The sequence below is a fragment of the Kocuria sp. SL71 genome (assembly GCF_026672465.1).
Lineage (GTDB): Bacteria > Actinomycetota > Actinomycetes > Actinomycetales > Micrococcaceae > Kocuria > Kocuria palustris.
In genome coordinates this window covers 1025383-1140725 of record NZ_JAPPRE010000001.1, presented here as the reverse complement: position 1 = coordinate 1140725, position 115343 = coordinate 1025383, and the positions used below count along the sequence as shown (strand labels likewise).

At 70.7% G+C, this 115343-nt stretch carries 86 protein-coding genes, 4 tRNA genes, 4 pseudogenes and 1 riboswitch (2 of these 95 only partly in view); of the genes and pseudogenes, 57 read left to right on the top strand and 37 right to left on the bottom strand.

Going from position 1 to position 115343, the window contains the following annotated elements; all coding sequences use genetic code 11:
* Together lpdA and OVA15_RS05135 are read right to left on the bottom strand one after the other, a co-directional pair.
* On the bottom strand, window positions 1-1206 hold the 5' portion of the coding sequence (gene lpdA / locus OVA15_RS05140; RefSeq protein ID WP_006214864.1) for a dihydrolipoyl dehydrogenase. It extends 162 nt beyond the left edge of the window; only the first 1206 of its 1368 coding nucleotides appear in the window; the start codon lies at window positions 1204-1206; its stop codon lies beyond the left edge, outside the window.
* A gap of 205 nt (window positions 1207-1411) precedes the next feature.
* Window positions 1412-3054, bottom strand: a pseudogene (locus OVA15_RS05135) (leucyl aminopeptidase).
* Between the two features lie 327 nt (window positions 3055-3381).
* Here OVA15_RS05135 and OVA15_RS05130 point away from each other — a divergent pair.
* The 7 genes from OVA15_RS05130 to OVA15_RS05100 all read left to right on the top strand — a co-directional run bounded on the left by OVA15_RS05130 (window position 3382) and on the right by OVA15_RS05100 (window position 11412).
* Window positions 3382-4302, top strand: coding sequence for a PAC2 family protein (locus OVA15_RS05130; protein ID WP_006214866.1), 921 nt, complete (start codon window positions 3382-3384; stop codon window positions 4300-4302).
* A gap of 59 nt (window positions 4303-4361) precedes the next feature.
* Window positions 4362-5594 (top strand): MFS transporter, encoded by a 1233-nt coding sequence (locus tag OVA15_RS05125; RefSeq protein ID WP_268143539.1) that lies wholly within the window; start codon window positions 4362-4364, stop codon window positions 5592-5594.
* Window positions 5595-5693: 99 nt separating this feature from the next.
* Window positions 5694-6992, top strand: a complete 1299-nt coding sequence (locus OVA15_RS05120) for a hypothetical protein (RefSeq protein WP_268143537.1) — start codon at window positions 5694-5696, stop codon at window positions 6990-6992.
* A 237-nt stretch (window positions 6993-7229) separates the two neighbouring features.
* Complete coding sequence (locus OVA15_RS05115) at window positions 7230-8864, top strand: RNA polymerase sigma factor (protein WP_251715228.1); 1635 nt, start codon at window positions 7230-7232, stop codon at window positions 8862-8864.
* A 162-nt stretch (window positions 8865-9026) separates the two neighbouring features.
* A complete protein-coding gene (locus OVA15_RS05110; protein WP_024290316.1) occupies window positions 9027-10022 on the top strand; it encodes a dihydroxyacetone kinase subunit DhaK in 996 nt (331 codons plus the stop codon).
* 10 nt (window positions 10023-10032) lie between these two features.
* Window positions 10033-10740, top strand: a complete 708-nt coding sequence (locus OVA15_RS05105) for a DAK2 domain-containing protein (RefSeq protein WP_268143534.1) — start codon at window positions 10033-10035, stop codon at window positions 10738-10740.
* Between the two features lie 138 nt (window positions 10741-10878).
* The gene (locus OVA15_RS05100; RefSeq protein WP_268143510.1) at window positions 10879-11412 is read left to right on the top strand and encodes a GyrI-like domain-containing protein; all 534 of its coding nucleotides are present in this window, start codon (window positions 10879-10881) and stop codon (window positions 11410-11412) included.
* A 98-nt stretch (window positions 11413-11510) separates the two neighbouring features.
* On the opposite strand, the gene OVA15_RS05095 is transcribed toward OVA15_RS05100, so the two are convergent.
* Complete coding sequence (locus OVA15_RS05095; RefSeq protein WP_006214873.1) at window positions 11511-11708, bottom strand: DUF7455 domain-containing protein; 198 nt, start codon at window positions 11706-11708, stop codon at window positions 11511-11513.
* Window positions 11709-12089: 381 nt separating this feature from the next.
* Between OVA15_RS05095 and OVA15_RS05090 the strand changes: the two genes are divergently transcribed.
* The 6 genes from OVA15_RS05090 (at window position 12090) to cydC (ending at window position 22213) form a co-directional block, all read left to right on the top strand.
* Complete coding sequence (locus OVA15_RS05090; protein WP_058872207.1) at window positions 12090-14198, top strand: DNA gyrase/topoisomerase IV subunit B; 2109 nt, start codon at window positions 12090-12092, stop codon at window positions 14196-14198.
* Window positions 14199-14380: 182 nt separating this feature from the next.
* The gene (locus tag OVA15_RS05085; protein ID WP_268143507.1) at window positions 14381-15421 is read left to right on the top strand and encodes a malate dehydrogenase; all 1041 of its coding nucleotides are present in this window, start codon (window positions 14381-14383) and stop codon (window positions 15419-15421) included.
* Between the two features lie 247 nt (window positions 15422-15668).
* A complete protein-coding gene (locus OVA15_RS05080) occupies window positions 15669-17234 on the top strand; it encodes a cytochrome ubiquinol oxidase subunit I (protein ID WP_268143505.1) in 1566 nt (521 codons plus the stop codon).
* A gap of 11 nt (window positions 17235-17245) precedes the next feature.
* Entirely contained in the window at window positions 17246-18316 is a 1071-nt protein-coding gene (gene cydB, locus OVA15_RS05075; RefSeq protein WP_206390639.1) for a cytochrome d ubiquinol oxidase subunit II, read from the top strand.
* Complete coding sequence (locus OVA15_RS05070) at window positions 18309-18956, top strand: hypothetical protein (protein WP_268143501.1); 648 nt, start codon at window positions 18309-18311, stop codon at window positions 18954-18956. Before cydB ends, OVA15_RS05070 begins: the two co-directional genes overlap by 8 nt.
* Window positions 18902-22213, top strand: a complete 3312-nt coding sequence (gene cydC / locus OVA15_RS05065; protein ID WP_268143499.1) for a thiol reductant ABC exporter subunit CydC — start codon at window positions 18902-18904, stop codon at window positions 22211-22213. The genes OVA15_RS05070 and cydC overlap by 55 nt, the downstream gene beginning before the upstream one ends.
* 59 nt (window positions 22214-22272) lie before the next feature.
* On the opposite strand, the gene OVA15_RS05060 is transcribed toward cydC, so the two are convergent.
* Together OVA15_RS05060 and OVA15_RS05055 are read right to left on the bottom strand one after the other, a co-directional pair.
* Window positions 22273-22830 (bottom strand): GNAT family N-acetyltransferase, encoded by a 558-nt coding sequence (locus OVA15_RS05060; protein WP_268143497.1) that lies wholly within the window; start codon window positions 22828-22830, stop codon window positions 22273-22275.
* Window positions 22827-25376, bottom strand: a complete 2550-nt coding sequence (locus OVA15_RS05055) for a DNA gyrase/topoisomerase IV subunit A (RefSeq protein ID WP_268143495.1) — start codon at window positions 25374-25376, stop codon at window positions 22827-22829. The genes OVA15_RS05060 and OVA15_RS05055 overlap by 4 nt, the downstream gene beginning before the upstream one ends.
* A gap of 118 nt (window positions 25377-25494) precedes the next feature.
* Here OVA15_RS05055 and OVA15_RS05050 point away from each other — a divergent pair, with 118 nt between their 5' ends.
* The 4 genes from OVA15_RS05050 to OVA15_RS05035 all read left to right on the top strand — a co-directional run bounded on the left by OVA15_RS05050 (window position 25495) and on the right by OVA15_RS05035 (window position 31987).
* The gene (locus tag OVA15_RS05050; protein WP_268143493.1) at window positions 25495-28239 is read left to right on the top strand and encodes a bifunctional acetate--CoA ligase family protein/GNAT family N-acetyltransferase; all 2745 of its coding nucleotides are present in this window, start codon (window positions 25495-25497) and stop codon (window positions 28237-28239) included.
* Window positions 28240-28246: 7 nt separating this feature from the next.
* A complete protein-coding gene (locus tag OVA15_RS05045; RefSeq protein ID WP_024290327.1) occupies window positions 28247-30076 on the top strand; it encodes a serine/threonine-protein kinase in 1830 nt (609 codons plus the stop codon).
* A gap of 94 nt (window positions 30077-30170) precedes the next feature.
* Complete coding sequence (locus OVA15_RS05040) at window positions 30171-30761, top strand: DUF5998 family protein (RefSeq protein WP_268143490.1); 591 nt, start codon at window positions 30171-30173, stop codon at window positions 30759-30761.
* On the top strand, window positions 30758-31987 hold the full coding sequence (locus OVA15_RS05035; protein WP_268143488.1) for an alkaline phosphatase family protein: 1230 nt from the start codon (window positions 30758-30760) through the stop codon (window positions 31985-31987). Before OVA15_RS05040 ends, OVA15_RS05035 begins: the two co-directional genes overlap by 4 nt.
* An 83-nt stretch (window positions 31988-32070) precedes the next feature.
* On the opposite strand, the gene OVA15_RS05030 is transcribed toward OVA15_RS05035, so the two are convergent.
* Window positions 32071-32373 (bottom strand): hypothetical protein, encoded by a 303-nt coding sequence (locus tag OVA15_RS05030; RefSeq protein WP_268143486.1) that lies wholly within the window; start codon window positions 32371-32373, stop codon window positions 32071-32073.
* Entirely contained in the window at window positions 32328-33686 is a 1359-nt protein-coding gene (gene sepH, locus OVA15_RS05025; RefSeq protein ID WP_268143484.1) for a septation protein SepH, read from the bottom strand. Before sepH ends, OVA15_RS05030 begins: the two co-directional genes overlap by 46 nt.
* Window positions 33687-34075: 389 nt before the next feature.
* On the opposite strand from sepH, the gene OVA15_RS05020 reads away from it, so the two are divergent.
* Window positions 34076-34378 (top strand): DUF4193 domain-containing protein, encoded by a 303-nt coding sequence (locus OVA15_RS05020; protein WP_006214887.1) that lies wholly within the window; start codon window positions 34076-34078, stop codon window positions 34376-34378.
* A gap of 127 nt (window positions 34379-34505) precedes the next feature.
* Here the strand turns inward: OVA15_RS05020 and OVA15_RS05015 are convergent, their stop codons facing one another.
* Entirely contained in the window at window positions 34506-34952 is a 447-nt protein-coding gene (locus tag OVA15_RS05015) for a DUF3093 domain-containing protein (protein WP_006214888.1), read from the bottom strand.
* Window positions 34953-35100: 148 nt separating this feature from the next.
* Here OVA15_RS05015 and dut point away from each other — a divergent pair, with 148 nt between their 5' ends.
* The 4 genes and pseudogenes from dut (at window position 35101) to OVA15_RS05000 (ending at window position 37674) form a co-directional block, all read left to right on the top strand.
* Window positions 35101-35529 (top strand): dUTP diphosphatase, encoded by a 429-nt coding sequence (gene dut, locus OVA15_RS05010; protein ID WP_036307953.1) that lies wholly within the window; start codon window positions 35101-35103, stop codon window positions 35527-35529.
* Window positions 35530-35605: 76 nt separating this feature from the next.
* Window positions 35606-36034, top strand: a pseudogene (locus OVA15_RS13410) (DUF3710 domain-containing protein); the annotation flags it as partial.
* A gap of 79 nt (window positions 36035-36113) precedes the next feature.
* Window positions 36114-36395: a DUF3710 domain-containing protein gene (locus OVA15_RS13405; protein WP_442786748.1), complete on the top strand. Its 282-nt coding sequence runs from the start codon at window positions 36114-36116 to the stop codon at window positions 36393-36395.
* 466 nt (window positions 36396-36861) lie between these two features.
* Window positions 36862-37674, top strand: coding sequence for a DUF3159 domain-containing protein (locus tag OVA15_RS05000; protein ID WP_268143479.1), 813 nt, complete (start codon window positions 36862-36864; stop codon window positions 37672-37674).
* A gap of 21 nt (window positions 37675-37695) precedes the next feature.
* On the opposite strand, the gene OVA15_RS04995 is transcribed toward OVA15_RS05000, so the two are convergent.
* Both OVA15_RS04995 and OVA15_RS04990 read right to left on the bottom strand, forming a co-directional pair.
* Window positions 37696-38445, bottom strand: coding sequence for a potassium channel family protein (locus OVA15_RS04995; protein ID WP_053447474.1), 750 nt, complete (start codon window positions 38443-38445; stop codon window positions 37696-37698).
* Window positions 38442-39170, bottom strand: a complete 729-nt coding sequence (locus OVA15_RS04990) for a potassium channel family protein (protein ID WP_006214894.1) — start codon at window positions 39168-39170, stop codon at window positions 38442-38444. Before OVA15_RS04990 ends, OVA15_RS04995 begins: the two co-directional genes overlap by 4 nt.
* 58 nt (window positions 39171-39228) lie before the next feature.
* Here OVA15_RS04990 and OVA15_RS04985 point away from each other — a divergent pair, with 58 nt between their 5' ends.
* From OVA15_RS04985 to OVA15_RS04965, 5 genes are all read left to right on the top strand, one after another.
* A complete protein-coding gene (locus OVA15_RS04985; RefSeq protein WP_235444477.1) occupies window positions 39229-41394 on the top strand; it encodes an APC family permease in 2166 nt (721 codons plus the stop codon).
* Window positions 41391-42860: a class I SAM-dependent RNA methyltransferase gene (locus tag OVA15_RS04980; protein WP_268143474.1), complete on the top strand. Its 1470-nt coding sequence runs from the start codon at window positions 41391-41393 to the stop codon at window positions 42858-42860. The genes OVA15_RS04985 and OVA15_RS04980 overlap by 4 nt, the downstream gene beginning before the upstream one ends.
* 184 nt (window positions 42861-43044) lie before the next feature.
* Window positions 43045-45726 (top strand): aconitate hydratase AcnA, encoded by a 2682-nt coding sequence (acnA, locus tag OVA15_RS04975; RefSeq protein WP_053447471.1) that lies wholly within the window; start codon window positions 43045-43047, stop codon window positions 45724-45726.
* A 180-nt stretch (window positions 45727-45906) separates the two neighbouring features.
* Window positions 45907-47976: a 1-deoxy-D-xylulose-5-phosphate synthase gene (gene dxs / locus OVA15_RS04970; protein ID WP_268143470.1), complete on the top strand. Its 2070-nt coding sequence runs from the start codon at window positions 45907-45909 to the stop codon at window positions 47974-47976.
* A 139-nt stretch (window positions 47977-48115) separates the two neighbouring features.
* The gene (locus OVA15_RS04965) at window positions 48116-48460 is read left to right on the top strand and encodes a YtxH domain-containing protein (protein ID WP_053447469.1); all 345 of its coding nucleotides are present in this window, start codon (window positions 48116-48118) and stop codon (window positions 48458-48460) included.
* A 183-nt stretch (window positions 48461-48643) separates the two neighbouring features.
* Here the strand turns inward: OVA15_RS04965 and OVA15_RS04960 are convergent, their stop codons facing one another.
* The 3 genes from OVA15_RS04960 to msrB form a co-directional block, all read right to left on the bottom strand.
* Window positions 48644-49951 carry an HRDC domain-containing protein gene (locus OVA15_RS04960; protein ID WP_268143467.1) on the bottom strand — a complete coding sequence of 436 codons (1308 nt, stop codon included), beginning with the start codon at window positions 49949-49951 and terminating at the stop codon, window positions 48644-48646.
* 71 nt (window positions 49952-50022) lie between these two features.
* Window positions 50023-50619 (bottom strand): DUF3000 domain-containing protein, encoded by a 597-nt coding sequence (locus OVA15_RS04955; RefSeq protein WP_006214901.1) that lies wholly within the window; start codon window positions 50617-50619, stop codon window positions 50023-50025.
* Between the two features lie 153 nt (window positions 50620-50772).
* Window positions 50773-51306 carry a peptide-methionine (R)-S-oxide reductase MsrB gene (gene msrB, locus OVA15_RS04950; protein WP_285843720.1) on the bottom strand — a complete coding sequence of 178 codons (534 nt, stop codon included), beginning with the start codon at window positions 51304-51306 and terminating at the stop codon, window positions 50773-50775.
* A 132-nt stretch (window positions 51307-51438) separates the two neighbouring features.
* Between msrB and OVA15_RS04945 the strand changes: the two genes are divergently transcribed.
* Window positions 51439-52845, top strand: a complete 1407-nt coding sequence (locus tag OVA15_RS04945) for an alpha/beta hydrolase family protein (RefSeq protein WP_053447466.1) — start codon at window positions 51439-51441, stop codon at window positions 52843-52845.
* A gap of 120 nt (window positions 52846-52965) precedes the next feature.
* Here OVA15_RS04945 and OVA15_RS04940 read toward each other — a convergent pair whose 3' ends face one another.
* Together OVA15_RS04940 and OVA15_RS04935 are read right to left on the bottom strand one after the other, a co-directional pair.
* Window positions 52966-53433: a SufE family protein gene (locus OVA15_RS04940; RefSeq protein WP_006214904.1), complete on the bottom strand. Its 468-nt coding sequence runs from the start codon at window positions 53431-53433 to the stop codon at window positions 52966-52968.
* The gene (locus OVA15_RS04935; RefSeq protein WP_006214905.1) at window positions 53430-54341 is read right to left on the bottom strand and encodes a sulfurtransferase; all 912 of its coding nucleotides are present in this window, start codon (window positions 54339-54341) and stop codon (window positions 53430-53432) included. The genes OVA15_RS04940 and OVA15_RS04935 overlap by 4 nt, the downstream gene beginning before the upstream one ends.
* A 194-nt stretch (window positions 54342-54535) precedes the next feature.
* On the opposite strand from OVA15_RS04935, the gene zapE reads away from it, so the two are divergent.
* The gene (zapE, locus tag OVA15_RS04930; RefSeq protein ID WP_137802858.1) at window positions 54536-55600 is read left to right on the top strand and encodes a cell division protein ZapE; all 1065 of its coding nucleotides are present in this window, start codon (window positions 54536-54538) and stop codon (window positions 55598-55600) included.
* 168 nt (window positions 55601-55768) lie between these two features.
* On the opposite strand, the gene OVA15_RS04925 is transcribed toward zapE, so the two are convergent.
* The 4 genes from OVA15_RS04925 to OVA15_RS04910 all read right to left on the bottom strand — a co-directional run bounded on the left by OVA15_RS04925 (window position 55769) and on the right by OVA15_RS04910 (window position 56630).
* Entirely contained in the window at window positions 55769-55936 is a 168-nt protein-coding gene (locus OVA15_RS04925) for an antitoxin (RefSeq protein ID WP_081749254.1), read from the bottom strand.
* A gap of 374 nt (window positions 55937-56310) precedes the next feature.
* Window positions 56311-56385 (bottom strand) — tRNA-Val (locus OVA15_RS04920).
* A 35-nt stretch (window positions 56386-56420) separates the two neighbouring features.
* Window positions 56421-56491 (bottom strand) — tRNA-Cys (locus OVA15_RS04915).
* Window positions 56492-56557: 66 nt separating this feature from the next.
* Window positions 56558-56630: transfer RNA gene (locus tag OVA15_RS04910), tRNA-Gly, on the bottom strand.
* A 446-nt stretch (window positions 56631-57076) separates the two neighbouring features.
* On the opposite strand from OVA15_RS04910, the gene OVA15_RS04905 reads away from it, so the two are divergent.
* The 4 genes and pseudogenes from OVA15_RS04905 to fmt all read left to right on the top strand — a co-directional run bounded on the left by OVA15_RS04905 (window position 57077) and on the right by fmt (window position 59710).
* Window positions 57077-57148, top strand: a tRNA-Val gene (locus OVA15_RS04905).
* A 147-nt stretch (window positions 57149-57295) separates the two neighbouring features.
* Window positions 57296-58138, top strand: a complete 843-nt coding sequence (locus OVA15_RS04900) for a hypothetical protein (protein WP_006214908.1) — start codon at window positions 57296-57298, stop codon at window positions 58136-58138.
* A 76-nt stretch (window positions 58139-58214) separates the two neighbouring features.
* The gene (gene def, locus OVA15_RS04895) at window positions 58215-58763 is read left to right on the top strand and encodes a peptide deformylase (RefSeq protein WP_268143459.1); all 549 of its coding nucleotides are present in this window, start codon (window positions 58215-58217) and stop codon (window positions 58761-58763) included.
* A gap of 9 nt (window positions 58764-58772) precedes the next feature.
* Window positions 58773-59710 (top strand): annotated as a pseudogene (gene fmt / locus OVA15_RS04890) (methionyl-tRNA formyltransferase).
* A gap of 14 nt (window positions 59711-59724) precedes the next feature.
* Here the strand turns inward: fmt and OVA15_RS13400 are convergent.
* Complete coding sequence (locus OVA15_RS13400) at window positions 59725-59898, bottom strand: hypothetical protein (protein WP_375544789.1); 174 nt, start codon at window positions 59896-59898, stop codon at window positions 59725-59727.
* Window positions 59899-59907: 9 nt separating this feature from the next.
* Here OVA15_RS13400 and OVA15_RS04885 point away from each other — a divergent pair, with 9 nt between their 5' ends.
* The 7 genes from OVA15_RS04885 to ribH all read left to right on the top strand — a co-directional run bounded on the left by OVA15_RS04885 (window position 59908) and on the right by ribH (window position 67186).
* Window positions 59908-61395 (top strand): RsmB/NOP family class I SAM-dependent RNA methyltransferase, encoded by a 1488-nt coding sequence (locus OVA15_RS04885; RefSeq protein WP_442786723.1) that lies wholly within the window; start codon window positions 59908-59910, stop codon window positions 61393-61395.
* 34 nt (window positions 61396-61429) lie between these two features.
* Entirely contained in the window at window positions 61430-62095 is a 666-nt protein-coding gene (rpe, locus tag OVA15_RS04880) for a ribulose-phosphate 3-epimerase (RefSeq protein WP_024290347.1), read from the top strand.
* Between the two features lie 49 nt (window positions 62096-62144).
* Window positions 62145-62327: riboswitch (FMN riboswitch) on the top strand.
* Between the two features lie 189 nt (window positions 62328-62516).
* Complete coding sequence (gene pnuC, locus OVA15_RS04875) at window positions 62517-63260, top strand: nicotinamide riboside transporter PnuC (protein WP_268143455.1); 744 nt, start codon at window positions 62517-62519, stop codon at window positions 63258-63260.
* Window positions 63257-64351: a bifunctional diaminohydroxyphosphoribosylaminopyrimidine deaminase/5-amino-6-(5-phosphoribosylamino)uracil reductase RibD gene (ribD, locus tag OVA15_RS04870; protein WP_268143453.1), complete on the top strand. Its 1095-nt coding sequence runs from the start codon at window positions 63257-63259 to the stop codon at window positions 64349-64351. Before pnuC ends, ribD begins: the two co-directional genes overlap by 4 nt.
* Window positions 64352-64478: 127 nt before the next feature.
* Entirely contained in the window at window positions 64479-65972 is a 1494-nt protein-coding gene (gene ribB / locus OVA15_RS04865) for a 3,4-dihydroxy-2-butanone-4-phosphate synthase (protein WP_268143451.1), read from the top strand.
* The gene (locus OVA15_RS04860; protein ID WP_006214917.1) at window positions 65969-66628 is read left to right on the top strand and encodes a GTP cyclohydrolase II; all 660 of its coding nucleotides are present in this window, start codon (window positions 65969-65971) and stop codon (window positions 66626-66628) included. The genes ribB and OVA15_RS04860 overlap by 4 nt, the downstream gene beginning before the upstream one ends.
* Before the next feature lie 78 nt (window positions 66629-66706).
* A complete protein-coding gene (ribH, locus tag OVA15_RS04855; RefSeq protein WP_006214918.1) occupies window positions 66707-67186 on the top strand; it encodes a 6,7-dimethyl-8-ribityllumazine synthase in 480 nt (159 codons plus the stop codon).
* A gap of 165 nt (window positions 67187-67351) precedes the next feature.
* On the opposite strand, the gene OVA15_RS04850 is transcribed toward ribH, so the two are convergent.
* From OVA15_RS04850 to ctaE, 5 genes are all read right to left on the bottom strand, one after another.
* Window positions 67352-67888, bottom strand: coding sequence for a GNAT family N-acetyltransferase (locus OVA15_RS04850; protein WP_006215856.1), 537 nt, complete (start codon window positions 67886-67888; stop codon window positions 67352-67354).
* A gap of 299 nt (window positions 67889-68187) precedes the next feature.
* A complete protein-coding gene (gene qcrB / locus OVA15_RS04845; protein WP_024290353.1) occupies window positions 68188-69885 on the bottom strand; it encodes a cytochrome bc1 complex cytochrome b subunit in 1698 nt (565 codons plus the stop codon).
* The gene (qcrA, locus tag OVA15_RS04840) at window positions 69885-70985 is read right to left on the bottom strand and encodes a cytochrome bc1 complex Rieske iron-sulfur subunit (RefSeq protein ID WP_024290354.1); all 1101 of its coding nucleotides are present in this window, start codon (window positions 70983-70985) and stop codon (window positions 69885-69887) included. Before qcrA ends, qcrB begins: the two co-directional genes overlap by 1 nt.
* Before the next feature lie 78 nt (window positions 70986-71063).
* Window positions 71064-71852, bottom strand: a complete 789-nt coding sequence (qcrC, locus tag OVA15_RS04835) for a cytochrome bc1 complex diheme cytochrome c subunit (RefSeq protein WP_006215859.1) — start codon at window positions 71850-71852, stop codon at window positions 71064-71066.
* A gap of 67 nt (window positions 71853-71919) precedes the next feature.
* Window positions 71920-72555 (bottom strand): aa3-type cytochrome oxidase subunit III, encoded by a 636-nt coding sequence (ctaE, locus tag OVA15_RS04830; RefSeq protein WP_024290355.1) that lies wholly within the window; start codon window positions 72553-72555, stop codon window positions 71920-71922.
* A 154-nt stretch (window positions 72556-72709) separates the two neighbouring features.
* On the opposite strand from ctaE, the gene trpD reads away from it, so the two are divergent.
* A complete protein-coding gene (trpD, locus tag OVA15_RS04825; protein ID WP_024290356.1) occupies window positions 72710-73777 on the top strand; it encodes an anthranilate phosphoribosyltransferase in 1068 nt (355 codons plus the stop codon).
* A gap of 116 nt (window positions 73778-73893) precedes the next feature.
* Here the strand turns inward: trpD and OVA15_RS04820 are convergent, their stop codons facing one another.
* On the bottom strand, window positions 73894-74172 hold the full coding sequence (locus OVA15_RS04820) for an Lrp/AsnC family transcriptional regulator (RefSeq protein ID WP_006215862.1): 279 nt from the start codon (window positions 74170-74172) through the stop codon (window positions 73894-73896).
* A 102-nt stretch (window positions 74173-74274) separates the two neighbouring features.
* A complete protein-coding gene (locus tag OVA15_RS04815) occupies window positions 74275-74682 on the bottom strand; it encodes a DUF3054 domain-containing protein (RefSeq protein ID WP_081749255.1) in 408 nt (135 codons plus the stop codon).
* A gap of 156 nt (window positions 74683-74838) precedes the next feature.
* On the opposite strand from OVA15_RS04815, the gene tpx reads away from it, so the two are divergent.
* Window positions 74839-75333, top strand: coding sequence for a thiol peroxidase (tpx, locus tag OVA15_RS04810; RefSeq protein ID WP_006215864.1), 495 nt, complete (start codon window positions 74839-74841; stop codon window positions 75331-75333).
* Between the two features lie 80 nt (window positions 75334-75413).
* On the opposite strand, the gene OVA15_RS04805 is transcribed toward tpx, so the two are convergent.
* The 3 genes from OVA15_RS04805 to OVA15_RS04795 all read right to left on the bottom strand — a co-directional run bounded on the left by OVA15_RS04805 (window position 75414) and on the right by OVA15_RS04795 (window position 79575).
* Complete coding sequence (locus OVA15_RS04805) at window positions 75414-76961, bottom strand: MFS transporter (protein ID WP_268143442.1); 1548 nt, start codon at window positions 76959-76961, stop codon at window positions 75414-75416.
* Window positions 76962-77004: 43 nt separating this feature from the next.
* Window positions 77005-77448 (bottom strand): alternative ribosome rescue aminoacyl-tRNA hydrolase ArfB, encoded by a 444-nt coding sequence (arfB, locus tag OVA15_RS04800; RefSeq protein ID WP_058872237.1) that lies wholly within the window; start codon window positions 77446-77448, stop codon window positions 77005-77007.
* A gap of 81 nt (window positions 77449-77529) precedes the next feature.
* On the bottom strand, window positions 77530-79575 hold the full coding sequence (locus OVA15_RS04795) for a S8 family serine peptidase (protein WP_268143438.1): 2046 nt from the start codon (window positions 79573-79575) through the stop codon (window positions 77530-77532).
* A 320-nt stretch (window positions 79576-79895) separates the two neighbouring features.
* Here OVA15_RS04795 and OVA15_RS04790 point away from each other — a divergent pair, with 320 nt between their 5' ends.
* The 13 genes from OVA15_RS04790 (at window position 79896) to OVA15_RS04730 (ending at window position 104083) form a co-directional block, all read left to right on the top strand.
* Window positions 79896-80156 (top strand): type B 50S ribosomal protein L31, encoded by a 261-nt coding sequence (locus tag OVA15_RS04790; RefSeq protein ID WP_268143436.1) that lies wholly within the window; start codon window positions 79896-79898, stop codon window positions 80154-80156.
* Window positions 80157-80303: 147 nt separating this feature from the next.
* Complete coding sequence (locus OVA15_RS04785) at window positions 80304-82139, top strand: hypothetical protein (RefSeq protein ID WP_268143434.1); 1836 nt, start codon at window positions 80304-80306, stop codon at window positions 82137-82139.
* A 117-nt stretch (window positions 82140-82256) separates the two neighbouring features.
* On the top strand, window positions 82257-83321 hold the full coding sequence (locus tag OVA15_RS04780; RefSeq protein WP_268143432.1) for an LCP family protein: 1065 nt from the start codon (window positions 82257-82259) through the stop codon (window positions 83319-83321).
* Complete coding sequence (locus tag OVA15_RS04775; RefSeq protein WP_036307430.1) at window positions 83318-84541, top strand: glycosyltransferase family 4 protein; 1224 nt, start codon at window positions 83318-83320, stop codon at window positions 84539-84541. Before OVA15_RS04780 ends, OVA15_RS04775 begins: the two co-directional genes overlap by 4 nt.
* The gene (locus OVA15_RS04770; protein WP_024290363.1) at window positions 84538-86436 is read left to right on the top strand and encodes a glycosyltransferase; all 1899 of its coding nucleotides are present in this window, start codon (window positions 84538-84540) and stop codon (window positions 86434-86436) included. Before OVA15_RS04775 ends, OVA15_RS04770 begins: the two co-directional genes overlap by 4 nt.
* Entirely contained in the window at window positions 86433-87374 is a 942-nt protein-coding gene (locus tag OVA15_RS04765) for an ABC transporter permease (RefSeq protein WP_024290364.1), read from the top strand. The genes OVA15_RS04770 and OVA15_RS04765 overlap by 4 nt, the downstream gene beginning before the upstream one ends.
* Window positions 87355-88332 carry an ABC transporter ATP-binding protein gene (locus OVA15_RS04760; RefSeq protein WP_006215664.1) on the top strand — a complete coding sequence of 326 codons (978 nt, stop codon included), beginning with the start codon at window positions 87355-87357 and terminating at the stop codon, window positions 88330-88332. Before OVA15_RS04765 ends, OVA15_RS04760 begins: the two co-directional genes overlap by 20 nt.
* Window positions 88333-88409: 77 nt before the next feature.
* Window positions 88410-90323, top strand: a complete 1914-nt coding sequence (locus OVA15_RS04755) for a glycosyltransferase family protein (RefSeq protein WP_268143427.1) — start codon at window positions 88410-88412, stop codon at window positions 90321-90323.
* Window positions 90324-90442: 119 nt separating this feature from the next.
* Window positions 90443-91705, top strand: a complete 1263-nt coding sequence (gene wecC / locus OVA15_RS04750; RefSeq protein ID WP_268143425.1) for a UDP-N-acetyl-D-mannosamine dehydrogenase — start codon at window positions 90443-90445, stop codon at window positions 91703-91705.
* Window positions 91706-91749: 44 nt separating this feature from the next.
* A complete protein-coding gene (locus OVA15_RS04745; RefSeq protein ID WP_268143423.1) occupies window positions 91750-93948 on the top strand; it encodes a glycosyltransferase in 2199 nt (732 codons plus the stop codon).
* Window positions 93949-94099: 151 nt separating this feature from the next.
* Complete coding sequence (locus tag OVA15_RS04740; protein ID WP_268143421.1) at window positions 94100-99412, top strand: heparinase II/III domain-containing protein; 5313 nt, start codon at window positions 94100-94102, stop codon at window positions 99410-99412.
* 79 nt (window positions 99413-99491) lie between these two features.
* A complete protein-coding gene (locus tag OVA15_RS04735; protein ID WP_053447445.1) occupies window positions 99492-101234 on the top strand; it encodes a hypothetical protein in 1743 nt (580 codons plus the stop codon).
* Entirely contained in the window at window positions 101231-104083 is a 2853-nt protein-coding gene (locus OVA15_RS04730; RefSeq protein WP_268143419.1) for a hypothetical protein, read from the top strand. The genes OVA15_RS04735 and OVA15_RS04730 overlap by 4 nt, the downstream gene beginning before the upstream one ends.
* A gap of 92 nt (window positions 104084-104175) precedes the next feature.
* Here OVA15_RS04730 and OVA15_RS04725 read toward each other — a convergent pair whose 3' ends face one another.
* From OVA15_RS04725 to OVA15_RS04715, 3 genes and pseudogenes are all read right to left on the bottom strand, one after another.
* Window positions 104176-105012 (bottom strand): hypothetical protein, encoded by an 837-nt coding sequence (locus OVA15_RS04725; RefSeq protein WP_053447443.1) that lies wholly within the window; start codon window positions 105010-105012, stop codon window positions 104176-104178.
* 62 nt (window positions 105013-105074) lie between these two features.
* Window positions 105075-106237, bottom strand: a pseudogene (gene wecB / locus OVA15_RS04720) (non-hydrolyzing UDP-N-acetylglucosamine 2-epimerase).
* Window positions 106238-106355: 118 nt separating this feature from the next.
* A complete protein-coding gene (locus tag OVA15_RS04715; RefSeq protein WP_259871066.1) occupies window positions 106356-107039 on the bottom strand; it encodes a response regulator in 684 nt (227 codons plus the stop codon).
* Between the two features lie 259 nt (window positions 107040-107298).
* Between OVA15_RS04715 and OVA15_RS04710 the strand changes: the two genes are divergently transcribed.
* A complete protein-coding gene (locus OVA15_RS04710) occupies window positions 107299-108630 on the top strand; it encodes a sensor histidine kinase (RefSeq protein ID WP_268143416.1) in 1332 nt (443 codons plus the stop codon).
* A 205-nt stretch (window positions 108631-108835) separates the two neighbouring features.
* Entirely contained in the window at window positions 108836-109576 is a 741-nt protein-coding gene (locus OVA15_RS04705; protein ID WP_268143414.1) for a hypothetical protein, read from the top strand.
* A 13-nt stretch (window positions 109577-109589) separates the two neighbouring features.
* On the opposite strand, the gene OVA15_RS04700 is transcribed toward OVA15_RS04705, so the two are convergent.
* The 4 genes from OVA15_RS04700 to pepN form a co-directional block, all read right to left on the bottom strand.
* The gene (locus tag OVA15_RS04700; RefSeq protein WP_268143412.1) at window positions 109590-110402 is read right to left on the bottom strand and encodes a hypothetical protein; all 813 of its coding nucleotides are present in this window, start codon (window positions 110400-110402) and stop codon (window positions 109590-109592) included.
* A gap of 304 nt (window positions 110403-110706) precedes the next feature.
* Window positions 110707-112398: an ABC1 kinase family protein gene (locus OVA15_RS04695; RefSeq protein ID WP_204781801.1), complete on the bottom strand. Its 1692-nt coding sequence runs from the start codon at window positions 112396-112398 to the stop codon at window positions 110707-110709.
* An 11-nt stretch (window positions 112399-112409) separates the two neighbouring features.
* Window positions 112410-113774, bottom strand: a complete 1365-nt coding sequence (locus tag OVA15_RS04690) for a hypothetical protein (protein ID WP_268143410.1) — start codon at window positions 113772-113774, stop codon at window positions 112410-112412.
* Window positions 113775-113923: 149 nt separating this feature from the next.
* A protein-coding gene (gene pepN / locus OVA15_RS04685; protein WP_268143408.1) for an aminopeptidase N crosses the window boundary here: on the bottom strand, window positions 113924-115343 show its 3' portion. The gene runs 1178 nt beyond the window's last position; only the last 1420 of its 2598 coding nucleotides appear in the window; its start codon lies beyond the right edge, outside the window; the stop codon is at window positions 113924-113926.

Below are 115343 nucleotides of genomic sequence, written 5' to 3'. Positions count from 1 at the left end.
CGCGTGGAAGCCGACGATCGGGCCGTCCTTCTCGCGGACCAGCTTGATGATGCCGCCGGTGCCCAGGATCGAGGACTTGCCGTTGCCGAGCAGGTTGTACTCGAAGGTCTCGATGTTCTCCTTGCCGAACTTCTCCTCGGCCTTGGGCTGGGTGTAGCCCACCGACGAGATCTCCGGCTCGGTGAAGGTGACCTTGGGGACGTTGATGTCCTCGACGGGGATCGGGTTCAGGCCCGCGATCTCCTCGGCCACGAAGCGGCCCTGCTGGTAGCCGCGGTGGGCCAGCTGCACGCCCGGGACGATGTCGCCGATCGCGTAGATGTTGCCCACGCCGGTGTGCAGGCGCTCGTTCGGGGTGACGAAGCCGCGGTCCATGGGGATCCCGAGGTCCTCGTAGCCCATGTCCTCGGTGCGCGGGGCGCGGCCCACGGCGACCAGGACGACGTCGGCCTCGAAGACCTTGCCGTCGGCGAGGGTGACCTTGGCGCCGTTGTCGTCCTGCTCGACCTTCTCGAAGAAGGTGCCCAGGTTGGTCTTGATGCCCTTCTTCTTGAACTCCTTCTCGAGGTTCTTGATGATGGCGGGGTCCTCGTTGGGGACCAGGTGATCCAGGCCCTCGATGACGGTGACGTCCACGCCGAAGGAGTTCCACATGGAGGCGAACTCGGAGCCGATGACGCCGCCGCCCAGCACGATCGCGGACTTGGGGGTCCAGTCGATCTCGAGGGCCTCGGTGGAGGTCATGACCCGATCGCGGATCTCGATGCCCATGGTCTTCGAGTAGGAGCCCGAGGCCAGGATGATGTGCTTGCCGGTGTAGGTGGTGCCGTCGACGTCGATGGTGTTCTCACCGGTGAGCTTGCCGAAGCCGTCCACGACGGTGACCTTCTTGGACTTCATGAGTCCCTGCAGGCCCTTGTACTTGCCGGCGACGATGCTGTCCTTGTACTCGCGCACCTTGGCCATGTCGACGGAGACCTCGCCGATGCTCACGCCGTACTTCTCCGAGTTCTGGGCCTCGGTGGCCAGCTCGGCCGAGTGCAGGTACGCCTTGGTGGGGATGCAGCCCCAGTGCAGGCAGGTGCCGCCCAGCTTGGACTTCTCGATCAGTGCGACGCTGAAGCCCAGCTGGACTCCGCGAAGAGCTGCGGCGTAACCGGCGGAGCCTCCGCCGAGCACCAGGATGTCGAATTCGTTGTCTGCCACGGATGACGCTCCCTTGCGATCTGTTCCACGTGCGCCCGGCGTCGTCGCCGTGCGTGCCCCTGACATGCCGTGCAGAGGCCTCGGTTCTGTTCGTCAGTCTAGCCCCGTCGCACGCGCGCGCCATGCGGGTGACGACCGTGCCGCACAGCCTGCCCGGAGGCCGGCCGTGCGGCACTGCTCACACCGCGAGCGTGCTCGAGTCTGCTCAGACCGGTCGTCCGGCCACGAGCTCGAGGGTCCGGAACAGGGTCAGCAGGCCCATGCCCGTGCCCTGACGAGGGGTATAGCCCCACGGGGAGTCCTCGTTGAACGACGGTCCGGCGATGTCCAGGTGCGCCCAGGGGCCGGCAGGGCCCTCGGGGCGCAGGTCATCGGCCGAGTCGGTGTGCTCGGCGCCGCCGAACTCCTGCAGGAACAGCCCGGCCACCAGCATCCCGCCCTCGCGGTCGCCGATGTTCTTCAGATCGGCGACGTGCGAGTCCAGCGAGGCGCGCAGGTGATGCGGCAGCGGCATGGGCCACAGGGACTCGCCCGAGTCGACCGAGGCCGACAGCAGCGCCTCGACGGCATCGTCATCGCCCATGACTCCCGCGGTGCGCTTGCCGAGGGCGATCATCTGAGCACCCGTCAGCGTGGCGACGTCGATGAGCAGGCCCGGATCCTCCTCGCGGGCGGCGACGAGGCCGTCGGCCAGCACCAGCCGGCCCTCGGCGTCGGTGTTCAGGACCTCGACGGTGCGCCCGCCGCGGATGCGCAGGACGTCGCCGGGGCGGGTGGCGGTGCCCGAGGGCATGTTCTCGGCCAGGCACAGCCAGCCCGTGGTGGCCACGGGAAGCCCTGCCTCGGCGGCGGCCAGCACCGTGGCCAGCACGGTGGCGGCCCCTGACATGTCCGACTTCATGGTCATCATGGATGCCCCGGGCTTCAGCGACAGGCCGCCGGAGTCGAACGTGATGCCCTTGCCCACCAGCGCCACATGGTCGACGGGCTTGGCTGGCTCCCAGCCGATGCGCACCAGGCGCGGCGGGTGCGCCGCTCCCTGGCCCACGCCCATCAGGCCGCCGTAGCCGCCGGCGGCGAGCTCGTCCTCGGCCAGGACCTCGACCGAGAGCCGGCCCTTGGCCCCGGTGGAGGTCGCGGCCGCGAGATCGCGGGCCAGCTGGGCGAAGCTGTGCGGATACACCGTGTCCGGGGACAGATCGGTCAGTGTGCGCGACAGTGCTACGGCCCGCCCCAGGTTCTCCGCGCGGGTCAGAGCGGGAGCCAGCTCGTCCGCGGGAAGGCCCGCCGCGGCGATCGTGGCACGGCGCAGCGGGGAGTCGCTGGGCTTGCGGGTCGCGTGCTTCTGGGCGGTGAACGTGAAGGCGCCCAGCGCCGCGCCCTCGGCCTGGCGGCGGCCTCTGCCACGTCCTGGGCCGGCAGAGCGAACACGGCGTGCTCGCGACCGGTCAGGGCGCGTGCGGCCGCACCGGCGGCGCGGCGCAGCGACTCGGCGCGCGAGTCGGTCTCGCGGCCGTCGCCCAGCCCGCTCAGCACGATGACCGGCCAGGCCGAGCCCGACGGGGCCGGCAGGGTGCGGACCTCATCTGCGGCGCCGGAGACGCGCAGCGCCTCCGCCTGCAGCTGCAGATCGGCGGGAAGGCCCTTGGCCTCCAGCGGCAGGGCCACGACGGGGCCATCGGGGGTCTTCTCCACGCCGAGCACCAGAGCGTCCGCGGACAGGGAGGACAGCTTCTTGGTGCTGCTGGTCAGGCTCAGCCCGCCCGAGGGGACGAGGTCGATGAGCGCGGGCGGGGTCTCGGCGCCGGGGCGTCGGCGGGCGGGAGAGCTGGAGGGGGTGCGGGCCATGGACTGTCCTCATTCCTCTGGAGGGTGATCGGCGCGCGGCGCGCGATCGGGGCGGGGATCGGTTCCTGCAGCGGTGCGGTGCGCTTGGCCTGCCTCCGGGCGATATGCCCGGAGCGGGGCCGGAGCGTCCAGCCGCTGCGTCATGTGCTCGAGGGTAGCGGGCGCCTCGGACGGGGCACGGCGAATGGGCGCTGCTCCTCATGGGTGCGAGACTGGTGGCTCGGCCGTCGCACGGAATAGAACACGCCTGCGGGGCCGTTGCATCCTGCTGAAGCGCCCGTGCCCGTGGAGGGGCGCGGCGCACGGCACGTCGATGGAGGAGCAACTGTGGCTGATGCATCCGAGCTGTACATGGCGAACGGGAGCCTGCTTGATGACCCCCGGCTGCACGGCGCTCCCATGATCGTGGCCCTGTCCGGCTATGCCGATGCGGGGCACCTGGCCGAGCAGGTCCGCGAGACCCTGCTGGGGGGACTGCCCTCGGAGGTCCTGGCCAGGTTCGACTCCGACCAGCTGCACGACTACCGGGCCCGGCGCCCGCACGTGCGCTTCGTCCAGGACCACTTCGAGCGCATCGAGGGCCCGGAGCTGGCCCTGCACCTGGTGACGGACCCTCTGGGCCAGCACTTCACGGTGCTCTCCGGGCCGGAGCCGGACCTGCACTGGGAGCGCTTCCTGGACGCGGTCATGGACCTCGTGCAGCGCATGGAGACCTCGATCGTCACCGACGTCACGGGATTCCCCATGCCCGTTCCGCACACCCGACCCTTCCTGGTGACCCCGCACGGCTCACGCACCGATCTGGTGGGCTCGGGCTTCTCCAAGCTGCCGATCATCGAGATGAGCTCCTCGGTCGCCCAGCAGCTCGAGATCCGCCTTGCCGAGGCCGGAATCGACCACGTGGGCTTCTCGGTGCACGTCCCGCAGTACATGGCCGAAGCCGTCCTGCCGCAGATCGCGGTGACCGCGTTCGAGCACTTCTCCGCGGCCACGGCCCTGACCCTGCCCACCGACGCCCTGCGCGACGACTCCCGCGATGCCCTGCAGCGCATCGAGGAGCAGGTGGCCGAGTCGCCGGAGATCCAGGCCGTGATCTCCCAGCTCGAGCAGCGCTACGACGAGGCCGTCGAGGGCGCGCAGCCGCGCTCCCTGCTGGCCGGAGACGCCGACGAGCTGCCCGATGCCGATGAGATCGGGGCGGCCGCCGAGGCCTTCCTGGCACAGCGCTCGGAGTCTGACGACCTGTGACGGGCGCTGCGTCTGGTCGTCCCCTCCCGCAGCGCGACTCGCGCACAGCCTTCCTCGTCATGGGGGTGGGCGTCTTCGCCTACATGATCGCCGTGGCGCAGCGGACGAGCTTCGGGGTGGCCTCGACCCAGGCCGCGGATCGCTTCGGCGCCGCGGCCTCCGAGCTGTCCCTGTTCACGATGCTGCAGGTCCTGATCTACGCCGGCATGCAGATCCCCGTCGGCGTGCTGGTCGATCGGCTGGGCAGCCGGCGGATGGTCGCCATCGGCGCCGGGCTGATGATCGTCGGACAGCTCATCCTGGCCGTGGCCGAGTCGATCAGCGTGGGCGTTCTGGCTCGCGTGTTCGTCGGCGCCGGCGATGCCATGACCTTCGTGTGCGTGCTGAAGATCGTCCCGGCGTGGTTCTCGCTGCGTTATTCGCCCATGGTCACCATGGCAGTCGGCGCGGTCGGCAACCTGGGCCAGCTGCTGTCGGTCGTGCCGTTCAGCCTGCTGCTCTCGGCGGCCGGATGGGTCCCGTCGTTCCTGTCGATGGCAGGACTGTCCGTGCTGACGCTGGTCCTCGTGCTGGCCTTCCTGCGCGACTCCCCGGAGGGCTCGGCCCGCAGCGAGCGGCCCACGACCCTGCGCAGGGTGCGCATCCAGGTGCAGCGCTGCCTGCGCGATCCCTCCATCGGACTCGCGTTCTGGCTGCACTTCACGATCCAGTTCACCGGCAACGTCTTCGGACTGATGTGGGGCTACCCCTATCTGCAGCACGCCCAGGGCCTGTCGATGGGGGAGGCGTCGTTCGTCATGACGTTCTTCGTGCTGGCCAACATCGTCGTGGGCCTCGTGCTCGGCGGGATCGTCTCGCGTGCGCCCGATCGCCGGATGCGCCTGTCCTTCACCATCATCGGACTGGGTGCGGCCGCGTGGCTCGTGCTGCTGCTGTGGCCCGGACATGTGCCGTTCCTGGTGCTGGTCGCGGCGGTCGTGCTGATCGCGATCTCGCTGCCGGCCTCCATGCTCGCCTTCAACGTGATCCAGTCGTTCATCCCCGTGCGCCGGGCCGGCACCGCCACCGGGATCGCGAATGTCGGCGGCTTCGTGGCGGCCCTGATCGCGATCTTCCTCATCGGTGCCGCGCTGGATCTGCAGCTGGCGCTGGGGATCACCGACGAGCTGTACTCGCCGGCGTCGTTCCGAGTGGCCATGGCCACGCAGCTGCTGGTGACGGCCGTGGGCTCAGCCTTCTGCCTGCTGTTCACCCGCCGGGTCCGCAGCAAGTACGGCGCCAGCGCGGTCTGAGGGCTCCACAGCCTCCGTCTGCGCAGCCACGCGGGGCGGGATCTCCACGGTCGTCGGCTTCCGGACCCGGTGGCCGGCCCCGACGGCGACGCTGGGCCCATGAGCACAGACGCCGCGCACAGCGATCCCACTCCCTCCTCCCGCGCCGACTCCGGGCAGGACGTCGGCCGCGACCCGTTCACGCCCGTGGCGCGCACCGCCGCGGACATCCTCGCGATCATGCCGCACACGCTGGGGCAGTGGCCCAAGCGCTCGGCGGTGCTGCTGACCTCGACCGATTCGGAGCCCGGCCCGTGCCTGCGCGTGGACCTGCCCGAGGAGCGGGTGCTCGCCGATGAGCTCACGCTGCTCGAGTGGATCGCCGAGCTGTGCCGCCTGCTGGAGCACGATCCGGTGGGCGACCGCCTCTACCTGGCACTGTTCACCGACGGATCGTCCCTGGACGGGCGGCAGTGCGAGCAGGTCGTCGACGCCGTGGGGGAGGCCGCGGCCCTGTCCGGGCACAGCATCGCCGGGTGCTGGGAGGTGGGGCCGCGGCAGTGGTTCGATCTGGAGGACTCCGAGCCCCGGATCGGCCGCGACGTGCAGGAGATCCGCTCCAGCGCGGTGTGGACGGCGCTGGTGGTCACCGGAAGCACGGTCGACGAGCCGGCCCCGACTCGGTCCGTCCGCGCCGAGCCGGAGCGCAGCGAGCTGCGGGTAGAGGACTGCCGGGGCCTGGTCCGAGAGTTCCAGCGGCGATGGAGCCTGCGCCGCGGCGCGGCCGGACCTGGTGCCGCCCAGTGCCTCCACCGCGACGTCGGACCCCAGGTGGCCGACTCCCTGGAGGCCTGGCAGCGCCTGCTCGATGAGCGCTCCCCGGGCACGGCCGCCGAACGGGCCTCGGCGCTGGATTCGGCCGCGCAGGCGCAGCTGCTGGTCTGCCTGGCGGATCCGCTGGGATCGGACGCGCTCGCGGTGTCCGTGCTCACCGGCCAGCACGGGCGCGCCCTGAGGGCCTGGTGGCAGCTGCAGGCCATGGTGCACGGGTCGAGCCACGGCGAGGACTTCGGCTGGATGATCGAGGTGCTCAAGGGCCGGTGGGACGGGACGCCCGACTGGGAGCGGGTCGAGCAGTGCGAGGGCGTGCTCGAGCTGCTGCTGGACCTGCTGCACGGCGCCGCTGAAGCGGGGCCCGGATCGCCGGCCGGTGCCGATGCCGAGGCCTGGCTGTGGGTGGCCACCGCGCATCTGGAGCGCTTTCGCGCCCGGGGGACGCGGGCGACCCAGTGGCTCGAGCTGGCTGCGGAGGCCGTGCCGGAGCACCTGGGCGTGGCGCGACTGCGCGCTCTGGGCACCCAGCATCCGCTGCCCAGCTGGGCGGGAGATCCGCAGCGCAGCTGGCATCGTCGCAGCTGAGCCCCGAAGTCCTGCCGGTGTTCGGACGAAAGCCGTGGGGCGCGCTCCATCGATGTCAGAAAAAAGATCTGCGACATCCGCGATTCACGGAACAAAAGGCAGCGACCTCTGGTTGGATCCCACGGTAGGCCCTTCAGGATCCTTGGCAGCGCGTGTGTGTGCGAGCCGAGGGCTTGACAGGGTCATAGGCGTTCTGACGGTGAGTCGGGCGCTTCGTCTAGTGAGGAAAGGTCAACATTGTCCCCTGCTGCCCAGAACAAGTCGGCTGCCGCTGCGAGCGCGAGCGACCCCGCTGAGGTCGACACCGCGGGTGCGGAGTCCACGGGCGCAGCCCCGGCCAAGTCCGCCGCCAAGAAGACGACTGCGGCCAAGAAGACCACCGCCGCGCGCAAGACCACCTCGTCCGCGGCGAAGTCGAGCGCCGTCAAGTCCACGGCCTCCAAGTCGGCTGCCTCCAAGTCGACCGCGTCCCGCTCCACGGCCACCAAGGCCTCGGTCCCGGAGACCGGTGCTGAGGCGGAGGCCAAGACCGAGTCGCTGGAGGAGGCTGAGAAGGCCCCGGCCAAGAAGACTCCGGCCAAGAAGACCGCCGCCAAGAAGCCCACCACGCGCAAGACGGCGGCCAAGGCCGCCGAGTCCGACGAGACCGCCGCCAAGGCCGCGCCCAAGACCACCCGCCGCAAGGCGGCCCAGGCCGAGCCGGAGGACAGCGCGGACGAGTACGAGGACGCCTCGGGAGAGGACCTCGACTCGGCCGATGAGGCCGATGATTCCGCGGAGGAGGGCGAGGACGTCGTCGTTCAGGGCGACGACGCCGAGAAGGCCCGCTCCGGCACCGAGGTCATCGCCAAGCCCACGGGCAAGGAGACCGAGTCCAAGTCGGACAAGGTCCGCGGCTTCGTGCTGTCCAACAACGACGATGACGACGCCCCCGCGCAGCAGGTTGTCTCCGCGGGCGCGACCGCCGATCCCGTCAAGGACTACCTGAAGCAGATCGGCAAGGTCGCGCTGCTCAACGCCGAGCAGGAGGTCGATCTCGCCCTGCGGATCGAGGCCGGCCTGTTCGCCGAGCACAAGTACAAGGGCGAGGAAGCGGACAAGCTGTCCAAGGAGGACCGCAAGGCCCTGCGCTGGGTCATCCACGACGGCAAGCGCGCCAAGAACCACCTGCTCGAGGCCAACCTGCGCCTCGTCGTCTCCCTGGCCAAGCGCTACACGGGCCGCGGCATGCTCTTCCTGGACCTGATCCAGGAGGGCAACCTGGGCCTGATCCGCGCCGTCGAGAAGTTCGACTACACCAAGGGCTTCAAGTTCTCGACCTACGCCACCTGGTGGATCCGCCAGGCGATCACCCGCGCCATGGCCGATCAGGCCCGCACCATCCGCATCCCGGTGCACATGGTCGAGGTCATCAACAAGCTGGCCCGCGTCCAGCGCCAGATGCTCCAGGACCTGGGCCGCGAGCCCACCCCGGAGGAGCTGGCCAAGGAGCTGGACATGACTCCGGAGAAGGTCGTCGAGGTCCAGAAGTACGGCCGCGAGCCCATCTCCCTGCACACCCCGCTGGGCGAGGACGGCGATTCCGAGTTCGGAGATCTGATCGAGGACTCCGAGGCCGTCGTGCCCGCCGACGCCGTGAGCTTCACGCTGCTGCAGGAGCAGCTGCACTCGGTGCTCGACACACTCTCCGAGCGGGAGGCAGGGGTGGTCGCCATGCGCTTCGGGCTCACCGACGGCCAGCCCAAGACCCTGGACGAGATCGGCAAGGTCTACGGCGTGACCCGCGAGCGGATCCGCCAGATAGAGTCCAAGACCATGTCCAAGCTGCGCCACCCCTCGCGCTCGCAGGTCCTGCGCGACTACCTGGACTGATCCTCCTGCGCTGAGCGCGCAGCGTCCTTCCGACGGCCCTCCCTCCGGCTGCCCCAGCGGCGGCGGAGAGGGGGCCGTCGTCGTATTCCCCGGGCGCTGCGCCGTCGGAGGCCGCCCGTAGGATCCCTAGCACCGAGAGAACACCTCAGGTGAGGAGCGGCCATGCGCCGAAGCATCGTCAACGATCCCGATCAGCTGGTGCCGCAGGCCCTCGAGGGCCTCGTGCTCAGCCACCCGCAGCTGCTGGAGCTGGAGGCCGAGCACCGCTACGTGCGCCGCCGCGAGCCCGCTCAGGACAAGGTCGGACTGGTCTCCGGCGGGGGCTCCGGGCACGAGCCGCTGCACGCGGGGATGGTCGGGCGCGGCATGCTGGACGTGGCCGTTGCGGGCGCCGTGTTCACGAGCCCCACCGCGCTGCAGGTCCTGGAGGCCACGCGCGCCGCCGATTCGGGCCGCGGCGTCGTCCAGATCGTCAAGAACTACACCGGCGACGTCCTGAACTTCCGGATCGCGGACGAGATCACCGGCGACGATGACATCGAGACCGAGATCGTGCTGGTCGACGACGACCTGGCCACCGACTCCCCGGACGGCGGACCGGGCCGCCGGGGGACCGCCGCCACCCTGATCGTGGAGAAGCTGTGCGGGGCCGCAGCCGAGCAGGGAGCCGAGCTGAGCGAGGTCGCCGAGATCGGCCGCCGCGCCGCAGCCTCGGCGCGGACCATGAGCCTGGCGCTGTCCGCGGGCACCCCGCCGGCGGACGGGCGCCCCCAGTTCGAGCTCGAGGACCACGAGGTCGAGCTCGGCGTCGGCATCCACGGCGAGCGCGCGGCCCGCCGTGGCGAGTTCACCGACGCCGACGGGCTGACGGACCAGCTGCTCGACCCGCTGCTCGAGCAGCTGGGCCTGGAGCAGGGGCAGGAGCTGCTCGTGGTGGTCAACGGCCTCGGCTCGGCCACGCAGCTCGAGCTGAGCCTCGTGGCGCGAGCGGCGCACCATCGCCTCCGCGGCGAAGGACTGTCCGTCGGGCGCTGGCTCGTGGGCTCGTACGTCACGAGCCTGGACATGCACGGCGTGTCGATCACGCTGATGCCGCTGGATCCGCAGACCCGTCAGCTGTGGGACGCCCCCGTGCGCACCCCCGCCCTGACCTGGTGAGGAGCAGAAGATGACCGAGCAGGAGAGTTCCGGGACGGCTCAGGGCCTGGGCGAGGACTTCGGGCGCCGGTTCGTGCAGGGCGTGCAGCGGCTGCTGGGCGAGAACGCCGAAGCCCTGGGCGAGCTGGACCGTCGAGCAGGCGACGGAGACTTCGGCACCAGCGTGCGCGCCGCGCTGTTGCAGCTGGACAGGGAGACCGAGCAGGAGCAGCCGAGCACCTACCGGCAGTGGCTGAGCGCGCTGTATCGCGGCTGGCTCGCCGTGGGCGGCACCAGCGGTCCGCTGTTCGGCGTGTTCTTCCGAGAGCTGGCCAAGGCCGGTGAGGCGGACGGCACTCCGCAGGTGGAGGAGCTCGTCGAGGCCCTGGCTGCGGGGCAGGCGATCGTGCAGCGCTACGGCGAGGCCGAGGTCGGGGACAAGACGATGGTTGATGCCCTGGCTCCCGCAGTGGAGGCCATGCGCCGGAGCCTGCACGACGGCGAGCCTTCGCAGCACGTCCTCGAAGCCGGCGAGGCCGCTGCGGTCGAGGGCGCTCGCAGCAGTGCTGAGAGCCTCGCCCGACGCGGTCGAGCCAGCTATGTGGGAGAGGCTTCGCAGGGGGTGATCGACCCGGGCGCCGCGGCCATGGCACTGGTGCTGGGCGCGGCTCGTGCCGCCGCTGACGCCGGTCGGGGCGAGCAGCACCCGCGGGAGGTCGACACGGCCTGGCTCGTCTGAGGGACGGGCCTTTCCGGCGCAGACGCAGGGGGAGGGCCCTCTCCTGCGACACCGGGACGACGACCTAGTCTGAGCCCAGAACCCCGCCGCATCCGGAAGCCGCCCGCGCTGCGGGGGCACGAGATACAGGAGAGACCCATGACGCAGGAATCCACCCCCTTCGGATCGCCCATGGGCCTGAGCCAGGAGCCCGTGACCAGCCTCGAGGTCTTCGAGGCCCAGCAGGTCCCCACGCTGGTGCTGAAGGTCCACGGCCAGCCGATGGACCGGATGCCGGAGGTCTTCGACACCGCCTTCCGCGCGATCTTCCCGGCCATGGCGCAGCACGGGCTGACCCCCAGCGGACCGGCGTTCGCCCTGTACCACCGCGCCCCGGACGAGACCGCGGACTTCGAGGTCGGCATGCCCCTGACCGAGCCGAGCGAGTCCGTGATCGAGGCCGCGGACGGAGTGCGGCTGGAGCCGTCGTGGCTGCCGGGAGGACGAGCGGCGCGGATCTCCCACCTGGGCGGGTTCGACCAGCTGTCGACCGCCTGGGCCGGGTTCATAGGTCAGGTCGCCGCCGCCGGTGAGACCCCCGAGCTGCCGTTCTGGGAGGTCTACGTCACCGAGCCGAGCCCGGAGATGGATCCGGTGGACCTGCGCACCGACCTGTTCACGCGGCTGGGCTGAGACCGAGGCCTCCGGCACAGACGAGGGCCCCGTTCACCGATCGGTGAACGGGGCCCTCGTGCCGGCTCAGCGCCCGCGCTGCAGGGGATCCTGAGCGTTCAGGAGATGCGCTCGGTCTCGTCCTGCCACTGGGCGGCCATGGGGCGCAGCTTGTCCTCGTTGGCACGGGCATGGTGAGCGCAGAAGAGCAGCTCGCCGCCGGTGGACTCGAGGACCACACGGACGTAGGCCTGGGCGCCGCAGGCGTCGCAGCGGTGGGTGGCGTTCAGTTCTGGGGTCTCAAGCGTGGTGTTCACGATTCCTCCTCGTGCTCGGAGTCCGTCGGATCGTGAGATGTCCGCGACGGATTCGTCTGGTCCAGCATCGACGCTGGGCCGATACCGCGCATCCGATGCGCTCGGTCCTCCGAGGCGGGGGTGCGGCGGTTCGGACTATAGAACCACGCCGAGCCCCCGGAAGCTTCCCAGCGGCACGCGATTTCGCCCACCGCGCATCCGGTGAGCGCCGCGTCACGGTGGGGACCCGTCGTCGATCGCAACGGCAGCGGCCCGCGCGGTGTCGCCGAGCCGGTCTAGAGTGGGGTCGCCCGTGCGCCGCCGGGCGGCCGCCCCACCCGCGGCCGCGGCCGGCAGCCGCAGGCACGATCGATGCCGTCGAACCGCAGGAGCTCTCCCGTCGTGACCCCCTCGACCTCCGAGTACAACGCCCGCCACCTCTCGGTGCTGGAGGGCCTGGAGGCTGTGCGAAAGCGCCCGGGCATGTACATCGGCTCGACCGACGGCCGCGGGCTCATGCACTGCCTCTGGGAGATCATCGACAACTCGGTGGACGAGGCCCTGGCCGGCTACGGCCAGCAGATCACGGTGGTGCTGCACAAGGACGGCTGCGTCGAGGTCCACGACGACGGCCGAGGCGTGCCCATCGACAAGGAGCCGCGCACCGGGCTGTCCGGCGTGGAGGTCGTGTTCACCAAGCTGCATGCCGGCGGCAAGTTCGGCGGCGGCTCCTACACGGCCTCCGGCGGTCTGCACGGCGTGGGCGCCTCGGTGGTCAACGCCCTGTCCTCGCGCCTGGACGTCCAGGTGGATCGCGGCGGGAAGACCTACCAGATGTCCTTCCGCCACGGGGAGCCCGGGCGCTTCGAGGACAAGGGCGCCCCGAGCCCCCAGGCGCCCTTCGAGCCGTTCGTCTCGGGATCCGAGCTCGACGTCGTCGGCAAGGCCAAGCGCGGCGTGACCGGGACCCGCGTGCGCTACTGGGCGGACAAGCAGATCTTCACCCCGGACGCCCAGTTCTCCTATGAGGAGCTGGTCCGCCGCGCCCGCACCACCGCCTTCCTGATCCCGGGGCTGCGCCTCACCGTGCGCGACGAGCGCCGCCTTCCGGGCACGGCCGGTGAGATGGGCTCCCACGAGGAGGTCTTCCAGCACGACGGCGGCATCTCCGAGTTCGCCGAGTTCCTGGCCTCGGACGAGTCCGTGACCGATGTCTGGCGCTTCCAGGGCGAGGGGACCTTCACCGAGACGGTGCCCGTGCTCGATGACTCCGGTCAGTCCCGGCTCAAGGACGTCGAGCGCACGTGCGAGGTCGACGTCGCCCTGCGGTGGGGGATCGGCTACGACACCGAGCTGCGCAGCTTCGTGAACATCATCGCCACGCCCAAGGGCGGCACGCACGTCAGCGGGTTCGAGCAGGCGCTGGTGAAGGTCTTCCGCAAGCAGATCGCCGCGAATGCGCGCAAGCTCAAGGCCGGCAACGACAAGATCGAGAAGGACGACATCATGGCCGGGCTCACGGCCGTGCTGACGGTGCGCCTGGCCGAGCCGCAGTTCGAGGGCCAGACCAAGGAGGTGCTGGGCACCCCGGCGGTGCGCCAGATCGTCTCCAAGGTCGTGGAGAAGGAGCTCACGGCGGCGCTGACGTCGGGCAAGCGGGAGCAGAAGAACCAGGCCGGGCAGGTCCTGGAGAAGGTCGTCGGTGAGATGAAGTCCCGCATCTCGGCTCGCCTGCACAAGGAGACGCAGCGGCGCAAGAACGCCCTGGAGACCTCGTCCATGCCCGCCAAGCTCGTCGAGTGCCGCTCGACCGATGTGCAGCGCTCCGAGGTCTTCATCGTGGAGGGCGACTCCGCGCTGGGCACCGCCCGCATGGCTCGCGACTCCGCCTACCAGGCGCTGTTCCCCATCCGCGGCAAGATCCTCAACGTCCAGAAGGCGTCGCTGCCGGACATGCTGGCCAACGCCGAGTGCGCGGCCCTGATCCAGGTCATCGGCGCAGGCTCGGGGCGCACGTTCGATCTCGACGCCGCCCGCTACGGCAAGGTCATCATGATGACCGACGCCGATGTGGACGGCGCCCACATCCGCACGCTGCTGCTGACGCTGTTCTACCGCTACATGCGCCCTCTCGTGGAGGCCGGCAAGGTCTACGCGGCCGTTCCCCCGCTGCACCGTGTGGAGATCATCAACCGCGGCTCGAAGGCCAACGAGATGGTCTACACCTACTCGGAGGCCGAGCTGCACCGCCTGCTGTCCCGCCTCGAGTCGGAGGGCCGCTCCTACAAGGAGCCGATCCAGCGCTACAAGGGCCTGGGGGAGATGGATGCCGATCAGCTGGCGGAGACCACCATGGACATCCGCCACCGGCTGCTGCGCCGGGTGACCATGAGCCAGGCCGAGGAGGCCGAGCGCGCCTTCGCGCTGCTGATGGGCTCGGAGGTGGCCCCGCGCCGGGACTTCATCATCGAGGGCGCCGCGCGACTGGATGCCGAGCAGATCGACGCCTGAGCACGACCGGCGGCCTGGCCGGGCCGCAGCCCGACCGGGCGAGCGCGGCTGCGCCCTCGGCTCGCCGCATGGCGGGGTCGGTCTGCAAGACCTCGCTGCCCAGATCGTGCAACGCCGTGCCTGCCGATGCTCCCGCGACCTACGCTGAAGCCACACCGACCCGGCCCAGCGCAGGAGCAGCCATGGACACGACCGGCCCCGAGACCACCCAGGACCCCCGCCCGATCACCGTCACCGTCACGGGTGCCGCCGGGCAGATCGGCTACGCCGCGCTGTTCCGCGCCTGTGCCGGGGACCTGTTCGGGCCGCAGCAGCCGGTGCGGCTGCGCCTGCTCGAGCTGCCGCAGGCGGCCCGGGCCGCCGAGGGCGTGGCCATGGAGCTCAGCGACTGCGCCTTCGATCTCCTGGCCTCCGTCGACGTGTTCGACGATCCCGTGCAGGCCTTCGACGGCAGCGAGCTCGGACTGCTGATCGGCGCCAGGCCGCGCAGCAAGGGCATGGAGCGCGCGGATCTGCTGGAGGCCAACGCCGGCATCTTCTCGGAGCAGGGGCGCGCGATCGCCGCGGGGGCGCAGGACAGCTTCCGCGCCGTCGTCGTGGGCAATCCTGCCAACACGAATGCGCTGATCGCCGCCTCCCATGCTCCTGAGGTGTCGGCCCAGCGCTTCACGGCCCTGACGCGGCTGGATCACCTGCGTGCCCAGGCCCAGCTGGCTCAGGCCTGCGACCGGGCGGCCGCCGACATCGACGGCGTCGCGATCTGGGGCAACCACTCCGCGACCCAGTTCGTGGACCTCTCGCGCGCCGTCGTCTCCGGCAGCCCTGCCGTCCAGGCTCTGGCGGATCGGGGTCTGGACCGGCAGTGGGTCGCCGAGACGTACATCCCGGCGGTGGCCAAGCGCGGCGCCGAGATCATCGAGGTGCGCGGCGGCTCGTCGGTGGGCTCGGCCGCCCATGCCCTGATCTCCCACGTCCGCCTGTGGAGCCAGGGCACCCCGGAGGGCTCGTGGACCTCCATGGCCGTGGCCTCGGAAGGCTCCTACGGCGTCCCGGAGGGGATCGTCAGCTCCTTCCCCGTGACCTGCGCCGACGGGCAGTGGTCCATCGTGCCCGACTGGCAGATCGACGACTTCGCCCGCGAGCGCATCGACCGCTCGGTGGCCGAGCTGGTCGCAGAGCGCGATGCGGTGGCGGCAGCGGGACTGCTGGGTCCCCGCAGCTGAGCCGCGCCTGGACCCGCGCGCCGGGACGGCTGCGGCGCATGAGGAGTGCCGGAGCTGCCACGGCGATGGCGCGCCTGGGACGACCGAGGATGCCCTGACCTGGGACGGCGCGGGTGTGAGCGACGAGACAGCCTCAGAGCCCGGCTCGCGGACCGCTCGAACCATCGGCGAGCCTAGGCTGTGGAGCATCTGAGGCGAGGCCCGTCTCCGCCCGGCGCTCCGCCGGCAGGGCCCCGCGAGGAGTCGCATGGACATCGTCGAGATCGCTCGGTGGCAGTTCGGGATCACCACGGTCTACCACTTCATGATGGTCCCGCTGACGCTGGGACTCGGCGCCGTCGTGGTGTGGTTCAACCTGCAGTGGGTGCGCAGGCGCCGCCCGGAGGACCTGCGGCTGACCAAGTTCTGGGGCAAGCTCTTCCTGATCAACTTCATCATGGGCGTGGCCACGGGCCTGGTCCAGGAGTTCCAGTTCGGGATGGCCTGGTCGGAGTACTCGCGCTTCGTGGGCGATGTCTTCGGCGCCCCGCTGGCCATGGAGGGACTGCTCGCGTTCTTCGTGGAGTCCACGTTCCTGGGCCTGTGGATCTTCGGCTGGGACAAGCTGCGCCCGGCGGTCCACGCGGCCTGCCTCGCCATGGCGGTGATCGCCTCGTGGCTCTCGGCGTTCTTCATCATCGTGGCCAACTCGTGGATGCAGCATCCGGTCGGCTACGAGATCATCGACGGCCGCCCCATCCTGAATGACATCGGCGCCGTGCTGACGAACTCGACAGCGGTGGTGGCGATCATCCACACCCTGTTCGGGGCGATCGCCGTGGCCGGGTCCTTCCTGCTGGGCATCGCCTGGTACAAGCTGTGGCGCCGCCGGGCGGACGGCCTCGACACCGTGGATGCCGACGGCGTCGTCGTCGTGGGGGAGCTGCCCACCGGGGGACGCGACCGCACCGACTACCGGGTGTGGTGGCGCTCGCTGCGCGTGGGGATCCTCATCGGGATCGTCGGCTTCCTGGGCACGGCGTTCTCCGGACATGCGCAGGCGCAGCTGATGATCCACCAGCAGCCCCTGAAGATGGCCTCCGCGGAAGCGGCCTGCCACGACGGCACCGCGTTCTCGGTGCTCACGATCGGCTCGCCGGGCGACGCGTCCTGCGACAACGCGCACACCCTCCTGGAAGTGCCCGGCCTGCTGTCCTTCCTGGCCTACAACAACTTCACGACCGACGTGGCGGGGCTGAACACGCTGCAGCCCGAGTACGAGCAGGAGTACGGCACGAACCTGGCCGACGACGAGCTCTACGGCGACCGAGCCGGTGAGCAGATCGAGTACCAGCCCCTCATGGAGGTCACCTACTGGGGCTTCCGCCTGATGATCACCTTCGGCGGTCTGGCGGCCGTGGCCTGCGCCGGTGCCTGGTGGCTCACGCGCAAGGGCACGGTGCCCCTGTCGAAGGGGCTGATGGGCCTGGGCGTCGTGGGCATCCTGGCCCCGTTCGGGGCCAATGTGGCGGGCTGGGTCTTCACGGAGATGGGCCGGCAGCCCTTCGTCGTAGCACCCAATCCGGACCTGCCGCTGGATCAGCGGATCTTCATGTTCACCGAAGCCGCGGTCTCGCCGAACGTCACGGCCGGGGAGCTGCTGTTCTCGCTGGGCAGCCTCCTGCTGCTGTACGGGGTGCTCATGGTCGTGGAGGTCGCGCTGATCGCCAAGTACGTGCGCACCGGCGTGGTCGCGGCCATGCCCGAGCTGGTCGAGCACGAGGACCACGACGACGACGGCTCCCGGGACGACGTCCTGGCCTTCGCCTACTGAGGAGACGAGAGATGTTCGAGCAGTTCGCGGGACAGCCGGGCCTGGCCACGGCGTGGTTCCTCGTCATCGGCTTCTTCTGGATCGGCTACGTGGTCCTGGACGGCTTCGATCTGGGCGTCGGCATGCTCATGGGGCGGATCTTTGCCCGTGACGACCGGGAGCAGCGCGTGCTGCTCAACACGATCGGGCCGGTGTGGGACGGCAACGAGGTCTGGCTGGTCACCGCCGCAGCGGCCACCTTCGCCGCCTTCCCGCACTGGTACGCGGCCCTGTTCTCCGGGCTCTACCTCCCTCTGACCCTGGCCCTGATCGCGCTGATCCTGCGCGCGGTGTCCATCGAGTACCGCGGCAAGGGCTCCTCGGAGGCGTGGTCGCGGCGCTGGAACGCCATCACCGCGTGGTCCTCCCTGGCGATCGCGTTCCTGATCGGCGCGCTGCTGAGCATCACCGCCACCGGGCTTCCGCTGAACGACAACGGCGACCGCGTAGGCGGGCTGCTGTCGTGGCTGAGCTGGCAGGCGGTGCTCGGCGGGCTCGGCATGGTCGGCTTCTGCCTCATGCACGGCCTGGCCTTCGTGGCCCTGAAGACGGACGGGCCCGTGCGCGAGCGCGCCGGCGCGCTGCTGGTGCGCGCCCTGCCCGCGGGCGTCCTGCCGCTGGCCGCCCTGGTCGTCGTGGTGCAGCTGGCCACCGGCTCGACGCTGTCCTGGCTGTGCACCTGCCTGGCGGTGATGTCGGTCGCGGCGGCCTGGCTGGCGGGGACGCGCCGGCGCGAGGGCTGGAGCTTCGCCGGGATGGCCGGGTTCGCGGCTCTCGGCCTGCTGGCCGTGTTCACCGCCATGTACCCGGCCGTGCTGCCCACCACACTGGCCGGCGCGCCCGATCTGACGATCACCTCGGCCTCTTCCTCGCCGTACACGCTCACGGTCATGACGTGGGTGGCCGGCTTCGGGGTCCCGTTCCTGCTGGCGTATCAGAGCTGGACGTACTGGGTCTTCCGACGACGCCTGCGCGCCGAGCAGCTGCCCTCCGGCGGCGATCATGCGGATCTGACCACCATGCCCACGCGCGCCGGTGCCTGAGCGCAGCGCGTCGCAGCACACCGCTGCCGGGGCGAGCTCTTCCGAGCAGCCCGGTGCGCAGCATCCGAGCGACGGCGGGCTGGGCCCTGAGCGGCCGGGAGCCGCGCGCCGCGCTTCGGGCCGCCCGCCGCTGGGCCCGCAGGCCCGTCGCATCCTGCCGCTGCTGGGTGCGCTGAGCCTGGTCCGGACGCTGGGCATGATCGCCTTCGCCACCGGTCTCGGCGCCCTGATCGCGGCCCTGGCCGTCGATGGCTTCGCCGCCCAGGCCGCGCAGGGCACGACCAGCTCGCAGGGACTGGCCGAATTCATCGGCACCGGCCTGGTCCGCATCGACGGACTGCTTCCGGGAGCCTGGCTCGGCGACGGCCCGTGGTGGAGCTGGCCCGGGCTCTGGCTCGCCGCGCTCGGCGCGACGCTGCGGGCACTGGCGCAGTGGGGCACCGCGGTGGCAGCCCGTCGTGGCGCTGCCGGCACCATCTCGCAGATCCGCTCGCGCCTGATCCTGCGCCTGCTCGAGAGCGGATCGTCGACCACCGGCTCCGAGGCCCCGTCGGCCGGGCCCGAGGACCACGCGGGGCTGCCGCAGTGCTGGTCTCGCGCGGGCTTGGGGCGCTCGACGACTACTACGTCCGCGCCGTGACCGCCATGGTCGCCACCGGGGTCGCTCCGGCAGTGCTGTGGCTGTGGATCCTGCTGCACGACGGGGTCAGCGCCCTGATCGTGGCGCTGACGCTGCCGCTCGTGCCCGTGTTCATGATCCTCATCGGGCGCACCACGCAGGATCAGACGCGGCGCGCGCAGGACGCCCAGCTGCGCCTGTCGCGCCACATCGTGGAGCTGGCCCGCGGGCTGCCCGTGCTCGTGGGCCTGCGCCGCGACCGCGCCCAGGCCCGCGCGCTCGCGGATCTGGACGACGAGCACCGTCGCAGCACCATGCAGACCCTGCGCTCGGCCTTCCTGTCCTCGCTGGCCCTCGAGCTGATCACCACGCTGTCGGTGGCTCTGGTGGCCGTGTTCATCGGCGTGCGGCTGGTCGAGGGCGGCATGGGCCTGGACACCGCCGTGATGGTCCTGCTGCTGGCCCCGGAGTGCTATCAGCCCCTGCGCGATGTCGGCACCGCCTACCACCAGTCGCAGGAGGGCGTCGAGGCCCTGCGCCGCTCCGAACGGCTGCTGTCGAGCCCGTCCGGAGAGCCGGCGACCGAGCGGGCCTCCGCGGCCGAACGGCCGGAATCGGCAGGCACCGCAGCGGTCGCGACCGAGGGGCAGCCCGCTCAGCTGCTGGTGGAGGGGCTGCGAGTCCGCCACGATGGCCGCGCCGAGACGATCGGGCCGCTGGATCTCAGCGCCTCGGCAGGGCGGATCACCACGCTGAGCGGCCCGTCCGGGGCCGGCAAGACCACCGTCGTCTCGGCGATCGCCGGGCTGATCCCTCGGGCTCCTCGTCGTGGCACCGATCGGCGCGACCGGTCCGGTTCGGGCGCCGAGCCGGGGCACCAGGACCCCGCTGCCGCCGGCGTGATCGACGGGCGCATCGTGCTGCCCGGCCCGGTGCGCCTGGTGCCTCAGGCGCCGGCCTTCGTGGCGGGGACGGCGCTCGATGAGATCGCCCTGTGCCTGGCGCCCGAGCACGCGGCGGCCTTCCTGGAGGCGCAGCCCACGATCCCGAGTCGCGGTGCGCAGCCGGAGCCGGGCTCCTCCGAGCATGCCCTGACGGAGGGGCCGAGCGGACCGTCGGTGCTCGCAGGCCGCACGCGCGCGGCGTCGCTGCTGGCCGGCGTCGGGCTGTCCGGTCTGGAAAAGCTTGCCCCGGAGGCTCTGAGTGCGGGCCAGGCCCGGCGTCTGGCCGTCGCCCGCTGCATGGCCTCCGTCGAGGCGCTGGAGCGCACCAGCCCCGGGGAGACCGTCACCGTGCTGGTCGACGAGCCGACCGCCCACCTCGACCAGGACACCGCCGGCATGATCACCGCCGGGCTGCGGGGGATGGCACGGGCCGGTGCGATCGTCGTGGTCGTGACGCACGACGAGGGCCTGATCGGCGACGCCGATCACCGCCTCGAGCTCACGGCACGGGGGGCCCGGGTCCTCCCGGACTCCGATCGGCGGCCGTCGTGCTCCGGACCCCATGAGAACGCGGACCCCGTCGAGACCGACGCAGTGCAGCGCGGATCCGCTGCGGAGGCCGACGCGCCGGGCGAGCAGCCGGACGACCGCGGGCAGCGGCTGCCAGGACCCTTCGCCACGGTGCGCACGGTCCTGCGCCTGAGCGGGATCTCCTGGTCCCGGGCCGTGCTCAGCGCAGCCCTCGCCGTGGCCGTGATCGGCTTCGGCGCCGCGCTGACCGCGCTGTCGGGCTGGCTGATCGTGCGGGCGGCACAGCAGCCCGGGATGATGTACCTGCTGGTCGCGGTCACCGGGGTGCGCTTCTTCGGTCTGGGGCGTGCCGTGCTGCGCTACCTCGAGCGGCTCATGAGCCACGACGTCGCCCTCCGGGCAGCCGGGCGCCTGCGCCTGGGGGCATGGGAGGCCACCGGCCGCACAGCGCTGGGGCTGCGCGCCATGCTCACGGGGGAGGTCTTCCTGGACCGGCTGATCACCCGCATCGAGGACCTGCGCGATACGCTGTCCCGGATCCTGCTTCCCCTCGCCGCGCTGGGCCCGGTGCTCGCGGGATCCGTCGTCGTCTGCCTGCTCACGGTCCCTCAGGCCGTGGCACCCGTCGCCGGCGCGGCGGTGCTCAGCGCCGCGGCGGGGCCGACGCTGCTGCGCGGGCTCGACGCGCGCGCGGAGGCCCGTCAGCACGAGGCCGCGGCGGCCGCGCTGCGCCTGAGCTCACGGGCGCTGCAGGCCGCACCGGATCTGCGGGTCGCGCAGCTGGGCGCCGCCGTGGGTGCCGCCGTGCGAGCCCAGGACGACCGGGGGCGGCGCGCCGCCCAGCGCGCGGCTTGGGTCAGCGGCCTGGGCGAGGGGCTCGCCGTGCTGATCTGGTTCGCGGCCGCGATCGCCGTCGTGCCCCTGGCCTGGGGGCCCGTGGCCTCGGGGGAGGTCTCGGCCGCCGTGGCCGCGATCCCCGTGCTGCTGTGCACCGCCATGGTGGAGCCGGTCGCCCAGGGCTTCGAGGCGGCGCGCCAGTGGCCGCACTTCGCAGCACTGGTGCGGGCGGTCGGACGGACCCAGCCTGCTGCGCACCCTGCAGAGCCCGAGGCGCAGGACGAAACAGGCGCGCAGGAGGGCGCCGTCGACGGGTTCGAGCGCCTGGAGGTGGAGGGGCTCAGCGCCCGGTGGCCCGGGATGCACCGCGATGCCTTCTCGCGGCTCAGCGGGCAGATCCGTCCGGGACGCTGGTGGGGCATCACGGGGCCGTCGGGCTCCGGCAAGTCCACCGCGCTGGCCGTGCTGCTGGGCTTCCTCCCGCCGAGTTCCGGGACGATCCGCCTCGACGGGCAGCCGATGCCGTCGCAGCGTCTGCGCGGTGTCTCCGCGTGGTGCCCGCAGGACGCATACATCTTCGACTCCACCCTGCGCGGCAACCTCTCCCTGGCCCGGGAGCGTGCGGAAGCCCCCACCGACGCGCAGATGCTCGAGGCGCTGGAGAGGGTGGGCCTGGGCGGATTCGCGGCCGGTCTGCCCGAGGGCCTCGAGACGAAGGTGGGAGCAGGCGGTCGGCGGCTCTCCGGAGGACAGCGCCAGCGACTGGCCGTGGCCCGCGCCATGCTCACGCGCTCGCCGGTGCTGCTGCTGGACGAGCCCACGGCGCACCTGGACGCGCCCACAGCACGTCAGGTCATGGCCGCCCTGCACGATGGCGCGCATGCGGCCGACGCCCAGGGCGTGGTGATCATCTCGCACCGGCCCGAGGACGTGCGCCGCTGCGATGCCCTGACCCGGCTGAGCTGAGCAGGGCTCCGCTCGTCCTGGGAGGGGCAGGGCTCAGACGAGGCCGCCTCGGACGGGCTTCAGAGCCGCGCGGCGCGCAGGAAGTCGCTGTGCACCTGAGCACCGAGCTGGAACGTGGCCGTCCCCACCCGCTGCAGCCCGGCGCGCTCGTAGAAGGCGTTGGCGCGCTCGTTGCGGTCATTGACCTGCAGCCACAGGAAATCGGCGCCGATCCGCCGCCCCAGCTCGAAGCACTCCCGCATCATGGCGGTGGAGGCTCCCGTGCCGCGCGCCTCGGGCAGCAGGTAGAACTTGGACAGGAACAGGCCCCTGCCCTGCACGAGCGGCTGGAAGCGGTCCAGGCCGTCGTCATCGGGCAGGGCCTTGTCGAGCAGCAGCAGGGCGTAGCCGACCGGCGTGCGCTCCTGGCGGGCGATCAGCACCCGGCTGGCCGCAGCGTCCAGGTGGCCGCGGAAGGCCTCCTCGGACAGGCTCGTGGCCACGAACTCGTCGATCGCGGCCGGGTCGGCATCCTCGGGCGTGGCGTGCACGAAGGTGCGCCGGGCGATCTCGTGCAGCGCGGCGGCATCATCCAGCTCCGCGCGCTCGATCACGACCTGGGGCTGCTCGGGGCTCATGCCTGCTCCTCGCTCTCGGCATCGCCGTCAGCGCCCTCGGCAGCGGACGCGGCGGAGGACACCGGGCTCCACGCAGGGCCGATCGCGTCCGGCAGCTGCTCCACGCCCACGCCGGAGCCGTCGCGGCGTCCGAACTCGGTGGGCAGGCTGCGGGCCACGCCGGCGGCGGAGACCGCCTTGGCGGGCCCGTGCCCGGCCCAGGCGAGCACGAGGCCTGTCTCTCCGCTGAGCAGCCGCTGGCAGCGCACACCGGCGGTCGCGCGGCCCTTGGACGGGTACTCGGACAGGGGAGTGACCTTCACGGAGTAGCCGCCCATCTCTGGCAGGGCCTCGGAAGAGCGCGCGTAGGTGACCACGCGGGCGTCGGGATCCTGCGAGGCCACCGGCCCGAAGAACACGACGGAGTCGTCGTCGGCGAGCTTGATGCCCGCCACGCCGCCGGCGGTGCGGCCCTGAGCGCGCACCAGCTCGGCGGAGAACGTCAGCAGCTTGGCCTGCGCGGTGATGAACACGAGCTGGGCCGAGTCGGGAGCCGGGCCCATGCCCACGACCTCGTCGCCGTCCTTGAGGCTGATGACCTCCCAGTCGTCGCGGTTCAGCGGGTGATCCGCGTTCAGCCGCTTGACCACACCCTGACGGGTGCCCATGGCCACGACCTCGTTCAGCGCGGCGAGTCCGATCAGGCGCTCGCCCTTGGCCAGGGACAGGAAGTCCTTGGCGGCGGTGCCCTCCTCGAGCCGGGGCGCGCCGTCGTAGGAGCTCAGCGCCGGAAGGTCCATCACGGGCACGCGGATCATCCGACCGCTCGAGGTCAGCGCGCCGATCTCCCCGCGGGCGGAGGTGGCCACCACGGAGCGGAGGGCATCGTGCTTGAGCCGGCGCCCCGGCTCGGCCAGCGGCGTGCGGTCGTTCGTGCGCGCCATGCGCCCGGTGCTGGAGAGGAAGACCCAGCAGGGGTCGTCGGCGATCTCCAGCGCGGGCCCGGCCGCGGCCTTGGCCGCGGGGGCGGCCAGCAGCGCGGGAGCCTCATCGGCCTCGAGCAGGCGGGTGCGGCGGTCGTCGCCCAGCAGCTCGGCGACGGCGGTGAGCTCGCCGGAGACGACCTCGCGCAGCCGGTCCTCGGAGGCCAGGATGGCCTCGAGCTCTGCGATCTCCCGCTCCAGCTCCTCCCTCTCCCGCTCGAGCTCGATCCGGGAGAACTTCGTGAGCTGGCGCAGGCGCAGCTCGAGGATGTGATCGGCCTGCAGCTGCGTGAGATCGAAGATCGTCATGAGGCGCTCGCGGGCCTCGGCAGTCTGATCCGAGCTGCGGATGATCTGGATGACCTCGTCGATGTCCACGATCGCGATCAGCAGTCCCTCGACCAGGTGCAGCCGGTCGCGGCGCTTGCCCAGGCGGTGCGCGGTGCGACGGCGCACGACCGTGAGCCGGTGCTGGTTGTACACGCGCAGCATCTCGAGCAGCCCCAGCGTCTGGGGGCGGCCGTCGACCAGGGCCACGTTGTTGATGCCGAAGGACTCCTCGAGCGGCGTGTGCTTGTACAGCGCCGCGAGCACCGCCTGCGGGTTGAAGCCGTTCTTGATCTCGATGACCAGGTTCAGCCCCTTGGTCCGGTCGGTCAGATCCACCACGTCCGAGATGCCGGTGAGCTTCTTGGACTGCACCGCGGACTTGATCCGGTCGATGACCTTCTCCGGGCCGACCATGTACGGCAGCTCGGTGACCACGATGCCCTGCTTGCGGGGGGTGACCTGCTCGATCGAGACGGCGGCCCGCGTCTTGAAGGAGCCGCGGCCGGTGCGGTAGGCGTCCCGGATCCCGTCCAGGCCCACGATCTGACCGCCGGAGGGCAGATCGGGTCCGGGGATGTGCTCCATGACGTCCTCGAGGCTCGCCTCGGGGTGCTCGAGCAGGTGGCGCGCGCCGGCGACGGCCTCGCGCAGGTTGTGCGGGGCCATGTTCGTGGCCATGCCGACCGCGATGCCGGTGGTGCCGTTGACCAGCAGGTTCGGGTAGGCGGCCGGCAGCACGGAGGGCTGCATGAACTGGTTGTCGTAGTTGGGCACGAAGTCGACGACGTCCTCGCCGAGATCCGCCGTGAGCTGCAGCGCCGCCGGCGCCAGCCGGGCCTCGGTGTAGCGCGAGGCCGCCGGGCCGTCGTCGAGGGAGCCGAAGTTGCCGTGCCCGTCCACCAGGGGCATGCGCTGGGCGAAGGGCAGGGCCATGCGCACCATGGCGTCGTAGATCGCGGAGTCGCCGTGGGGGTGCAGCTTGCCCATGACCTCGCCGACCACGCGGGCCGACTTCACATGACCGCGATCCGGGCGCAGGCCCATCTCATCCATCATGTAGAGGATGCGCCGCTGGACGGGCTTGAGGCCGTCGCGGGCGTCGGGCAGGGCCCGGGAGTAGATCACGGAGTACGAGTACTCGAGGAACGAGTCCTCCATCTCCCGCGTGACGTCGATGTCGACGACGTTGCCCTCGAAGTCCGCGGGCAGCTCGTCGAGCGCGGACTTCTGGGCCTTGCTCCTGCGTGGGGCCATGGGGTGGTGCTTCTCCTCAGCCGCGGTCCGGCGCCGCGATCGATGCGCGCGGAGACCGCGCGCGGAACTGTTGCCCGAGACCAGTGCTCGGGAGCGCATCCTCTGTAGCCTTCAGTCTATGGTCCCGGATACCGCACCCGCCGACAGCCCCCAGCCCTCCGGCCAGCAGGCCGCGCCCGACCCGGGCTATCCCAAGCACTGGGAGGCGGACGTCGTCCTTCGCGACGGCGCCACCGCGCACCTGCGGCCCATCCGCCCGGAGGATCAGCAGCTGCTGCTGGACATGTTCCACCAGCAGTCCGAGAACACGATCTACCTGCGGTTCTTCTCCCACAAGACCACGCTGACCCGCCGCGAGCTGGCCCGCTACACCACCGTGGATCACCGCGACCGCGTGTGCTTCGTGATCCTGCTGGGCACGCAGCTGATCGGCGTGGGCCGCTACGACCGTGCGGGCAGCGCCCCGGAGGCCGAGGTCGCGTTCCTGATCTCGGATGCGCACCAGGGCCGCGGGATCGGATCCATCCTGCTCGAGCACCTGGCGGCCGCCGCCCGGGAGAACGGCATCGACCGCTTCACGGCGGAGGTGCTGCCCGAGAACCGCTCGATGCTGAACGTGTTCGTGGAGGCCGGCTACGACGTCGCCCGGCGCTTCGACGACGGCGTGGTGGCCCTCGACTTCTCGATCGACCCCACGGAGCGGTCCCTGTCCGTGATGGCCTCGCGCGAGCACCGCGCCGAGGCCCGCTCCACCGCCCGGCTGCTCACCCCGAGCTCGATCGCGGTGGTGGGCGCGTCGTCGGATCCGACGAACGGCGGGCACACGGTCGTGGCGAACCTGGTGGCCGGCGGGTACACGGGCAGGCTCTACGGCGTGAACCCCACGCCCTTCGAGCAGAAGGGCATGACGTACGCTGCGAGCCTCGAGGACATCGACGGCGAGCTGGACCTGGCGATCGTCACGGTGCCCATGGACGCGGTGCTCGAGGTCGTCGAGGCGTGCGGGCGCGCCGGTGCCCACGCGGTCGTGGTGATGACCGGCGGCTGGGCGGAGTCCGGCCGCGAGGGCGCCCAGCGCCAGCAGCGGCTCGTGGCCGTCGCCCGCCGCCACGGCATGCGGGTCGTCGGGCCGGCTTCGCTGGGCGTGGTCAACCACAGCGCGGAGATCTCCATGGACGCCACGGTGCTGCCGGCCGTGCCGGGGGAGGGAACCCTGGGGCTGTTCAGCCAGTCCGGCGCTCTGGGCATGCTGCAGACCTCGGCTGCGCTGCGGCATCGCGTGGGCGTGTCGACCATGGTCTCGGCCGGCAACCGCGGCGACGTCTCCGGCAACGACATGATGCAGTTCTGGGAGGACGACCAGGCCACCGCGGTGTGCGGGCTGACCCTGCAGTCCTTCGGCAACCCCCGCAAGTTCTCGCGCATCGCCCGTCGCCTGGCCCTGACCAAGCCGGTCGTGGTCGCCAAGTCGGACGTCGCTGGGCTGCGCCTGCCGCCCGGGCACACGGGCCGCACCACCGAGGCCCCCGCTGGGGCGCTGGATGCCATGCTCGACCAGGCCGGGGTCATCCGGGTGCCCACCTCCGATCTGCTGATGGACACCGCGGCGGTGGGCACCTCCCAGCCGCTGCCGCGCGGTCAGCGCACCTCCCTGGTCTCCAACGCCATGGCACTGGCCAGGCTCATGGAGGACACCGCCACGGGGCTGCAGATGCCGCTGGCCCGCCTGCGCGACCGCGTGGACACCTCCATGGGCGGCCAGCAGGCCCTGCAGGCCCTGGTGCGCGAGGTCGCCGAGGCCGTGGCGGATCCGCGCAGCGACGCCGTGGTGGTCGCGACCATGCCGATCCGCGGCATCTCCGGCGACGAGCTCGCCGACGCCGTGTGCGCCGCGATCGCGCAGCGGGGCGAGGACGACGAGCGCGCCGCCAAGCCCGTGGTGCTGGCCGTCACCGGCGATATCGCCGACGGCGCCTCCTCGCGGGTGCACACGGACCCGCAGGGCCGCACGCTGCCGGTCTTCCAGGCGCCGTCGACGGCCGTCTCCGCGCTGCACGGCCTCCAGCGCTGGGCCCGTTGGCGCGACGAGGAGGACGATCTGGTCACCGTCCCGGAGGACATCGACGCCGAGGGCGCCGAGGCCATGATCGAGCGCTGGTCGCAGGAGGTGCGCGGCGAGATGCTGCTGCGCCTGGACCGGGAGCGGACGGCGCAGCTGCTGGGCGCCTACGGCATCTCGGTGCTGCCCACCGCGCGCTTCACGGACATCGACGACGGCCTGGCCGCCGCGGCACGGATGGGCTACCCCGTGGTCCTCAAGGCCGCCGACGAGCATCTGCGCAGGCGCCTGGATCTGGGCGGCGTGCGTCTGAGCATCGACACGCCCGAGCAGCTGCGCGAGGCTGCGACCTCCATGCGCAGGGAGATCGGCGCGGGCACCGAGCAGCTGGACGTCCAGGCCATGGCACCCACCGGCCAGGCCGTGGTCCTCACGGCCACGGAGGACCCCCTGATCGGCCCCGTGCTCTCCTTCGGCGTCTCAGGAGACGCCGTGTCGCTGCTGGATGACCTGGCCCATCGCGTGCCGCCGCTGACCGATCTGGAGATCCGTCGCATGGTGCGCGAGCCCAAGGCCGCGCGGAAGCTCTTCGGCCACGAGGGACAGCCGCCGCTGGACGTCGCACGGCTCGAGGAGCTGATCATGCGGGTCTCGCTGCTGAAGGATCGCCACCCGCAGATCGCCCGGCTCGAGCTGAACCCGGTACTGTTGTCCAGTCAGCGGCTGACGGTGCTGGATGCCGACATCCGACTGGGCAACGCCCAGGACCGAACGGACAGTGCACGACGAGCGATGCGGAGGTGAGCGGGCCATGAGCGATACCATCGCCGGCCGGTACACGCTCATCGATCCCATCGCCCGCGGCGGCTCCGGGACGGTCTGGCGGTCTTGGGACCAGCGGCGCAACCACGTGTGCGCCGCAAAGGTCCTGCGCCAGCGCGACTCCGCCGACCTCCTGCGCTTCGTGCGCGAGCAGTCCGTGAAGATCCATCACCCGCATGTGCTGGCCCCCTACGGCTGGGCGGCCGAGGACGAGCACGTCGTGATCGCCATGGATCTCAGCGACGGCGGCACCCTGGAGAACGCGATCCAGGACCACGGCGCCTTCTCGGACAAGGTGGCCGAGGAGATCCTGCGCCAGCTGATCTCGGCCCTGCAGTTCGTGCACGCGGAGGGCTGGATCCACCGCGACGTCAAGCCCGCCAACCTCATGATGGATGCCACGGGCACGGGGCGTCCCCTGGCTCGACTGGCCGACTTCGGCATCGCCACGCAGGGCGAGGACGCCCGCCTGACCCGCATCGGCACGGTCGTGGGAACACCCGGCTACATCGCCCCCGAGCTTCTCGAGGGAGCGGATCCGGATCCCTCGCAGGACCTCTTCGCCGCCGGCGTGGTGGCCATGCGCATGGTCCGCCCGGACGCCGAGCGCGGCATCACCCCCACCCCCGAGGACGCCCTCGAGGCCTTCGGCGAGGACTCCCTGCTGGGTGCCGAGGTGGCGGCGCTGCTGGACCCCGATCCCGCGGTGCGCCACGACGGCGCCCTGTCGCTGATGGAGCGGCTCGAGTCCTCTGCCGGGGAGGACTTCGGGCAGGCGACCACCCGCGACGGCGAGACCTTCGAGATCTTCCAGACCCTGGACCCGCTGCCGGAGGCCTGGCAGGACATCGTCTCGGGCCACGCCGAGCCGCCCAAGCAAGAGCGCACCGGGGAGAACATCTCGCAGTCCGGTGAGGCCGGAGAGCGCACCCTGAGCACCACGGTCGTCCCGCAGCAGCCCGGCGCCCAGCAGATCGACGCCCCCGCGGGCGGCCGCCTCAGCGGAGGCTTCGGCACGCCTCCGCCCGGTGGCGTGCCGCTCGTCGGGCCCAGCTCAGGCCCGGCCGGCACGGCGCTGAGCGGCATGCCCTCGGGCCTGGGCGGCGATGGCCGCGAAGTCGCGGCGCAGGCCCCGCCAGTAGGCGGCGGGACGGCGAGCGCTGCCGTGCAGGGTCCGCTGCCGCAGGGCCAGCACAGCCGAGCTGCTCTGCTGGGCACCGTCCCGGTCGTGGATTCGGGCCGTGCGACGGCCCCTCAGCGCAGCATCTCGTGGGCCGGCGCCCACACGCCGGCCTCGGTCCCCGTCCGCCCGCAGGATCAGCCCGCCCACGTGCCGGGCGCTGCGGGAGGAAGCACCGGGGAAACCCTGCACGAGCAGCCCCCGAGCCCCAGCACCGCCCCCGGGGCACAGGTGCCGCTCGGCGGTGCGTCCCAGGGCAGCGCCCCTGCTGGCGGCGCCTCCCGGACCACCGGCTACACGGCGGCGCCGGCCTATTCCGGGGGTGCCGCAGGGAGCCCGGCCGCGGGGTCGTCGCGCTCCGGCGCCAAGAGCGGTCCGCTGTCGTTCATGGGAGTCAACGGCGCCGGCGGCTGGGTCGTCATCGGCTGCGTGGGCGCGGTGCTCCTCGCGGCCGCGATCCTGATCGCGGTGCTGATGAGCCCCGGGGGCAGTGAGGACCCGACCCCGACCGATCCCACCTCGAGCGGCACGGAGGAGTCCACCGGCGTTCCCACCACGTACGTCACCCAGGACCCCGAGGACGGCGGCATGGGCGGCACGCAGCTCGGCGGCTCCGGCGGCAACTCCTTCGGCGGCTGATCCCCGGCAGGCGGTGACAGGGCGAGGACCCACAGCACGAGCAGCGCCCTTCTCGCAACTCGCAGACACGTCCCTTCAGGAGGGAACCAGGCAGATGACGCAGTCAGGACCGCGCGGCGAGCAGCTGCGCCAGGACATCGAGCGCGCCGGCTACTACCCGCAGCTCGTGATCGACGTGATGGCCGACGCCCTGGACGGGGCGGCCCCGGAGTCGCACCTGGTCCAGCTGGAGACCACCTTCGACCGCGATGAGATCCACCGCCACATCACGGTGCTCGTGCTCGCAGAGGGCCTGCTGCACATCACGCACGTCGATGATCAGGAGTACGACCAGGAGGGCCAGGAGGTGCTGGCCCTGGCCTCGACCGAGTCCGTGGCCGCCTCCCGGGTGAACTCCGTGACGCTGACCTACGCGTACTACAAGCCGCAGCAGTACCGCACCGGCCACCCGATCAGCGAGGTCAACCTCAACATCGCCTGGACCGGCACCCGGAACATCGATCTGCAGCCGGCCGGCTGCGAGGACCCCCAGTGCGAGGCCGACCACGGCTACACGGGAGTCAGCGCCGTGCAGGACGTCTCTCTGCGGATCAGCGCCGAGGCCGACGGCGACGAGGCGGTCGAGGGCGCCCGCGAGTTCGCCCGCAGCCTGCGCCGCAGCGCCGTGGAGCGGGTCGGACGATGACCGGCTCCGCCGGCGACTCAGCCGGGGCGGACTTCTGGGCCGTCCCGCCGGAGCAGGAGCCTCAAGCCGCGATCGCGCGCCCTCCTCGCTACGGATCCCGCAGCATCGCCGACGTCATGACCTCGGCGGCCGCAGCGATCGGGGCCGAGGGCTTCGAGGACGTGCTGGGGCTGCCGGCCTCCCAGCGCATGGTGGTCGTGCTGGTGGACGGGCTGGGGCTGGAGCAGCTCGAGGCCCGCAGCTCGTACGCCCCGTTCCTGCGCGGTGCCGAGGACCTCGGCGAGCTCGACGCCGCCTTCCCGTCCACGACCGCCTCGTCGCTGGCGGCGCTGGGCACCGGGCTGCCGGTGGGCGTGCACGGTCTCACCGGCTACGACTCCTACTCCCCGCAGCTGGGGCAGACGGTGAATATGCTCGGCGGCTGGGATCCGCGGGTGGATGCGCTCGTGTGGCAGCCGCGCGACACCGTGCTGCAGCGCCTCGAGGCGCAGGGCCTGGACGCCGTGACGGTCAGTCGCGGCAAGTTCCAGGACTCGGCCCTGACGCGCGCGGCGCTGCGCGGCGGGCGCTTCGTGGCAGCGGACGGCGTGTTCGCCCGTACCAAGGCGGCCCAGGAGAACCTGCGGGCCGGTCAGCGCGCACTCATGTACTTCTACTGGGACGACCTGGACAAGACGGGGCACCGCCACGGCTGGGGCTCCTCAGAGTGGATCCACGAGCTGGAGGAGCTCGACAGCTCCCTGCGCCGCCTGTGCGCGCGCCTTCCCGGGTCCACCTCCGTGGTGCTCACCGCCGATCACGGCATGGTCGACGTCCCCCGAGAGGGCCGCGTGGATCTCACCCAGGTGCCCGGTCTGCTCGACGACGTCCGCACCAGCGCCGGTGAGCCCCGCTGCCTCCAGCTGCACCTGGAGCCCTGCGAGTCCGCGCAGCAGCGTCAGCAGCTGCAGGAGCGGGTCCGTCAGCGCTGGGAGGCCTCGGAGTTGGGGGAGCGGGTGCGTGTTCAGACGCGGGAGGAGATGCTCGACGGCGGCTGGTTCGGCCCCGTCGAGGACCTGCGCCCCGAGGTCGTGGGACGCATCGGCGACCTGGTGATCACGCCGCTGGAGGATGACCTGGCGCTGCATGATCTCTCCCGCATCGGTCCGCAGACGCTGCAGATGGTCGGTCAGCACGGCGCCGTGACGCCGGCCGAGACCAGGGTCCCGCTGCTGCGCCTGGCCTGAGGCCGCAGACGAGCCTCCGACAGGCGTTCGGCCCCCTTCCTCCTCGAGGAGACAGGGAGCCGATGCGCATCCCGGGAGGGTCCTCAGTCGTTCTTGGCGCCGAAGACGATGTCGTCCCAGCTGGGCACGGACGACCGGGTGCGCTTGGCGCCGCCGACCCGACCGCGCGGGCGGGGACGACGATCGCCGTCCTGCTGGCTGTCCTGCGACTCGTCCTCGGGCTGATCCTGCGGGGAGGCCGCAGCCTGGGTGGGCTGCTCCCGAGAAGCGTCGCGCCGATCGTCGGCAGCGGAGGCGGAGTCCTCGTGATCGTCAGCGGCAGGCTCGGACCGCACGGTGCTCAGGCGAGGCGCTGCGGGCTCGGTGTCCTCGTCGGTGATCTCCACGATGTCGGCGTGGTGCTGCGGGGCACCGGCATCCGCCCGGCCCAGGTGGTGGATCGTGGCCTCGTGGTGGTGCGTGGGATCCGAGTCCTCGACCGGCTCCGACGGCCGGTCCTGATCGACCGGCCGCTGGATGCGCGCGTCCTCCTGGGACTCGGCGGGGAGGCGCTGCGGTCCTGGTCCGCCGACTCGGCCGGCTCGACGGGGTCGCCGCCGGCGGAGGACTCGGGCTGGGCACGGTGGCCCGGCTGGATCGTCCGGTCGAAGAGCCGAGCATCGTCCGGGGCGGAGATCGGGCGCGGGCGGGAGTCCACGTGGCCCATGGAGCGGCCGAGGATCTCTGCGAGCTGGTCGTCGGAGCCCTCGTCGGCCCCCAGGCGCTGGCCGCGGCGGGTCTCCAGGACCTCGAGCAGCTCCTCGGTGGTGCGGGCCTCGTCCTCGCGGTGCAGGCGATCGGCACCCGGGTGCGATCCGCCCTGCGCCGCCGGGGCGGGCTCGTCGGCACTCGGAGCTGACGAGGCGTCGCCGTCGGAGGTGCCCGGATGGGTGTCCTCGGTGGAGGAGGCCGTGCGGGCGGCAGTCTGGCTCGAGGCGGACGGACGGGCGGCGTCGTCGCTCGAGGTGCCGACAGCGGCTGCCGAAGCCGCCGGGCGGCGCTGGCCGAAGACATCGTCGCGCGGGGCCTCGGGCTCGTCGTCCCCGGTGAGGTGCTGGGCCCAGCCGGGCTCAGGGCTCACGGAGAGGTTGGCGGGGTTGAAGACCCACTGCGCCAGCGACTGCTGGTCCACGAGGTCCTGCGGCGCTTTGGCGGGATCGACCACCCGGAAGCGCACGGCCACGGTCCACAGCAGATCGGGACGCTGCCAGGCATCCCAGTCGAAGGAGGTGGGGGCGATCCCGAGCTGAGGGGCACGGGACTGCAGCGTCTGGGCCAGGCTCAGCGGCGCGCTGTCGAAGGCGGAGCGGTAGCCCTCGGTGCGGCGCGCTCCGAGCTCGACCTTCTGGGCCTCTCGGGCCATGTGCGAGCGCTCGGCGATGATCGGCCATTCGTAGCGGCGCACGCGCTCCGGCTCCCAGCCGGACTCCTCGACGATCTCCTCGACGGACGCGCCCGAACGGAACCGGGCCTGGATGTCGCGGGGGCCGAAGTCAGCGCCCTGGCGCTGGCGGCGCGCCGGGACGCGGCGTGCTCGCTGGACCGCCTGGCGCAGCTGCTGATCCACTGCCAGGAGGCTGCGGCGTCCGGAGGAGTCGCTGAGCACCAGGTGCTCGCCGTCGTCGTGGACGCCTTCCAGGCGCAGCTCGTCCATGCTCATCCAGCCTTCCGCAGGTCGCTTGCTCCGGGGGACGCCGTGGTCGGCTCCGCCTCTCGGGGGAGCCGGTGCCGGCCCAGCCGGCGGACGCGTCCCGGTCCGCATCTGCGCAGAGTCTAGTGGTCGTGGGCAGACTACGCGCATCGGGGGCCTGCACGGCGCGCTGCGCCCGGACTCCACGGACCCTTCGGAGCCGGCTGGAAGCCGCGCAGAGGCAACCGACCGGCAACAATTCTGTCGTGAGCGGACGCATTGGTCTTTCCGAGGCCCATAGTGAACAATCCTCCACACGTGAGGCAGGTATGCGCCCGCGAGCCCGCCCTCCACGGACCGCGGCCGGCTGTCGCCGCGCCTCATGTCGACGTCTTCACTGCAAGGATTAGGGATCACATATGGCAACTGATTACGACGCTCCCCGCAAGCAGGAGGAGGAGCTCAAGGAAGACTCGATCGAGGAGCTGAAGACTCGCCGCAACGAGACCCAGCACCCCAATGCGGACGAGGACGATGAGGCCACGGCCGCTGACAGCTACGAGCTGCCCGGTGCCGATCTGTCCCACGAGGAGCTCTCCGTCGTGGTGCTTCCGGCTCAGGAGGACGAGTTCACCTGCGGGTCCTGCTTCCTGGTGCGCCACCGCTCCCAGATCGCCGAGGAGAAGGACGGGATGAAGATCTGCGTGGAGTGCGCAGGCTGAATCCGACGAAGACTGACTGCCGGATCGCAGGCCGCTGAAGCCTGAGGCCCGCACAGGACAGAAGCAGCCCTCGACCGCCGCGGCGGTCGAGGGCTGTTTCGTCTGCGCGCCCGTCGGCTCGAGGGCCTCAGCCGACCAGGGCCTGGGCGAGCTCGTGCGGATGGCGAGTGGCGGTGAGCCAGTACGGGGTGGGATCCACGGGGTCGATGATCTCGATGCGGCACATTCCCGAGGCCGAGGCCGAGAAGTTCATGTAGGCCCGGGCATCCAGCTCGGGACCGCGGACGCGGCGGACGTCGTCGGGATCGGTGAAGGCCTCCACCTCACCCACGAATCGGCGCTCGATGCTCGCCCGGCCCACCCGCAGGAGATCCTCGGTGACCACGATCGAGGAGGCCCGGGAGTAGACGATGACGGGGGCCAGGATCAGCGCGATGACACCGCCGAGGATCCCGAGCCAGGTCGCGATGGGGGCCAGGGCGATCACCACGGAGCCGGCCAGGCCCAGGAACAGCAGCCACATCCACCACGCCGGGTTCAGCTTCTCCCGGTAGAGCACCTCGTCGTCAGTCATGGGCACCATCATCCCATGAGCGGATGGCTCGGCCGGACGACCGGGTCCCGTTCCCGAGTGGCTGGAGGCGGCGCGGCGTCTACAGTGGGGCACTGTGCTGACCGACCCCTCACGCCCCCAGGACCACGACGACTCCGCCGCGCTGCGGATGCAGGTGCGCCGGCTGGACGCCGATCTGCCGCTGCCTCGCTATGCCAAGCCCGGCGACGCGGGGCTGGACCTGCGCGCCAGCTCCGATGCCGTGCTCGATCCCGGTGCCCGCGCCCTGATCGGCACCGGGTTGGCCATCGCCGTGCCCGTCGGCTGGGTGGGCCTGGTCCATCCGCGCTCGGGACTTGCCGCCAAGCACGGCATCACCGTCCTCAACGCGCCGGGCACGGTGGACTCCGGGTACCGCGGCGAGATCATGGTCACGCTGCTGAACACCGATCTGCACACGCCCTTCCGCATCGAGCGCGGCGACCGCATCGCCCAGCTGCTGCTGCAGCGCGTCGGCACGGTCGAGCTGGTCGAGGTCGACGAGCTCGAGGACAGCGACCGCGGCGAGACCGGATTCGGGTCCTCCGGGACCCGCTGAGTACGCGCCGCGCCCCGCGCGGCCACTGACAGGCTCCGGGCCGTTCCCGGGCACCGCCGCCCCGACCGGGCGGCGCATGACGCATCGAGGAGGCACCGACGTGTTCGGACGCAAGAAGAAGGACGCCGAGCCCACGGCTCCGGCAGAGGAGCAGGTCGAGCAGGACGGCGCCGAGGCGCAGGACGACGTGCGCGCCCGCGGGCCGTGGGACATCTCGGAGATCGAGGACCGCGAGGGGCGCATGGACTTCGGCTCGCTGCTGATCCAGCAGCAGCAGGGGATCGGCATCCGCCTGGAGGTCACTGAGAAGGGCAACCGCCCGCGGGCGGTGAACCTGGATCACAAGGGCTCGACCGTGCAGCTGCAGGCCTTCGCCGCCCCCCGCACGACCGGGATCTGGGCGGAGATCCGCAAGGACCTCGTGGACTCGCTCAAGCGCAGCGACGGCGCCCCGCAGGCCGTCGAGGGCCCGTTCGGCACCGAGCTGCGAGCCCGCTTCCCCGCGACCACCAGCGACGGCACCAAGGGCTACCGGCCGGCGCGCTTCATCGGGATCGACGGCCCCCCGCTGGTTCCTGCGCGCCGTGATCTCCGGTCCGGCGGCGATCGAGCCCACGGCCTCGGCCGAGTTCGACGAGCTGATCCGCACCGTGATCGTGCGTCGCGGCGGCGACCCCATGCCTCCGCGCGATCTGCTGCCGCTGCAGGTCCCCGAGGGCGTGGAGCCCAAGGCCGTGGCCAAGCGGCGCGCCGTCCGCCGGCAGGCCTCGGGCCAGGGTCAGTCCCAGGGCACCGGCTCAGCCGCAGGCGGTCCCGCTCCGAAGGCGCCGCCACAGCGCGGGCCGGAGATCACCGAGACGCGATGAGCACCCAAGCCACCGGCGACGCCGACTCCCGGCTCGGCAGCGATCACGAGATCGCTGCCGAGGACTGCCTGCACCCCGGTCCGGCACCGGTCACGGCCTCGCACCCGCGCATCGTGGCGCTGGAGGAGCCTGCGGCCTCGCTGGCCGAGGCTCGGGCGGCGTGCGGCGAGGACCGCGCCTCGCGCGGCGGCGCGCGCCGACGCGTGCGCGCCACGGGGCGGGTCGCCGAGATCCGCGTGGCAGCGGCCATCGAGCGTCCCGCCAGCGAGGCCCTGCTGCTGGTCCAGGACCGCAGCGACCCGGAGGGCCGGCCCACCCTGCTGCGCCTGGTCTGGCAGGGCCAGCGCTCCGTGCCCGGCGTGCGCGCCGGCACGGAGCTGTCGTGCTCCGGGCTGCTGTGCAGCGCCGGGGACCAGCCCACCATCTTCAACCCGCGCTTCGAGATCATCGCCCGGAGGACCTCGTCATGACCACGCCGGCCCCGGGTCCCGAGCAGGACCCGCAGCACGAACCGGAGCAGGCCCGCGATCAGGACCCGACGCCCGAGCAGCGCCCCACGCTGGCGCAGTCCATGACGGCCTACGCCCAGAGATCCCGCGTACGCCGCGGCGAGACGGGTCAGCTCGACGTCCTGCACGCCGTGGGCGGTTGGCGCGGGCTCGCCGAGGCGATCGTGCCCGGTGCCGTCTTCCTGGGCGTCTACATCTTCAGCCAGTCGCTGGCCGCCGCGCTGATCTGCGCGCTGGGCGCTGCCGCGCTGTTCACGATCGCCCGCCTGGTGCAGCGCCAGACGCTCATCCAGGCGCTGGCCGGTCTGATCGGGGTGCTGGTCTGCGCCTTCTTCGCCTGGCGCAGCGGCGATGCGATCGACTACTACGTGACCGGACTGTGGATCAACCTGGCGTATTTCCTCGGCCTGGCCCTGTCGATCGTCGTGGGGTGGCCGCTGCTGGGCGTGCTCTTCGGCTTCGTGCGCGGCGAGGGCATGGACTGGCGCCAGGACCCGCACCGGATGCGCGGCTATCGGCTCGCCACCGGCCTGCTCGTGGCCATGTTCGCCGCCCGCCTCATCGTGCAGGTGCCGCTGTACCTGACCGATCACGTGACCGGGCTGGGCATCGCCCGGCTGGCCATGGGCGTGCCGCTGTACGCGGCGGTGCTGTGGATCGCGTGGCTGATCTCGCGCCCGGCGGCAGTGGATCCCGATATTCCGGAGGACGCGCTGCAGCGCTCCGATTCCGAGCCCCGCGAGCCGAAGGATCCCGACATCACCCGCTGAGGACGGCGGGCGCGGCCCGCGTCACTGGAGCGCGGGGCCCGAGGGCTCGCCGGGGATCTCCTCCTCGAACGGGTCCTCGGCGGCCCAGGGCAGCTGCTGAGCGCGGGCGTGCGTCGCCGAGCCCAGCAGCTGCCTCAGCTCGTCCTCACCGGTCCCGGAGACCAGGAAGAACAGCTCGTCGTCGGCTTCGATGACGTCGTCGCGGCTGGGGGCCAGCGGCTGGCCGTCGCGCAGGATGGCCACGGGCACGGCCTGGGCCGGCCACGGGACGGTGCCCACGCGGGAGCCGATCGAGGGGTGATCCGAAGGCACCGTGAAGGCGCTGAACGAGGCCGAGGCCTGCTGCATGGTCAGCACGCTCACCACGTCGCCGATCTCCACGGCCTCCTCCACGAGCGCGGTCATCAGCCGCGGCGTGGACACGGCCACGTCGACGCCCCAGGAGTCGTCGAAGAGCCACTCGTTGCGGGGGTTGTTCACGCGCCCGACGGTGCGGGGCACGCCGAACTCCGAGCGCGCCATCAGCGAGACCACCAGGTTCACGCGGTCGTCGCCGGTGGCGGCCACCACGACCTCGGTCTCGTCCAGCCCGGCATCGGCCAGCACGCGCAGGTCGCAGGCATCGCCCACGCTCCAGCTGGCCCCGGGAGCATCGACCCGGCCCACGGCCTCCGGCTTCTCGTCGATGATCAGGACCTCGTGGCCGCTGCGCGCCAGCTCGCGGGCGATCGAGGAGCCCACGGCCCCTGCTCCGATGACGGCGACCTTCATCGTCGTGCCTCCGCTGAATCGACGGGTCCGAGCAGGCCCTCCTGGCCGGCATCGCGGATCTCGGGGGAGGGCTCCGCGGCCAGGACGCGCACGATGTCGTCGATCTCATCGACTCGCATCATCGCGTGGACCAGATCGCCCTTCTGATAGGTAGTGCGGGCGCCGGGCAGAACGCCCTCGCCGAAGCGGGTGATGAACGCGACGCGGACGTCTGCGGCCTTCTCGATGGCCGACAGCCGCAGCCCGGCCCAGCCCTCGTGCAGGGTCAGCTCGCCGAGCTGCAGGCGGCCCGAGGCCTCCTGGAAGTCCCCGGAGATCGACTGCTCGGGAAGCAGCCGGCGCAGCACCTGATCGGCGGTCCAGCGCACGGCAGCCACTGTGGGCACGCCCAGGCGCTGATAGAACTCGGCGCGGGCGGGGTCGTAGATGCGGGCGACCACGTGGGCCACGTCGAAGGTCTCGCGGGCCACGCGGGCGGCCAGGATGTTCGAGTTGTCCTCCGAGGACACCGCCGCGAAGGCGTAGGCGCGCTCGATCCCGGCCCGGCGCAGGACGTCGCGATCGAAGCCGTGACCGGTGATGGACTCGCCGCCGAAGGAGCCGTGCAGCTTGCGGAACGCCTGCTCGTCCTGGTCGATCAGGGCGACGGTGTGCCCGGAGTCCTCGAGGGCCCGGGCTGTCATCGCACCGACGCGTCCGGCGCCCATGATCACGAAATGCGGCATGGGGCCAAGGGTAGGTCACGCGGGCGGGCCGGGCCTGCCGAGCCACTAGCCTGTCCCCGTGACGAAACTGCGCGCGCTGCGGACCGCTCTGGTGGGCAGGCCCTACCACAACGAGCGCTACGAGGACACGGCCCTGTCCAAGCGCGCGGGGCTTCCGGTGTTCTCGGCGGACTCCCTGTCCTCGGTGGCCTACGCCCCGGACGAGATCGTGCTGACGCTGGCCCTGGCCGGGGCCTCCGCCGTGCTGCTCTCGCCGTGGGTCGGCCTGGCCGTCGTCGTCGTGACCGTGATCATCGTGCTGGCCTACCGGCAGAACCTTCGCGCGTACCCGTCCGGACAGGGCGACTACGAGATCGCGACCTCCAACCTGGGCGATCGCGCCGGCGTGGTGGTCGGCGCGTCGTTGATGATCGACTTCACCCTCGTGGTCGCGGTGTCCATGTCCGCCGCGGCGCAGTACCTGGCCGCCGCGTTCCCGGGGCTGATCGGTTTCCGGCTCGAGATCGCGCTGGCCGGGATCCTGATCGCCGGGCTCCTGAACCTGCGCGGGCTGCGGTTCATGGGCCGCGCCGCAGCCGTGCCCACGTACCTGTTCGTGGCCGTGCTGCTCGCCATGATCGGCACCGGCCTGTACCAGTCGGCCACCGGCACCCTGGACCGCGCGGCCTCCGCGGACTGGGAGGTCCTGCCGGTGGAGGTCCCCGACGGCGGCTGGACGGGCATGGCCCTGGCGATCCTGGTGCTGCGGGCCTTCTCCTCGGGTGCTGTGGCGGTGACCGGCGTGGAGTCGGTGGCTGGCTCCGTGCCGTTCCTGCGCCGCCCGCGGGCCGCCAATGCCCGGATCATCCTGACCGTCATGGGCGTGCTCTCCGTCGTGCTGCTGCTGGGCACCGTGTACCTCGCACGCGCCACGGGGGTCCAGCTCGTGCTGGATCCCGAGCGCCAGCTGCGCATGGACGGCCACGCCCCGGAGGCGGACTTCTATCAGAACCCCGTGCTCGGGCAGCTCGCCCGGGCGATCTTCGGCCTGGACACGCCGCTGTACTACGTCGTGATCCTGGCAACCGTGCTCGTGCTCGTGCTGGCCGCCTCGACCGCCTTCACGGGCTTCCCGGCGCTGGCCTCGCGGCTGGCACGGGATTCGAGCCTCCCGCGGCAGTTCGCCGCTCGCGGCGATCGCTTCGCGTTCACGAACGGCATCGTGGTGCTGCTGGTGGTGGCGGCGGTGCTGACCGCCGTATTCGGCGCCAACGTCAACGCCCTCGTGCAGCTCTACGTGGTGGGCGTGTTCGTGTCCTTCACGCTCACCCAGTTCGGCATGGCCCGGCACTGGCGGCGCCACCGGCGCGCCGAGCCCACGGTCTCCGGGCGGCGCCGGATCGTGGCCTCGCTGGGGCTGGCCGTGCTGGCCGCGGTGATCTCGGCCGCCGTGCTGGTGGTGGTCATGACCACGCGGTTCACCCAGGGCGCCTGGATCACCGTGGTGTGCATCGTGGCGCTGTCGCTGTTCATGAGCGGCATCCGACGGCACTACGACGCCGTCGACGACGCCCTCCAGCTGGCTCCCGACTCACCCGTGCTGGCGCTGCCCTCGCGGGTGCACGCCATGCTGATCGTGCCGTCGGTGCGCAAGCCGGACATGCGCGCCCTGGCCTATGCCCGGGCCTCGCGGCCCTCCACGCTCGAGGCGCTCGTGGTGGATGTCTCCGCCGCGCGCACCGCCCGGATCCTGGAGCAGTGGCAGCGCCTGGAGATCCCCGTGCCGCTGCGGGTGCTGGATGCGCCCTACCGCAGCTCGACCCAGCCGGTCATCGACCACCTGCGCCGGGTCCGCAGGCGCTCGCCGCGCGATCTGGTGGTGGTCTACCTGCCGGAGTACGTGGTCTCCACCTCCTGGGAGCGCTTCCTGCACAACCAGGCCACAGGAGCGCTGCGCAGCCGCCTGCGCCACGAGCGGGGCGTCATGATCGCCTCCGTGCCCTGGCACCTGAACACCCTGGGCGCGCAGGTCTCCTCCGACGAGGACGCCCCGCACGAGCAGTCATCAGAGGCCCCCGCCCAAGTCACCCGGCGCGCCGCCCGCCGCCGACGCCGGCGCCGGGCCGACCGTGAGGCCCTGGCCGCCCGCTCCCGCACCCCACGACGACGGCGCCGCCGCCCAGCCGACCGCGAGACCCCGGGTGCCAGCTCCCGCACCGCACCGACCGATGGAGACGACGCATGACCGACAGCCCTCAGCACCTCGAGCTCGAGCTGGGACCGCTGGCCCACGGCGGGCACACCGTGGCGCGCACCCAGGAGGGACGCGTGGTGTTCGTGCGCCACGGGGCCCCCGGCGAGCGGGTGCGCGTGCGGCTGAGCGAGGCCCAGGACGAGGCGCGGTTCTGGCGCGGCGATGTGGTCGAGGTGCTCTCCCCGGTGCAGGGGCGCCGGGCGCGGCATCCCTGGGAGCCGGCAGATTCGATGCTGAGCTGGGCCTCCGGGCGCGCTCCCGTCGGCGGGGCCGAGCTCGGGCACCTGGAGCTCGAGCTGCAGCGACGGCTGAAGACCGAGGTCCTGCGGGAGCTGCTCGGCGGGATCGGGGGCTTCGAGCCAGAGCAGCTCGAGGCGCTGGACCCGAGGGTCGAAGCCCTGCCGGGGGAGACGGACGACGGACTGGGCTGGCGCACGCGCGCCCATTTCGCGGTCGATGAGCACGGCCGGGCCGCCATGCATCCCCACCGCAGCGACGAGCTCGTGCCAGTCCAGGACTTCCCCCTGATGACTCCCGCGCTGAGCGCTCTGCGGATCGGCGAGATCGACTGGTCCGGGGCGACACGGCTCGATCTGGCGGGTCCCTCTGCAGATGCCCCCACGGTGGTCGTCACCGCCGCGCACCCGTTCGACGAGGACCTCGTCCGGCGTCTGCGCGAGCACGCGCTGCCGGCTCTGCAGGTCGCCCACGCCCGGGCCGGCGGGGAGGGGGAGATCGGACTAGTGCTCAGCGCCGACACCTCCGCCGGCTCCCCGCGCCGCGAGCCCCTGGTGCTCAGCGGGACCGGACGCTCCGTCGAACGGATCGGGCAGCGCACCTGGGAGGTCTCCGCCGGCGGATTCTGGCAGGTCCACCGCAGCGCGCCCCAGCATCTGCTGGGGCTCGTCGAGCAGGAATCCGGGCTGAGCGCGGGCGAGGACGCCCTCGATCTCTACTCGGGCGCGGGGCTGCTGACGGCTGCCCTGGCCGAGGCCGTGGGGGAGGCCGGCTCGGTGCTCGCCGTCGAGGGCTCCCCGCTGACCTCCACGGATGCGGCCCGCCGCTTCGGCGAGGACCCACAGGTCGAGGCGGTCACCGGCTCCGTCGAGGACGTCCTGGCCCGCCGCTGGCCGGAGCTGGTGCGGATCCCGCAGCGGAGGCGACGCGGCGGCCGTCCGTCGCCGGGCCGGCGCGGCGCAGCGTCGTCGGTGCCTTCGCGGCGACCGGACGTCGTCGTGCTGGATCCGCCGCGCGCCGGTGCCGGCAAGGTCGTGGTGGATGCGATCGCAGCCCTCGAGCCGCGCCGGATCGTGAGCGTGTCCTGCGATCCGGCCACTGCCGCGCGCGATCTGGCTCGGTTCCGCCACCGCGGCTGGCAGGTGCGCAGCCTGCGCGGCCTGGACCTGTATCCGAACACGCATCACCTCGAGACCGTGACCGTCCTCGAGCGCAGCTGAGGGTCGCCTTACTTACCATAGATCGAGCCCGAACGGGAGGTTCGGCGAGAAATCCGTGTCCGGATGGGGATATATTGGCAGGAGTCCGCCGAACCCGCGCTGCAGCTGTCCGGCCCTCGACCGAGGCTCCGACAGCGTTCCGCGCTCGGCGATCCACCACCGCGGCGAGAGGAGTTCCGGGCACATGAGCACCGTGGACAGCTTCGGGGCCAAGGACGTCCTTGACGTCAATGGCACCCAGTACGAGATTTACCGCCTCAAGGCGCTGAAGGGGGCCGAGAACCTTCCCTACAGCCTCAAGATCCTGCTGGAGAACCTGCTGCGCACCGAGGACGGTGCCAACGTCACGCAGGAGCACATCAAGGCCCTGGCCGAGTGGGATCCGGAGGCGCAGCCGAACACCGAGATCCAGTTCACGCCCGGCCGCGTGATCATGCAGGACTTCACCGGCGTCCCCTGCATCGTGGACCTGGCGACCATGCGCGAGGCCATCGAGGACCTCGGCGGCGACGCCGCCCGTGTCAACCCGCTCTCGCCCGCCGAGCTGGTCATCGACCACTCCGTGCAGATCGACTCCTTCGGCAACGCCGATGCGATCGAGCGCAACATGGACATCGAGTACCAGCGCAACGGCGAGCGCTACCAGTTCCTGCGCTGGGGCCAGACCGCGTTCGACGACTTCAAGGTCGTGCCCCCGGGCATGGGCATCGTGCACCAGGTCAACATCGAGAACCTGGCCCGCGTCGTGATGACCCGCGAGGTCGACGGCGTGAACCGCGCCTACCCGGACACCTGCGTGGGCACCGACTCCCACACCACCATGGAGAACGGCATCGGCGTCCTGGGCTGGGGCGTCGGCGGCATCGAGGCCGAGGCCGCCATGCTCGGCCAGCCGATCTCCATGCTGATCCCGCGCGTGGTGGGCTTCAAGCTCACCGGCGAGATCCCCGCCGGCGCCACCGCCACGGACGTCGTGCTCACGATCACCGAGATGCTGCGCAAGCACGGCGTCGTCGGCAAGTTCGTCGAGTTCTACGGCGAGGGCGTGGCGGCCGTGCCGCTGGCCAACCGCGCCACCATCGGCAACATGTCCCCGGAGTTCGGCTCGACCGCCGCGATCTTCCCGATCGACGACGTCACCATGGACTACCTGCGCCTGACCGGCCGCCCCCAGGAGCAGATCGACCTGGTCGAGGCCTACGCCAAGGAGCAGGGCCTGTGGCACGACCCGCAGGAGGAGACCCGCTTCTCCGAGTACCTCGAGCTGGACCTGTCCACCGTCGTGCCGTCGATCTCCGGGCCCAAGCGCCCGCAGGACCGCATCGCGCTGGACAAGGCCAAGGGCACCTTCGAGCGCGACGTGAAGAACTACGTCTCGGACAAGACCCCCGAGTCGGCCGGCGTCTCCATGGAGGACGGCCGCGAGTTCGAGCTGGAGAACGGCGCGGTCTCGATCGCCTCGATCACCTCCTGCACGAACACCTCGAACCCGTCCGTGATGATGGCCGCGGCCGTGCTGGCCCGCAACGCCGTCGACAAGGGCCTGGCCTCCAAGCCCTGGGTCAAGACCTCGATCGCCCCGGGCTCCAAGGTCGTCACCGACTACTACGAGAAGTCCGGCCTGATCCCGTCGCTGGAGGCCCTGGGCTTCTACATCGTCGGCTACGGCTGCACCACCTGCATCGGCAACTCGGGTCCGCTCGAGTCCGAGATCTCGCAGGCGGTCCAGGACAACGACCTGGCCGTGACCTCGGTGCTGTCGGGCAACCGCAACTTCGAGGGCCGCATCAACCCTGACGTCAAGATGAACTACCTGGCCTCCCCGCCGCTGGTGGTCGCCTACGCCCTGGCCGGGACCATGGACTTCGACTTCCAGAACGAGCCGCTGGGCCAGGACTCCGAGGGCAACGACGTCTACCTCAAGGACATCTGGCCGGATCCGACCGAGGTCCAGCAGATCATCGACGACTCCATCGAGACGGAGATGTTCACCGACTCGTACGGCACGATCTTCGACGGCGACGAGCGCTGGCAGTCCCTGGAGACCCCGACCGGCAAGACCTTCGAGTGGGACGCGGAGTCCACCTACGTGCGCAAGCCCCCGTACTTCGAGGGCATGACCATGGAGATCTCCCCGGTCACCGACATCGAGGGCGCGCGCGTGCTGCTCAAGCTGGGCGATTCGGTCACGACCGACCACATCTCCCCGGCCGGCTCCTTCAAGTCGGACACGCCCGCGGGCAAGTACCTCATCGAGAACGGGGTCGAGCGCAAGGACTTCAACTCCTACGGCTCGCGCCGCGGCAACCACGAGGTCATGATCCGCGGCACCTTCGCCAACATCCGCATCAAGAACCAGCTCCTGGACGGCGTGGAGGGCGGCTTCACCCGCGACTTCACCCAGGAGGGCGGCCCGCAGGCCGCCGTCTACGATGCCGCGATGAACTACCAGGAGGCCGGCGTCCCGCTGGTCGTGCTGGGCGGCAAGGAGTACGGCTCGGGATCCTCCCGCGACTGGGCGGCCAAGGGCACCAGCCTGCTGGGCGTCCGCGCGGTCATCACCGAGTCCTACGAGCGCATCCACCGCTCCAACCTGATCGGCATGGGCGTGCTGCCGCTGCAGTTCCCGCAGGGCGAGTCGGCCGACTCGCTGGGCCTGGACGGCACCGAGACCTTCTCGATCTCGGGTGTCACCGAGCTCAACGACGGCCGCACCCCCAAGACCGTGAAGGTCACCGCGGCCAAGGAGGACGGCTCCACCGTCGAGTTCGACGCCGACGTGCGCATCGACACCCCCGGTGAGGCGGACTACTACCGCAACGGCGGCATCCTGCAGTACGTGCTGCGCCAGATGGCCAGCAAGTGATCTGAGGATCCCTCCGCGCGGGAGCGCCCCGTCAGGCTCCGGCCCGGCGGGGCGCTCGTGCGTGCGAACGTCCTCGCGGCAGGTCCCGGCCTGGTGCGTCGGATGCCGGCGGTAGCATCGGCTGATACGAAGATTCGCTGTGCGCGGCCTCGTCGACGAGGCTGCGCTGCAAGGAGAACCATGTCGATCTTGGAGGGCATCCGCGGCCCGGAGGACCTCAAGGGCCTGGCGCCCGAGCAGCTGGGGGAGCTGGCGGAGGAGATCCGCAGGTTCCTGGTCACCAACGTCTCGGCCACAGGCGGCCATCTGGGCCCGAACCTGGGCGTCGTCGAGCTCACGCTGGCTCTGCACCGCGTCTTCGACTCGCCCCGGGACCCGATCGTCTACGACACCGGGCACCAGTCGTACGTGCACAAGCTGCTGACCGGCCGCCAGGACTTCTCGACCCTGCGCCAGCAGGGCGGTCTGGCCGGCTACCCGGACCGCGGCGAGTCCGAGCACGACGTCGTGGAGTCCTCGCACGCCTCGTCGTCGCTGTCCTGGGCGGACGGCATCTCCCGTGCCTTCGCGCTCACCGGCCAGAACGATCGCACCACCGTGGTGGTGGTCGGCGACGGCGCCATGACCGGCGGCATGACCTGGGAGGCCGCGAACAACATCGCCTCGGATCCCGATCGCCGCGTGGTGATCGTCGTCAACGACAACGGGCGCTCCTACGCCCCCACGGTCGGCGGGCTGGCGCGTCAGCTGCAGGAGCTCAAGGCCGAGGTCCAGCAGTCGGTGGACACCGTGCGCACGGACCGGCGCTACGAGCGCGTGCTCACCCAGGTCAAGGAGTCGCTGCAGAACTCCGGGCCGGTGGGCCAGGCGACCTACCGCGGGCTGCACGGCATGAAGGCCGGGCTCAAGGACGTGGTGGTCCACAACGGCCTGTTCGCCGATCTGGGCATGAAGTACGTGGGCCCGATCGACGGCCACGACCAGGACGCCCTGGAGCACGCTCTGCGACGAGCCCGCGACTTCGGCGGACCGGTGCTCGTGCACACGATCACCCAGAAGGGCCACGGCTACGCCCCGGCGATCGCCGACGTCGACGACATGTTCCACGCCGTGGGCACGATCGACCCGGAGACCGGCCAGCCGACCAGCGCCAGCTCGGGCCGGTCCTGGACCTCGGTGTTCGCCGAGGCCATGGCCGAGGCCGCGGATGAGCGCGACGACATCGTGGGCATCACCGGCGCCATGACCATCCCGGTGGGTCTGAACCTCATGCAGGACAAGCACCCGGAGCGGGTCTTCGACGTCGGGATCGCCGAGCAGCACGCTCTGACCATGGCCGCCGGCATGGCCTACGGAGGGCTGCACCCGGTGGTCGCGCTGTACGCCACGTTCCTCAACCGCGGCTTCGATCAGCTGCTGATGGACGTGGCCCTGCACAAGGCGGGGGTCACCCTGGTCCTCGACCGCGCCGGGGTCACCGGTCCGGACGGGCCCAGCCATCACGGCATGTGGGACCTGGCGCTGCTGCAGATCGTGCCCGGGCTGCACCTGGCGGCACCGCGCGACGAGCCCAGCATGCGCGAGGAGTTCCGCGAGGCCCTGGACGTCAGCGACGCCCCCACCGTGCTGCGCTACCCCAAGGGCTCCGTCTCCGAGCCGATCCCCGCTCTGGAGCGGCTCGACGACGGCGTGGAGATCCTCCTGCGCACCACCGGAGGGGTGGAGCCGGAGGCCGAGGAGGAGATGGCAGCCGGCCAGGGCTCTGCTGACGAGAAGCGTGCGGAGCGCCCTGCGGGAAGCGATCAGGACACCGACGTCCTGCTGGTCGCCGTGGGCGCCATGGCACCGCTGTGCCTGGAAGTGGCTCGGCGTCTGGGCGATCACGGGATCTCGGCCACCGTCGTGGATCCGCGCTGGGTCCTGCCCGTGCCGGCCTCGCTGTCGGAGCTGGCCGCTCAGCACCGCTTCGTGGTGGTGGTCGAGGACGGCGTGCGCTCCGGCGGCATCGGCAGCCTCATCCGCCAGTCCGTCCGCCGGGCCGGCGTGGACACTGCGCTGAACGAGGTCGGGCTGCCCACCGAGTTCCTCACTCACGGCTCCCGGTCGCAGGTGCTCGAGCGGGTGGGCCTGACCGCCCAGCAGATCACCCGCGACACCGTGGACTCGGTGCTCGGGACGCGGGTGCCCTATGCCCGCCCGGTCGGCGAGGACGCGTCCGCTCTGCGCTTCGAGGACCGCACCGGGGCTTGAGACTGACGCTCGGCGCGCAATGGCGGCAGATCGCGGGGCCGCCGCGCCGAGGGCTTCGTTGTCCGGCCCGTGCCTCCTCAGTAGGCTGAGTAGCAGAACGCGGGCGATGAGGCCCGTGACACGACGAGAGGCAAGAGACATGTTCAAGAAGGCCATCTTCGTGGCGGGCCTGGCCATCGGCTTCGTCGCCGGCTCGGCTGCCGGTCGCGAGCCGTTCGATCAGATCAAGTCCCAGGTCCTGGGCGTGACCAACGACCCGGAGGTCCGCCGCAAGGTCTCCGAGGGCGCCGAGAAGGCCAAGGCCACCGTGCAGGAGCAGGCGCCGGTCGTGGCCGAGAAGGCCAAGGAGACCGCTTCCAACGCCGCCGACAAGGCCAAGCAGACGGCCTCCAGCGCCGCCGACAAGGCCAAGGGCTCGTCCCAGAGCGACACCACCGGCAACCTGACGGCCTCCACCAACTCCCCGGAGACCAAGCACATCTGAGCCGGTGAGGCGTCCTCGCCGAGGAAGCCGCCGCGCACACGAGAAGGAGCCGCCGAGATGCGATCTCGGCGGCTCCTTCGTACGTCTCGGGCCAGCGCCCGGGGACGGATCCTCAGCGAGGAGTCGCTGCCGCAGACCATCGGCCGATGATGGCCTGCCGCTGCGACTCCTCGTGGGCCGGGCTCAGCTCGCGGCTGCGTCGGCGTTGCCGGCGTCGTCGTGCTGCTCGGGGCGGGGCAGGCGCAGCGCCTTCTGGAGGGTCGGGGCCACGTTGTCGATCTGCCACCGACGGGCGCCGATCTCGGCGAGCCGCTCGGCGATCTGCTCGAGCTCGGCCGAGGCCGGGGGATCCCAGCTGAACCGGCGCAGGTGCTCGGGGACCACGAGGTTCTCGGTGGGCATCCCCAGCTCGGCGGCGCGCTCGGCCACCGCGGGCTTCAACGTGCGCAGGCGCTCGGCGGCGGCCGGTCGCTTCACGGTCCAGGACTTCACCGGCGGCAGGGAGTCGGAGGAGACCGACTGGGGGACCAGCTCCTCGGCCTGGCGGGCCTCCGAGAGGGCACGCAGCCAGCGCGGTGCCTCCTTGGAGGCGGCGCGGCCGTGGAAGCCCGGCGTGCGCAGCAGCTGCGGCACGGAGCGGGGCATGGCCTGGGCCACTGCGACCAGGGCGGAGTCGGGCAGCAGCCTCCCTGGAGAGATGTCCTTGTGGCGGGCGAGCTCCTCGCGCTCGGTCCACAGGTTGCGCAGGGCGGTGAGCTGGCGTCGTCCGCGGATCTTGGTGATCCCGGAGGTGCGCCGCCACGGATCCTTGCGCGGGGTGGCGGGCGGTGCTGTGCGCACGGCCTCGAACTCCTCGAGCGCCCATTCGAGCTTGCCCTGGGAGCGCAGCAGCTCCTCCATGGCGTAGCGCAGCTGGACCAGGACCTCGACGTCCAGGGCGGCGTAGGTCAGCCACGGCTCCGGCAGGGGGCGGGTGGACCAGTCCACCGCCGAGTGCTCCTTGGCCATCGTGAAGCCGAGCAGCTCCTCCGTCTCTGCGGCCAGCCCCACACGGCTCAGCCCGGCGATGCGTCCGCCGAGCTCGGTGTCGAACAGGGCGTCGGGGTGCATGTCCAGCTCGCGCAGGCAGGGCAGGTCCTGCGTGGCGGCGTGCAGGACCCATTCGGTGCCGCGCAGCGCCTCGTCGATGATCGCCAGCGATCCGGTGGCCTCGGGGTCGATGAGCACGGTGCCGGTGCCCTCGCGGCGCAGCTGGACCAGGAAGGCGCGCTGGCCGTAGCGGAAGCCGCTGGCCCGCTCGGTGTCCAGGGCCACAGGGCCGGTGCCCTCGCTGAGCTGCTCGGCGGCCAGCTCGAGGCGCCGGGTCGTGTCCACCAGCGGGGGCAGGCCGTCCATGGGCTGATCCAGGAAGACGGAGTCGGGGATCTCGAATTCCTCGAAGCCCTCGACGACGGTGGGGCTCGGATGCTGGGAGGGGCTCGTGCTGCTCACTGCGGCTGTCAGATCCTCTTGCTGCTCGGATGGTTCGGGGGTGGCCGGTGTGCTCGCGGCTGCCGTGGGGGTCAGCGCCGCAGGACGGTGACCGACTCGGTCACCGGCGGCAGGCCGGCGAACGTGCAGACCATGTCCGCCCAGGCCTCCAGGTGCACGGAGAGGTCCTCGCCGCGAGGCGTCCAGGAGGCCCGCAGCTCGACGTCGATGTACTCCTCTGTGTCGGCCAGCTGGCCGAAGCCCTCGGAGAGCACCCGTGAGGCCGTGCCGCCCTCCCGGATGTACTGCGCGCCGCTGCGATCCAGTGCCTCGAGCAGCCAGCTCCAGGCGACCTGGGCGAGCATCTCGTCATGGCCCAGCTCGCGCTCGACCTCCGCCTTCACATAGGTCACGATGCGGAAGGCATCTCCCCACTCGGCGCCGCGGTCCGGGGCGTGGATGAGCAGGAAGCGGCCGGTGGCCAGCTCGCGGGCGTCTTCAGCGGAGCCCTGGGAGCTGGGATGCGCCGACACGGGCTCGAGCACGGTGGCCGAGAAGGCCACCGAATCGGCGGCTCGGGGAGTGGGCGCCGAGATCTCGACGAGCTCGATCTCCGGTCGGCACTGGGCACGACGCAGCGATGCCGCTGCTCGTGGGAACCTTCCGACCAGATCGCTCTGAGCTGTCACGAGGCCCAGCCTAGGCCCGCCTCACCTCGCGATCGGGCCTGCCACGCCGTCCGTTGCGCAGCGATGACGCGCTCCCGACATGAGGCCGGATCCGGCGCGGCCCTGGCCACCCGCGCGACGCAGCCGCGACGGCTGCTCGGCAGGCGTAGGGCCTCACGACTGTGTGCCCGCCTCCCCGGTGCCCTGTGCCGGCTCCAGGCGCATGGACAGCGAGTTGATGCAGTAGCGCAGGTCCGTGGGCGTGGGGTAGCCCTCGCCCGCGAAGAGATGGCCCAGATGGGAGTCGCAGGCCGCGCACCGCACCTCCACGCGCTCCATGCCCAGCGACGAGTCGCGGATGTAGCGCACGCGGTCCTCGGCCAGCGGCGCGAAGAACGACGGCCATCCGCAGTGCGAGCCGAACTTGGTCTCCGAGCGGAACAGCTCCGCGCCGCAGGCCCGGCAGGAGTAGACGCCCTCGGTCTCGGTGTCCCAGTACTCGCCGGTGAAGGGCCGCTCGGTGCCGGCCTCGCGCAGGACGTGGAACTCCTGGGGGCTGAGCACGGCGCGCCACTCGTCCTCGGTGCGCTGCACGCTGGGCGCGCTCTGGCCTTCCTCGGTCTGCGGGTCGGTGCTGCGCGGATCGGTGGTCTGCTCGGACACGGTGTCCTCCTCGCCTCGATGTCGTGGCGGCCCGCTCGGGCGCATCAGTGCGACCGGGGCCTCACGGGGACAACAGCGCACGGGCCTCGGATATTCTCGCCGCCCCGAGGGCCACGGAGCACATGGCGGGGCCGTCGCTCCCGGCGGACGCCGAGGTGCGCATGACAGAATATGAATATGCCCGAATCCGTGCGCTCGTCGTCTCGTTCCGCCCGATCACGTCCGCTTGCCGCCCTGCGCGGGCAGCCGCGGGAGTCGTCGTCGGTGTGGGCCCGCGGAGCCGTGGCGGGCACGGCGCTGACGGTGGGGGCGGCGTCGCTGTCCTTCGGCGTCTCCTCGGCGATCGCCGCCTACGTGGCGCGTCAGGTCGTCGTGCCGCCCCGGTACCGCTCCGAGGACCTGAGCATCCACGAGTACACCCCCGTGGACCGCCAGGCCCATCCCGATGCCCTGCCCGGAGCCGGAGAGGTGCGCCTGGCGGCCACGGTGGAGACCACCGTCGACGGCGTCTACAGCCTGCGCTTCGGCGGGGGAGAGGGCCACGCCCGCATCGGCGAGATCCTCTCCTGGTCACCGGCCGCCGGCGAGGTCGTGCGGGAGGTCCAGGAGGTCTACAGCGGCGACCTCTCGGCGGCTTCGCGCGGCTGGTGGGCCGGGACGGTCTACCCGGACCCCGCCGCGGCCGGATACCGCTTCCACGAGGTCGAGCTGCCCATGGAGATGGGCGCGGCACCCTGCTGGGTGGTCCCGGCGGGGCAGGAGCGGGATCCGCAGAGGGCGGCCGAGCACTCCACGACGGCCCGTCAGTATCGCCGCGACGACGCGCAGCACGAAGCCGCGCACGCGGCAGCCGAGGATCCCGCCGCCCAGCAGCTGCCGGGACCCTGGGCGATCATGGTCCACGGCCGCGGCGCACAGCGCATGGAGGCCATCCGAGCCCTGGACACCGCGCAGCGTATGGGGCTGACCTCACTGCTGATCTCCTACCGCAACGACCGCGAGGCCCCCGCCTCCCCGGACGGGCGCTACGGCCTGGGCTTCACGGAGTGGAAGGACGTCCAGCTGGCGATCTCCTACGCCAAGCTGCGCGGAGCCACCAGGATCGTGCTGTTCGGCTGGTCCATGGGCGGGGCGATCTGCCTGCAGACCGCGGACCTGTCGATCTACCGGGCGGATATCGCGGGGATGGTCCTCACCGGGCCGGTCGTGGACTGGTTCACGCTGTTCACCCACCACACGGCCTCGCGACACATCCCCTCAGCGATCACCACCATGGCGCAGTCCCTGATCACCTCGCCGCGCGGGCTGTGGCTCACGGGGCTGGCGGCGCCGCTCGATCTGGGGTCCCTGGACTGGATCACCCGGGCCGATCAGCTGCAGACGCCCACGCTGATCCTGCACTCGGCGGACGATGAGTTCGTCCCCGACACTGCTTCCAAGCGCCTGGCCGAGCTCAACGACCGGGTCGAGATGGTGGGCTTCGAACGCGCCCGTCACACCAAGGAGTGGAACGTGGACCCGCAGAGGTGGGAGTCCTCCGTGCTCTCGTGGGCGCAGCGGGTTCTGCCCGACCTGCACGGCTGAGCCAGCCCACGCTGGCAGCGCACACGACGACGCCCCCGTCGGCCCGGAAGCGGGGGACGGGGGCGTCAGCTGCTCGGACCACGACGGGCGGGTCCAGCTGCTCATGCAGCGTGCGAGAAGTCAGCCGCGCGGCAGGTACGCGATCTGACGACGGATGCGATCCAGCATGGCGGACATGCCCCGCATGCGCAGCGGCGAGACCAGCTGCGTCAGCCCGAAGCGCTCCGTGAGATCGCCGGGCAGATCCCGGATCTGCGCCGCCGGCAGGCCGTCGAGCCCCTCGTGCAGGATCGAGGCGAAGCCGCGGGTCGTCGGCGCCTCCTGAGGCGCGGAGAAGAACAGGCGCACGGGAGTCTCGTCGTCGCCGGTCTCCGCCTGGTCATCCCATTCGACCGTCAGGAACAGCGGCGACTGGCACTCCACGACCTGCTCGAGCTGCTCGGGATGCTCCCCGTAGCGCTCCGGCAGATCCGGCAGGGAGCGGGAGAACTCGAGCAGCAGCTGGAGGCGATCCGCGTCCGGAACGGCGTGGAAGTCCTCGATCAGCTCCTGCACGGACTCCGGGATGTTCGCGTCCGCCCCGCTCATCGACGGGCCTCCGGAGCCTCGCCGCGCTCCTCGCCCATCACGACGGGCAGACCGACGGAGTTGCCCCACTCGGTCCAGGAGCCGTCGTAGTTGCGCACCTGCGGGTAGCCCAGCAGGTGCTCGAGCACGAACCACGTGTGGGAGGAGCGCTCGCCGATGCGGCAGTAGGCGATGACCGGCTCCTGCGGATCCAGCCCGATCTCGTCGCGGTAGATCGCCTCGAGCTCCGGGCGGGTCTTGAAGGTCGAGTCCTCAGCGGCGGCGCGCGCCCACGGGACGGAGGCTGCGGTGGGGATGTGGCCGCCGCGCAGCACGCCCTCCTGCGGGTAGTCGGCCATGTGCGTGCGCTCGCCCGTGTATTCCGGGGCCGAGCGGACATCCACCAGGGGAGTGCGCCCGATCTCGTCCAGGACGTCCTGACGGAAGGCGCGGATGCGGGAGTCGTCGCGCTCGACGACGGGGTAGTCGGTGCGCTCGCGCGACGGGGTCTCGGTGGACAGCTCGCGGCCCTCGGCGATCCACTTGTCGCGGCCGCCGTCCATCAGGCGCACGTCCTGGTGGCCGAAGAGGGTGAAGACCCACAGGGCGTAGGCGGCCCACCAGTTGGACTTGTCGCCGTATACCACGATCGTCTGCTCGCGCGAGATGCCCTTGGCGCTCATCAGCTCAGCGAACTGCTGCCCGCCCAGGTAGTCGCGCACGGCCTGCTGGTTGAGCTCGGTGTGCCAGTCGACCTTCACGGCGTCCGGGATGTGGCCGGTCTCGTAGAGCAGCACGTCCTCGTCCGACTCCACGATGACGACCTGCGGATCTTCGAGGTGCTGGGCCACCCACTCGGTGGAGACCAGGCGCTCGGGGTGGGCGTATTCGGCGAACTTGGGGTCCGTGGTGTCGGGATCGACAGCCATGTGCGTCCTCCAGAAGGGTCGTAGGGGGCGGCCCCGATCACTGGGGCCGACCTTGAGGGATCTGGTTCCACTGTACCCACGGGCCTGCGCGGTCGAGCCGGCCCGCGGGCCATGTGCGCGACGGGCGAACCGCAGCGGCTCGCCTGCCGGTAGGCTCGGTCGCGTCCCACCGGTAGCACCTGAAGAGGTCCTTTGTGAGTCCCAAGATCGAGCGCCTGTCCGAGCGCGCACCGTCCGTCTCCGCGGAGCAGCTGCTCGAGGGCTTCCGCCCCTCGGAGCGCTTCGGCGAGGTCTCCTTCGACACCTACCGCCCGGACCCCTCACAGCCCTCGCAGGCGGAGGCCGTCGAGGTGCTCAAGCGCTTCGCCGCCTCGATCCAGGCGCCCTCCCAGAAGAAGAGCGGCGGCTTCCTCTCGCGCATGTTCGGCGGCGGGCAGAAGCAGACGGCGGCCCAGGGCATCTACCTCGACGGCGGCTTCGGCGTGGGCAAGACGCACCTGCTGGCCTCGCTGTGGCACGACTCGCCGGGGCCGAAGTCCTTCGGCACCTTCGTGGAGTACACCAACCTTGTCGGCGCTCTGACCTTCCGCAAGACGGTCGAGGCGCTGAGCGGTTATGCGCTGGTGTGCATCGACGAGTTCGAGCTCGACGATCCCGGCGACACCGTCCTGATGTCCCGGCTGATGCGGGAGCTCTCGGATGCTGGGGTGCGCCTGGCCGCGACCTCCAACACGCTGCCCGGTTCGCTGGGGGAGGGCCGCTTCGCCGCGCAGGACTTCCAGCGCGAGATCCAGGTGCTCTCCGATCAGTTCGACGTCCTGCGCATCGACGGCGAGGACTTCCGCCACCGCGGCCTGCCCGAGGCACCCGCGCCGCTGGCGGACGACCAGCTCGAGGCGGCCGCCGCGCAGCGCTTCCCGGACGACGCGACCATCGCGGTCGACGACTTCGAGGACATCCTGGAGCACCTGATCCGCGTGCACCCGTCGCGCTACCGGGCCATGGTCCAGGGCCTCGACGGCATCGTGTGGCGCGGCGTGCGCACGGTCGACGAGCAGGCCCTGGCTCTGCGTCTGGTCGTGCTGGCCGACCGCCTCTACGACCGCGACCTGCCGATCATCAGCTCCGGCGTGGCCTTCGATCAGATCTTCACCCCGGAGATGATGGCCGGCGGCTACCAGAAGAAGTACTCGCGCGCCGTCTCGCGACTGACGGCCCTGGCCCGCGAGGGACAGATGCCGGAGCAGCCCTCGGTCTGACGCGGCTGAGGGCTCGACCGTCGTCGTCCGGTCGTCCGATGCCGGCCGGAGGACCCCGGCCGGGATGCGAGCATCTGCAGATGCACTGAGGGGCGGCACCGTGATGGTGCCGCCCCTCAGGCGCATGAGGACCGACCCTTGCGGGCCGGTCGACCGCTGATCCGTGGATCAGTTGTCGTCGTTTCCGCCAGTGAGCTTGTCCTTGGCGGAGTTGATGTGGTCCTCGTGCTGGCCGCCGGTCTTGTCGTTGGCCGTGTCAGCTGCCTTGTCGACGGCCTCGGGGTTATCCGAAGCAGCCTGCTTGGCCTTGTCTGCCATTCCTCCGAGATCCACCATAATGGTCTCCTCTCGCATCGATGTCATCTGACATCGCATACTCTCCACTGCCGAGGGCCGTTTCGTCACCATTCACGCGTGCACGGCGAGTCGCAGGCCGCCGCGAGCCCCTCCGCAGCCCCTCCCTGCGGCCTCTACCCACCGCCTCTCCCTGCCGCACCTTCCTCACACCCCGCCCCGAGGCCGAGTGGATCCCCACTTGCGCTGAGGGCCCCGATAGTGCAACTGAGCATCCACTCGGCGCGGGGGCGGGTGAGGTGGAGACGCGGAGCGGCTGAGGGAGGGGGCCGGCGAGTTCGGAGAGCGTGGTGTGGCGGAGTGCCTGAGGGGACGACGAAGGCCCCGACTGAAGCTTCAGTCGGGGCCTTCTGAGGTGGTGCGCGATACTGGGATCGAACCAGTGACCTCTTCCGTGTCAGGGAAGCGCGCTACCGCTGCGCCAATCGCGCTCATGCTCCCGTGGGAGCGAGCTTGGTGGGAACCGAGGTGGAGACGGGATTCGAACCCGCGTAGACGGCTTTGCAGGCCGCTGCCTAACCACTCGGCCACCCCACCGGGACCTGTGTCCTTGCGGACCTGGCCTTCTCACTGATCGCATTCATCCGAAGATGATGCTCTCCGAGCGGTTGACGGGAGTCGAACCCGCGACCCTCACCATGGCAAGGTGATGCTCTACCAGCTGAGCTACAACCGCGAATCATCGGCCTTTCGGCTGACGTTCGATCGGAAACTGTATCACAGCCTCTTCCGTGCTCATGCTCGGCGCCTCGGCTGCGGACAGTGCGTCCAGTCCGATGCGCCGGGCTCTCGCTCCGCGTCCTTCGGGCTGCTCGCCGTTCCGACAGGCGTAGACATTAGGCCACCTGGATGGCGCCATGCAAATCGGCTCCAGTGCCCTGGTCCGACGGGGGTGCAAGACAGCTCGCACGTCACTGGAGGCTTGGGTGTCTGCATGCCTGAGGCCCGGGCCCCGGATCGCTCCTGCTCGCGCGAGCGTGCGAAGAAGGAGAAGAGAGATGAAGCGAAGAAGCGCTGTGGGAAGACCGTCGGGAGAAGGGCGCCAGCAGGGGCGCGGCCAGGTGCCGGCGAGGCCGAATTGGCGAGCCGCGTCAGGGTGCGCTATGGTTTCCAGGTCGAAAGGCGCGATTAGCGCAGCGGTAGCGCGCTTCGTTCACACCGAAGAGGTCACTGGTTCGATCCCAGTATCGCGCACGGAAGATCGACCAGAAGGCCCCGTCCGGTTCCACCGGCCGGGGCCTTCTGCATGAAGACCGTCGTCCTGCCTCCTCGAGGTCGCCGTGCTCCCGGATCCGCGGGGGGATAGGCCACCCATGAGGACGCCCATGAGGGAGCCTCCGCATGACCCAGCCGCGACTGGCGCGCCAGACCGAGCACGGGCGGATGTACGCCCGCTCGGAGTCCGGGCAGCCCGAGGTCCCCTCGATCACCACTGTGCTCAGCTGCGCGGCCCTGGACCTGGGCGGCTGGCACGGCTGGTCGGCCGCACAGGCCGTGATCACCGACGATCGCCTCCCGCAGTCCATCGGCTCCGCGCCCAAGCTGCGCCAGATCGCCCGCGACGCCGCCGGAGCCGCCGAACGCCACCGCGACGAAGCGGCCCTGCGCGGAGACCGGGTCCACGACTACGCCGAGCAGACCGCTCTGCGCGCCATGGGTCTGGAGTCCCGGGTCGAGGAGGCGCGGGAGGTCCTGGCCTCGCACGGCGAGCGCGCCTACGCGGATCGCTTCGACGAGTGGTGGCAGCTCTACCGCCCGGAGCCGCTGGCCGCCGAGATCACGGTCTGGAACGCCACGGTCGGCTACGCCGGGACGCTGGATCTGGTCGCGCGCATCGGCGGCAAGGTCTGCCTGATCGACTACAAGACCAAGGGCACCGACCGCTCCGGTCGGGTCAAGCCCATGGATGCCAAGGTCGTGACCCAGCTCGTGGCGGGTCTGAAGGCCGAGGAGCAGCTGCTCGACGCTCAGGCCGGCACCTGGGAGCCCTGGAAGTTCGGTGCGGCCGACCTGCTGCTCGGCGTGGCCGTGGGGGAGACCGAGGTCTCCGCCCAGCAGGCCGCACCCGAGGTCCTCGAGGCGCACTGGCACAAGTTCTGCTCGCTGCGCCGGCTGTGGGCCCATCAGACCAAGCTGGATCGGGGCCCGTCGCAGCTGCGCCCCGTCCCGCCGCCGCCGGCCTGAGCCGGCGTACGTCGTCCGCGGGCCGCGACCGCCCAGCAAGCACCCCACCCTGTCGTCCCATTTGGAGGAGCCTCCGATGTCCGTCCGTCCGATCCGCACGATCGGGGATCCGATCCTGCGCTCCGCCGCCGACCCGGTCAGGCGCTTCGACGATGATCTGCGCACCCTGGTGGCCGACATGTTCGAGACCATGCGCGATGTGGAGGGAGTGGGCCTGGCCGCCCCGCAGATCGGCGTGGGCCTGCAGATCTTCGTCTACGAGATCGGCGAGGACTCCGGGGTCTTCATCAACCCGAGCATCGAGCTGGGGGATGAGATGCAGGAGGGCGGCGAGGGCTGCCTGTCCGTGCCGGGGCTGGGCTTCGACACCCCGCGCCGGCAGCGGGCGCGCGTGAGCGGGCTCGACGAGCACGGCCAGGAGCACGAGGCCGAGGCCATGGGCCTGCTGGCGCGCTGCTTCCAGCACGAGCACGATCACCTGCAGGGCACCCTGTACGTCAACCGCCTGGAGGGCGAGGCCCGCCGCGAGGCATGGCGGCGGATCCGCGCCGAGGACTACGCCCGCACCGTCGCCGAGGTCCGCCAGGAGCGCGCCGGCACCCTGGGCTCGAGCTTCGGAGGCTGAGGAGGCACCGTGAGAATCATCTACGCAGGAACGCCCGAACCCGCAGTGGCGCCGCTCGAGCACCTGGCTGCTGCCGAGGGGATCGAGATCGCAGCGGTGCTCACCCGCACCGACGCCCCCGTGGGACGCAAGAAGGTGCTGACCCCGTCGCCGGTGGCCGCGGCCGCCGAGCGGCTCGGTCTGCCCGTGCTGAAGGCCAATCGGGTCGACGACGAGGTCGTCGAGCAGCTGCGTTCCACCGGCGCGCAGGCCGGGGCCATCGTGGCCTACGGCGCGCTGCTCAAGCGCCCGGCGCTGGAGGCCCTGCCGCTGGGCTGGGTCAACCTCCACTTCTCCCTGCTGCCGCGCTGGCGCGGAGCCGCACCAGTGCAGCACTCGCTCATCCACGGCGACGCCGAGCTCGGCGCCTCCGCCTTCCTGCTCGACGAGGGCATGGACACAGGACCGCTGCTGGGCACCGCGCGCACGCAGCTGCACGACGACGACGTGGCCGGCTCGCTGCTCGAGCGAATGTCGCACGAGACCGCGCCGCTGCTGCTGGAGGCCCTGCAGCGCCTGGAGCGCGGCGAGCAGCCCGTCCCGCAGCAGGGGGAGGCAACCATGGCGCCCAAGCTGTCCACCGCGGACAGCCGCATCGACTGGCAGCGTCCGGCAGCAGAGATCGCGCGCCTGGTGCGCGGCACCACCCCGAGCCGGGACCGTGGACCGAGCTCGACGGCCAGCGCTTCAAGATCGTGGCCGGTGTGCGCGAGGCCCCCGAGCACACCGATCTGGCCCCGGGACAGGTGCAGCTGCGCGACGGCCGCGTCCTGACCGGCACCGGAACCCACGCCCTCGAGCTGCTGCGCGTGCAGCCGGCGGGCAAGCAGGCCATGGATGCCGGCGACTGGGCCCGCGGCCGGCTCGGCCGCGCCGACGACGAGACCACGAGGACGGTGTTCGCATGAGCCCGGCGGATGAGTCAGGACAGCGCGGCTCGGGCCGCGGAGGAGCGTCGCGCGGCGGAGCCGGCCAGGGCGGGCGCCGTGGCGGCGGGCCCGGTGCGGGCCGCGGTGCCGGAGGTCGTGCAGGCGGCGGCTCGGGCGGTCGGCAGCGCGGCGAGGACCGCCGCGACCAGGCCGGACGCCAGCGCCATCGCCGCTCGATGGATCAGCGCTCGTACTCGGCCTCTGCTCCGTCGCAGCGCTCCCGTCAGGCCGACCCGGCGCGCCTGGCGGCCTACCGGACCCTGCGCGAGGTCTCCGAGAACGACGCCTACGGCAACCTGGTGCTTCCGCAGCAGATCCGGGAGCAGCGCCTGGACCGTCGCGACGCAGGCTTCGCGACCGAGCTCGCCTACGGGGCACTGCGGCATCAGGGCACGTGGGATGCGATCCTGCAGCGCTGCGTGGACCGGCCCCTCGAGCAGCTCGACGCCCCGGTGGTCGACGTCCTGCGCCTGGGCGTGCACCAGCTGCTGGCCATGCGCGTGCCGGATCACGCGGCGATCGATCAGACGGTCGGGCTGACCCGCGCCGAGATCGGCGCGGGTCCGTCGGGCCTGGTCAACGCGGTGCTGCGGAAGGTCTCGGCCGCCCCGCTGGAGCAGTGGATCGCCGAGCTGAACGAGGGCTCGACTGCCTGGCAGCGCCTGGCCACCGCCCACGCGCATCCCGAGTGGATCGTGCGCGCCATGAGCCAGGCGCTGAGCGCCCACGGGCGCAGCCCGGAGGAGATCGAGGCTCTGCTCGAGGCGGATAACGAGCCGCCCTCCGTCCAGCTCGTGGCGCTTCCGGGACTGGGACATATCCAGGAGGAGCTCGACGACGGCGCCGAGCCCGGTCCGCTGACCCCGGACTCCGCGATCAGCGGCGGCGGCGATCTCCACCGGCGCGCCGGAGTGCGCACCGGCGGGATCCGCGTCCAGGACTCGGGCTCCCAGCTCGTGGCCCGCACCCTCGTCGCGGCACGGCCCGTGGAGGAGGGGGAGCACTGGCTCGACCTGTGCGCCGGCCCCGGCGGCAAGGCCGCTCTGCTGGCCGCACTGGCCCAGCAGAACGGGGCCACCCTGCTGGCCAACGAGGTCTCCGAGCACCGCGCCCGTCTGGTCGACGATGCCCTGGCCGTGCTGCCCGAGGAGGCCTGGCAGATCCGCTGGGGCGACGGCCGCGACATCGCCTCGGTGCTGGAGCAGCCCGATCACTACGTGGCCGCCGAGGGCTTCGACCGCGTCCTCGTCGACGCCCCCTGCACCGGTCTGGGCGCGCTGCGTCGCCGTCCGGAAGCGCGCTGGCGCCGTCGTCCCTCGGACCTGGCCGATCTGACCCAGCTGCAGGCTCAGCTGCTGCCGGCCGCAGCCGAGGCCCTGCGCCCCGGCGGGCTGCTGCTCTACGCGACCTGCTCTCCGCATGCGGCCGAGACGGTCGTGGCCGTCGACGACCTGCTGCGCGCCCGTCCCGATCTGCGTCTGATCGACGCCGCCGAGCCGGCGCGCGCTGCGGCTCTTCCCGGTGCCCTCGAGGGCGAAGCGGATCCGTCGAACCCGCATCCGGCGGGGGAGTCCGTGGCGGACGGCGCGCGGACCGTGCAGCTGTGGCCGCACGTGCACGGAACCGATGCCATGTTCATGGCCCTGTTCACCAAGACCTCCTAAGGTCGAGGACACACCCGAGGCTCCAGGAGGAGACATGTCCCGCTGCTGCATCCACCCGTCCGTGCTCTCCGCGGATTTCGCCAACCTGGAGGCTGAGCTGCAGCGGATCTCCACCGCGGACGCCGCGCACATCGACGTCATGGACAACCGCTTCGTGCCGAACCTGACCCTGGGCCTGCCGGTGGTCGAGCGGCTGCAGGAGGTGTCCCCGGTGCCACTGGACATCCACCTGATGATCGAGGACGCCGATCGCTGGGCCCCTGGCTACGCCGAGGCCGGCTGCGCGTCGGTGACCTTCCACGCCGAGGCCGCCCGCGCCCCCATCCGCCTGGCCCGTGAGCTACGCGGCGCCGGCTCCAAGGCCGGGCTGGCCCTGCGCCCCGCCACACCGGTGGAGCCCTACCTGGACATGCTCACCGAGATCGACATGCTCCTGGTGATGACGGTGGAGCCGGGCTTCGGCGGCCAGAGCTTCCTGGACGTGACCCTGCCCAAGATCCGTCGCGCCGCCGAGGCCATCCGCGCCGGCGGCGGCGAGGTCGCCCTGCAGGTCGACGGCGGCGTCTCGATGGAGACCATCGAGCGCGCCGCCGAGGCCGGCGCGGATGTCTTCGTGGCCGGTTCCGCCGTGTACGGCAAGGACGACCCGCAGGCCGCGATCGCTGCTCTGCGCCAGGCCTCCCGCTCCGCCCAGGGCTGAGGCGTCCGCGGACCCGGGCCGCCGCGTGCCATAATCGGGCCCACGACACGACGTGCTCCGAGATCGGTGGAATTCCGAGCCGGCGGTGACAGCCCGCTAACCGGTAACCGTCGTCGTCGCCGAGAACGCACGGCGCCCTCAAGGGGGCCCGGGCCCTCGACGACGACACGGCCCCGGCCTGACTGGTGAGATTCCAGTGCCGACAGAACAGTCTGGAAGGGAGGAGCACGGTCGATCGCGTCTGAGCCCTCGCGGCCCGCGCACGCCGACTTCGGCGTGCCGTGCGCCCATGGGCTGAGTCGTCATCGGCCTCACGTCCTCCCGTCCGCCTCCCGGACATCCGTGCCGCGCCGATCCCGCAGGATCGGCCCCGCAGCGGACCGGGACCCCGGCCCGCCAGACCGGCCCGGGAGGCATCACGGTGGAGATCTTCGAGCAGCTGTTCAACGCGCAGCTGCGCATCGGCGACGGCTTCCTGCTGTGGCGCGAGGTCATCGGCAACGTCTTCGGCCTGCTCTCGGCCTTCGGCGGGATGCGCCGGAAGGTCTGGGCCTGGCCCATCGGCATCGTCGGCAATCTGCTGCTGCTCACCGTCTTCCTGGGCGCCGTCTTCGGATCGCCGAACCCCGTGAACCTGCTGGGGCAGGCAGGCCGCCAGGTCATGTTCATCATCGTGGCCGTCTACGGCTGGGTGCAGTGGCGCCGGGCCCGCACCGGCGACGGCGTGGCCGTCTCCCCGGGCTGGGCCTCCGGACGCGAGCGGATCCTGCTCGTGTCCGTGCTCGTGCTGGGCACCGTGGCGCTCACGCCGCTGTTCCGCGCGCTGGGCTCCTATGAGCCCGTGTGGGCCGACGCCTGGATCTTCGTGGGCTCCGTGGTGGCGACCTGGGGCATGGCCCGCGGATGGACCGAGTTCTGGCTCGTGTGGGTGGCCGTGGACACCGTGGGCGTGCCCCTGCTCGTCTCGGCCGGCTACTACGCCTCGGCGTTCATGTACGTGTTCTACGGCTGCTTCACTCTTCTCGGGTTCTTCATCTGGTGGCGGGTCCAGCGTCGCGAGGGATCCGCCCCTGTCGGGACGGAATCCTCCGGGGTCGAGATCGAGACCGCCTTCCCCGACGTCACCGTGCGGCTGAGCTCCGCCGACGACGAGGCCCGCCGATGACCGTCGAGCCGTCGTTCACCGAGGCCGAGACCGCCGCCATGCAGCGGGCGCTCGAGGCCGCGCTGGAGGGCCCCCGCGGCGCCAATCCGCTCGTGGGCGCGGCGCTGCTGGATGCGCAGGGACGGATCCTGCACGTGGGGCGGCATCTGGGTGCGGGCACTCCGCACGCCGAGGCCGACGTCCTGACCCAGGCCCGCGCGGCGGGAACCGACCTGCTCGACACCACGATCGTGGTGACGCTCGAGCCCTGCGACCACACCGGACGCACGGGTCCGTGCAGCCAGGCCATCCTGGAGGCCGGGATCCCGCGGGCGATCTTCGCCGTCGAGGACACCCAGGCCGGTGCCGGGGGAGCCAGGCGCCTCCGCGCCGCCGGTGTCCAGGTACGCAGCGGGCTGCTGGCCGAGCAGTCCCGGGCGCTGAACTGCCGGTGGGATCGAGCCGGTCGAGAGAATCGTCCGTTCGTGACGGCCAAGATCGCCCAGTCGCTCGACGGGCGCATCGCCGCCGCCGACGGCACCAGCCAGTGGATCACCGGGGCCGAGGCCCGGCGGCACGGCCATGGCCTGCGAGCCCGCGCGGACGCGATCGCGGTCGGCACCGGCACCGCCCTGGCCGACGACCCGCGCCTGAGCGCCCGACGGGACGACGGCACCCCGGCCGACTCGCAGCCGCTGCGCGTGGTGATCGGGCACCGCGAGATCCCGGCCCGTGCGGCCGTGCGCGGCGAGGACGCCCGCTTCCTCCAGCTGCGCACTCACGACCCTCTCGAGGCGCTGCGCGAGCTGCGCGCCCGCGGTGTCGGACACCTGCTCCTGGAGGGCGGGGCCGGGCTGATCAGCGCGTTCCTGGACGCCGATGCCGTCGATGAGCTGCTCGTCTACCAGGCTCCGCTCGTTCTGGGCGGCGGTCGACCCTCGGTGGAGCTGCCCGGGCGCACGAGTCTCACCCAGGCGCTGGGCTTCGCCCCGGATCCGGCGGGCGGCGGGCCGATCACGAGGCTGGGCACCGACCTGCTGTGGCAGCTGCAGCCGCTCGGGCCGCACGGAGAGGCAGCGGAGCCCCCGTCCGAGAACAGCGGCGGCGGCTGACGGCACCAGCGGCACTCCGCGCCGATCGTCGGCAGCCGACGGCACCAGCACCACCGCAGCAGCCGGGAAGAGCAACAGCGACCCCGGATCAGATGCGCCCCGGCAGGGGCAGAGAAGGAAGAGGCAGATGTTCACCGGAATCGTCGCCGAGCGCGGCAGGATCGTGCAGATCGAGCCCGTGGGCACCGGGCGACCGCCCAGCCCGGAGGGCCCGAGCGAGGAAGCGGTCACCGCCGAGCAGACCGCCCAAGGCACCGGCTCGGTGCGCCTGCACCTGGAGGCCGGCTCCGTGCTCGAGGATCTGCCCCTGGGCGGCTCGCTGGCCGTGGACGGCGTGTGCCTCACCGCCACGCCGCTGTCGGCTGTGGACGCTGCGGCGACGGCCGTCGCCGCGGGTGTCGACGCCGACGCGCCCACCGGGTCGGAAGCAGCCGGGACCGATGCCCCAGGGACGCTCGGCACCGCGGACGCCGCACCCCGGCGCCGCTTCGTGGCCGATGTGATGGGTGAGACCCTGCGCCGCACCACCCTGGGCGGTCTGCGAGAGGGCAGCGCGGTGAATCTGGAGCGCTGCACCCCGGCCGATGGACGCCTGGACGGGCACGTGGTCCAGGGTCATGTGGATGCCGTCGGCACGATCCTGGAGCGCACCGACCACGGCACGTGGGAGACGCTGCGCATCGGCGTTCCGGTGGAGATCGCCGAGCTGCTCGCGGAGAAGGGCGCCATCGCCGTGGACGGCGTCTCGCTGACGGTCACCTCCGTGAGCCCCGGGCCGCTCAGCACCGGCCGCGCCGCAGAGCTGGATCAGCACTGGTTCGAGATCGGGCTCATCCCGGCCACCCTGGCGGCCACCGGCCTGGGCGAGAAGCGCCGCGGGGATCGAGTGAACCTCGAGACGGATGTCATGGCCAAGTACGCCGCACGGCTGTCGTCGTTCCGCTCGGCCCCGGCGCCGTGGTCCGATCCGGCCCTCGAACCCCGGACCCCGGATCAGACCCCGATCCCGCTGGACACGGTCGAGGAGGCGGTGCGCCAGGTCCGCGATGGCGGGGCGGTCGTGGTGGTCGACGACGAGGACCGTGAGAACGAGGGCGATCTGATCTTCGCCGCCGTGCACGCCAAGCCCGAGCTCGTGGGCTTCACCGTGCGGTGGTCCTCGGGCGTGCTGTGTGTCCCGCTGACCGGTGAGCGCGCCGATGAGCTCGGCCTGCCGCCCATGACCGCGGTCAACGAGGACGCGAAGGGCACCGCCTACACCGTGACCTGCGATGCCCGCGAGGTCATCAGCACCGGCATCAGCGCCGAGGACCGCGCGCTGACCGCCCGCGTGCTGGCCTCTGCGTCCTCCACCGCCGCAGATCTGACCCGCCCGGGCCACGTCCTGCCGCTGCGGGCCGCCGCAGGCGGGGTCCTCGAACGGCGAGGGCACACCGAAGCGGCCGTCGACCTGTGCACTCTGGCAGGCCTTCCGCGGGCCGGGGTGATCGCCGAGATCGTCCACGACGACGGCTCCATGCAGCGCCTGCCCGATCTGCGCGAGTTCGCCAGCCGCCACGGCCTTCCGCTGATCAGCATCGAGGACCTGGCCCAGCACCTGCGCACTCGGGAGACGGCATGACAGGGGCGGCAGGGCATGCCGAGACCGCACCTCGGCCGGTCCTCGCGACCTCCGAGCCGGTCATGATCCCCATGGCCGAGGGCCGCTTCCTCGTGCGCGCCTGGCAGATCCCCGATGCCGACGGCACCACCGTCGGTGAGCACCTGAGCCTGACGGCTTCCGGGCAGAGGGAGGACATATCGGCGACGGCCCCGCTGGTCCGGCTGCATTCCGAGTGCCTGACCGGCGACGTCTTCGGCTCCTACCGCTGCGACTGCGGGCCCCAGCTGCACCTGGGCCTGGAGCGGATCGCCGCCGAGGGCGGCACGCTCGTCTACCTGCGCCGTCATGAGGGCCGGGGGATCGGCCTGGTGAACAAGCTGCGCGCGTACCAGCTGCAGGACGGGGGAGCCGACACCGTCGAGGCCAATGAGCTGCTGGGCCTGCCGGCCGAGGCCCGCGACTGGGGTGCTGCCGCCACGATCCTGCACGAGCTGGGCCTGCAGCGGATCCGCCTGCTGAGCAACAACCCCCTCAAGGCCGAGCAGCTGGCAGGCCTGGGCATCGAGGTGACCGACATGGTCCACCACGAGGTCGCCGCCCGCCCCGAGAACCACGACTACCTGGCCACCAAGCGCGACCGCATGGAGCACCGGCTCCTGCACGTCGACGACTGAACGACTGACGGCACCGAATCCACCACACAGGACCATGACGGCCCCGGTACCGGAGCCGTCGAAGGAGAGGACGAGATCATGAGCGGACACGGAGCACCCACCCTGGCGGCATCCGATCTGGAGGGATCGCAGCTGAAGGTCGCCGTGGTGGCCTCGCGCTGGCACGAGCAGATCATGGACGGGCTGCTCGGCGGCGCCCAGAGGGCCCTGGCCGAGGCCGGCGTCCAGGACCCCGCGATCGTGCGGGTGGCCGGCTCCTTCGAGCTGCCGGTCGCTGCCCGGCGACTGGCCGGTGCCTTCGATGCTGTGGTCGCGCTGGGCATCGTGATCCGCGGCGGCACACCGCACTTCGACTACGTCTGCCAGGCCGCGACCATGGGCCTCACCGACGTCTCGACGGCCACGGGGGTGCCGATCGGCTTCGGCGTGCTGACCACCGATGACGAGCAGCAGGGGCTGGACCGAGCGGGTCTCGAGGGCTCGAGCGAGGACAAGGGCTACGACGCGGCCGTCGCCGCAGTCGATGCCGCCCTCACGCTGCGCGGGCTGGGCCTCTGAGCCTGAATCGCCGTCACCCTCGACGGCGGAGGCCTCCGCGTCAACGACCGAAACAGGGTGAGGACACCGGCCGAGAGGCGGCAGAGTGCGGCCAAGACCAGGGGCCCGGTCACGGCGATCGCCGTGACCGGGCCCCTGGTCTGCGAGACGGGAGCCGATCGAGGATCAGATCTCGTCCTCCTCCGCGGCCTCCTGCCAGCGGCTGAAGTCCAGGGTCAGGTAGAGCGCGAGAGCGGGGGAGTTGTCCTCCGGGATCCGCAGGCTCAGCCGCTCGTGGCCGGCCTCCGCCAGTGCGGCGGCACTGCTGCGCACGAGCTGCTCGGCCAGCCCCTGCCGGCGGTGCGAGGCGTGGGTGAACAGCTCGAAGAGGTAGGGATCCTCCGGGACGCCTCCTCCCGTGCGCTGCTCGACCACCAGGGCGGCGGCCACGATGTCGTCGTCCTCGTCGGCGACTACGGGCGATGCCTCGGGCAGGAGGCGGCCGAACTCACCGTCGAAGAGCTTGGTGAGGATCTCCCGGGCCTCCTCCGGCGAGGTGACATTGGAGTCATCCGGAGTCGAGGACGCCTGATAGGCGGCCGCATAGAGCTCGGCCAGCGCGGGGATGTCTTCAGAGGATGCCGGGCGGGTGTTGAGCAGGCTCTTGCCAGAGCGTGCGACGAGGTCTGCAGTGCGTCCCACGAGGACGATCTTCCCAGTCATCGGTGTCTCCAGATCTTCAGTGCGGTGTGCGGACCGTCGGCCCCGCCTGCCCTAGGGCCTGCGGGGTGCCGGTGCGGCAGTGCGGCTCGGGCAGGAGCGGCCTCTGACGACTCGACGGGACGGGGTCGGGCGGGGGAACCCGGTGGGTTACCGGTCGGGGTCTCAGGGTACCGAACACCCCGGCGGCTGTCGTGATCACCGACACCGTCCGGTGGCAACACGGTCGTGGATCCCGCCTCGACGACAGAGGCCCCCGACTCCGCGGGGGAGTCGGGGGCCTCTGCAGCAGGGGCAGCCGATCAGCTGCCGATCTCGCGATCCGAGGTGTTGTGCCCGGCATCGAGGGAGCCCAGGTCCTCCTGGTGCTCGTGATGCGCGGCCTCGAGCTCGGCCGGGGTCACCGGCGCCACGCGATCCTCGTAGAAGAAGCGCGTCAGGCGCGAGCGCAGCTTCTCGGGGCCGGAGATCCGGCCCTTGGCGTTGCGGCGCGGTGCCTGCGGGGTGGGAGCCTCGAAGCTGACCAGGCGGTACTGGGCGTAGGGGCTCAGCGGCTCGTGGACCTCGATGAACTCCCCGTGCGGCAGCTGCTGCACGCGGCCGGTCTCGCGGCCGTGCAGGGCGATCTCGCGATCCTTGCGCTGCAGCGACAGGCAGATCCGCTTGACGATCAGGAACGTGATGATCGGGCCGACGATCCACAGCGTGCGCAGGGCGTAGATGACGTCGTTGAGCGAGAGGTGGAAGTGCGTGGCGATGAGGTCGCCGGTGGCCGCCACCATCATCACGGAGTAGAACACGACCGCAGCTGCGCCCAGGCCCGTGCGGGTGGGGGCGTTGCGCGGGCGGTCCAGCACGTGGTGCTCGCGGGAATCGCCGGAGATCCAGCGCTCCAGGAACGGGTAGGCGAAGATCGCACCGATCAGCGCGCCCATGATCATCAGCGGGATGAACACGGCCAGCGGGATCGTCACCAGGCCGAACAGATTCCACTCCCAGTTCCAGGGCCAGGTGCCCGGGAACAGGCGCAGGGCGCCGTCGCCGAAGAGGATGTACCAGTCCGGCTGCGTGCCTGCCTGCACGGGGGAGGGATCGTACGGGCCGTAGTTCCACAGCGCGTTGATCTGGACCATCCCGGCCAGGGCCGAGAGGAAGCCGAGCACGATGAAGAAGAAGCCGCCGGCCTTGGCCGCGTAGACGGGGCCGACCGGGAAGCCGACCACGTTGTCCTCGGTGCGACCGGGGCCCGGGTACTGGGTGTGCTTGTGGGTCACGACCATGAACAGGTGGACCACGATCAGGCCCAGGATCACGCCCGGGATCAGGAAGACGTGGAGGATGTACAGGCGGGGGATCACCACGTGGCCGGGGAACTCTCCGCCGAAGAGCATCATGGAGATGTAGGTGCCCACCACAGGGATGGACTTGGCCATGCCGTCGGCGATGCGCAGGCCGTTGCCGGAGAGCACGTCATCTGGCAGGGAGTAGCCGGTGAAGCCGGCCGCCATGGCCATGACGAACAGCAGCGCGCCGACGACCCAGTTAAGCTCGCGCGGGCGGCGGAACGCGCCGGTGAAGAACACGCGCATCATGTGCACGCAGATCGCCACCACGAACAGCAGCGCCGACCAGTGGTGCAGCTGGCGCAGGAACAGTCCGCCGGTGATGTCGAACGAGATGTGCAGGGACGAGGCGTAGGCCCCGGACATCTCCACGCCCTGCATGGGGACGTAGGAGCCGGTGTACTCCTGGGAGACCATCGTGGGGTCGAACCACAGGGCCAGGAAGGTTCCCGAGACCAGCAGGATGATGAACGAGTAGAGCGCGACCTCGCCGAACATGAAGGACCAGTGGTCCGGGAAGATCTTGCGTCCGAACTCCTTGACCAGCGGGGAGAGGCCCACGCGGGTGTCGGCGTAGTTCGCGATGAAGCCGACGGCGGTGTCCGGCCGGTAGTCGTCCTGCTGCGGACGGCGCGTGTCTGTGGTCTGTGCGGACATCAGGCGTTCTCCGTCTCGTCCTCAAGCTGGTTGCGGTGCATGATGCGCTGCGAGTAGGCCGGGCCCACGGGCTCGTGGAAATCGCTGCGCGCCACCAGGTAGCCCTCCGAGTCGACCGTGATGGGCAGCTGCGGCAGCGGGTGGGACGCCGGGCCGAAGATGACCTCGCACTCGTTGGTGAGATCGAACGTCGACTGGTGGCAGGGGCACAGCAGGTGGTGCGTGTGCTGCTCGTAGAGAGCCACCGGGCAGCCGACGTGGGTGCAGACCTTGGAGTAGGCGAAGATGCCGTCCACGTTCCAGTCGGTGCGCTCCTCCGAGACGTTCACCTCCGAGGGGTCCAGGCGCATGACCAGCACGACCGCCTTGGCCTTCTCATTGAGGTAGCCCTCGTCGTGGCCCAGGCCGAGGATGTTCTCCGGCAGCACGTGGTAGGTGGAGCCCAGGGTGATGTCCGAGGCCTTGATCGGCGTGCCCGAGGGGTCGCGGACCAGGCGGACGCCCTCGTCCCACAGGGTGTGCTTCATGGTCTGCAGGTTCCAGGGACCGAGGTCCTTGAGCAGGCCGACGAAGGGCAGGGGAGCCAGGACCATGGCGCCGATGAGGCTGTTGCGGATCAGCGGGCGGCGCTTGATGCCGGACTCGTCGACGATCGTGTCCATGATCTCGGCGGCCTCGGCGCGCTGGGCCTCGGTGCGGATCTCGTGGCGGGACTCGACCATCTCGTGATCGGGCATGAGCGTCTTGGCCCAGTGCACGATGCCCACGCCGATGCCGAGCATGCCCAGGGCGATGCCGGCGCCGAGCAGCAGGTTCTGCAGGCGCAGCTGGGAGGTCGGCTCGGGGTTCATGACGTCGTACATGTCGCCCTCGACGCGGATGCCGAAGTAGCCCACGAAGAACAGGATCGATCCGAGGATCGAGATCACGAACAGGAGCACGACCTGGCGCTCGGCGCGCTTGGCGGCCTGCGGATCGACGTCCGTGGTCCGGGGCGAGTGCGGGGGCATGCCCGGGTTCTCGAAGCGCTGCGGCGCGGCGCTGCGATCGAGCACGTTGCCCTTCTTGCCCTCGGGGAGCTCATCACGATGGCTGGCCATGTGGTCCCTCAAACTTTCTTGAAACGTGGTGCAGGGCCCGGTGATCGGAGGACCGCCGGGGCACGGCGAGCGGATGGATCAGGCGGACCTGGTGGTGAGCCAGACGGTGAAGCCGATGATGATCATCAGACCGATGGTCCAGATGAACAGGCCCTCGGAGACCGGGCCGAGCGAGCCGAGGCCGAAGCCGCCGGGGTCGGTGTTGGTCTCGACCGTCTTCAGGTACGTGATGACGTCGCGCTTCTCCTCGGGGGTGATGTTCGCGTCGTTGAACACGGGCATGTTCTGCGGGCCGGTCTGCATGGCCTCGTAGATGTGGTTCTCCTCGACGCCCATGAGCGACGGGGCGAACTTGCCGCGGGTCAGTGCGCCGCCGGCGCCGGCGGCGTTGTGGCACATGGCGCAGTTGGCCAGGAAGACCTTGGAGCCATTGGCGGCGTCGCCCTCGGAGACGTCCAGGTACTCGTCCTCGGGGACGGCAGGACCGGCGCCGAGCGAAGCGACGTAGGCGGCCAGCTGGCTGGTCTGCTCCTCGTTGAACTGCTGCGGCTTCTTCTGGGCCTGCGGGCCCTGCATCTGCATGGGCATGCGGCCGGTGCCGACCTGGAAGTCCACGGCGGCAGCGCCCACACCGATCAGCGACGGGCCGGCGTCCGTGCCCTGGGCGTCCAGGCCGTGGCAGGTGGAGCAGTTGGCGAGGAAGAGGGACTCGCCCTGCTCGACGTCCTCGGCCGTGTACTCGTCCGCGGCCTGGGCCTGGTTCGAGGTGGTGGCGACTGCGTAGAGACCACCGGTGAGCAGCAGGGCGCTCAGGAGCAGCGCCAGGATGGCGAGCGGATGGCGACGCTTCTGTGAGAGAGCCTTCACGTCAGGAGTCCTCGATTCGGTGTGGTGCTGAGCTGGCGGTGACGCCGGTGGGCGCGGTGGACCGGAGTCACTGCAGGAAGTAGACGATCGCGAACAGGGCGATCCAGACGACGTCCACGAAGTGCCAGTAGTAGGAGACGACGATCGCCGACGTGGCCTCGTAGTGACCGAAGCGCTTGGCCAGGAAGGCGCGCCCGATGATCACCAGGAAGGCCACGAGGCCGCCGGTCACGTGGATGGCGTGGAAGCCGGTCGTGAGGTAGAACGCCGAGCCGTAGGCCGAGGACGCGATGCCGAGGCCGTGCGACCAGAGGGTGGCGTACTCGAAGACCTGCACGGAGACGAAGAACGCGCCCATGAGGAACGTGAGGATGAACCACTCGACCATGCCCCACTTGGCGACGGAGAACAGGCCGCCGGTGCGTCGGGGCTGGAGGCGCTCGGCCGCGAAGACGCCGAACTGGCAGGTCACGGAGGACAGCACCAGCACGATGGTGTTCACGGTGGCCAGGGGGATGTTGAGCAGCGAGGCGCCCTCATCCCAGACCTCGGGAACCGTGGCGCGCAGCGTGAAGTACATCGCGAACAGGCCGGCGAAGAACATGACTTCGGAGGCCAGCCACACGATGGTCCCCACTGCGGTGAGGTTCGGGCGGTTGATGACCGGGGCGGGTCGCGCTGGGGCATGGGTTGCAGTCGTCACGATCGACATTATGTCGCCAAACGGTCCTGCGAACCAACTGAGACACCCCGGTGAGAACCATGGGATTCCGTTCCCTTCCGGGAATGCATGAGCTGGGCAGGACCCTGCCTCGGGGCGGGCTGTGCCGGCTGGGGCCCGGGGATAGAGTCGCACCGTGACTTCGAACAGCGAGATCCCCACGCACCCCTCGGCGCCGCTGGACTGGCCCGAGCTCACCACCTCCCTGATCCAGGGCCGCGATCTCAGTGCGGAGCAGGCATGGTCGGCCATGGACGCGGTCATGCGCGGCGACGTCCAGGACATCGCCCTGGCCGGGTTCCTGGTCGCGCTGCGGGCCAAGGGGGAGAGCGTCGACGAGCTCAAGGGGCTGGCCGACGCGATGGTCTCCCACGCCCGCCCGCTCGATGTGCCCGGCCCGGCCGTGGACATCGTGGGCACGGGCGGGGATCGCCTGCGCTCCGTGAACATCTCCACCATGTCCGCGCTCGTGGCCGCCGGCGCCGGCGCCCGGGTGGTCAAGCACGGCAACCGCGCCTCGTCGTCCAAGTCCGGCTCGGCGGACTGCCTCGAGGCTCTCGGCGTGCAGCTGGACATGCCCGTGTCCATGGTGGAGTCCTGTGCTCGGGAGGTCGGGATCACCTTCTGCTTCGCCCAGACCTTCCACCCCTCCATGCGCTTCGCCGCCGGCGCCCGCAAGGCGCTGGGCGTGGCCACGGCCTTCAACTTCCTGGGCCCGATCTCCAACCCGGCGCTCGTGGAGGCCTCCGCGATCGGCGTGGCCGACCGCGCGCTGGCGCCCGTGATGGCGGGAGTGTTCCGGGATCGCGGCCACCGCGCTCTGGTCTTCCGCGGCGGCGACGGGCTCGACGAGCTGACCATCACCGAGTCCTCGGAGGTCTGGGAGGTCCGCGACGGCGAGATCACCGAGCACGTGCTCGAGCCGCAGGACTTCGGAATGCCGCGCGGCACGGTCGAGGACCTGCGGGGCCAGGACGCCGAGTACAACGCGGCAGTGGCCCGCCGGATCCTCTCCGGGGAGTTCGGCCACGTGCGCAACACGGTCCTGCTGAATGCGGCCTCGGCCCTGATGGCCCTCGATGAGGCTCCGGTCGGCTCCTTCCAGGAGCGCATGGCCGCGGCGATCGAGCGCGCCGCGCAGTCCCTGGACACCGGTGCCGCCCAGCGGGTGCTGGATCGCTGGATCGCGCACTCGCGGAGCTGAGCCCAGAGCTGCCCAAGAGCCGGCACAGCAGCGCCGGACGAGCACGCGGCCCCGGGGCGATCACTCGATCGTCCCGGGGCCGCGTGCTCGCGCAGCGCGTCAGCGCTGGTGCGGCATCAGTCCATGCCGAGGGAGAAGGCCTCCTCGAGGTCGTGGCTGCTGTAGGTGCGGAAGGCGATCTGGGTGACCGTCTCCTGGATGCCCCGGACCTTGGAGAGCCGATCGGCGATGACGTCCGAGAGCTCCTCGTGGCGACGCACGCGCACCAGGGCGATGAGGTCCCACTCGCCGGTGACCGAGTAGACCTCAGAGACGCCGCGCAGATCCGAGACCTCCTGGGCGATCTCGGGGATCCGCTGCGGATCGGTGCTGATCATGACGATGGCGGTGAACATGCTGCCTCCTGGCGAACGTGGGGCTCGGGTCCGCGAAGGGCCCGGAAGACTCGTGGTCTCCACTGTATCCGCGGGCCCATGCCGGCTCGTGGGTGGAGCGCTTCAGCGGCGCACGCGCACCACGACGGACGCGATCAGGCGCCAGCCCAGCAGGAAGACCAGCAGCACCGAGGCCGTCACGAGCAGGAACGACACCGGGGCGCCGTCGCCTGCGGCCACGCGCAGCAGGGCGCCGACCACGACCGTCAGAGCCCAGATGATCAGCCCGGAGACCAGCTCGCGGCCAGGGCGGCGCAGGAAGGCCACGGCCAGCCAGCCGACGCCGAGCCCCACCAGGAACGGCCATGCCGCATCGAAGAACAGCCAGGCGCTGCCGTCGTGGGAGGACTTGCCGATCGCGCCGAAGAGGCAGACGAGGATCGCATCGAGGACGACCCAGAGGATCACGAAGGGCTGGATGCGCTTGGCCGGCTCGCGACTGACTTCGACTTCAGGTACAGGTCCAGTCATTGTCTCTCTACTTTCACGTTCATGTTGAATCTCCGTGGCCGCTCGTCGGATCTTTTGGACGACCCGATCAGGGTGCTTCCATCATCCCCCATCGGCTCGTCCTCGGCATGAGCGACCCCGTGACCCGAGACCGGTTCGGCGGCTAAGGTCGTCCTCATGGAAACCGCATTCAAGGCAGAACTCGTCCACACCGTCGGAGAGCTCCCGCAGGTCGCTCAGTCCGCTCCGGACTTCGAGCTCGTGAGCTCCGAGCTGGCTCCGGTCCGCACCGCGGACTTCAGCGGGCGTCGGCTCGTGCTCAACATCTTCCCGAGCGTCGACACCGGGACCTGCGCGGCGTCGGTCCGCCGCTTCAACGAGCTCGCCGTGGGCTTCGAGGGCACCGATGTCCTGTGCGTGTCCAAGGACCTCCCGTTCGCCCAGGCCCGCTTCTGCGGAGCCGAGGGCATCGAGAACGTCTCCGTGGCCTCGGCCTTCCGCTCGAGCTTCGGCGAGGACTACGGCGTGACCATGGTCGACGGCCCCCTGGCCGGTCTGCTGGCGCGCAGCATCGTGGTGCTCGATGCCGAGTCCAACGTCATCTACACCCAGCTCGTCCCGGAGATCGCTGATGAGCCGGACTACGACGCCGTGATCAACCTGCTGTCCTGATCACAGCCGCCCCGCACGATGAGGGGCCGGCAGCCGCGACTGCGGCTGCCGGCCCCTCTGTCATACCGACCTGCTCGGCTTCAGCGCACTTCCCGGCGCGTCGAGCCTCCGATGCGCCCGCCATCCGGATCGGTGAGGGCGTCGGCGACCGCGACGATCAGCGCGATCACGACGATGCCTCCGATGATCAGGTAGGCGGCGTCTGCGGCGCGGTCCGCGCCCTGGGGCAGCAGGAAGAAGTAGATGCCGGTGACGCCCGCCGAGCCCACGGCCGTGCCGATGCGCTGGCCGGTCTGCATGATGGCCGAGGCGGTGCCGCCCTCGGCCACGGGGACCTCGCGCAGCGTGAGCGTCTGGTTGGGGCTGGTGACCATGCCTGCGCCGAAGCCGATGGGCGACATGACCGCGCCGAGCAGCCACAGGGGCACATCTCCCGCGACGATGTGCGGAGTGGTCAGCAGGGTGCCGATGATGCCCGTGAGGACCACGACCAGGCCGATCACGACCGTCCAGCGTCCGATCCGGGTGACCAGCCGCCCGCCGAGCTGCGCCGACAGTGCCGTGAGCACCGCGCCGGGCAGACCCAGGAGGCTGGCGACCAGGGCGGATTGGCCCAGGCCCTGCTGGACCAGCTGAGCCTGGATCACCCAGATGGTGGTGCCGCCGGTGAAGTAGATCCCGATCATCAGGGTCCCCAGCGAGTAGCTGCGGATGCGGAATAGGCGCATATCGACCATGGGGGCCTTGCCGCGGGCCTGATAGCGCCGCTCCCACACGACCCACGCAGCAGTGAGGATCAGTCCGACGGGCAGCAGCGCCCAGGCCGCTGTGTACTGCTCGGCCAGCATGAACGGCAGCATGACGGTCAGCACGGCCACCGCCAGCATGACGGCGCCGATCGGGTCCAGGTCGTGCGAGCGCCGCTGAGTCGTGGTGCGGCTGGGTCCGAGGTCGAGCCACCGGGTGGACAGCGCCAGGATGATCAGGCCCAGCGGCACGTTGATGCCGATCGTGGAGCGCCAGCCGAGTCCCGGGGGCAGCATGCCGATCAGAAGCCCGCCCATGACGGGCCCGATCGCCACGGCCACGCCCACGATCCCGCCGAAGTAGCCGAAGGCCCGGGCTCGCTCGCTGCCCCGGTAGTGCTGCTGGATCAGCCCGGAGACCTGGGGATTGATCAGGCCGGAGCCGATCCCCATGAACACGCGCGAGAGGTTGAGCATCAGCGGGGTCGGAGACAGGGCCGCCGCGAGCGAGGCGATGGTGAACAGGGCCATGCCCGCCACGAACAGCCGCTCCCGGCCGAACAGGTCCCCGGCTCGTCCGGCGGCGACCAGCACGACTCCGAAGGACAGGGCGTATCCGGAGAGCACCCACTGCAGGTCGCTCGAGCTGGCTCCCAGATCGCGCTGGATGGACGGCAGCGCCACGTTGATGATGCTGACGGCCACCAGCGCCATGAACAGCGAGGCCAGCAGCACGGCCAGGATGCGGCCGCGGCGGGGATCGGGCACGAACTCGGAGTCGTCGTCCGGGGCCCGCGGCGGGGGCGCCGAGCCCTCCGCGTAGACGTCTCCGGTGAAGGGGTGAGGGTCGTGGGATCCACGGCGGTCGTCGGATGCGGGCATTCAGCGGATTCTACTCCGGGGAGCCGACTCCTGCGGTGGGTGCTCAGCCGTCCCAGCCCGGACGGCCGCGATCGGCCTTGATCCGTCCGCGGTGCTTCTTGGCCTGGAGCCGCCGGCGCTGGGAGCCCCGCGTGGGCTTGGTCGGTCGACGCGGGACCGGTGGAGCCATGGCCCCGCGCAGCAGCTCGGCCATCCGCTCGCGGGCGGCCTTGCGGTTGCGGAACTGCGAGCGGTGCTCGGCGGCCTCGATGATCAGCTCGGTGCCGGCCAGCCGCGGCTCGAGGGCAGACAGCGCGCGGCGGCGCTGGTCGTCGCTGAGCGCCGAGCACGAGCCGAGGTCAAGGCGCAGCTGCACCCGAGAGTCGGTCGTGTTCACGGACTGCCCGCCGGGTCCCGAGGAGCGCACAAACTGCTCGTGCAGCTCGGCGGCGGGGATGACGAGACCCCGCGGGAGACCGGGGCCCGTGCGGATCCTCAGATCCTCCATGGGGCCACCGTCCTCTCGCGGGGTCTCGTCATGCCGCAGGCGGTGCGGCGTCGGGGCCGTCTCCGTGCCTCGGGCGACCGATCAGTTCTCGAAACGATAGAGGAAGGCGGCCATGGCGTCGCGGTGGGTCTGATCCAGCGGGCGGAAGGTGCCGTCGTTCCAGCCGGTCGTGATGCCCTGGGCGTTCATCCAGTGGATCTCCTTGTAGAAGGCCGAGCCGGGGCGCACGTCCTTGAACGAGGAGGTCTTCGGTGCGGTGTAGGCCGGCGATCCCGACATGCGGTAGAGCAGCGCGGCGGTGGCGTTGCGGTCGATGTCGTTCAGGGGGCGGAAGGTGCCGTCGGACCAGCCCTTGAGCAGGCCTTCGGAGCGGGCCCAGGTGATCTCCTTGTAGAAGGCCGACTGCGGGGTCAGGTCCTTGTAGGGGGAGACGCGCGGCGGGGTGTAGGCGGGGGAGCCGGCCATGCGGTAGGCCACGGCGGCCATGGCGTTGCGGTCGATGTTCTCGGTGGGGCGGTAGGTGCCGTCCGACCAGCCGTTGAGGTACTTCTTATTCTTGGCCCAGGTGATCTCGGTGGCGAACTGATTGCTGGCCGAGACATCGCGGAACGGGCCGGCGGCCTGCGGCTTGGTCGCGGGCTTGGTGGGTGCGACGGCGCGGACGGCATCGGCGGGGGAGACCTGCAGGCGGCCCAGCGGACCGGTCGAGGTCGACTTGAGCGTCCGCTCGATCTGGGCCGGGGTCAAGTCCGGGCTGGCCTCGAGCATCATGGCCACGGTGCCGGAGACGAACGGGGTGGCCATCGAGGTGCCGTTCTTGTAGCCGTAGCTCGCTCGTGTGGGTCCGGTGGTGCCAGCGTCGATGGTCGAGATGATCGAGTACTGGGTGCCGTGCCCGCCGGGAGCCAGGACGTCGACGTTGGGACCGGTGTTCGAGTAGGAGGCCACTTGGCCGTTCTCATCAGCCGCGCCCACGGCGATCACGTTGCTGCAGTTGGCGGGCGGGTACATGTTCGCGTTGTCCGCGGAGTTCCCGGCCGCCACGACGACCGGCACGTTGGACCCGACTGCGTAGTCGATCGCCGACTGCATGGTGCGCCCGCACTGTCCGTACAGGGCCAGCGACATGTTGATGACGTCGGACGGGTTGCGGTTCACGGCCCCGCCGACGGTCTGTCCTGCGGCGTAGCGGATGCCGTCCGCGATATCGGACTCGTAGCCGTAGGTGCAGCTGCCGAGCACGCGCACCGGCTGGATGCTCGCGTCGCGGGCCACGCCGGCCATGCCGATGCCGTTGTTCGTGGACGCGGCGGCGATGCCGGCCACGTGGCTGCCGTGCCACGTCGCCCGGCAGCTCGAGCTATTGTTGTCACCGGGGTCGCTGGGATCTGCGTCGCGCCCGTTGCCGTCGACCGGGAAGTCGGCCGGGTAGGGCGAGACGAAGTCGTAGCCGGACACGCGCTTGGCGTCGAGGTCCGGGTGGCGGATCAGGCCGGTGTCCAGCACGCCGATCGTGACGCCGCGGCCGGTCGCCATGCTCCACGCGTCCGGGACGCTGCGGTCCTCGAGCGTGAACTGCGATCCGTACAGCGGGTCGTTCGTCGCCGCGGCGCGGGCGAGGCGATCGGGCTCCGCGTAGGCGACCCGCGGGTCCTCTTCGAGCTGGTCGACGAGATCGGACTGCTCCTGGACCTCGAGCTCCTCCGGGAACTCCAGGACGTCGGCGGAGTCGGCGGTCTGCTTGACCCGCTGAGGCTCGGTCTCGGCAGAGGCCGCCGCGCCCTTCGGGGCCTGGTCCTCGGTGGGCAGGATGTCGGCCTCCTGTGCGGCCTCGGCGACGATCTGCTCCTTCTGAGCCTCCGAGGTCGCCGGGTCCTCGAAGCGCACGATCACGCGAGGAGTCTCCTGGGGCACCTGCTCGTCCGCGGCGCTGTCCTGGGCCGGGCCGGTCTCGTCGAGGCCGGAGCGGTCGAGCGGCCCGGGCAGCGCGGAGTCGATCCCCTGGGAGTCCGCCTTGGCGGGGTCCTCCGCGGCCTGGGCCGGCAGCATCGACAGGGCGGGCGTCACCGCGAAGGCGACGGCCAGAGCGAGGACCATGGGGCGACGGCGCTTGGGGGATGCGGTCACGGGGTCTGCGGACAGGGGCCTCGGAGGCAGGGGTGAAGGCACGGCTGGGTCCTCTTCGGGGGGGAGCGGGGGGGGGGGGGGGGAGGGGAGGGAGTGGTGCGGGGATCGACCGAAGGCGCAGCCGTCGTCGTCCCCCGAAGAGGGTACGTGAACATTCGAGCAATTCATCGAACTTCATCAGGTTTTATTCAGTGGCGACGGGTCCGGGCGCGTGACGCAGGGCGGGTGTACGATGTCTCGCTGGTGCCCAGCGCACCCGCACCCAAGCGTCATGGCTTCTGGCACAATCCAGCGGCCCCTCCAGCGAAGGAACACAGACCATGAAGAACGACATCCACCCGGACTACCACCCGGTGCTCTTCCGCGACCTCGCCTCCGGCAAGGTCATCCTGACCCGCTCGACTGCCACGTCGCAGAAGACCGAGACCTGGAAGGACGGCAACGAGTACCCCCTCATCGAGGTGGAGATCTCGTCCGAGTCGCACCCGTTCTACACGGGCAAGCAGCGCATCATGGACTCCGCCGGCCGCGTCGAGCGCTTCAACGCGCGCTTCAAGTCCTTCGGCAAGTCCAGCCGCTGAAGCCGCTGAGCCGGTCCTGCGACCGGCTCGCGCAGCGCCGTCCGCGTTGCCCTCGCAGAAGGACCGCACCACGGGGTGCGGTCCTTCTCGCATGTGCGGGCCGCCTCACACGCCTCCACCGGCCCCGGCAGGCTACTGTCGTCCACGATGAGGACCCCCCGCTTCAGCCTCCCGTCCCTGCTCGTCGTCTCGGCCCTGGTGCTCTCCGCCTGCGCCCAGGACCCCGAGGACCCTCAGGAGCCCGAGACCCCGCCTGCCCCGGCGGCCTCGGATCCCTGGCCGACCGCTCCGCCGCCGGAGAACCCGCAGCGGTGGATCGCCGATCAGCGCGCGGAGTCCGCGCAGCCGTCGTCGACGGACGCCTCCGCCTCCGACGACGGCGAAGACGCCGACGCCCTGGAGGTGAGCGTGGGCGAGCCCACGGGCACCTCCTACCGCGACGACGCCGCGGGCATCTCCTTCGAGGCCACCGACCTGGCCGATGAGCGCCTCAGCGCCGAGAATCCGGACCTGGTCCGGCTGCTGGGCTCGCTGGACCGGCCGACCCTGCGCTTCGGCGGCAACGCGACCGACCGTCGGTTCTTCTTCACGGCCTACGACGAGCCCGTGCCCGAGGACTGGCCCCTGGAGGACGGCGAGGAGATCACTCGCGTGACCCCCGAGGACCTCGAGCGCGTGGCCGGTCTGGCCGAGGAGGTCGACGCCCAGGTCATCGTCTCGGCGAACCTGGGGCACACCGATCCGGTGCGCGCCGGCGAGCTCGCACAGCACTCCCAGGAGGCCTTCGGCGATCGCCTGGCGGGGATGATGATCGGCAACGAGCCCAACGGCTTCCCCGACATCCCGGAGAACCCGGTGCCGATCCGCGACGAGGACTGGGGGACCGACGAGTACGTGGACGAGGCCGGCGACGCCGTGGCGCAGATGCGCGAGGCCGCGCCGGGCGTCACGATCGCGGCCCCCGGCGCCTACGACCGCACCTGGTGGGAGGCGGCAGCCGAGTCCGAGCTGACCGACCCGGCCCAGGAGTCCGCCCTGGCCATGCACCAGTACCCGCTGCCCGAGTGCGGCGATCCGGACCGGGCCGCGCACCAGGCCGAGCAGGAGCCCACGATCGAGAACGTGGTCTCCGCCGGCACCCGGGCCCGGGTGGACGATCTGGTCGGCCAGGCGGCGCAGACCGCCGAGGCGACCGGGATGCCGCTGTGGATCACCGAGACGTCGGCGTCGTCGTGCGCGGGCACGAACGAGCTCACGGAGACCCTGGCCGCCGGCGTCTACAGCGCCGACTACCTCCTGCGCGCCCAGCAGCTGGGGGCGCAGAAGGTGGCTTTCCACTCGTCCCTGGCGCCGTGCCGCGGCGGGGCGCCGATGTCCCTGCTGTGCTCGTCGGGGACCCTGGCGAGTCCGGGTGAGGCCTTCGTGCCGCGCACCAACGGCCTGGCCCTCGCCCTGGCGGGCTCGCTGCCCGATGGCGAGTTCCTGGACGTCCGGCTGCGCCCGGCTTCCGGCGGCGCGGTCGACGGCGCGAGCGGATCGTCCACGACGGCCTACGCGATCGAGCACGACGACGGCTCGCTGTCCCTGGTGGTCATGGACTTCCGCGATCCGCGGGGCGAGGCTCGCCCGATGGAGCTGACGGTCCCCGGGTCGCGGGATGAGGCCCGGGTCTCGACCCTGACGGGTCAGCGGTGGAGCCAGCACTACCCGGAGGCGGCGCTGTTCGACGACGCCCGCCCCGACGGCTCCTCGAGCGAGGACCCCTCGCGCCCGGCCACGCAGGACGACGACGGCACGGCCCTGGACGTCGACTCGGCCGTCGAGCCCGTGGCCGACGGGCAGCCCTCGGTCGACGGGTTCGGGCTGCCACTGCTGCCGCAGGACGACGCGCCGGCCCAGGTGAGCACCGTCGATGCCGGCAGCGAGATCGCGTTCGAGGTCCCCGCCGGATCTGCCAGCGTGGTGCGCATCCCGGCCGTATGATGTGCCGACGACGAGCCCACCCCCGAACGACCCACACAGCGCTCCTCGACCCGCTGCCCTCGCAGCCATGCCGTCCCGGCAGGGTCCCGGTCCAGCTGCCACCCCGGAGGCCCCCGCATGAGCAATGACATCCAGGACGACCTGTTCGACGGCAGGCGCCGCGATGACTCGGATCGCCCACGGCGCAAGCGGCGCGGGCGCAAGATCCTGCTCGGCTTCCTGATCGCCTTCCTGGTGCTCGTGGTGGGTGTCATCGCCGTCATTGCGCTCTACATCAACGGCCTCTCGCGCTCCTATGACGAGAATGTGACCTCCGTGCCGTCGTCGGAGGCCTTCCCGGAGGAGGCGGACCGGCCGGAGGACTCGGAGGGCACCACGATCCTGCTGCTTGGATCGGACAAGCGCCCCGAGGGCGGCGGCGAGCTCGGCCGCGAGGGCGCGCGCGCCGACTCGATCATGCTCCTGCACATCCCCGCCGACGGGGGCGAGATCTATGTCATGTCGGTCATGCGCGACACCTGGGTGGACATCCCCGGGGTGGGCGAGGCCAAGATCAACGCCGCCTTCCAGAACGGCGGCATGCCGCTGATGGTCGAGACCCTCGAGGGCCACTTCGGCACGCGCATCGACGAGGTCATGTCGGTGGACTTCAAGGGCTTCGAGGGCCTGGTGGACGCCCTGGGCGGGGTGACCGTGGACGTCCCGCAGTCGTTCACCTCGGACTCGGGCACGGAGTACCCGGCCGGGCCCATGGAGATGGACGGGAAGACCGCGCTGGAGTTCTCCCGCGAGCGCCACACGTTCGCCGACGGCGACTACACCCGCGTGGAGAACCAGCGGGCCTTCATCCAGGCCCTGCTGGACCGCTTCCTGCAGCCCGAGGTCCTGGCCAACCCGGGGCGGATCTCGGACATCGTGGAGACCATCTCGCCGTTCCTCACGGTCTCGGACGGCATGGACTCCGGCTACATCCGCGGTCTGGTGCCCAAGATGGTCGGCGTCTCGCGCTCGGACATCCACATGTTCACGGTCCCGACGAACGGCATCGGAACCTCCGACGACGGTCAGTCGGTCGTGCTCCCGGACGAGGGGGCCATGAAGGAGATCGGCGACGCCATCGACGACGGCACGCTGGATGAGCACTACCAGGAGCTCTCCGCGGACGACGGGAGCGGCCTGTGAGCGCAGCGCGTTCCAACGCGCTTCTGCTCGCCCACTCCTACTGGCCTGAGCACTCACCGCCGCAGCGCCGCTGGCAGTCCCTGATCCCGCACCTGGTGCAGCGGGGCTGGCAGATGACGGTCGTGGCACCGGTGGCCCACTACGGGTTCGGCCCGGACGCTGATCGCTCCTCCCGCGGCAGGGTGGGGCGCGGTCGGCCGGGGCCGGTGGGCGAGACGATCGTGCGGGTCCCGTTCCTGACCGCCCGTGACTCGCGCCTGCCCAAGCTCGTGGATCAGCTCGTCTCCGCGGCCGGCAGCGCGGTGCGCGCCACGGCGGCCCGCGGGCACAGCGTGGTGATCGTGACCGCTCCGTCGCTGCCGCTGATGGCCAGCGGGTGGATCGCCGCCCGGCTGCGGGGCAAGGCGCTCGTCGTGGAGATGCGCGACGCCTGGCCGAACCTCGCTACGGAGGCCGGGGTCCTGCGGGGCCGTGCCCAGCGGATCATCAACCGGGCCGTGGAGTCGGTCCAGGACAGGGCGGATCTTGTCGTCACCGTGACCGAGGGCTTCGCCGAGACGCTGCGGGAGCGCGGTGTGCGAGAGGTCCGCACGGTGCGCAACGGCGTGCGCCTGGAGCAGACACCGGTGCTGGATCCGCCGCCGCTGGTCCGCGACCGGCTGGAGGTGCTGTACCTGGGCAATCACGGGGAGAGCCAGCGCCTGGAGCGACTGATCGAGGCCGCCGCGCTGGTGGGGCCGGGCATGCGCCTGACCCTGGTGGGGCAGGGCTCGCAGAAGGCCATGCTGGTGCGCCACGCCGCCTCCCTGGGGGCGCCGGTGCGGTTCCTGGACCCGGTCTTCCGCGATCAGGTCTTCGAGCACTACCGGCAGGCGGATTCGCTGGTGATCTCGCTGCGCGACGACTGGAAGTCCTTCGACGCCACCATCCCCTCCAAGACCTACGAGGTCATGGCCGTGGGCCGCCATCTCACCGCCGTGGTGCGCGGGGAGGCCGCGTGGGTGCTGCGCCAGGCCGGGGCCGGCGACGTGGTGGGCTCCACCGCCCGCGAGATCGCCGATCTGTGGCAGGGCCTGATCGCGGACCGCTCCCGGCTGCGGTGCAACCTCGACGGGCGCGCCTGGGTGGCCGAGCACGCCGACTACGCCGATCTGGCCGAGCGCTACGACGCCCTGCTGCGCGAGCTCCTGGAGGACGGCCGTCCGCGGAGCAGCCGATGACGGGCCGCTCGGACGCGCCGCGCACGGATCCGCGCCTGCGCCATCTCAGCCTGGTCGTGCGGACCGCCTGGGAGCACCTGGGCGGAGACCCCGCGGTCTTCGCCCTGCAGGTCTCCCGACGACTGCCCGCCGGCCTCACCGCTCGGGCCGGGCGGGCGCTGTGCCGCATCCCGCTGCCGTCGGCCGCCGCCCTGGGCCTGAGCCTGGTGGGGGAGCAGGAAGCGCTCGGCGAGGCCTTCGACCGCGCTCTGCTGGACGAGAGCTGCGCCCCGGCCGCCCTGCGGCGGCTGGCGGAGGTCGCCATCGCCGCGGACCGGCCCGACGACGCCTTCCGGCTCACAGCAGCGATCCCTCGGCGGGGCGGGCCGAGCGGCGGCGCCCTGCCGACCGGGTCGGCGGTCCGCGGCCTTGCCGGGACGCTGGCCCGCCGCGACACCCAGCTCGGCGCCCTGGGCGCGGCCCTGGTGCCGCTGCAGCGCGCCTGGCTGCGCGGGGAGGCCACCCGCGGGGAGCGAGCCCAGCTGCTGCGCCTGGCCGACGAGCGGGCCCAGCTGCACGGGCGCTCACCGTCGCTGCCGCCGCTGCGGGAGCCCTACCAGCCGCAGCCGCGGACCGTGGTCCACGTCCTGACCAACTCCCTGCCGCACACCGCCAGCGGCTACGCCGTGCGCTCGCACGCGCTGCTCAGCGCCCAGGCGGCCGCGGGCTGGCAGGTCCATGCCCAGACCCGTCCGGGCTATCCGGCGCAGGTGGGGCGGCTGAGCGCGAAGGACCTGGAGGTGATCGACGGCGTGAGCTATCACCGCATCTCCCCGGCCCGCCTTCCCCGCACGGCCTCCGGCCGTCTCCAGCTGCAGGCCGAGGCGCTGCTCGAGCTGTGCCTGTGGGTCCGCCCCGCAGTGCTGCACACGACCACGCACTTCGTGAACGCCCTGGTGGTCCGCGAGGTCGCCGCAGTGCTGGGCATCCCGTGGGTCTACGAGGTCCGCGGGCAGCTCGCGGACACCTGGGCCTCGCGCCGCCCGCCGGTCGCCGGGGTCTCCGAGCGCTACACGTGCTTCCAGGCGCGCGAGGCCGAGGTCATGGAGGCGGCGGACGACGTGGCCACGCTCGGTGCGGCGATGGCGCGCCGCGTCGAGGAGGTCACCGGCGGGCGCGTGGACGCAGCCTCGGTCCGGCTGAGCCCCAACGCGGTCGGACCGCAGCACGCCGCCGAGCTCGAGCCGGTCGAGCAGGCCCGCGCGGACGTGGATGCCGCGTCCCTGGGGATCCGGCCCGGGCAGTTCCTGATGGGCACCGTGTCCTCGATCGTCGACTACGAGGGCCTGGACGACCTGGTGCGGGCCATGGTCCTGCTGCCCGAGCCGATCACGGCGGTGATCGTCGGAGACGGCGCCGCCCGTCCGGTGCTCGAAGCGCTGGCCCGCGACCTGGGGGTGGCCGACCGCGTGGTCTTCCCGGGCCGCGTGGACCGCGACGGCGCGCGCAGCTGGCAGCGCGCGCTGGACGTGTTCGTCGTGCCCCGCCTGGACCGGGAGGTCACGCGCTCGGTCACCCCGCTCAAGCTCGCCGAGGCCTCAGCACGGGGTGTGCCGGTGATCGCCTCGCGGCTTCCGGCGCTCGAGGAGCTCGTGGAGGACGGCGTCACCGGGCTGCTCGTGCCGCCCGAGGACCCGGCTTCTGTGGCCGACGCGGTGCGGCGCCTGTGGGGCGAAGCGGGGACGGGGCCTAGACTCGGGCGAGCCGGTCGCGCGGCGGTGCTGCGCGAGCGGACCTGGGAGGCGGTCGCCGCCCGGACGCTCGAGCGCTACGACGAGCTGACGGCCCGCGGCCCCACCGGGCAGGCAGGACAGGACGAGACGATGCAGACGGCACGGACGACGGAGGCGCGATGAGCGAGAGCACGGATCCCCGCTCCGGTGCCTCCGCACCGTCGCCCTCCGGCGCGTCGGCGGCCTCTCGGGCGGCGGCACTCGACCGTCGACGGATGCACTACGACTCCTCGGAGCTGATGGCCGTCGGCGCCCGCCCGCCGCTGGGGGAGTACATCCGTCGCCTGTGGGGCGCGCGGCATTTCGTGCTCTACGACGCCCGGGTGCGGCTGTCGGTGAGCCAGGAGCACACGATCCTGGGCAAGATCTGGCTGATCCTCAATCCCATGCTGCTGGGCCTGACCTTCTTCCTGGTCTTCGGGCTGCTGCTGCGCACTGATCGCGGTGTGGAGAACTTCGTCGGCTTCCTGATCATCGGCCTGATGATGTTCCTCTACACGTCCCGCTCCGTGGCCACGGGCGCCCGCAGCATCGTGCAGGGCAAGAACCTGATCCGGGGCTTCTCCTTCCCGCGAGCGGCGCTGCCGCTGGGGATCGTGGTGCGCGAGGCATGGAGCCAGCTCTACGTGCTGGCGGCCATGTTCCTCTTCGTGCTGATCGCCCCGCCGGCCGAGCCGATCACGCCCCTGTGGCTGCTGATCCTGCCGATCTTCGTGCTGCAGACGATCTTCAACTGGGGCGCCGGGATGCTGCTGGCGCCGCTCGTGCACCGGATCCCCGACGTCGCGAACCTGATCCAGCTGGGCACGCGGCTGTGGCTCTACGCCTCGGGCATCTTCTACGACCCGTCCCGGTTCACGGACAATCCGACCATCCTGACCCTGTTCCACCTCAACCCGCTGTACCAGGTGCTGCAGATGGCGCGCGGGGCGATCCTCTACGCCGAGGCGCCGTCGCTGTCGTCGTGGCTGATCCTCACGGCGTGGGCGGTGGGCGCCCTGGTGATCGGGCTGCTGGTGTTCTGGTGGAACGAGGAGAGCTATGCCGACGAGAAGCGATGACTCCCTGTTCGAGGACCCCTCGATCGATCCCCAGTGGCGCGAGGCCCGTCGCCGGCAGATCGCCCAGGAGTGGGTGGCTCAGGACGGCTCGGGGCTGACCGGCACGAGCCTCAAGCCCGTGCGCGACCCCGCCGTGGTGATCGACGACGTCACCATGGTCTATCGCGTCACGAGCACGGGAGGGGCGGACGAGCAGAAGCTGTCCCCGGTCTCGCGGGCTCTGCGCCGCGCGCTGGGCCGCCCGCCCCAGGTGGACAACCAGGCGCTGACCCGGGTGAACCTGCTGATCGAGCAGGGGGAGTTCGTGGGCTTCGTGGGCCGCAACGGCTCCGGCAAGTCCACGCTGATGAACATCGTGGCCGGGCAGATGAACCCCACCTCCGGGCGCGTCTGGGCGATCGATCGCCCGTCCAAGCTGGGCGTGAGCGTCTCCCTGGTGCCGGCGCTGTCGGGGGAGCGCAACATCCGTCTGGGCTGCCTGGCCCAGGGGATGACCCCGCAGCAGGTGGACGAGGTCATGGACGAGCTCGTGGACATCGCCGCCCTGGGCAAGGCCCTGCACTGGCCCATGAAGGCCTACTCCTCCGGCATGGCCGCGCGGCTGCGCTTCGCGGTGGCCACGGCCACCAACCCGGAGGTGCTCATCCTGGACGAGGCCCTGGGCACCGGCGACGCCCAGTTCCAGGCCCGCGGCAAGGCGCGCATGGACGAGATCCGCGACAACGCCGGATGCGTCCTGTTCGTCTCCCACTCCATGGCCGAGATCCGCTCCATGTGCACCCGGCTCGTATGGATCGACGCGGGCGAGGTCGTGGCCGACGGACCCGTCGAGCCCGTCGTGGAGCGCTACGAGCACTACATGCAGCTGCTGGCCGACGGCAACCTGCTCAGCGCCCAGGACTACCGCGACCAGGCGCTGGCCGAGCGCGTCCCGCTGGAGCTCGTGAACACCGCCTGAGACCCTGCTCGCACGAGCACCGACCGCCCGATCCCCCGCAGGTGCCCCCGCACCGCGCGACCGAGAGGACCCCCACCGTGCCTTCCCGGAAGCCCCGCAAGCCCGCGATCGCCTCGACCGGTGAGCTGCGCACCCTGCTGTGGCACCTGCGCCAGGGCGGTGTGGATCAGGCCCGCAAGCACCTGCGCCGCCGCGGGCTGCCCGGCGGCACCTCCGCGGCCGTCAGCGGTGACGGGCGCAGCGTCTCGTTCGCGCCGACCGAATGGCCGCAGCAGTGGACCCGTCCGTTCGGCGACGTCACCGTGGCCACGATCCTGGACGACTTCTCCTCCCGGGCCTTCGGCTACGAGTGGGACCAGGTGGAGCTGTCCCGGACCGGGTGGCGGGAGCAGCTCGAGCAGCACCGGCCGCAGCTGCTGTTCGTGGAGTCCGCCTGGCACGGCAATCAGGACCAGTGGCAGTACCAGCTCACCGGCACCTCCGGGGTCAAGGAGCCGTTCCGGGAGCTGGTGGCCGCGTTCCGCGCCGCCGGGATCCCCACCGTGTTCTGGAACAAGGAGGACCCGCCGCACTACGACGACTTCCTGGAGTGCGCGGGGCTGTTCGACATCGTCCTGACCTCGGACTCGAACCGCGTGGAGCACTACCGGCGGGATCTGGGCCACGATCGCGTGGGCGTGCTGGCCTTCGCCGCGCAGCCGGCCGTGCATTCCCCGGTGCGCGGGGCCCGCGGCGTCGACGCACGGGACGTGGCCTTCGGCGGGATGTACTTCGCGCACAAGTTCCCCGAGCGCCGCGATCAGATGGACCTGCTGCTCGGCGGTGCCCTGGACGTCTCGCCCAAGATGCGCAAGGGCCTGGAGATCTTCTCCCGGTACCTGGGCGACGACGAGCGCTATCAGTTCCCGGCCCCGCTGGATCAGCGCGTGGTGGGCTCGCTGGACTACGCCCGGATGCTCACGGCGTATCAGGCCTACAAGGTCTTCCTCAACGTCAACTCGGTCGTGGACTCGCCGTCGATGTGCGCCCGGAGGATCTTCGAGATCCTCTCGCGCGGCACGGCGGTGGTCTCCACGCCGTCGGCAGCCGTGGGGGAGTACTTCCCGCAGGCGGAGCTGCCCGTCGTCGAGACACGGGAGCAGGCCGCCGACGTCGTCCGGGCGCTCGTGCGCTCCAAGCAGCTGCGCGATCGCACGGTGCGCAGGGCTCAGCGCCGGGTGTGGGCCGAGCACACGTACACGCACCGCGCGGCGACCGTCCTGGACCTGGCCCTTCCGCAGCAGGACGGCTCCTGGCAGCCGTCGAACCCGTCCGTGTCCGTGGTGCTGTCCACCAACCGGCCGGACCGCCTGGGCCAGGCCATGGACTCGGTGGCGGCTCAGCGCGGTGTGAGCCCGCAGGTCGTGCTCGTGTGCCACGGCTTCGATCCCGATGCCGCTCGGGCCGCCGAGCTGGCGGCGCAGCGGGGGATCGAGGACCTGGTGATCGTGCCGGCGCCCCGGGACTGGTCGCTGGGCTCCTGCCTCAACGCCGGCGTGCAGGCCTCCTCCGGCGCCGTGATCGCCAAGATGGACGACGACGACTGGTACGGCCCCGACTACCTGGCGGATCAGCTGGCCATCCTGCGCGTGACGCAGGCAGACGTGGTGGGCAAGCAGGCCAGCTACCTCTACGTCCAATCCTACGACGCCACGCTGCTGCGCTTCGGCGAGCGGGAGCACCGCTGGACGGACTTCGTGCTCGGACCCACGCTGATGGCCGCGCGCGAGGTCTTCGAGGCCCATCCCTTCCGTGACCGGACCACGGGGGAGGACACCGGCTTCCTGCAGGACGTGGTGGATGCCGGCGGCCGCGTCTATGCCACGGATCGTTTCAACTTCCGGCAGTTCCGGGGCGGACACGGACATACCTGGAATGTGACGGACCAGCACGTCATCTCCACTGGTGAGGTCATGTTCTTCGGGTCGGACACCGCGCACCTGTGCGTATGATGACCCCCGCCTGGGGTTCCACCGAACGGCCCACAGCATGGCGAATCTGCCTGTAACTGCAACTACCCCGCCGATCCGCCTCCTCAGCGCGGACGCGGAGATCAAGGACACGAGCACCCATGAGCGAGAGCAACCAGACCGTCGTCTTCGTGGGGCTGGGCTACATCGGCCTGCCGACCGCCGTGACGCTGGCCAACAGCGGCGTGCGGGTCAAGGGCGTGGACGTGAACGAGTCGGTCGTGGAGCGCGTCTCCCGCGGCGAGGTCACGATCGTGGAGCCCGGACTGGAGGAGGAGCTGAAGCGCGCCGTGGACTCGGGTCAGTTCACCGCCTCCACCGAGATGCAGCACGGCGACGCCTTCGTGATCGCCGTGCCGACTCCCTTCAAGGACGATCACGTGGGCGACACCTCCTACATCGAGGCCGCCGCGCGCAATATCGCGCCGCTGCTCGAGGGCGACGAGCTCGTGATCCTGGAGTCGACCTCCCCGCCCCAGACCACGCAGCTGCTGGGCCGCGTGCTCACCGAGGCCCGCCCCGATCTCACCGTGGATCCGCAGGAGGCCGAGCAGGGCCAGAAGAAGCTCATCCACCTGGCCTACTGCCCCGAGCGCATCCTGCCCGGAAAGGCCATGGAGGAGCTCGTCACCAACGACCGCATCATCGGCGGCATGACCCCGGAGGCCGCCAAGCGCGGCAAGGCCGTGTACGCGACCTTCTGCCAGGGCGAGCTGCTGGAGACCGACGACGTCACCGCCGAGATGGCCAAGCTGACCGAGAACTCCTTCCGGGACGTCAACATCGCCTTCGCCAACGAGCTGTCCCTGATCTCGGACAAGCTGGGGATCGACGTGTGGGAGCTCATCGAGCTGGCCAACCACCACCCGCGCGTGAACATCCTGCAGCCCGGTCCCGGCGTGGGCGGGCACTGCATCGCCGTGGATCCGTGGTTCATCGTCTCCTCGGACCGCGAGAACTCGAATCTCATCCGCACGGCCCGCGAGGTCAACGACGGCAAGCCGCAGTGGGTCATCGACAAGGTCCGCGAGGCCGTGTCGCACCAGTCGGAGCCCACGGTGGCCACCCTGGGCCTGGCCTTCAAGGCGAACATTGACGACCTGCGCGAGTCCCCGGCGCTGAACATCACCAAGGACCTGGCCGAGGCGCTGCCGGAGGCGAAGATCCTGGCCGTGGAGCCGAACGTCTCGGAGCTGCCGAAGGCCCTGTCCGGTCTGGCGAACGTGGAGCTGGCCGAGCACGGGGAGGCCATCGAGCGCGCCGACGTGCTGCTGGTGCTCGTGGACCATGACGAGTTCAAGGCCGTTCCCGCCACCGCCCTGGCAGGCAAGACCGTGGTCGACACCAAGGGCCTCTGGCGCTGAGCCTGCGTCCGACCCACCGCTGACCCCCCGCAGAGGAACACCGCATGCCCCCCATCACCGTCCAGGAACTCCGCCGTCGCCTCTGGCATGTCAGGGGCGAGGCTGCTGCCAAGCTGGCACCTCGCGGCTACGGCGCTCAGGTCGAAGCCGATCCTGAGGCCGCAGGAGAGGACAGCAGGGGCGACGAGACGAGGCGGATGGAGGCTACACAGGGCCTTCGAGAGGCCTCGGAGGCGGCTCGCGTTGCCGGCGAGAGGTATCAGGCGGCGGACCAGCTCCGGAAGCTGACCCTGCAGGATCCGCAGGACAGCGCGGCCTGGTTCCTCTATGCCATGCGGCTGATCGAGCTGAAGGCCTACGACGCCTCCTTCGAGGCTCTGAAGAACAGCGTCGCCGTGCAGCCGGCGAACCTGGACGCGCTGGAGATGCTGGTCGATGCCGCGGCTGGCGACTCGGACCGCCAATCATCCGTCTCCGAGGCGATGGATGCGCTGACGGCGGTGCTCGCTGAACGCACGGACCAGCATCGTCGCTCGCTGGACCTGTTGGTCCCGGCCCGTCGCACTGCAGCGCTGGACATCCTCAGCCAGAGCCCGGACCGGGTCACGCGGGCCGTCGTGGGGCTGCACCGGTGTGACGCCGAGGATCCTGTCGCTCAGAAGCCGGCGTGGCTGGCCGACGACGAGTGGACCCTGGCGCAGCTGCTCTTCTGCCTGCAGCGCGGTCGGCGGACTCGAGCCCTTGAGCTGATCCGCGAGCTGCCCGATCGAGCGGTGCCGCGGTGGAGCCTGCGTCTGGCCATCCGTCGTGACCTGCGCGCCAACCGCCTGGACGGGGCGCGGCGCCTGCTGGCTGAGTTCACGCGACTGGAGCCCTCGGACTCCTGGGGTCGGAAGCAGAGCGCCAGACTGGCCAAGTCGACGGCGCCGACCAACTACCAGCTGGCCAAGCAGGGCTTCCCCTTCCCGCACCGACGCTCGGAGCCGGCATACGCTCCGGTCGCCGATCGTGTGTTCTACATGCTGCACAACTCCCTGCCGTACCACTCGGCCGGCTACAGCACGCGCACACACGGACTGCTTTCCGGGCTGAGGGGCCTGGGCTGGGACGTCCAGGGCGTCACTCGCCTGGGCTACCCCTATGACATGCCCAAGATGGCGGAACTGGGGGAGATCGCACCTGTGAACGTGGTGGATGGCATCCCCTATCACCGTCTGAGCACCACCCCGGGCATCGAGAAGAAGAGCCCCATCACGGAGTACGTGAAGCGCTATGTCGCCGCGCTCGAGGCCAAGGCGAAGGAGGAGAAGCCTGCGATCCTCCACGGGGCTTCCAATCACTGGAACGGTCTGGCCACTGTGGCTACGGCACATCGGCTCGGCATCCCGTCCATCTACGAGGTGCGCGGACTGTGGGAGGTCACGCGCGGTTCTCGGGACTTCGAATGGGCCAAGGGCGGCATGTATCGGTTCATGGCCCGAATGGAGGCGGACGCCGCGGCCAACGCCACCCATGTCCTGGCCATCACGCAGGCCCTCAAGGATGAGCTGATCAACCGCGGCGTGGACGGCGACAAGATCACGGTGGTTCCCAACGCGGTCGATGCCGAGCGCTTCACCCCGCAGCCGCGCGATGCCGAGCTCGAGGCTCAGCTCGGCTTCCAGGGCAAGACGGTGATCGGCTACATCGGCTCCGTGCTGGACTACGAGGGCCTGGGTCTGCTGATCGACGCCGCCGAGCGGATGCGATCCCAGCGCGACGACTTCGTGGTGATGATCGTGGGCGACGGCGCCGAGCTCGAGCGGTTCCAGTCCGAGGTCGAGGCCCGACAGCTGGGCGACGCGGTGCGCTTCCTCGGTCGGGTGCCCCACGAGGACGTGGAGCGCTACTACTCGCTCGTGGACATCGCTCCGTTCCCGCGGCTGCCGCTGCCGGTGTGCGAGATGGTCTCCCCGCTCAAGCCCTTCGAGGCTCTGGCCATGGGTAAGGCGATCGTCGCTTCCGACGTCGCGGCCCTGGCCGAGATCGTGCAGCCGGACGTCACGGGGCTGTTGCACCGCAAGGGGGACGTGGACGACCTGACGGCCAAGCTGACCGAGCTCGTCGAACGGCCTGAGCTGCGCCAGCAGCTCTCCAGCAATGGCCTCACCTGGGTGCGAGAGCATCGCCAGTGGAATGACATGGCCGAGCGAGTCTCGGAGATCTACATGGAGCTCGGCGCCTCGCGCCACCCGCATCTCTGACACAGCGGCCCCGACCTCTCAGCACATCTAGCACCTAATCCTGTCCGCGAAAGGCCAACCTATGTCCAGCTCAGACGGCTCCACCCAGGACTGCGACGGAACTCCGACCAGCAATGCATCATCGCCGGGCGCACACGAAGTGGATGCTGAGGTGAGCGTTCGTCAGTGCATAGGAGCCGGGTTCGAGAAGCGCCCCGACTTCAAGAAGCGAACCGAGGAGATCAAGTCGGGGGTCCTGCGTCTTGCGCCTCATGGACGGTGGGAGGCGGAGCGGCTCGACGACTGGACTGCGGACCCGTTCTCATCCCGGAACTGGCAGTTCCAACACCACGCCCTTCGGTGGTTGTCGCCTGTCCGTCACGCGGCTCAGGAAGGCGATGTAGCCGCGCATCAGCTGTGGTTCGACACCGTCCGTTCATGGATCACGGAGAACCCTCCCGGAACGTCCGCCTCCAAATACGCTTGGATGGACATGGCCGACGGCATGCGCGCTCAAGAGTTGGTGTTCGGGTGGTCCATAGCCCTCACCGATGACGAACAGGAGCTTCTGCGCGGATCCCTTAACGCTCACGGACGGTGGCTGGCGGATGATTCAAATCAGTCATCAGGAAACCATGCCCTGCATCAGAATACCGGCCTGTTTGTTGTGGCCAGTTTTCTTCGTCGACAAGACTGGCAACAACTGGCGCTAAGGCGAATGTCTGAGATTTTCACAGAATCATTCGATGTCAGCGGGGCGAACAACGAGGGGTCCATCCAGTATCACCAGCTCAATCTCGTGTGGTGGACCAAGGCGTGGGAGCGAGTGACGCTCGAGGGCCTGAGCATTCCGCCGGAGGTCGATGCGCGCCTGCGTAAAGCTGCTGAGTTCCTCGCCCATGCCACCCGTCCCGATGGGACGATGACGCCGATCGGCGACACGCATCTGCGCCGCACTTCGAGTGAGGGGTGGTCAGAGCTCGAGTACGCCTCTTCCCTGGGCACTGAGGGAGAAGCACCTGCGGCCACGGCCATCGTGGCTCCGAACGGTTTTGTGTTCGGGCGTACTGACTGGGGTGATCAGGATGGGTCGTTCACGGAGCAGACTCACTATTCGATCCGTTTCGGGCCGAGAGCTTCGCACCATGCGCACCAGGACCGTGGTGCGGTGACGCTGTATGCCGGAGCCAAGGATTGGGTGACGGACCCCGGATCCTACATCTATGAGCCGAAGGATTCATTTAGGAAATACCTTAAATCCCGAGAAGGTCACAATGTTCTCGTTATTGAAGGGCGGGAGTATGATCCTGAAGGTTCGGTTGATCTTGAAAATTACTCGATCGATGACAGTGCCCACGATTTCCAGTTGGTGGACAGGAACTATCGCGGTGTAGCGGTTCGGCGACGAATCGTCTTTCTTCCTGGGCTAGATATTCTGGTGGTTCTGGACGCCATTGAGGCGGACGAAGCCATCACGGCTCGCCAGCTATGGCATGTGGAACCTGGCGTAAAGCCAAGGTTCCGCGACCACGGCGTCGAGATGCAGGAACGGTCTGGGAAGCGGATGACACTGAACTGGCTCGGGCAGTGGGGACAGCCGAAGGTCACTTATGCGGACGACAAATCGTCGGTTGGATGGGTTTCCCGTGCTTGGGGAGAAAAGGAGCCTGCGGCCGTTGCCGAGACTTCCATGAAGGCTCGCCGAGGCATGATCGCAGCAGTCTTAGGCGACTCGACGAAGGACGTCTGGGCCATCGAGTCGAGTCGTACTCGACCTACGGAGACTTGGCTTCGAATCATCCGGTTCGGAAAGGTATGGAACGTGACGATCGGGGAGGGAAAGGTCGAAATCCTTCTTGATGAAGCACGCACGGCGTCGCTCAATCAGTCCGGGGTCGAGGACGATATTGCCTCGACGCGCGAGGAAGCATGGATCAAGCAGCGGTTCGCCCAGCTTGAGCGTCAGGTCACGGATGGTCTCACGCGGGCCTCGTTGCCGACTGGTGCGGACGCTGACGGGGAACGAATCGCCAATCTGGAGGCCAGGCTTACCGCCGCCGAGACGCACATTTCTGAGGTGAAGGCGTCGGGAGAGGCCGCGCTGGTGCGTGAGAAGAAGCGCGCAGCTGCGATATTGGCCGTCGTTCCGGAATGGATCCCTGCCGAGGCAATCCTCGGCTCGTTGACGCTTCGAGAAGTAGTCCCTTACGTAGAGGATCCGCTCTATCTCTACAAGATATGGAATTCTGGTGATGCTGGCCGGCTCATGAACCTGGCTCAGCGACGCAGGCTCTCGAAGGCCCTGTATCAGCGGGGGTACTACGCCTACAGCTTGGAGATTCTACGTGGTGTGGCAATCGCCTCTGGCAAAGATGGCGATCAGCGCATAGTGGATGTCCGCGGCTCGGAGCTGGCCCTGTTGCGCGGCGAGCTGATCGGCGTATGCGAACCGCCGGAGGAAGACTCGTATCACCCTGAGACTGGGCGTATTCTCCATATCGGGGGGAAGGCCCTTCCCGAGACGCAGACGGGTTACACGCTGCGTACCCACTACTTAGCTCAGGCGCAGTCGGAGAAGGGCTATGACGTCCACGTCATGCGCCAGGCCGGTGCCGGCGTGGAGACCCTCGGTGAGTCCTCCGTGGTCCGCGATGGCGTGACCTATCACCTGCCGGACGGGCCGGCCAGAGGCACCGTGAACTGGGCTGCGTGGCTGCAAGCGAACACCGACGCCCTGCGGGATGTGGTGGAGGAGGTGCGGCCGAGTCTGCTGCACTGCCACTCGGACTACATCAATCAGCTGATCGCCAGGCCTGTGGCCGACGCCTATGGTCTGCCCCTGATTTACGAGAGTCGCGGATTCTGGGAGGAGTCCTGGCTCTCGCGCGTAGAGACCTCCGTCGGCCGTCCCCTGGAGGCCGACTACCAGCGCTACGGATACCCCGATGCCTACACGCTGCGGCATGAGCGCGAGAACCAGGCCCGAGCCAGCAGCGACCACGTGACGACGCTGGCCGAGGTCATGCGCGAGCACATCATCGACCGCGGTGAGGACCCGGAGCGCATCTCCGTGACGCCCAACGGCGTGCTGCCCTCCGATTTCCCCGTCGTGGAGCCGGACCTGGAGCTGAAGGACAGACTGGACATCCCGAGGGAGGTCCCTGTCATCGGCTACATCACCTCCGTGGTGGAGTACGAGGGCATCGACACGCTCGTCGAGGCCTTCGCGCAGATGACGAATCAAGGCGTGGAAGCCCGGCTTCTGCTCGTCGGAGATGGACCCGTTCGCAAGGCGCTGCAGGAGCAGGCCAGGAACCTGGGCATCGCCGAGCGCTGCTGCTTCACCGGTCGCATTCCCCATGAGGAGGTTCTCGACTACTACAGCATCATCGACCTCTTCGTGGTGCCGCGGAAGAACCGGGCAGTCTGCCGCTTGGTGACGCCGCTCAAGCCGTTCGAGGCGTTCTCCACCGGGCGAGCAGTGGTGGTTTCGGACGTCGACGCGCTGCGGGAGATCGCCGGGCAGTCCGGCGCGGCCGCGACCTTCCGAGCAGAGGATCCCAATGATCTGGCACAGCTGCTGAGCCGTCTGCTCGAGGATCCGCAGGCACGAGCGGAGATGTCGGAGAAGGGCGCTGCCTGGGTCCGTGCGGAGCGGTCCTGGCGCTCCATCGCCGATCGCTACGACGCGCCGTACCGCGGGCTCGACGTCCGCTTCTTCCGTGAGCTGGCCCGCTGCCCCCAGCAGGCCCCGGATGCTGAGGCAGCTCGTGAGCGCCGCCGCCGTTCGCACATCGAGAACCGCGGGCAGGCCGTCGAGCTGCTGCAGCTCCACGGCGAGGACGGGATCCCCACGGACTCCGAGCGCGCACGTCAGACCGTGGAGACGGGCTGGGCGGCCTATGGATTCGATCCCGTCCCGCTGGACATGCCGATCGACTGGCGCAGCGTCGGCCCCGGTGATCGATCATGGCGGATGCACTTCCACTGCTGGGAGTTCATGCACGCACCGCTCATGGAGTGGTCGAGGACGGGGGATCCCGCCCTGGCTCGCTGGGCCGTGGACCGGGCGCTGTCCTGGATCGCCGAGTTCGGCGACATCGATGACGACTCCACCATGGCCTGGTACGACATGGCCATCGCGTACCGGACGATGGTCCTCATCACGCTGCTGCGGATCGCCGAGGTCGAGGACGAGGTGACCGACGCGGAGTACGCGCAGCTGCTGCGCTTCGCCCTGCGCCAGCGCGACGCGCACTGGGAGAAGAAGGCTTTCAATCCCAGGAACAACCACGGCTACTACTCGGCGGTGAGCCAGCTCGTGCTGGGTCGTGAGCTGACGGACCTTCCCGGGATGGCGCCTCTCCGGGCGCAGGGAGAGCAGCGGCTCCGTCTCATGACGGAAGGCCAGTTCATGGCCGACGGCGGTCACAGCGAGCACTCCCCGGACTACCACCGGATGCTCCTGAGCGGATTCGACGCCGCGCTGGCCGCGGGCGTCATCGACGATCCTCGAGTGTCGTCGATCATCTCCGCAGCAGCGGACGCCCTGGGCTGGATGATCCAGCCCGACGGCTGCCTCGTCCAGTTCGGCGATTCCGCCCAGCGCCAGATGGTCGACAAGGGGCTCACCTCGTCCTCGCCGACGACCACGTGGGTACTCTCCGGAGGGGTGGAGGGCTCCGCGCCGGTGGACCGTGCGCTCGTGCTCCCCGACACGGGCTACGTCTTCATCCGGGAGCCGCAGGCCGATGCCCGAGGCCGCTTCGACCGCGACTCGTATCTGGCGTTCACCTCCGCGTTCCATTCCAGGGCGCACAAGCACTGCGACGACAACACCATGGTGTGGTTCGAGGACGGCCAGCAGATCCTCTGCGATGGCGGGCGCTATCGGTACGGGGAGCTGCTGCCCCCGGATTCTCCGTTGCGCGAGAAGGGCTTCTACTACGCCGATCCGATCCGTCAGTACATGGAGACCTGCGGACCCCACTCCACGGTGAGCCTCGACAGCGACATGCACGACCGTCGTCGGGAGCCGCACGGGTCCGGGCTGGTGAGCGCCTCTCAGGACGAGACGGGCCGCCATCTCATCACCGCGCGGACACCGCACACCTTCTGGGCGCATCAGCGAGACGTCGAGTATCTCCCGGGCCAGGAGCTGGTGGTCCTCGATCGAGTCGAGATGCCCTCGGACGAGCAGCACGAGGTACGGCTCTGGTGGCATTTCGACGGTGAGCTGGATCTCCAGGTCCAGGACCAGAAGCTCGTGCTGCGCTCTGCGAAGTGGGCCGGGCGCCGCCTCGAGGTCACCTCGGAGGCACCCGGGGACCCGCAGATCCTCCACGGCTCGGAGGAGCCGATCGGGGGCTGGCGCTCCCGGAAGGACCGCGTGAAGGAGGCTTCGTGGAGCGTCTGCTGGCAGCTGCCGGCAGCCGGAGCGTGGGAAGGCCGGACGACCATGGTCTTCGTCGACGACCAGCAGTGACCGCATCCCGGGGGCCGGCCGCATCGGCGGCCCGCCTCCGGGACCGCGCCATCGAGACCCCACGAGGCCAGGAGGAAGCATGAACACGAATATCGTCGCCGTCGCCAAGCGCCCCGACGCCGTCGAGGAGACGCGCCGACGGATGTCGGCAGCCATCGACTACGTCAAAGAGATCTTCGGCTCTGCGCAGGATCATGAGCTCCAGCGAGGACTGACCTCTGCGTACAACGCGGATCGGATGGCCCGGACCTGGACGGTCCCCACCTGGTTCGAGGTCGACGGCTTCCAATACGGCGTGAACCAGCCGCCGATCCCCTCCGATGTCCGAGTCGGTCCGGCCGAGCTGCCCGCCGTGGTCCACGATCGGGTGAACGGCGCGGGGCGTCCGTCGTCGTTCCTCATGAACCACTGGGGCTACTCCGTGGCCCCGGACGGCGCCGTCCGGGTCTGGACGGACCTGGTGGGCTTCGGGCGCGCCTATGTCGTGGAGACCGACGATCGCATCGTCGTGAGCAATCACATCGGAGCGTTGGCGTTCTTCCTCGACGGGCCGCTGGAGATCGATGACCGCGGCGTGGGCATGTTCGCCAACTTCGGGTGGTTCACCGAGGAGCACTCCCCGTACCTCGGCATCCGTCGACTGCCGCGGGCCACGATGCTCGACGTCGATGCCGAGGGCCGGATCTCCCGTAGCGAGTACGAGACCCTGAACGAGCTGACGGGGGAGAGGGACCAGCCAGCTGACTTCGACGCGGTCGTCGACGAGAGCCGCACGGCGGCCTGGAACATCGACGCCCTCAGCTCGCCGATCGCCACGGTCTATCTCAGCGGCGGCCAGGACTCCCGTATGACGGCCGGTCTGTGGCTCTCGGGCGGTGCGCAGGCCAAGGTCACGACGCTGGGCACCCTGCCCAAGGAGACCGAGATCGCCCAGGACCTCATGCAGCGGCTGGGCCGCGTCACGGACCTGGCCGCTCAGGGGGTGGCCCACCGGATCGTGGAGCCGACCTCCTCCGAGGTCACGATGAGCCTTCCCGAGCGGCTGAGCAATGCTCACCTCATGTGGGACGGCGACGCCGCTCCGACGAACATGAAGCGCAACCTGCGTGTGGCCGGCCCCGGCGGGGCGCTGTCGATCGGAGGGACCAACGGCGAGATCACGCACGGGTACTTCTACAGCCGTCCTGGGCTCAGGGAGCGCATCGAGGGCCTGCCGCATCCGCTGAAGCAGCTCAACAGGGTGTACCCGGGCACTGCGACGACTGCAGCGGTGCGCGAGCAGCTCGAGGACTTCTTCGACGCGGAGTACGAGGCCATCGCCGCTGGAGGCTCTCCGGGGCTCCAGAGCCTGGACGTCTACTACTTCCGGGAGAAGCTGCGCCGCTGGCACAACCAGTCCCTCACCACGACGAGCGTGGTGCTGCTCGGGTCGCACGCGTACATCCGCATGGCCTTCGACCTGACGATCCCGGAGCGCATCGAGAAGCGGGCGCCCAAGGAGATCGCTCGGCGCGCGGTGCCCCAATGGGACGGCCTCCCGTATTACAAGGCCACCAAGGACGAGTCGCAGATCGCCACCCGGAAGGGGCTGCGCACCTGGTCGATCGACACCGAGGTCTTCAATGAGGTCCTGGACGCACCTCGGATCTGGTCCCGGTACCTGAGCTGGGAGCAGCTCGAGTCGTTCCGCAGGCTCATCCCCGAGGGCAAGGCCTTCGCCTCCCACGAGTCGTGGCTGAACCGGGCGATCTGGATCGATTCCATCGATGACCATCGCCAGCGCCTGAATCGCCGAACCGCGGCGGTCAGGAGGTCGGCATGAGCGACCACGGCCTGACTGCACGGATCCTCCAGGGGAGCTCACCGCTCGAAGCGCTGATGTCCCATGAGCTCTACCTCCGCCCTCGACGCGACGACGAGGACGTGCGGCGTCAGCTGCGCTCCGGGGAGGCAGCCGTCGGCGGCGCGGTCCTGCACGGAGGCCCTACCGGGATCTGGGATCAGATCGCAGCCGAGGACCGCAAGGTCGGCCTCGCCGTGAACTCCCTCCGCTTCCTCGATGCTCTGCGCCGTGACGGTGCGCAGCCCGGCGATCGCGACCTGTGGCTGCACTACGTGCGCGGGTGGCAGGCGTGGGCGCCGACGGCGCGAGAGGCAGGCCTCGATTCCTTCCTGCCTGCCAGTCAGCGGGCGGTCGTCCTGGCCGCAGGGCTGAGCTCCCTGTGGCCGTCGCCGCAGGAGAGGCCATCGGAGATCGTCGAGCTCCTCGGGGAGCATCGGTCGGTCTTCACGGAGAAGCTGCGCACGGGGCGGGTGCACCTCGTGGAAGAGGCCGTGATCCGAGGTGCGGCTTCGATGTCGTGCGGGCCTCGCCCCTCGACCGATGCAGCGGCGGTGCTCGCCGAGTTCGTCGCCAGGTACATCGGCTCCGGCCTGGCGCCCGGGGGCGGCATCGGTGCGGTGACCGAGACGACGCGGCGCTGGGTGGATCTCTATCAGTCGATCCACGACATGCTGGACGACGACGCTGACGAGCTCGAGGAGCCCGCCGAGCTGCGTGAGCGCTCGGAGAGCGCCTTGAGCGCCCTGTGGACGCACGGCACCCTGCCGACCGGGAGCCTGCTCCCCTCGGGTTCGCTCGGGGCCCAGGCGTCGTGGGATGACCGGTCGCCGCGAACCTCTGCGGAGCGCTACGCCGCGTCGGCCAGCGACGAGGGCGAAGCCGCCGACGAGCTGGTCCACGTCGATCCCAGCGGCTGGGCGTTCGTCCGCCGCGGCTGGGGCGAGACCGAGCTGGACTTCGACCAGGAGACGTTCTTCTCGCTGCGCTCCGGGCGACTGGAGTCGCCGGGACGGGACCACGACAACTCGGCCCTGTGGCTGACTGCTCGTGGCGTGACGTGGTTCGCAGATCGCCCGGGCGCGGAGGGTTCGGAGTGGCAGGACCGCAGCCATCATTCCTGCGTGGACGTGGACGCCCGCTACCGGACGCTCAGCGATGCCGAGGTGACTCGGGAGCGGGTGACGGCAGACTGCGTCGATCTCGAGGTGAGGGACCGGGCCTTCCTCCCCGTCGCTCTGACCCGGCGAGTCGTCTACTCCCGCAGCGGGGACTTCCTCGTGGTGGTGGATCAGGTCCGCAGCGCCGATGCGCACACCGGACGACAGCACTGGATCATCCCTCCGGGGTGCGCTGTGGAGGTCTCCGAGGGCCATGCGGCGATCACTCGAGGGCCGGAGTCGTGCCGGCTGATCTGGCTCAACGTGCCCGCCGTGCTGCCGAGCGTGGCGGAGCTCGGCGACGGCTGGCAGCGGATCGCCGTCCCCTTCTCGGCAGCTTCCACACGGCTCATCACCGCCGTCGTCCCTGCCCCTGCACAGGAGAGCATCGACTGCCGGCGCACGCCGATGGAGGACGGTGCGATCAGCGTCAGCCTGCGCCGGCCTCGGCACGCTGAGCAGCTGATCATCACCAAGGAGGGCGCGGGCGTCGGACCGGTGGATGAGGATAGCGCCGAGCTCTCGCAGCGCGTGACGCGCAATGCCCTGAACGGCGGGATCACCCCGGAGGAGGAGGATGCTCTCCGGCAGCAGATCCGAGCGCAGATCGCCGAGGTCAAGCAGCGGATCCGCTCGGAGGGAGGCGGGACGCAGCTGCGGTCGGAAGCGCTCGAAGACCTGCTGGAGATCGCCCGAGATCATCAGGTGGAGGGTCTGCGGGACTTCGGACTCGGTGCCGCCCTCATCGACGTCGCAGGCGCGGATCTGCGCCCGAGGATCGCCGCACATCACTTGGTCAACGGACGCAAGCGCAGCCCGCTCATCTCGTGGGACGATCAGTCGCCGCTGGACCACGACTTCTATGCGGTGCCGATCCGGACCCGCTCGGAGGTGTGTGCGGAGCTGGACACGGACCTGACCCGACAGATGCTCACCATCGACACGGGGCAGCTTGTGCTCCCGTTCCTGCTGAGCACTGTCTCCAGCGGACGCACTCTGAGCGTCATGTTCCATGGGGCCACTGACCGATCCCGCAATGCGCTGCCGCGCTTCGAGCGCATGCGCTCGATGGAGGGAGGCTCCTCCGGCCCGGTCCTCTTCGTCTCGGATCCCTGCTTGGACCTGGACGCGAGTCAGATCCTGACGTGGTACGCGGGTGATGAGCAACTGAACCTCCACCGGCTGATCGCACGGCAGGCAGAGGCCTATGCGGACGCGCTGGGGTGCGACCGCATCCTCTTCGTGGGCAACTCCGGTGGCGGCTTCGCGGCCCTGCAGTGCGCGTCCTACTCGACCCGGTCGGCCGTCGTCACCTTCAACCCGCAGATCCAGGTGGATCGCTACGTTCCGCGCATCGCCCGGACAGCCCAGGAGGTGCTGTTCGGCCGGGAGTCGGTGGCCGACGACCCCGAGCTGCGTGCTCGCATGGACCTCATCGAGAGGTATCGCGAGATCGGCTTCGCCAAGCGGGTGTTCTTCATCCAGAACACCGGCGACGAGATGCACTACGAGAGCCACTGCAAGCCGTTCTCCGAGGCATGGGCCGCCGAAGGCGAGTTGTCCGACCTGGGGCTGGTGACCCCGTACCTGGGTGCCGGGCATCGTGTGCCGCCGCCCGATGAGTACATGGCGCTGGTCCGAGAAGGGGAGGCCTTCGTCTTCTCCGACTGAGGAGCTGCTGGTGCTCGGGCCAGCCCCTCACGTCCGTCGCGGTTCTGGGCAGGTGAGGGGCAGGCGCCTGCGTGATGACTCGCGCGGCGGCCTCAGCCCTCGTTCAGGATCTCGAGGGTCTTCTCCTTCGACATCGGATTGTGGCCCTGCACCTCGTTGAAGTACATGTGCAGCGAGAAGTCCGCGCAGATCTCGGGGTTCTCGCGCAGGAAGGCCTGGGTCACGGGAAGCTGGACGTCGCGGTCGTGCGCTGATGCCATGTTCACCCAGTAGTCCACACGGGCTCGTGTGCCGCTGTCGGCGAGATTCTGCAGGCAGATCGCCCGCTTGGGCATGCGCTCACGGACCTGCTGGGCGTTGCGACCCGGGAAGCGTGATTCCAGTACGGGCTTCACCTGATGCGCATGCCAGCGCGTCCAGTCGATCTGCGGATTGTTCACCACGGCACGAGCCTGCCGGTCATAGGCCAGTTCCAGCAGCGTGGCGAAGCCGCCCGCCGATGACCCGTAGTAGAGCCGCTGGTGAGGGAGGGGCGTGCCCAGAACCCGGCTCAGACGGACGATCGCCATGACGATCTCCTTCACGCGCCACTGCGGGTGGGGCAGCTGGAGCCAGTTGATCGGCATCGCCTGCTCGCCCACGGTGCCGGGATCACAGACATAGATCTGATGCGCCTGGATGTCCATCCACCACGACGAGCGCTGGAAGACGGGCCGGCGTGCCGAGCGCTCCAGGTTCACGGCGCCGTTGTTGAGCACCACGAGTCTCTCGGCGCTGTCGCGCCGCACCACGAGCAGGGGAAGAACCACCCCGCCCAGGTCGACATTCATCCGATACGGCTCATCCACCGGGATGGTGGTCGGGGCCAGCGTCGACAGCTCGTCGAGACCCAGGCGATGCGCGTCGTCCTCTGTGACGAGATAGGTCATATGGGTCCTTGCAATCCGGGGGGGGGGGGGGAATGGAGACGCACCTCGGGTGCACGGGCGTCTCAGCCCTCCGGCTGGGCCTCCGGATCGAAGTCCGCCATCCGCTCGCCCACGCCGAACAGCTGCGCGATCGCGGCCACGGTGCGCTCGGCGGCGCGGCCGTCGCCGTAGGGGTTCACGGCATTGGCCATCGAGTCGTAGATGGCGCCGTTGTGCAGCAGGGTGGAGACCTCCTCCACGATGCGCTCCTCGTCGGTGCCGATCAGCTTGACGGTGCCGGCGGTGACGGCCTCGGGGCGCTCCGTGTTCTCGCGCATGACCAGCACGGGCTTGCCCAGGGAGGGAGCCTCCTCCTGGACGCCGCCGGAGTCGGTGAGCACCACGTGGGAGACGCCCAGCAGGCGGGTGAACTCGCCGTAGGCCAGCGGCTCGGTGACCAGGACGTTGTCCAGGCCCTCCAGGGCCGGCAGCACGGCCTCGCGCACCACGGGGTTGCGGTGGGCCGGCAGCACGATGGTCAGCTCGGGCTCGTCGCGGGCGATCGGGCCAGGGCGCGGCCCACGCCGCGCATGGCATCGCCCTGGTTCTCGCGGCGGTGCGTGGTGACCAGCAGGACGCGGCGCCCGGAGGCGGCAAGCTCCTCCAGCGCCGGGTCGGTGAACGGCAGCTGCTGGGCCACGGTGTGGTGCAGGGCGTCGATCACGGTGTTGCCGGTGACCACGATGTCGTCGCCGTTGATCGACTCCGCGGTCAGGTTGCGCTTGGAGATGTCGGTGGGGGCCAGGTGCAGGGAGGTGATCTGGGAGGTCATCTTGCGGTTGGCCTCCTCCGGGAACGGGGAGAACAGGTCGAAGGAGCGCAGACCGGCTTCGGCGTGGATCACGGGAATCCCGCGGTAGAACGCGGCGATCGCACCGGCGGTGGAGGTGGTGGTGTCGCCCTGGACGACGACGGCGTCCGGGGCGTTGTGCTCGAAGATCGCATCGAGGCCTTCGACGGTGCGGGTGAGCACGCCGTTGAGGGTCTGGCGGGGGCGGATGATGTTGAGGTCGTGATCCGGGGTGATGTCGAAGATCTCGTTGACCTGATCGAGCATCTCGCGGTGCTGGCCGGTCACGGTCACCACGCACTGGAACTCGTCGGAGTCCTGCAGGGCCTTCACGATCGGGGCCATCTTGATGGCCTCCGGGCGGGTTCCGTAGATCGGCATCACGGTCAGCGGCATCGGTGACTCTTTCACTCATCGGCGGGTGGGATCCGTCACCAAGGATGTCATACGGCTGTCCCCGATTCGGGGTGGCGACGGCCATGGGTGGGGCGCGTCGTGCCCGAAGGCTCGCGGTTCAGAGCTGGATGAGCCCGGCCTTGTGAGCGGCGATGACCAGCTGCAGCCGGTCGCGGACCTGGAATTTGGACACCATGTTCGTCACGTGCAGCTTCACGGACTTCTCGGACAGGACCATGAGCTCGGCGATCTCCCGGTTGCTGTGCCCTTCGGCCAGGTGGTTGAGCACCTCGGACTCGCGGGCCGTCAGCGTGACGGAGGCGGGCAGGCTGGCCCGGTTGTCCGATTCGCGCAGATGCCCCACCACCGCCTCGAGGGCCTGAGGGGAGAGCTGGGTGCGTCCGGCCACGGCCTCGCGCACCGCGGAGAGCAGCCGCTCGGGCGGATCGGACTTCAGGACGTAGCCCAGGGCGCCGGCGCGCAGGGCGGGAACGACGGCCTCCCGGGAGGTGAACGTCGTGATCATCACCACGTGAGTGCACGGCAGGAGCCGAAGCACCTCGGCGACGGCCTCGACGCCGTCCACGCGCGGCATCTGTATGTCCATCAGGATGATGTCCGGACGCAGGGTCTCGGCCATCTGCACGGCCGCGCGCCCATCCGCGGCGGTCCCCACGACCTGCATGTCAGGGGCGCTGTTCACATAGATGGAGATGGTCTCGCGGACGACGGCCTCGTCATCGGCGATCAGCACGCTCAGCAGCTCGTCGGAGCCGGGCTCCGGAGACTGATCCGTGGTCATCGCTGCTCCAAATCTGTCCGACGGCCGAGCTGTGGGCCGGGACGGCCGACATCGGCCAGGTCGCCGATCATCGTAACGACGGAGGCCGAGCGACAGACAGCCGTCGCAGGGTCTCAAGTGTGGACAAGTACATGCACTCAACGACATCCCGCTGACCGATGGATAATATCGCTGCAGCATCAATCGGAAGCGTCGGGCCTGGTCGTGGGCCCCTTGGGAGGGCAGTGAGGGTGATCCAGGCTGCTGCGGTGAGTGGGCCATGAGGGCCGATCTGCTCGAGCCTCCCCGGCTCTGGCGACGCTTCACCGCAGCCGTGGACAGCCGATGGCCGGAGCTGGCCGACTCCGCGGTCCTCGCCCCTCCTGTTCCGTTCCGAGCGGCCATGCTGCTGATCGTCCTGGTCTTCCTGGGGCTGCAGGTCATCAGCAGCCTCATGGGGCAGGCCTGGCTGAGCGGGCAGGCGCTGTCCTTCACGCTGATCGTCATCTTCCTGCCGCTGATCTGCGTGTGGATCAACCGCGGTCTGTGCGTCGTGGCTCTGACCGTGGCCTATGCCATGGTGCTGCTCAGCCAGCAGCCGATCGCTGTGGTCGCCCCGGCGATCATCTGCTGCGTCATCCTGTGCATGTGGAACCGCTGGGGCGTGGGCATGCTGCTGATGCTCGCCCAGCTCACGGCGGCCCTGTCCCTGGTGGGGCTCGGAGACACCGTCACCATCCGCATGCAGGCGTTCCTGCTCGCCTTCATGATCTTCGCCGGCTCAGCCGTGGGCTGGACCATCCGCTTCTTCCGCTGCCGGACCCGGCTCACCCAGCTGCGGGTCGCCCAGCTGGAGACCGAGGTGGCCGGAGTGCGCTCGGCCGAGCGCCGGGACCTGGCTCGCGAGCTGCACGACCTCGTGGCCCACGACGTCACGGCCACCGCGCTGCGGGCCAATGCCGGGCTGCTCTCCGGGGAGCCGCAGGTGCAGCGCCGGGTGCTGCAGGACATCGCCGACGGGGCCTCGGGCACCATCGAGGACCTGCGCCGCATGGTCTCGGCCCTGCAGGAGGAGGCGGGGGAGGCCACCGCGCTCGAGGACGGGATCGCTCCCCAGCACCAGGCGCTGCGCACCGATCAGACCGGTGCGCAGCGTCCCACTGCGCCCACGGACTCCATGGAGACCGCCCTCGACCGGTGTCGTCAGCTGCTCGAGGACGCCGGATTCGACCGGGTCGAGATCACCCGCGGAGACGGCTGGGAGGAGATCGCCACGAGCGTGCGGTCCCTGTGCCAGCGCGTGCTGCGTGAGGCCACCGCCAACGCCATCCGCCACGGGATCCCAAGCGCGCCGGTGAGCCTCAGCGCCAGCCTCGAGACCACGCCGCAGGGCCCCTCGATCGCGGTGATCCGGGTGCGCAACCTGGTCCGCGATGCCCGCAGCCGCAGCGCCCGACTGCCCCGGGAGATCTTCCTGGAGGGCGGCCTCGGACTGGTCGGCCTGAGCGAGCGCGTGGACATCTTCGGCGGCGAGCTGAGCTTCGGGCGCCAGCTGGACACCTGGGAGCTCATGGCCCGGATCCCGCTGCAGGAGGCGGATCGGCGTGCTTGAGGGGCGCGGCGCTGCAGGGCCGCGCCGAAGACGACAGAGAACGAGCACCGCAGGACGTGACTGAGATTTTCACACCGGACAGTGATCTGGATTACAGCATGAATCCGCGCAGGCCGAGCGCCCCCATCGCTGGAGCGCATGCCTCCGCGACGGAGCAGAGGACGCTCGGGACGGCGTCGTGGACATCCGAGGAGAGGTTCGGGAGATGACACCTCTGAACAGGGCATCGATCGACGTGGTGATGCGGGTCGACGACCCCGCCGGGCGACCGATCGAGATCGACCGGGACGTCGTGCGCCGGTCCTACATGGCGCTGAAGGCCATGGCTCGCACGCTCTACGCCCACCATCGTCCTCGGGAGCGGTTCCCGGAGGAGGGCCTGAGCATGAGCTTCTACGAGCCCGGCCCCGGTGCCGTCGTGTTCGAGGCGCAGGTCGCCGCCGATGTGCGAGGACGCGCCGGTGATCAGCCGACGCCGCTGGGCGCCGGCAATCCGGAGCCCGTCCGCACCGCGGAGCAGGCCCTGCGCCTGAGCGTCCTCGGGCTCGTGGAGATCGTGCGGGCCTTCGGCTTCGTGCTGGCCGCGCCGCAGACCGTGCGGGAGGTGCGCTGTGGTCACGTGGACCTGACCGAGGCCGACGACGGCCAGCACCTGCGCGTCTCGCCGGAGGTCGACTACGGGCTGATGCACGGCAGCTTCGACGCCCAGATGCGGGAGTTTCTCTCCGGGCTGACGCGGGAGGGAGTGGGTGCCGTCTCCCTGGCCTACGGGGCGGAGGCCAAGCGCAGCCGGATCCAGCACATGGTCGTCGCGACCGATCGCGTCCTGGAGTTCGTGCGCGGGGCGCAGGTGCAGCGCCCGATCGACCGGCTGAGCACCGATCCCGATCCCGACCCGGAGCCCGGCGCCGGCTTGGACCCCGACGCGAAGCCCGGCGCCGCCTGAGGCGGCCGCAGCTTCAGAGCAGGGGGCCGGGCGGCGGCATCCGCACATCGGTGCGTCGGCCGCGGTCCTCAGGACCCACATCGCTCTGGGCGGGACGGGGGAGGTCCTCGCGCGGAGTGCGCGTGACCAGAGGCAGCAGCGGATCCTCGACCCGCGGCACGGAGTCGAAGATCGTGGCCGGGTGCATCTCCCGCACCCGCTCCCACATGTTCGCCGGCACCTCCATGACCGTGGCGCCCTCGCGCGTGTAGGGCCCCTTGCCCTGCACGAAGGTGATCGTGGAGTCGTCCTGCTCGAAGAGGTGCTTCAGGTCCTCTGCAGCGGCCTGGGCCTGCCGCGACGAGCGGAGGATCGCGAAGATATTGGTCGGCACCCGCATCACGTGCCGATCGTCCGTGACCATGGGCACGAGGTCCAGCTCATCCGCTGCGGTGCCCACCACCACGGACTTGGCCCCCAGGATGATCGGCAGCATCTGCACGCCCGAGAGCACCGTCTCCACGGCCTCGCGCAGCTTGTCCTCCAGCACCGAGATCTCGTCGACGCGGCGCGGCGAGAGCAGCCGACGGTGCAGCGGACGGGCGTCGCGGATGGAGGCCAGCAGGTCGTAGGCGCCGGGCTCGCGGATCGACAGGAGCACGCGCACCGGCTCTTCGCCGGCCACGTCCACACCGTCGAACTGGAGGCCTTCTCGCACCAGGGCGGCGTACCCTCGGCGGATCCTCTCGCGCTGCTGCGCGGACAGCTTCAGCGGGCGGCCGTGGCGCACGGCTTCGAGGCTCATGGGCTCCGAGACGAGCATGGGAGCGGAGTCGAAGTCCGGCATGGGAGACCTCATCTTGTGCCTGCGGAAGGATCCGCACGGGTGGGAGGACACGCCTCATCCAGCGGGTCGCGCGACGATGAGGGGCCGGCATCGGCCGGGGGGGGGGGGCAGTCCGTCCGATGCACGACGGTATCGACGTTACTGGCTGGTCTGGAGCGAAGTCGCCCCACAAGCCCGTCGAACTGGGTGAGGCTTCAAGTTTCGTGCCCGTCTGTGTGGACGGCGCGGACGAGATCGGACCACGTGAACACACACCAGCAGAGGTGGGCAGAGGCGGGCGCGCGATGGATCGGGTCAGCCGAGCTCACCGTGTGCGTCGTCTGCGCTCACGCAGCGAGGAGACGACCCGGCGCACTCTGGGGGTGGCCGTGGAGGCCGCCAGATACGCCGAGAGCACCCCGACCGTTCCGGTCCCGCCGATCATCAGCGGGACGTGGAAGCGGCCGTAGCGCTGCGGCTCGGAGGCCACCACGTGGGACATGCCGTTGATCGTCGCCGCGATCACCGCGCCGGCGATGACCTGGTGGCCGATGCGCTCGCCGCGGTTGAGCAGAGGCTCGAGCTCGTCCGCGCGCAGATGGACGTCGAATCCGCCGTTCTCCAGCACGGACATGATCCGTCGGATGACGTCGGGGGAGTCCTGGCCCAGCTGGACCGCCTCTTCCACCAGCCCGCGCACCCGGTGCAGCAGCGCCTCGGGCGAGACGCGGCGCAGCACGAACTGGCGGGCGAACGGGCGGATCACGGAGATCAGGTCGAAGTCGGGATCCAGGCCCTTGCCGATCGACTCGGCGGTGATCACCATGCGCAGGAACAGCGCCGAATCGCGCGGCAGGCGCAGCCTATGGCGGCGCAGGCAGGCCACCAGGTCGGACAGCAGCGCCGCCATCCGCACCTCGGCCAGGGGCCGGTCGGCGTAGCTGCGGATCATGGATTCGACATCGCGGTCCAGGGCGGCGCGGTCCAGGTTCTCCGGGGCGCGGTCGGTGAGCTTGAGCAGCCCGGTGGTGGCGCGACGGGCATTGCCCTGGGAGACGCCTACGAGCATGGTCACCAGGGCATCGCGGAACTCCTCCGAGAGGCTGCCGACCATGCCGAAGTCGATCATGGCGATCGAGCCGTCGGAGTGGATGAACAGGTTCCCCGGGTGCGGATCGGCGTGGAAGAAGCCGTGGACGAAGATCATCTGGCACAGGATCTCCGTGGCCGTCACGGCCAGCTGGTGGCGATCGACCCCGGCGGCGTCCAGGGCCGTGTGATCCGTGATCTTCATGCCGGACATGCGCTCGGTGGTCAGCACCCTTGACGAGGTCGCCTGCCACACCACAGCGGGCACGATCAGCGACGGATGCCCCGCGAACAGCTCGCGCATCCGCTCCGTGCTGCGGGCCTCGGCCAGGTAGTCGAGCTCATCGCGCATGGAGGCGGCGAACTGATCCACCAGCGCGGTCAGGTCCTGATCGCCCACGCCCGGCCAGTAGCGCGTGATCAGCACGGCGAGCTCGCGCAGCACCTCCAGGTCGCGGTTGACGGTGTCCACGATCCCCGGGCGGCGGATCTTCACGACGACGTCCATGCCGTCGTAGACCGCGGTGTGGGCCTGCCCGATCGAGCCGGTGGCCAGCGGGACGGGGTCGATGTGGCGCAGTATCTCCTCTGCGGCGGTGTCCGGCTCCTGCTCGAGCAGCTCGCGGATGCGATCCGGCGGGATCGGCGGGGACGAGTCCTGGAGGCGGGCCAGCTCGCGCGCGTACTCCTGAGGCAGCAGGTCCGGGCGCGTGGAGGCCAGCTGGCCGAGCTTCACGAACGTGGGCCCGAGCTCCTCGAGCGCCAGGCGCAGGTGGACGGGCTGCGGGCGCAGCTTGTCCGGGTCCACCAGGCGCACGCGCTCCAGCGGGGCGCGCCATTCGGGCTTGAGGCCCGCCAGCACGAAGCCGAAGCCGTGCTGGGAGAGGACCTCCAGGATCTGGAAGAGCCGTTCGCGCCGCGAGAGCATTCCGGGGCTGGTCAGGATTCGTTCGGCGTCTTGTCGCGCTGCGCAGGCTCGGCGACGGTGGGGATGTCATCGCGCGTGTCCGGCCCGGTGCCGACCTGCTGCCGCGCGTCGTCGTCGAGCCCGGCGCTGTCCTGCTCGGAGCGCCGCGTGGACCCGGTCATGACCGAGCGCAGGTAGAAGGCCATCAGACCGGCCGCCAGGGCGGCGATCAGGCACAGGGCGGTCACCAGCGGCTCACGACCCACGAAGATCAGCCCGAGCACCACAAGGGCCGCGGTGATCGCCAGCAGGCCCACGAAGGTGCCGTCGGGACGACCGCCCTGGACCTGGCGCCCGCCGCCGGCGCGCTCGGCCTGCGATCCTGAGCGCTGGGCTCGCGACGAGCCGCGGCCCGAGGCTCTGGGGGCGCGCTTGGGGGACTGCGTGTCCTCCTGCTCGCCGCGACCGGCCAGCCCGGGGAACGCGCCGCGAGACGTCTCCGCGGTGCCTGCGGCCTCACCGGAGCGACGGCGCCAGCGCGACGGCCGCGCAGCCTCGAGCTCGGAGGGAACGTAGGCGTTCGGGACGCGGTAGCTGTCCGCCTCGGGCTCCAGCGGGAGGAACTCGCGCGGGAGGCGCTCGAACCACTCGTCCGGGATCATGTCCGGGCGCGCCGCCTGCACGGTCAGCGAGACCTCGTAGGAGGTGCCGCGGATCGTGCCCCAGGCGGCAGTGAGCAGGTCGTGGTCGAAGGCGTGGCGGATCACCGGGATGAAGACCTCGGACAGCTGCGTGGACAGCCGTCCCACGACCTGGCGCTGGTGCAGCACTTCCACGATGTCCACGTGCTCGCCGGCAGGGGTGCGGACCTGGTTGACCTCCAGGGTCAGCATGACCCGGCCCTCGCCGGTGCGCGGCAGGACGGAATGCAGGTACTCGGCGTGCTGCGACTCGTCGAGCACCTTGATGGAGGAGCCCTGCGGCAGGACGGTGGCCCGCTGCGGGGCCGAGTTCAGGGGGAAGAGCAGGTCCGGGGCGGCCAGGTCCAGGCGCAGGTCGGCATCGACCTCCGTGAAGTCGTCGGCGGCCACCAGGGAGGCCTTCAGGTGCGCCGTGGCCACGGCGTCGTAGCCGGAGGCGACCACGCGGGTGATCGAGGGCCAGTAGCGCTCGGCGTCCTGCGGCGCCAGGTGCCCCACCCGCTGGCCGTTGATGCGCACCGTGATGGTGGTGGGGTCCACGGGGTGGTCCGGCTCGGGGACCAGGACGGCGGGGCCGTCATAGCTGCGGGGGGTGCCGAGGGGGAGGTCGCCGAAGACGCGGATGATCTCCGCGTCGTAGAAGTTCTCGGTCACGACCTGCAGAGATCCCCGATCGTTCAGGGGGTAGTCGGCCATCGTCTTCCTCTGCCTCTGGGGCGCGCTCCGGGCGCTGCCATCCGCTGCTGCCGGGGACAGTCGGTCTCCCGGTCCCGCCAGTCTGTCACGAGGCGGCGTCTGAGCCGGGGATTGCGGGGCTGTCGGCTGGGACGTCATGGGCGTCGGCCTCAGGGCCTGGCTGCTGCCTGGGCCCGCAGCCTCCGGGCGAGCTCGTCGCGGCACTCGATCACGATCCGGCGCAGGGCCGGATCGGCCTGGGCGTGCTCGTCCAGCCACTGCCCGCTGCGCCGCAGGATCGGATCCTGCTCGGGATCGGCCCCCGGGGACAGGTCAGCCGCGGCCGGGAAGAGGCCGCGGACCAGGCGGGTGGCCATGCCGATGGAGCGCTGGGACCACTCGGGCTCGATGACCTCGAAGTAGCGCGTCCGGTACGGGGCCAGCAGGTCCGGGCTGCCGAGCTGGAAGCCCTCGATCGTAGCGGAGAGCAGGTCGTTGGTCAGCTCGTGGCCCAGGATCTCCGCCCACGCCAGGTCCTTGGCGCGTGCGGTGGGCCGTGCCGCGTTCGTGCGGGCCCGACCGATCTGGGAGATGCGGGAGGCGTCGCGCTCGGACTCGCGCAGGATCGAGGAGTCCACGGCGTGGTTGGTGGCCACCAGGCCGGTCAGCAGGGACCAGCGCAGGGCAGGGCCCAGGTGCAGACCGGGGATCACGACCTCCCCGCTGAGGAGGTCCTGGGTCAGGCCGTGGGCGGCGCCGTCGCGGTGGCTGAGGCGGGCCAGGGAGGAGGCCAGGCTGCGCTGGCGGTCCGAGCCGGGCTCGGCGGCTTGCAGCTGCCCGATCACCCGCTCCATCAGCCGGCCGCGGATCTGGGGGCGGCGTCGTGCCGGCAGGTACGACTCCAGGGCCTCCTCCGCCTGGCCGAGCACCGTGGTGAACACGGCCTCGTCGGACTCGACGAACAGGTGCTCGATCACCGCCGCGACGAAGTCCTCCGGGTCCAGGCGGGCCTGGCGGACATCGGTCCACAGCGCGGACCACACCACGGCTCGGGCCATGGGGTCCGGGATCGACGACAGCCGGGCCAGCTGATCCTCCCGCGTGGGCTGATCGACCACGATCTCGGCGAAGTCCAGGTCGCGGTCGTTGACCACCAGCACGCCGTCGGCACCTGCCAGATGCGGCAGCTCGTGGGCCGTGCGCCCGGACAGGGTGAGCTCGACGGTGCGCTGGGGCTCCTGCGCGGCCCCCCACACGGAGACGGCGAGCTGGTGATCGCGCTCGGAGGCGGGGTCGTGGACGGTGCCCTCCGGGGTCAGGGAGGCCGAAACCAGGGCCCCGTCGGGATCGCGGTGGGTCTGCAGCCGCAGGACGGTGGCTCCGGTGGTGGCCAGCCAGTCGCGGGCCCAGGAGGCCGTGTCCCGCTCGGAGGACTCCTGGAGCACGGCCAGGAAGTCCTCGAGGCGCGCGGAGCCGAACGCGTGACGGCGGAAGTAGACCCGGCATGCACGCGTGAAGTCCTCGAGGCCCACGAAGGCCACGAGCTGCTTGAGGGCGGCCGCCCCCTTGGCGTAGGTGATGCCGTCGAAG

Excerpts from the sequence above, each read along its gene's own strand:
- OVA15_RS05020 (WP_006214887.1), top strand. The coding sequence starts at position 34,076 with ATGGCAACTGATTACGACGCTCCCCGCAAGCAGGAGGAGGAGCTCAAG.
- OVA15_RS04860 (WP_006214917.1), top strand. The coding sequence starts at position 65,969 with ATGACAGGGGCGGCAGGGCATGCCGAGACCGCACCTCGGCCGGTCCTC.
- OVA15_RS04690 (WP_268143410.1), bottom strand. The coding sequence starts at position 113,774 with ATGGCCGACTACCCCCTGAACGATCGGGGATCTCTGCAGGTCGTGACC.
- OVA15_RS04780 (WP_268143432.1), top strand. The coding sequence starts at position 82,257 with ATGAGCAATGACATCCAGGACGACCTGTTCGACGGCAGGCGCCGCGAT.
- OVA15_RS05050 (WP_268143493.1), top strand. The coding sequence starts at position 25,495 with ATGGTCCCGGATACCGCACCCGCCGACAGCCCCCAGCCCTCCGGCCAG.
- OVA15_RS05055 (WP_268143495.1), bottom strand. The coding sequence starts at position 25,376 with ATGGCCCCACGCAGGAGCAAGGCCCAGAAGTCCGCGCTCGACGAGCTG.
- OVA15_RS05035 (WP_268143488.1), top strand. The coding sequence starts at position 30,758 with ATGACCGGCTCCGCCGGCGACTCAGCCGGGGCGGACTTCTGGGCCGTC.
- tpx (WP_006215864.1), top strand. The coding sequence starts at position 74,839 with ATGGAAACCGCATTCAAGGCAGAACTCGTCCACACCGTCGGAGAGCTC.
- OVA15_RS05060 (WP_268143497.1), bottom strand. The coding sequence starts at position 22,830 with ATGAGCCCCGAGCAGCCCCAGGTCGTGATCGAGCGCGCGGAGCTGGAT.
- OVA15_RS04925 (WP_081749254.1), bottom strand. The coding sequence starts at position 55,936 with ATGGTGGATCTCGGAGGAATGGCAGACAAGGCCAAGCAGGCTGCTTCG.
- OVA15_RS04765 (WP_024290364.1), top strand. The coding sequence starts at position 86,433 with ATGAGCGAGAGCACGGATCCCCGCTCCGGTGCCTCCGCACCGTCGCCC.
- OVA15_RS05015 (WP_006214888.1), bottom strand. The coding sequence starts at position 34,952 with ATGACTGACGACGAGGTGCTCTACCGGGAGAAGCTGAACCCGGCGTGG.
- dut (WP_036307953.1), top strand. The coding sequence starts at position 35,101 with ATGCAGGTGCGCCGGCTGGACGCCGATCTGCCGCTGCCTCGCTATGCC.
- OVA15_RS13400 (WP_375544789.1), bottom strand. The coding sequence starts at position 59,898 with ATGGCGCTGGCGTCCGGCCTGGTCGCGGCGGTCCTCGCCGCGCTGCCG.
- OVA15_RS05105 (WP_268143534.1), top strand. The coding sequence starts at position 10,033 with ATGACCGAGCAGGAGAGTTCCGGGACGGCTCAGGGCCTGGGCGAGGAC.
- qcrB (WP_024290353.1), bottom strand. The coding sequence starts at position 69,885 with ATGTCCGCACAGACCACAGACACGCGCCGTCCGCAGCAGGACGACTAC.
- OVA15_RS04730 (WP_268143419.1), top strand. The coding sequence starts at position 101,231 with ATGAGCGACCACGGCCTGACTGCACGGATCCTCCAGGGGAGCTCACCG.
- sepH (WP_268143484.1), bottom strand. The coding sequence starts at position 33,686 with ATGAGCATGGACGAGCTGCGCCTGGAAGGCGTCCACGACGACGGCGAG.
- OVA15_RS04705 (WP_268143414.1), top strand. The coding sequence starts at position 108,836 with ATGACACCTCTGAACAGGGCATCGATCGACGTGGTGATGCGGGTCGAC.
- OVA15_RS05125 (WP_268143539.1), top strand. The coding sequence starts at position 4,362 with ATGGGGGTGGGCGTCTTCGCCTACATGATCGCCGTGGCGCAGCGGACG.
- OVA15_RS05080 (WP_268143505.1), top strand. The coding sequence starts at position 15,669 with ATGGACATCGTCGAGATCGCTCGGTGGCAGTTCGGGATCACCACGGTC.
- OVA15_RS04735 (WP_053447445.1), top strand. The coding sequence starts at position 99,492 with ATGAACACGAATATCGTCGCCGTCGCCAAGCGCCCCGACGCCGTCGAG.
- OVA15_RS05040 (WP_268143490.1), top strand. The coding sequence starts at position 30,171 with ATGACGCAGTCAGGACCGCGCGGCGAGCAGCTGCGCCAGGACATCGAG.
- OVA15_RS04935 (WP_006214905.1), bottom strand. The coding sequence starts at position 54,341 with ATGGCTGTCGATCCCGACACCACGGACCCCAAGTTCGCCGAATACGCC.
- OVA15_RS04820 (WP_006215862.1), bottom strand. The coding sequence starts at position 74,172 with ATGTTCACCGCCATCGTCATGATCAGCACCGATCCGCAGCGGATCCCC.
- ribH (WP_006214918.1), top strand. The coding sequence starts at position 66,707 with ATGAGCGGACACGGAGCACCCACCCTGGCGGCATCCGATCTGGAGGGA.
- OVA15_RS05120 (WP_268143537.1), top strand. The coding sequence starts at position 5,694 with ATGAGCACAGACGCCGCGCACAGCGATCCCACTCCCTCCTCCCGCGCC.
- OVA15_RS04805 (WP_268143442.1), bottom strand. The coding sequence starts at position 76,961 with ATGCCCGCATCCGACGACCGCCGTGGATCCCACGACCCTCACCCCTTC.
- wecC (WP_268143425.1), top strand. The coding sequence starts at position 90,443 with ATGAGCGAGAGCAACCAGACCGTCGTCTTCGTGGGGCTGGGCTACATC.
- OVA15_RS04815 (WP_081749255.1), bottom strand. The coding sequence starts at position 74,682 with ATGACTGGACCTGTACCTGAAGTCGAAGTCAGTCGCGAGCCGGCCAAG.
- qcrA (WP_024290354.1), bottom strand. The coding sequence starts at position 70,985 with ATGGCCAGCCATCGTGATGAGCTCCCCGAGGGCAAGAAGGGCAACGTG.
- OVA15_RS04770 (WP_024290363.1), top strand. The coding sequence starts at position 84,538 with ATGACGGGCCGCTCGGACGCGCCGCGCACGGATCCGCGCCTGCGCCAT.
- OVA15_RS04760 (WP_006215664.1), top strand. The coding sequence starts at position 87,355 with ATGCCGACGAGAAGCGATGACTCCCTGTTCGAGGACCCCTCGATCGAT.
- OVA15_RS04885 (WP_442786723.1), top strand. The coding sequence starts at position 59,908 with ATGGATCAGCGCTCGTACTCGGCCTCTGCTCCGTCGCAGCGCTCCCGT.
- OVA15_RS04980 (WP_268143474.1), top strand. The coding sequence starts at position 41,391 with ATGACCGACAGCCCTCAGCACCTCGAGCTCGAGCTGGGACCGCTGGCC.
- OVA15_RS04710 (WP_268143416.1), top strand. The coding sequence starts at position 107,299 with ATGAGGGCCGATCTGCTCGAGCCTCCCCGGCTCTGGCGACGCTTCACC.
- rpe (WP_024290347.1), top strand. The coding sequence starts at position 61,430 with ATGTCCCGCTGCTGCATCCACCCGTCCGTGCTCTCCGCGGATTTCGCC.
- OVA15_RS04790 (WP_268143436.1), top strand. The coding sequence starts at position 79,896 with ATGAAGAACGACATCCACCCGGACTACCACCCGGTGCTCTTCCGCGAC.
- OVA15_RS04945 (WP_053447466.1), top strand. The coding sequence starts at position 51,439 with ATGCCCGAATCCGTGCGCTCGTCGTCTCGTTCCGCCCGATCACGTCCG.
- OVA15_RS04900 (WP_006214908.1), top strand. The coding sequence starts at position 57,296 with ATGACCCAGCCGCGACTGGCGCGCCAGACCGAGCACGGGCGGATGTAC.
- OVA15_RS04785 (WP_268143434.1), top strand. The coding sequence starts at position 80,304 with ATGAGGACCCCCCGCTTCAGCCTCCCGTCCCTGCTCGTCGTCTCGGCC.
- def (WP_268143459.1), top strand. The coding sequence starts at position 58,215 with ATGTCCGTCCGTCCGATCCGCACGATCGGGGATCCGATCCTGCGCTCC.
- OVA15_RS04745 (WP_268143423.1), top strand. The coding sequence starts at position 91,750 with ATGCCCCCCATCACCGTCCAGGAACTCCGCCGTCGCCTCTGGCATGTC.
- OVA15_RS04995 (WP_053447474.1), bottom strand. The coding sequence starts at position 38,445 with ATGAAGGTCGCCGTCATCGGAGCAGGGGCCGTGGGCTCCTCGATCGCC.
- OVA15_RS05110 (WP_024290316.1), top strand. The coding sequence starts at position 9,027 with ATGCGCCGAAGCATCGTCAACGATCCCGATCAGCTGGTGCCGCAGGCC.
- OVA15_RS05100 (WP_268143510.1), top strand. The coding sequence starts at position 10,879 with ATGACGCAGGAATCCACCCCCTTCGGATCGCCCATGGGCCTGAGCCAG.
- arfB (WP_058872237.1), bottom strand. The coding sequence starts at position 77,448 with ATGGAGGATCTGAGGATCCGCACGGGCCCCGGTCTCCCGCGGGGTCTC.
- cydB (WP_206390639.1), top strand. The coding sequence starts at position 17,246 with ATGTTCGAGCAGTTCGCGGGACAGCCGGGCCTGGCCACGGCGTGGTTC.
- ribB (WP_268143451.1), top strand. The coding sequence starts at position 64,479 with ATGTTCACCGGAATCGTCGCCGAGCGCGGCAGGATCGTGCAGATCGAG.
- OVA15_RS05000 (WP_268143479.1), top strand. The coding sequence starts at position 36,862 with ATGACCACGCCGGCCCCGGGTCCCGAGCAGGACCCGCAGCACGAACCG.
- OVA15_RS04940 (WP_006214904.1), bottom strand. The coding sequence starts at position 53,433 with ATGAGCGGGGCGGACGCGAACATCCCGGAGTCCGTGCAGGAGCTGATC.
- OVA15_RS04695 (WP_204781801.1), bottom strand. The coding sequence starts at position 112,398 with ATGCTCTCGCGGCGCGAACGGCTCTTCCAGATCCTGGAGGTCCTCTCC.
- OVA15_RS04725 (WP_053447443.1), bottom strand. The coding sequence starts at position 105,012 with ATGACCTATCTCGTCACAGAGGACGACGCGCATCGCCTGGGTCTCGAC.
- msrB (WP_285843720.1), bottom strand. The coding sequence starts at position 51,306 with ATGCGCCCGAGCGGGCCGCCACGACATCGAGGCGAGGAGGACACCGTG.
- dxs (WP_268143470.1), top strand. The coding sequence starts at position 45,907 with ATGTCGATCTTGGAGGGCATCCGCGGCCCGGAGGACCTCAAGGGCCTG.
- OVA15_RS04990 (WP_006214894.1), bottom strand. The coding sequence starts at position 39,170 with ATGCCGCATTTCGTGATCATGGGCGCCGGACGCGTCGGTGCGATGACA.
- ribD (WP_268143453.1), top strand. The coding sequence starts at position 63,257 with ATGACCGTCGAGCCGTCGTTCACCGAGGCCGAGACCGCCGCCATGCAG.
- OVA15_RS04700 (WP_268143412.1), bottom strand. The coding sequence starts at position 110,402 with ATGCCGGACTTCGACTCCGCTCCCATGCTCGTCTCGGAGCCCATGAGC.
- OVA15_RS04715 (WP_259871066.1), bottom strand. The coding sequence starts at position 107,039 with ATGACCACGGATCAGTCTCCGGAGCCCGGCTCCGACGAGCTGCTGAGC.
- OVA15_RS05085 (WP_268143507.1), top strand. The coding sequence starts at position 14,381 with ATGGACACGACCGGCCCCGAGACCACCCAGGACCCCCGCCCGATCACC.
- OVA15_RS04965 (WP_053447469.1), top strand. The coding sequence starts at position 48,116 with ATGTTCAAGAAGGCCATCTTCGTGGCGGGCCTGGCCATCGGCTTCGTC.
- OVA15_RS05045 (WP_024290327.1), top strand. The coding sequence starts at position 28,247 with ATGAGCGATACCATCGCCGGCCGGTACACGCTCATCGATCCCATCGCC.
- acnA (WP_053447471.1), top strand. The coding sequence starts at position 43,045 with ATGAGCACCGTGGACAGCTTCGGGGCCAAGGACGTCCTTGACGTCAAT.
- OVA15_RS04850 (WP_006215856.1), bottom strand. The coding sequence starts at position 67,888 with ATGACTGGGAAGATCGTCCTCGTGGGACGCACTGCAGACCTCGTCGCA.